We start from the raw sequence: 115,343 nt of genomic DNA, 5'->3' as shown, positions 1-115,343 counted from the left end.
TACTTGATCGACCTTCGACTGGACAAATTTCGTGATGCTGAATATTCAAGCTGAGTGTGGAAATGGCCTGGGAAGCATGGAGTGCGCCGAGCCTGGCGTCGCGTGCTGGCCAACCAATTTGCGGCTGGATAGGCATTGACGGAGATCCCAAAGCGCTCGGTGAGCATTGGGCGAGGCGATGTCATCTCCATTTCGTCGCCAACAGGCAGAAATTTCTTCGGTTTCACGACCCAGGTGTCCGTGAATTGCTGTGGACATTCTTGACTACTGCCCAGAAAGCTATTTTGGCGGCGAACACGTCCGCGATATTCTCCATCGGGCGTCAGCAGACTCTGCTCAAACAGACGGTAACAGAGATGCCGCCAAGCTTGGCCGCCCCGCCCCGATCACTGGTGCTCGATTCCCGCCAGTGGAGTTACGTGGCCGACTTGGCAAATATTCACGCTGCCTCGGTACTGCTGCACACAGAGGTGGGAACATCCTTCGATGACCTGCAAGTAGGTGCGTCGATGTTCAGAGCACTGGAGCATGCCACGCAGTACGGCATATTGGATGATTCAAATCGACAACTATTCATCCGTCATGTGCTAGAGGCAGGCAGCGAATTCCATCAAAACGACAGGCTGCAAAAAGTTTGGTCCCTAACGCAATCCGGAGAATTCTACGGCGTGGCGCTTGAGGACGCACTAGCGTGCGAGCCGGACCAATTTAAAAACTATTTATCGCAACATTTCGCTTAAAAACATGGCCTGCTCCAATCCGCAAAATCCAGATTGCCAAAACTGCAACAAGTCCGGTCTAGCCATATTACCGGTAAGGTATGCGGTGGTTCCCGCAGCCGTTGAGGCCACCGTGCCTTCTCCTATGGGAAACAAAGTCTCGGACGTATCGCTCCAGCACCATAAATATGCCCTGCGTACCCTAAGGCAAGGATACCTGTACTTATTTTACGAGAAGCATCCAAAGGGGAAGCAGATCAAGTGGGAGGTCTACAGTTCCACGGACAACGGAACACTCTGGAAGCAAATCTCGATTTCTTCCATACATGCGCTCTCTATTGAACCTGCTTGCTCACGCACGGGTCACAATATTCCTGAGTCCGTGATAACCATCGAGAACCCGGAAAAGTGCGGCAAAGTTTGGATGGCGTTTTCGGAACACATTTGGAGCGCGGAGACCTTTAAGCAATTTGAGTCTGACAGCGCGCTGCGGGATCGCAGGATGTTCGTTTGCTGGCCGGATTGACCCTCTCAGATTGACCCTCCCTCCAGGTCCTCGCGAACGCCGCGACCCTGTCGTAAGATCCCTCGAACCCCAATTCCTTTAGGTCCTCATGGATCTGTTTGAGCGTGCGCCGCTGCTTGCGCGACTTGGCCGCCTCGGTCTTGAGGAGCGCTGAAAGCTGGAATGCGTATTTGTCGATAGCGCGGGTGGAGCGCCGCTCAGCGTAGGCTGGCTCTATGGTTTCCGAGCGCAGGTAGCGCCGGACGGTGTTTCTGGAGATGCCCAACCGCCTGGCTATCTCTCTCAATGGGATCTGCTCGCGAATGTGCCAGCGTCGAATAATGCCTAGTAATGCCACGTCGATCACTCCAATTCCCCGCTCAATGTCATGAGCAGGATTGTGTCCTAAACGTGGGTCAGATTCGTTTGCAAATTATGCGGCAAAGTGGGTCATATTTCGCTGCAAATCAACACAGCAAGCGCTGAAAGTTCTCGCTCGTATATTGAGAACCTTGGTCCGAGTGATGCAGCACTGCATGGGGCCTGCCGCGACGGAAGACTGCCATCATAAGTGCGTCCATCACTAACTGGGCCGTCATCGTTGGCTGCATTGACCAGCCGACGACACGTCGAGAATACAGGTCCAGTACGATAGCCACGAACAGCCATCCTTCACTAGTCCAAACGTAAGTAAAGTCAGCCGCCCATTTTTGGTTAGGACCCGTTGCCTCAAATTGGCGGTCAAGCAGATTCGGTGCAATGGCATGGACAGGTTCAACGAGCTGGCCAGGGACACGTCGCCGCTTATGGCGTGCGTTGATGCCTGCTTTCTTCATCAGTCGCGCCACGCGGTTTTCACTGCATGCTAAACCGGCGTCAAGCACGTCAAGCACAACGCGAGGCGAACCATAGGTGTCGTCGCTGGCAGCATGGCTATCTTTGATAGCCTGGAGTAGCTTGGCATTGTGGCGTTCGCGCTGGCTTGGCGGCCGCTCGAACCAATCGTAGAAGCCGCTGGAAGATACTCCCAGTACCTTGCACATTGTCCGCGTAGGCCAGACGTTTCTATACTTGGCGATAAAGCCGTACTTCACTTGAGGTCGGCTGCGAAGTAGCCGAGCGCCTTTTTTAATATGTCGCGCTCCGTCTTAACCTTCGCCAGCTCACGCCGCATGCGTTCATACTCTTGGGGCGAAATCTTATCGCCGTTACCGCTGCTATTGGGCGCATGGCCGCCAGCATCCCTACACCAACGACCTAGTAGATTGGGCCCTACGCCAAGGTCGCGCGCGATGGCTGCCTTGGTCGCACCAGGTTGGTTGACCAGCTTCACGGCCTCTCGCTTAAACTCTTCTGTAAATAAACGTCGTTCACGTGCCATGTAATACCTCCGATAGTGTCATCATACCTATCGAAAGTGTCCGTGCTCATGGGGGAATGCCACAGTTACGGCATCATCAGCCATGATTTCTACCGCCTTTCGCAACCTCACTCAAACCTTTTGCACTGGGCCTAGGACGTCCCACGCTAGTCGAGAGCTCGACTGTTTCGTCGGGGTAAATATGAATTCCCAGATATTTAGCACCGGGCAGGATGTCAACCAACTCAAGATTATTCTTGTTGACAAGAGTATCTCCATTGCGCGGTAAGCCTTCAGGCCCACCAAGCCTCCAAGTGACCTTCTTCGGGCCCAAAGTTAAGGGAACCCCTCCCGTCACCCCCTTTCCGGTATTAGGGTACGCACCAGAAATCTCATCGCCTTGGCCATCAATGTTAACCTCGAAAATAGGCCGATCCCAATAGCTGAAAACGATAATATTCAGAACAACTTTCATAGACTTCGCCTCGCAAGCATTTATAAAAAACAGAGAACCTAGCGCTGTTATGAAGACGCGACGGCTAAGGCGCTTATTCTCAGACGATACTTGACTCATGGTAGCAACTCCATTGCTTCGGAAAATCTAATCTCTCCGTTTTTCACACGCGCCAGCACACCCGAGATTACGCTATCCTCGCTCCAGCGCTTACCGTAAATCAACGTCATGCTCACATAGTTCACAAGGTCCTTCATAGTTTCTAGCCCGATCTCCCTTGCACCAGTTAAAGCGCGCCTCACGTAGCCATAGCGCGCCTCGGGTCGTATGTCGCGCAATAAATGTGGCTGGTTTAAGTCTAGATAGTACAAAACATGGTCAAGTGTGCTGGCATCCACCAATTCATCGACTTGATGTTGCTGCAACTTCAGAGGTTTACTCATGCCTACCGTCGGCGTCTCGAGTGCAATTGCGACGGTATGCATTTCACCGTCACGGTCCCAATACCACCATCCAGACAGGCCGCCGTAAAGAAGAGCGAGCTGCTCACTGTCGAATACGGGTCCTTTCACGTACAGCGTACTATCGTCTTGTTGACCGATTAGTGTGCCGAGTATCGCGGGATCCCAAAATGCAAAGAACATTTCGGTGTCATCCGGCAAGCGAATCTCGGTAAGCTGGTTTAACTGTTCAAATAAGCTACCGAATCCCAATTTGCTGGCCACTACGGTCACGCACGGTTTTCGCACGCCCATTCTGGCGATCCACTCCCATGCGATTCCTCCGCGCGCCGGGCTGGGCAAGCTCACAAGATGCGGCGAATTCTCGGCAAGCGGACTACCCTGTGTGGCGCCCAGCAGGCAACGCACTTCGCCGCCGACTGCCGTCAGCACACCCGGCAAATCCTTTTCCTGCGCACTGTCCGCGATGGCGTACCAGTGCCATTGAGGATGATTTGAAGCCACCGTAACCAGCGCATCGATATGCTGATACTTTTCCATACTACACCCACTTATTTATAAAGGCTGTGCGTTGCTTTGCACGCTTGGCCAGACACTCGATGCACAGCTCCTGTGGCGCGGGCGCGGGCGCCGGCTTGGCAACGCTGTCACCCTCGCCCGCCGAAACGTTCTTCTTTCCGACGCCGAACACCAATAATAGACAACCGGCCGCGCCCAATAGCACGCGCCGGGTAAGCCGTTTGGATGCCTCGATCACGCCTACGACCCTTTGTTAATGAACGCGGTGCGCTGCGCTGCCCGCTTGGCCAGGCATTCGATACACACCGACTGCGGCAGAATGGGCAACTTATAGTTGACCTCCTGGCCGCCGGAGAAACTCTTCTTCGCCGCATGAATCGTGAGCTTGCCCGGGCATTGGATCGTGATGTTGCCGCCCGTGATGGTGATGTTTGCCCCGCCCGCCGTCGACAAACTGATGCTCTTGGCCGCCGCCCAGTCGATGTGCGCGTTGGCGCTGACGATGTTGACGTCGTCGCGCGCCTGCACGTTGAGCACGTCGCCCTGCGCCTGCAGATCGATCGCATCTTTGGCCGCGATCAGTTGCAGTCCCATGTTGTTCTCGCCGGCCTTGACCGCACCGCCCAGCATGCCGATGGCCTGGCCGCTGTGCACGCGCATCTGCCCGCCGGTGGCGAACTGCGTGTCCTGTCCGCTCATCAAGGTGATCGTTTCACCGTTGGCCATCTGCAAATTCTGCCCTGCCAATACCCCCAGTCCCGCCTTGGCGGCGATGGCGATGATGGCGCCGCTCGTGTGCGGCAGCTTGTCGTCGGCCGGCGCGATCGGCTTGTCCGGCACGTCGGCCTGGGCCGCTTCGATGCTGTCCTGGCTCAACATGCCCGAGGCGGCGGTCAGCATCGCCTTCAATGGCGCGGCCTTCTCGTCGAGCTTGCTGGTGTCGGCCTTGGCCGCGCCCAGATGGCTGGCGTACGCCACCGTCTCGTGCGTCTTTGCCGCGCCGCTGAAGGTCTCACCCAGCTTCACGGCCTGCTTGAGCAACGCCATGCCGGCAACGTTGTCGCCCGCCGGTTCGCGCGCGTCGGCCGCGTGCGTGATCTTGTAGCTCGACACCAGCAAGCCGGCGCCGGCCCGCACCGCGCCGTAGCCGTCGGTGCGCAATTCGGCGCCCGTCCCGCGCAGGCTGCCGCGATAGTTGTCGGCCGAATGGATCAGGTGGCCGAGGTTCAGTTCACTGGCCGCGTGGCTGCTCTTGAGCTGGATGCGCCCTTGGTTGTCGGTGTCGTCGAACAGTAGCTGGTTGTAGCCGGCGCCGCCGAATTCCTTGCTGCGAATACCCCATTGCGCGGCGCTGTTGCGGTGGCCGGCGGTGTCGGCGGCGGCGCCGTGCCACAGCGGGCTGTTGCCGCCGGCGATGTTACCCTGCCCCGAGACGCCATGGTCATGCGCCGATTGAAACACTGCGGTATCGCTGTCGCGGTCGCTCTTGCCGCCGGGCGTGGGCGCTTGTCCGCCCTCGCCTTGGCCGTTGTACAGCGCGCCGACGATGATCGGCCGGTCGATGTCGTTTTCCAGGAATTGCACCAGCACTTCCTGGCCGATGCGCGGCAGGAACTGGCTGCCCATGCCGCCGCCGGCCGAGCGTTGCGCGACGCGCACCCAGCAGGTGGCGCTGGCGTCCTGCTGCCAGTGGAAGCGGATGCGCACCCGGCCCAGCTTGTCACAATAGATCTCGTCGGCGCCGTTGCCGCTGCTCCCGCCGTCGACCCCGACCACGATGGCGCTCTGGCTGCCGTGCGCGGTCGGTTTTGGGTGGTGGCGCAAGCCGTTCTCGCCCACCACCGGACGCCATGGCGTGTCGGCGCCGATCGCCTCGAAGTGGTTGGCGTGGCCGCTGGACAAGGTTGGTAGCGCATTGGCGAGACCGGCTCCCGAGGAAATCGATTTAATGAAACCCACAAAAAGTCTCGGCGAGAAGGCAAGCCCCACCTGCCTATGAGGTCTTTTATCTGTAAATTTCGCGGACGGTCATGCAAAGTAATAGTGTCTGCAATGTAAGTGAAGGTTAGATAGTCAAACCAATCAAAATAACTAAAAAATGCCAATCCAGCACGACGCGCTTATCCTAAGCTTAGCAAAATGTCGATCAAAATAGCTCCAGCCACTAAAGAAATAAAGCGCTCGTTTTTCATTTTCACTCTTAGATGCTTATCGTCGCGTAGCAATACGAATAGACTTGGTCGCTAAATCCCATAATCCAATAATTTCCGGCTCTGTAAGCGTCGTCTCATGCACCGCCCCATCAGCACCAGGTTGTGCGGTATCAAGCTCAACATGCAGCTGTGGCTGCAACGGACTCGGCACAGCACGCCTAGTTTCCAAAGCAAAACCATACCGTTTTTTCTTATTATCGTCCTCACCAAGAATGATCCAACTTAACCACTCTTGCGCCTTCATGGATGCTACATTCAACTCTCCCTTTCGAATGACTTTGTTCTTTGCGTCGAACTTCTTGAGCAAGGAGCCCGGGCCGTCCATCCGTTCTAATAAACTTTGGCGTTCATCTGGACTATAGGTGTTAGTCTCAACTGAAATTTTCACATCCGGTAGTTTAACGCTACGGTACGAAAAATCAGCATGTTCCTGATCGAACTTCCCTCGAACTGAAAGTTCGCCTAGACAATAACTTGAACCCAAATTTGCAGAAACGGTTTTTTCGAAATTTCGCAATAGGTCAAGCACGCGACGCTCCGCAGCCACAAACTGATTGTCATATGACGGCGTTGTCAAAACTACGTAATATCCTTCCAATATAAAGTGCAGCTCTGTAGAATATGCATCGTCTATAGTCTGTATAGTAAATAGGTGGGCATTTTTGTCAATAGAGCGTTCATTCTTAAGAACACCGGTGGTGCTACTTGCGGAACTCAAAATCTTCGCACGCCGGGCCAGCACTTGGAGTTCAAATTTTTCTTTCGTTATTTTGCTTTTAACGATCTCAACATTGACTGCGCCATCGCTATCCGTCAATTGAGGCGGTGCAAACAGCGCTGTTAAACCATCGGCTTGAAAAAAATCCGCAGGCAAATCAAACTCTTGACGTCCAAAACAATGTGTGTGAATATCTTTCAAATTTTTTGAAAAAATAACACTCCCCTTATTCTGCTCGCTGCACCCGGCACTACAAAATAGGAACAAAAAGAATAAAAAATATAGAATCATGAAATTTTCGCCAACCCAGCAATTTTGGTAACTGCATAATGTGTTACCTGCGCGACGGGATCTTTGTATGATGGTTCGTGCGAAAATCCCGTAAGCCGGAACTGCTGGCGAATAACGTTAACGCCAGCGTCGCGTGCGCAGCCCCGGAACTTAACGGAACAGTCCCGTCTCCAAAACCATCCTGTCTGGCCCCTGGCGGCGAACTGCATGTCTGGCCGCTCATCAAGGTGATGGTTTGGCGGCGGTTGGCCATCTGCAGGTTCTGCCCCGCCAGCATCGCCTTCAACTGCGCGACATTGCCATCGAGCCTGGTTGCGTCGAATTCTGTCGCGCCCAAGTGGCTGGAATGCACCCCGTTGCAGGGATCTTTTTCCCCCGCCGCTGGAAGTATCGCACGGCTAGATTTGCTTTAGCAACGAAATGCCGCTACGGCCTAACCGGTTGACTCCCGTGCGACGGTAACGTGCGCGATCTTGCAGCCCGACGCCAGCGAGCGGTCCGGCGTACTGCGCCATGCGGTCGGCGCGGTTCGTAACGCCTGTCGCTAAGGCCGATTGACCCTCTGCATGATAAAACCGGCTTCCATACTTATCAAGTACTCAACCGTTTCATCTGGGCTAATATGAAGTCCCCGTGGCTGCGAATTTCAAATGAGACAATCAATTCGAGCCTACTTGTGTTGGCCACGGCTGGTCCACCGATTGCATCCTCAATGTCCTTTTACGGTGCGCTTGATCCAGTTAAGACCGCGGTCATATAGCCTCTCCGCCCCATCCTCAATATCGTCCATCTTTTTCGCACCCGAGGCGGCAGCATCCTTAGCCGCCTTGGTCGTTGCGTCATACGCGCCCTCCACTGCATCGGCTGCGGCCTGGGCTTTGCGTCGCGCGTATGCGGCGGCCTCATGGGCCTCGTGCTGGGCCGCTTCGGCCGCATCATTCGCTGCCTTGGCAGTGGCATCGTAAGCACGCTTGGTGGCAGCGGCAGCCTCGTCCGCCTTTTGAGAAGCGTACTTTGCTGCCTCGGCAGCTTTACGCTGTGCGTACGCGGCTGCCTCTTCCGCCTTGTGCTTTGCATATGCAGCAGCTTCTTCGGCCTTTTGCTTCGCGGCGTCGGCGGCGTCAGTGGCTGCCTTTGTGGTGGTATCGACGGCTTCTCCGACCTCTTTCTTGCCGGCTTCGTAGGTATCACCGACGGTTTTGACCACAGCGTCACGCTTGCCCCCCATCCATGTGCCCCATTCGGTCCAGACGTTCGTAGTCGACTCATCGACACCGCGCGGTTTAAAGTAACTGAACGGCTCAATCAGGTTACCGATGAAGTCAACTTTCGAGTCATGAATATAATGCGCAACGAAATTAACGACTTCATCAGAGGCCGGTTTGTCCCAGGCGCTGAGCTGCCAATCTTGCGGCTTCACGTATTGGGCGTAGCCTCTGACTCCCGCCCCTGCAATACGCAGCCAGCCACCGACCTTGGCGGCGAGCCGGTATTTCTTCACTTCCCACGCCATCCCCTTCGGTCCGATCTTTTTGTAGGGATCGTCATCGCGACGGCGATCACCCGGCGTTTCTATTCCGCGCCTGGCCATCGTTCCGTTCGCGCTATAGAACACCTGCAAGTGACGCTTCATCTGCGTCTCAACGGTACCCGACATTGGCCCGCAGGCCGCTATGTAGCTCTTGTAGGCATCTTCAGTGGTCTCACGGCATTCATACATTTCTTGGAACAATCCGTAACGAGTTTTTTCGATCTCGTTATAGGACAATAGTCGCACGCCACTAATGATCGCTTCACGCATCATATTACGCATAGGGATACGCGCGTAATTGTTGTCGATGCCTTGCTCGATTGGACTATAGCCGCCACCGACGTCAGAGTGAACACCGGGATAGACATCCTCGACCCACTCGCCTGCGAGTTTGCCGTTCTTCCTTATCAAATCAACAGGAAAAGCTACCCGGACCTCATGGGCAGCGACATAGTGAACACAACGTTCTACTAGCGGCGATACAATAAGGTCACGTTCTTGGAAAGGAAGCGTGGCATTCTTCGAAGGAATGCCAAATGAGGCAACAGTGTCAAAAACTCCAAGAAAACTCTGTCTTAAGGGATAACCATGAAATACCAGTCCGTCTTCGGTTTTTTTGCAATTTGAGATAACGCGGTTGGAAAACGCACGGGCAAGGGCTGCTCCACGAGAAAAACCAAAAAACGACATGTCGATCATTTTGATCAGCCGATATTTCCCCAAAACCGCATTGATTTCTTCAAAGCTTTCGCTAGTGCCCTTGGCTGCATATTTTGCGGTCTCAGCACCAAGCGTCTGTGCATTCCGAATCAGCTGTTGGGCCAGCGCATCGCTGACCAGTTGATCGCCCAGCTCCAGCCGCCGCGAACCGCCTGAACCTGCGCCCATCCCACGAAGGCCGTCTTCTGTCCAAATAAATGCTGAATCTATCCAGCTGGCCGCTTTACCATTGAATGGTGTGCCAACGCCGGAAATATAAATGGGCCAAATATGCTTGCTACTGTGAACCAGCATGGCTTGATACAGCCGGCCCACATTGCTCCATTTATTTAGTTCCACTTCACCTTTTTTACTTTGGACCTTGCCGTCAAACTCCCTGTTGTTACCGGTTCCGTCAAAGAAGACCGACAGTCGCACCACTTCGCGGCAGTCCTGAAACGGGCCGCACTTCTCATCTGCGACATCGCGGTTCGAGGCCTTGGCCTCTAACACGGCATCATCCGCCATGATGTTTACCCGTTTTGGCAACCTCACTCAGGCCGCGCGCAGTGAAGTCTGGGCGCCCCACGCTCGTCGTGAGTTCGACCGTGTCGTCTGGATAAATATGGACCCCCAGGTAGCGCGCACCCTGAACGATCTCATTCAGTTCGAGATGATTTTTGTTAGTGACGATTTCCCCAATGCGCGGCGCGCCTTTGGGTCCATCGAGCTTCCAAGTAACTATTTTCTCACCTAAGGTAAACTCGACCCCAGCAATTACACCCTTCCCCGTATTGGGGTAGGAATCGGAGGTCTCTCCAACTTTCCCATCTATCTTAACTGCGAAAATCGGCCGATCCAGATAGCTAAACAGCACGACGTTCAAAATAACTTTCATCGATTTCGCCTCACAAGCGTTAATGAAAAAAAGCGAACCTAGCGCCGCGATGAACACGCGGCGGTTAAACGGCCTGCCATTTAAGGTTGCTGAACTCATGGCAATAGCTCCATCGCTTCAGAGAACCTTATCTGCCGAGCTTTCACACGCGCAAGCACACCAGCGATCACGCTATCCTGATTCCAGCGCGTGCCATAAATCAATGACACGCTGACATAATTCACCAGATCCTTCATGGTTTCCAATCCAATCTCTCTCGCGCCGCTCAGCGCGCGCATTACATGACCATAGCGCGCCTCGGGCGGTATGTCGCGCAACAAATGTGGCTGGTTCAAATCAACATAGTACAAAACATGGTCGGGCATGCTTGCTTCAACTAGTTCATCCACTTGATGTTGCCGCAACTTCAGCGGTTTGCTCAGTCGCACCGTAGGCATCTCGACCTCAATCGAGACGGTATGCATCGCGCTAGCACGGTCCCAATACCACCATCCAGACACGCCTCCGTAGAGCAGAGCACGCTGCTCATCGTCGAGTACGGGTCCCTTAACGAAAAGGGTGCTGTCGTCCTTCTGCCCAATCAAGGTGCCAAGTATCGCAGGATCCCAAAACGCAAAGAACATTTCAGTATCGTCCGGCAAGCGGATTTCGGTGAACTGTTTTAACTGCGCAAATAAAGTATCGAACCCCAACTGGCTCGCCACTACGGTCACACAAGGTTTCCGCACGCCAATCCGAGCAATCCACTCCCACGGGCTTCCGCCACGCGCGGGACTCGGCAAGGCCACTAGGTGCGGGGAATTCTCCGCCAGCGGACTGCCCTGCGTAGCGCCTAGCAGACATTTCACCTCACCGCCGGCTGCCGTCAGCGCACCCGGCAAGTCACTATTCTGCGCGCTGTCAGCGATGGCGTACCAATTCCACTGCGGATGATTTGAAGCCACCTTAACCAGCGCATCGATATGCTGGAACTTTTCCATACTTACACCCACTTATTTATAAAGGCTGTGCGTTGCTTTGCACGCTTGGCCAGACATTCGATGCACAGCTCCTGTGGCGCGGGAGCGGGCGCGGGCTTGGCAACGCTGTCACCCTCGCCCGCCGAAACGTTCTTCTTTCCGACGCCGAACACCAATAATAGACAACCGGCCGCGCCCAATAGCACGCGCCGGGTAAGCCGTTTGGATGCCTCGATCACGCCTACGACCCCTTGTTAATGAACGCGGTGCGCTGCGCTGCCCGCTTGGCCAGGCATTCGATACACACCGACTGCGGCAGAATAGGCAACTTATAGTTGACCTCCTGGCCGCCGGAGAAACTCTTCTTCGCCGCGTGAATCGTGATCTTGCCCGGGCACTGGATCGTGATGTTGCCGCCAGTGATGGTGATATTCGCCCCGCCCGCCGTCGACAAACTAATGCTCTTGGCCGCCGCCCAGTCGATGTGCGCGTTGGCGCTGACGATGTTGACGCCGTCGCGTGCCTGCACGTTGAGCACGTCGCCCTGCGCCTGCAAATCGATCGCATCCTTGGCCGCGATCAGTTGCAGCCCCATGTTGTTCTCGCCAGCCTTGACGGCCCCGCCCAGCATGCCAATGGCCTGGCCGCTTTGCACGCGCATCTGCCCGCCTGTGGCGAACTGGGTGTCCTGCCCGCTCATCAAGGTGATCGTTTCGCCGTTGGCCATTTGCAAATTCTGCCCGGCCAGAACGCCCAGTCCCGCCTTGGCGGCGATGGCGATGATGGCGCCGCTCGTGTGCGGCAGCTTGTCGTCGGCCGGCGCGATCGGCTTGTCCGGCGCGTCGGCCTGGGCCGCTTCGATGCTGTCCTGGCTCAACATGCCCGAGGCGGCGGTCAGCATCGCCTTCAACGGCGCGGCCTTCTCGTCGAGCTTGCTGGTGTCGGCCTTGGCCGCGCCCAGATGGCTGGCGTACGCCACCGTCTCGTGCGTCTTGGCCGCGCCGCTGAAGGTCTCACCCAGCTTGACGGCCTGCTTGAGCAACGCCATGCCGGCAACGTTGTCGCCGGCCGGCTCGCGCGCGTCGGCCGCGTGCGTGATCTTGTAGCTCGAGACCAACAAGCCGGCGCCGGCGCGCACTGCGCCGTAGCCGTCGGTGCGCAACTCGGCGCCCGTGCCGCGCAGGCTGCCGCGATAGTTGTCGGCCGAATGGATCAGGTGGCCGAGGTTCAGTTCACTGGCCGCGTGGCTGCTCTTGAGCTGGATGCGCCCTTGGTTGTCGGTGTCGTCGAACAGTAGCTGGTTGTAGCCGGCGCCGCCGAATTCCTTGCTGCGAATACCCCATTGCGCGGCGCTGTTGCGGTGGCCGGCGGTGTCGGCGGCGGCGCCGTGCCACAGCGGGCTGTTGCCGCCGGCGATGTTACCCTGCCCCGAGACGCCATGGTCATGCGCCGATTGAAACACTGCGGTATCGCTGTCGCGGTCGCTCTTGCCGCCGGGCGTGGGCGCTTGTCCGCCCTCGCCTTGGCCGTTGTACAGCGCGCCGACGATGATCGGCCGGTCGATGTCGTTTTCCAGGAATTGCACCAGCACTTCCTGGCCGATGCGCGGCAGGAACTGGCTGCCCATGCCGCCACCGGCCGAGCGTTGCGCCACGCGCACCCAGCAGGTGGCGCTGGCGTCCTGCTGCCAGTGGTAGCGGATGCGTACCCGGCCCAGCTTGTCACAATAGATCTCGTCGGCGCCGTTGCCGCTGCTGCCGCCGTCGACGCCGACCACGATGGCGCTCTGGCTGCCGTGCGCGGTCGGTTTTGGATGGTGGCGCAAGCCGTTCTCGCCCACCACCGGCCGCCACGGCGTGTCGGCGGCGATCGCCTCGAAGTGGTTCGCGTAGCCGCTGTCTCCGGCCTGCGCGATGACGGCGGCGAAGTTCTCCGGCTGCTCACGCAACGCTTCCTCCAGCAATTCCGGTATCGGGCCGAACAGTTCTTCCAGACCCTGCTTTGCCGGCGTCGGCAGGTTGTTCACACCGACGCTGACAACGCGCAGCACCACATAACCCGGGTCCGCGTCACCAATCGGCGACAACGGCCCCTGCGTTAGCGTAAATCTGGTACCCGGACGTAAGGTGCGCACCGTCGAGCGGCCATCCCACAGATGGCGGCGCGCTTCGTTGGCCTCCATTTGCAGTAACGCATAGCGCTGCGCCTGTCCGCCGTCGGCGAAGAAATACTGGCCGGGCGTGTCGTAGCTTTCCAGGATCGGCGCGTTGGCGCCACCGACCGGCTGATTGGTGGGTACGCTGGCGCTGACGGCGCTCTTGGCCTTGTAGTCGTAGCTGAGAACCGTGCTGAGCGCTGCTCGCAGGCTGCGGTGGGCACGCAGCGACTGGATGGTGTCGGACGATTCGCCCACGCGCGCGCCGTGAAAGCGAATGCCGCCACCGGCTTCGCTGCTGGCGTCCGCGGGCGTTGCACTCTGTTCGACGCTATTGGCGAACAGCACCATCGTGTGGCCGTCGTCGGTTTCCTCGAAGCGCCACGCCAGGCCCTCTTCGGTCAGCAGCCGGGTGATGAAGTCGAAATCGGATTCGCGGTACTGGCAGCAATAGCTGCGCGCGCCGGCTGCCGCCATGAACGGCGCCGTCTCGTCGCTCCAGCGCCACACGGCCAGCGGCGCGTGTTCCTGGAACACCGATTCGACGATTTCTATCATCGTCTTGTCTTGCCATACGCGGCTGTTACGCACCTGGCTCAGGCGCCACAACCATGGCGTTAGACGTAGGCGGTAGCGCGCCAGGCCGCCGAAGCTGCCCAGCATTGCCGCTTCGCTGATCAAGCCGCTGAAGCGCGCTCGGGTGCCGTCCGCCAGGCTGGTTTGCAGCGTGGCCGGTTTGCCCAACAGCGGCGCCAGTTCGATAAACGCGTCGGTCGATAGCGCAATAATGTCGCGAGCACCGATCGCCTGCAGACCCTCGTCGGCGGAGAACGCCTCGACCATCAGCGCCGGGCCGTCGTCGCCGAAGCTGAGTTCGTACAGCCGGGTGACGCTGGTGAACTCCGCCAGCGCGCCGACAATCTGGTCCACCAACGAAAAACTCATCGCGCCACCTTGCAATCGCCGGTTTTGGTACGGCCTTCGCAAATGCGCTCGCGGCATTCGGCAGCCTTGGTCTTACCGAATTTTTTGCACTGGGCCAGTTGTTCTTTGACGCTGAGCTTGGGTTTCTTGCTCGCCTCGGCTTTGTCGGCGGCTTGGGCATGCGCCACCAGTGCCGACAGCAAAGCGATATCGCTTTCCTGCTCAGGCGTTGTGGCCGGTTCGCTTGGCGCCTTCTTGGCTTCCTTGACCGCTGGCTTTGGCTTTGGTTTCGGAACCGGCTTGGCCGCGCTCTTGGCGGGCGTCGCCGCAGCCGACGGCGTCTCCAGCGCTTTGCTGAGCACATCGTGGCTAGGCTTGGCTGCAGGCTGTCCGCCGGCGTTGAGCATTTCGCTCAGGCTTTCCTGCTTGTCGGGCGCCTGCTGGGCGGCGCGGTCCTCATTGATGACAGCCGCCGGCGCGGCGGACGCCAGCACCTCGTCGGCCGACACTTCGGCGGGAGCCGCAGGCACCGCAGCGGGCGCTGACGCAGGCGGCAGATCCTTGCTGGCAGCGGCGACGGACGTCATTACCTCGTTGTTGGCAGTCTCGCGCGTCACAAATACACCAACGGCAGCGATCCCAAGCAAGGCCACGACCATTCCAACCCACATCAGGCGCGACCGACCGCGCTTGGCGACTGGCTTGCCAGCGCTGCTGCCCGACTCGAGCGTGGACAATATGCGGTTGCGGTCCGCCTCCTCTTGTTGCGCCGGGGTCAATAAACTTGGCCGGGAGGGCTTGGGACTCTCATCTTTTCGTTGCAAAATACGAACTCCTGTCTGTTATTGCAATACTTTACTATATTCAACGACAATGCGACGCGTGTTAGAACGTTAACTGAACCGGTATGTAACATGCGCACAATTGAAGCGAATAGTCATGCCATTATCAGACTAGTAAGATATACTCTCAAGCAATAATTAATCTAGCAGTAAAGAAAGTACAAAAAGTGGCCGCCACAAGGCGCCGATGAATGTTGTAAGGGTCGAGGTTTTCGTGTTTTTACTGGCGGTGGTGCTCTATTTTCTGCTGGCTTGCCTGATCAGCTGGCTGGTGCTGTTTCCGGCCGGGCGCGCGTATGTGCTGCTACGGGCCGCGCAAGCCGAGTCGGCGCTGCAGCGGCGTTTCGCCGGCATGAAACGCCGGCAGACCGCAGGCGTCGAGGTGTTGCGCCAGTCCGGCGCGGCCTCGACCCAGGGCCTGGTTGCGTTCGCGAAACGTCATTACCTGCTGTGCCTGGCCGGACTCGCTCTGCTCAGCTTGCCGCCCACCTTGGCTTTCCTGGCGAGCGGCAAGAACATGTTGGGCGCCTACGACGTTTCGACGCGCGAGGTCAACACTCAGGTGGCGGGATTGCTGCAGGGCGAAGAGCTGGTGCCGCCGGTGGCGCTGCCGCCGACCGTGTTTGCCACGGCTGAAATCGAACGCGAGCGCCCGATGCTGGTCTCGGCCAGCCGTAACTGGACTCTGATGGACCAGGAATATACCCAGCGCTTGTTAATGGTATTTAAGATCATGAAAGAGCAGCACGGTTATGATATGGCCATCCTGGAGGGTTACCGCAGTCCGGAGCGCCAGAATATGTTGGCTGGCATGGGCAGCAACGTCACCAATGCCGCCGCCTTCCAGAGCTGGCACCAGTATGGCCTGGCCGCCGATTGCGCCTTCCTGCGCGACGGCAAGCTAGTGATCTCGGAAAAAGATCCGTGGGCGATGCGCGGATACGAACTGTACGGCCAGGTGGCCGAATCGGTCGGCCTGACGTGGGGCGGCCGCTGGAAAATGATGGACTTCGGGCACACCGAGTTGCGCGTGCCCGGCGTGATGAAACGAAAAGGTTAGGGAGACAAGATGGCTGGTCCGGTGATACGGTTGGGAGACAAAACGTCGCACGGCGGCGTGGTGGTGAGCGCCTCGCTATTAAGCGACAGCGGCGGCGTTCCGATCGCGCGCGTGGGTGACATGGTGGTGTGCCCGATTCCCGGCCACACGCCCGGCGTGATCGTCAGCGGCGATTCGACCATGATTGTCGACGGTATGCCGGTCGCGCGTGACGGCGACAAAACCAGTTGCGGCGCCAGCCTGATCGCCAGCCAGCAAGCCACCACGGACCAGGTCTAGACGCATGCAAAGTATTCAAATGGACGGGCGCCGCTGATGCGCCCCTGGCTCAGTCGTAGCCTGATCGTCGCCGCCACCTTCGCCGCCTGCTGGCTGGGCGCGGTGTGGTATTGGCGCGAGACGCGGCGCATGCCGGGCACGGACGATCTGGTGATCTATCTGTTGCTGTTGCCGCTGCTGCTGTTGCTGCTGGTGTGGGGCGGACGCAAGCTGCTGGCCGCCGGCGCCGCGTCGGCCAGTGCCGCCGCTGCCGCCACCAACGAGCAGAACGCGACGCAACCCGTCCCGGTGGCGGCGCCTGTCGCCGCGCTGACCGTACTGGCCGGCGCGCTGCGCATGCCACATGGCGACAGCGCCACACGTCTGGCCGACGCCCTGTTGTCGCGCAAGGCCCACCTTGGCCTCGATCCGGAACTGGTCGACGAGAGCGGCTACCCGATCCTCAGCGGCCGGGTCGACGACGTTGACGTCGCCGCCCAGCAAGACCTCATGGCCGACTGGCTGGCCGCGCATCATCCGGATACCAACTTCACCGACGAACAATGGCGCGCGTTGGCACTTGGCAGCGCCGTCGCCATCGACCTGGCGTCCCAACTCGGCCCCCACCCGAACCTGCCTTCCTACCTGGACGCGGTGGCCGACGGCAAACCATTGCCGCCGCTGCCCGCCCTGCATGTCATAACCCTGCTGCCGGCCGAGTGGTCAGACGCCGAGCGGGCCGCCGCGTCCGGTTGGCTGCGCTACATCGTGGCCCGCCACGGCTGGCCTGAAGCCCGTCTGGCGGCGCCGCTGCTGGCCGCCCACGCCCAGCCGGCGCTGCAGTTGATCCGGCAACTGAGCGCCCAGGCGCGGCAGGAGGAGCAACCGTTGCTGTGCCTGGTGCTGGCGTGCGGCTCGCGCATCGGCACGGCCAGCGTGCAGGACTGGGCCGACCAATTTATCCTGTTCGGCAGCAACCATCCACAAGGACGCATCCCGGGAGAAGGCGCGGCCGGCCTGTTGCTGGCGGACGCCGCCCAGGGCGCGATGTTCGATGCCGCCGACGCCGCGCTGCTCTATCCCGCCAGCAGCGCGCTGCGCGCCGCCTCGGCCGACCTCAAGCCGCGCGGCGACACCGGCCTGCTGGCAGAGCTGGCGACGCAGGCGATCGCCAAGGCCGGCGTGAACGCCGCCGACATCGCCGTGCTGACCGCCGACAGCGACCAGCGCGTCAGCCGCATGACAGAACTGCTCGGCATGGCCAGCGCCACCCTGCCCGAACTCGATCTGGGCAGCCAGGTGCTGTCCGTCGCCGCCGGCTGCGGCGACGCCGGCGCCGTCTCGACCATCGCCGCGCTGGTGCTGGCGCAGCAGCAGGTCAGGGACGGCCATGGCCCGGCGCTGTGCGTGACCAATCTCGATCCTTTCCACCGTGGCGCCGTACTGCTGACGGCGCAAGCCGCCCCGACAGAGACGACCACGGCATGAACCCTTTTACTCAACCCATGTACGCCTTAGCCCTTTAGCCCCACTATGATGCAACGATTCTGGCACTTTCTCACCGCTCGTTTCAGCCTGGCCGTGATCGGCTTCGCGGCCTTTGCCGCCGCGCTGCTGATCGCCGCCGCCGTGTTCGAGATTTCCTTTAAATGGGTATTGATCGTGCTATTGGCCGCGCTGCTGCTGTACGGCGCCGTCTGGCTGTTCAAGCGCTACCGCCGCCAGCGCTCCGGCGCCGCCTTTGGCGGCATGCTCGAGCAGCAAACCGGCGCCTCCAAGGCGGACGCCGCCCAGCGCGAAGAGAACGAGGCGCTGCGCAAGCGCATGATGGACGCCATCGGCACCATCAAGACCTCCAAGCTGGGCCAGCTATCGGGCGACGCCGCGCTGTATGAGCTGCCGTGGTACATGGTGATCGGCAATCCGGCCGCCGGCAAGAGCACCGCCATCGCCAGTTCGGGCTTGCAGTTCCCCTTCGCCGACAGCAAGATCGTCCAGGGCGTGGGCGGCACCCGCAATTGCGACTGGTTCTTCACCACCGACGGCATCCTGCTCGACACCGCCGGCCGCTACTCGGTCGGTGAAGAGGACCGTGGAGAATGGCTCGGCTTCCTCGGCCTGCTGAAGAAATACCGCAAGCGCGCGCCGATCAACGGCATCATCATCGCCGTCAGCGTTGCCGAGCTGACCGGCAGCCGTCCCGAGTTCGCCATCAACCTGGCCAAGAACCTGCGCCAGCGCGTCCAGGAACTCACCGAAAAGCTCGAAGTGCACGCGCCGGTCTACGTGGTGTTCACCAAGGCCGACTTGATCACCGGTTTTAACGAATTCTTCCAGGACGCCGAACGCGGCGAGCGCGATAAAGTATGGGGCGCCACCCTGCCCTATAGCCAGACCAGCTCCAAGCAGGACGTGCTGGAGCAGTTCGACCAGCGCTTCGACGAGCTGTACGACGGCCTCAAGGACCTGAGCCTGGCCAACATGGCCCTGCAGTGGCGCGAACGCATGCCGCCAGGCGTGTTCACCTTCCCGCTGGAATTCAGCTCGATCAAGGGGCCGCTGCGCACCTTCATCGCCACACTGTTCGAAGAAAATCCGTTCCAGTTCAAGCCGGTGTTCCGCGGCTTCTACTTCACCAGCGCGTTGCAGGAAGGCGAATCCGTTTCGGCTTCGTCCGAGCGCGTCGCCCACCGCTTCGACCTGCAGATGCTGCCGACGGCGCAGTCCGAGGTGCACGACCAGCACGGCTACTTCCTGCTCAACCTGTTCCGCAAGGTGATTTTCGCCGACAAGGATCTGGTGGCGCAGTACGCCAGCCCGGCCAAGACCCGCATGCGCTACGCCACCTTCTTCGGCGCCATGGCGCTGGTCGGCCTGGCGCTGGGCGGCTGGAGCTGGTCCTACCTGGCCAACCGCCAGCTGGTCAACAACGTCCAGGCCGATCTGGCGCAAGCGGTCAAGGTGCAGGAAAAACGCCTGGACCTGGCCTCGCGCTTCGAGGCGCTGGAAATCCTGCAAGACCGCATCGAGCAGCTGGAATCCTATCGGACCGACCGTCCGCTGTCGCTCAGCCTGGGCCTCTACCAGGGCGAGTTCCTGGAGCGCAAGCTGCGGGAGGAATACTTCTCCGGCCTGAAGGAAGTGATGCTGAAACCGGTCGGCCAATCGATCGAAGCCTTCCTGGGCGAAGTCAACAGCGGCGCCGACAAGCTGGAACCGATGTCGCGTCCGCCGCAATCGGGCGCCATCAACGCCGCCGCCACCGCGCCGGTGGCTGGCGCCGCCGGTGCCACTCCGGCAGCGGGCGCGGTCCTGCCTGCCGTCGCTCCTGGCGCCGCCCCGGGCGCGTTGCCCGGCACCGTCGCGCTGTCGCCAGCGGCCGCCGTCAATTTCGGTGCGCTGCAATTCAAGGACGCCAACCCGGCGAACGTCGAGGACGCCTACAACGCACTCAAGACCTATCTGATGCTGACCGACAAATCCCGCGCCGAGGCCAGCCACCTGAACGACCAGCTGACCCGCTTCTGGCGCGTATGGCTCGACAGCAACCGCGGCACCATGCCGCGCGAGCAAATGATCCGCAGCGCCGAGCGCATGATCTCGTTCTACCTGAGCCAGATGAGCGACCCGTCGTGGCCGACCATCGAACCGAAGCTGGCCCTGGTCGACCAGAGCCGCGACAACCTGCGCAAAGTGGTGCGCGGCCTGCCGGCGCGCGAACGCGTGTACGCCGACGTCAAGGCGCGCGCCGCCACCCGCTTCCCGTCGATGACGGTGGCCCGCATTGTCGGCGAGCAGGACAAGGAACTGGTGGTTGGCAGCTACGCCATTCCGGGTACGTTCACGCGCGAGGCATGGGACAAGTTCATCCAGGAAGCCTTCCGCGACGCCGCCAACCGCGAGCTGCAGAGCTCGGACTGGGTGCTGAAAACCGCCGCCAAAGACGATTTGACCCTGGAAGGCAGCCCGGAACAGATCCAGAAGGCGCTTGTCGAGCTGTACAAAAACGACTACGCCAAGGAATGGCAGAAGTTCATCCAGGGCGTCAGCATCCGCGAACTGAACGGCTTCGACCAGGCCGCCAGCGCGATGAACCGCCTGGGCGATCCGCAAGCGTCGCCGATCGACAAGCTGATCAAGACCGTCTACGAACAAACCTCGTGGGACAACCCGTCGCTGATCGACGCCGGCCTGCAGCGCGCCCAGCGCGGCGTGGTCGAGTGGTTCAAGCAAACCATCCTGCGCCAGAAGCCGTCCGGCATCGACGTCAACATCAACACCAGCGCCGCTCCAGGCGCCGCGCCTATCCCGATGGGCCCGGTTGGACGCGAGTTCTCCGGCGTTGCCAAGCTGGTCGTCAGCAAGGACAAGGGCGCGACGCTGATGGGTGGCTACATGGACGCGCTGTCCAAGTTGCGCGGCCGCTTCAACCAGATCAAGAACCAGGGCGATACCGGACCGGGCGCCAAACAGTTCATGCAGCAGACGCTGGACGGCGCCGGCTCCGAGCTGGCCGAAGCGCTCAAATACGTCGACGAGCAAATGCTGGTGGGCATGACCGACCAGCAACGCCAGGCCATCCGTCCGCTGCTGGTGCGTCCGCTGATGCAGACCTTCGCGGTTATCGTGCGTCCGACCGAGACCGAGATCAACAAGGTCTGGACCGCGCAGGTGCTTGAACCGTTCAACCGCAGCCTGGCGCTCAAGTACCCGTTCGCGCCGGAATCGAAGCAGGAAGCGACCGACGCCGAGATCGGCCAGATGTTCGGGCCGGACGGCGCCATCGCCAAGTACTTCAACACCACCATCGGACCGTTGGTGGTGCGCCGTGGCGACACCCTCAGCGCCAAGACCTGGGCCAATATGGGCATCAACCTGGCGCCCGGCGTGGTCAACAGCTTCCCAAGCTGGGTGGCGCCATTGTCGGCCGGCGGCGTGGCCGCCCAGGCCGGCGCGTCCGAGTCGCAGACGCGCTTCGACGTCCAGGCGCTGGGCGCGACCGGCGCCACCGAGTTCACCATCGAGATCGATGGCCAGGCGCTGCGCTGGCGCGGCCAGCCGCAGCCGTTCGTGCACATGGTGTGGCCGAATCCGCAAGGCACGCCCGGCTCGCGCATCACCGCCATTACGCCGGAGGGCCGCACCGTTGTGCTGCTTAACGAGCCGGGCCACTTCGGCCTGAAGAAGATGATCGACGCCGCCAAGCGCACCCGCAAGGATACCGGCGTGTTCGAGCTGAGCTGGGAGAACAGCAACGTCGTCGTGCGCGCCAACCTGAAGATCGTTGGCACCACGCAGCCGGCGCCAGCGCCCGCGCCGCAACCGGGTTCCGCCGCAGGCTTCCGCCGCATGCGCCTGCCGGAAATCATCACCGCGCCGGCGCCGGTCGCCGCAGCCGCAGCACCTGTCGCCCCGGCCCCAGCCGCAGCACCGGCGGCAGCCGCGCCGGCGGCGGCGCCGGCCGCACCAAGGAGCCAGCCATGAGCCGTGCCACCCCGATCTCCATCGGTTACTTCGGCAAGATTCCCAGCCGGGGGGACTTCGTCAAGGCCAGCGAGAATCCGGCCCTGATCAACATCCTTGACGCCTGGCTGGCCCAGGCGATGGACTTGCTGAGCGCAGACACCCGCTGGAAGCTGACCTACGATGCGCTCGCGCCGCTGCATTTTGCCTTCATCGGCCCGCGCCGTGGTCGCGCCATCGCCGGCCACATCGTTGCCAGCAGCGACCAGTCGAAACGGCGCTTCCCGTTCCTCATGATGAGCACGATGGACGTGGAAGACCCGTCCGGCTTCGTGCCCAACAGCCCGCTGGTGCTGTCGCGCCTGTGGAACCGCCTCGAATCGCTCAGCGCCGGCGTGCTTGCCGCGCCGGAGCCGGCCGGCGCGCTGCAGGCCGCCGCCGCCAGCATCATCGAGCTGGACCTGCGCAGCGCCGCCTACGAGGCGGCCTTCACCGACTTCCTCGACCTGCAAACGGTCGGCGGGCTGGACGCCATGCTGGCGCAGACCGGCTTCCCCGGTTCGGTGCGGCAAGTGCTGCTCGCGCTTGGCCTGCTGCTGCAGCCGGTCATGGCCAGCAGCTCTAGCCGCCTGGAAAAAAGCCTGGTGTTGCCGCTGCCGGCCGATCCGATGTACCGCAACCTGGTCGGCGCGTTCTGGATGCACCTGATCACACCGTTCCTGATGCGCGCCGACTTCGAGCTGTCGCTGTTCACCACCCGCCTGGGCGGCCGTCCGGCGCTGGTGCTGGGCTTTAGCGGCGCCTCGGCGCTGACCCTGCAAGCCATCATGGACCCGCAGGCCGGCCTCGAACACCACATCGCCTTTGACGAACTCGACTGGGTCGAGGAACAGGTCGACGCCGACTACGCGATCAAAAAGGTCTCGACCTATCTGGCCCAGCCCAACCTTTCACTCAAATCGGCCTGCGACTCCGTGCGCGCGGCCTTTATCGGAACCTGATCATGCGTTTTATCCGGACAGCTGTATCTATTAGTCTCACCGCCGCCCTGGCCGGGATTTCCGGCATGGCTGCCGCGCAGGCGGTGCCGGCGGCCGCCACGCCCCAGCCCGGTCAGGTGCTGGCCAGCGGCACCGTGCCCGACGAAGCCACCAAGGCCGGCGTGCTGGCGCGCCTGCGCGAAGTCTACGGCGCCGACAAGGTGGTCGACCAGATCGCCGTCGGCCAGGTGGCGCAGCCGGCCAACTGGAACGCCTACGTGCAAAAACTGATCACGCCCAACCTCAAGCAGATCAGCCGGGGCCAGCTCAAGATCGACGGCAGCACCGTCAGCGTGCGCGGCGAGGTGGCCAACGAGGCGCAGCGGCAAAAAATCGCCAGCGACTTCGCCACCAGCCTCAATCCGACCTATGTGGTCAACAACGGCCTGCGCGTGTCGGCCGCCGAGCAGAACATCCTCGACAACACGCTGGGCAACCGCATCGTCGAATTTGAAAGCGGCAAGGCGACGTTGACGCCGGTCGGCCAGGCCATCCTCGACCAGATGGGCGCGGCAATGCAAAAGCTGCAAGGGCGCAAGGTGGAAATCATCGGCCACACCGACAACCAGGGCCTGAAGGCCAGCAACCAGAACTTGAGCCAGGCGCGCGCCGAAGCGGTCAAGACCTATCTGACCGGCAAGGGCCTCAACGGCGACATGCTGACCGCATCGGGCCAGGGTTCGGACCGGCCGATCGCCAGCAACGACACGCCGGACGGTCGCGCCCGCAACCGCCGCATCGAGTTCCGCATCGCCCAGTAACAATGGGCTACAAGATGGCTCACCACATTCAAAGGTAACGTATGTTTTCAGCAGAACAATTGCTTGCCCCGATCAGTCCTGGCGCGCCCAGCGGCCAAGACCTGTCGTTCGCGCCGGACCTGGACGCCATCGCCCAAGCGCGCCGTTTCGACGATCCGTCGCTCGACCAGGGCGAATGGGTAACCGAGTTGAAGGAGGCCGACTGGGACTTCGTCGTGCGCCGCTGCGCCGCCTTGTTGCAGGAAAAGAGCAAGGACTTGCGCCTGGCCGTGTGGTTGACCGAGGCCGGCGCCAAGACGGTCGGCCTGCGGGGTTTGGGCGAAGGTTTCAAGGTATTGGCCGGCTTGTGCCGTGACTTCTGGGACCAGGGTTTGTATCCCGAGTCCGACGGCGACGATCACGACCAGCGCATCGGCAACCTGAGCTGGATACTGGGACGGGTGCCGGCGCTGCTGCGGGAAATCCCGCTGACCGAAGGCCGCGGCAACGCGTACTCGACGATCGATTTCGAAACGGCGCGCAAGCTGGCCACCGCGACCAATAACAACAGCTCGTCCGGCAATCCGGGCGCCAAGCTGGCAGAGATGGAAACGGCGCGCAGAAATAATTCGGCGCAGTTTGTCACGGCGTTCGCGGCCGATGCGCAAATGTGTCTGGATGCATTGAAGGAACTGGAAGTGGTCGCCGACGAGCGGCTGGGGCCGGACAGCCCGGGCTTCTCGACCGCGCGCGAGGCGCTGCAATCCTTGCAGCGCATGATGCCGGCGCCTGCTGCCGGCGGTGGCGTGGCGGAGACGGAATTGGCGAATAACGGCTATGTGGGATCGGCGGCTGTCGATTTCACGCAGGAAGGTGGCCAGGTGGCCGCTCCCGCGCCGTCCGGTCCACCAGGTGCGATCCAGACGCGGGCGCAGGCTCTGGCGCAGTTGCGGGCGGTGGCGGCCTTCTTCCGCCGCACGGAGCCGCATAGCCCGGTATCGTATTTCGCCGACAAGGCGGCCGATGCCGGCGAGCAGTCGCTGCACGATTGGCTGAAGTCGGTGGTCAAGGACCCGGGTTCGATGGCGCACATCGAAGAGTTACTGGGTGTCAAACCCGCAGAATAAAGTCGCGTCGGCGCGTCCAGACCGGAGCCGCGCCGAACATCAAAGCATGGAAAAACGGGGCCGATTTGGCCCCGTTTACATTACTTGATGGTGTACTTGAACTGCCCCTTCTTGTCCGCGCTGACCTTGATTTTGGAGATCGTGCTGCCCTCCGCCATCTTGGCCAACACCGATTCGGCGACTTCCGGCAACAAGCTGCCATTCAGGATGTTGTCGACATTACGCGCGCCCGAATCCACCTCGGTGCAACGCGCCAGCACCGCTTCCACCAGCGCCTCGTCGTACGTCAACTCCGCCTTGTGGTTCTCAGCTATGCGACGCGCGATCTTGCCCAGCTTGAGCTCGATGATCTTGACCAGCACGTCATCCGCGATCGGATAGTACGGAATCACCTTCAAGCGTCCCAGGAAGGCCGGCTTGAACACCTTCATCAGATGCGGACGGATGGTCTGCTCCAGCTGCTCCGGCGTTGGCATATCCTTCGGCTCCTTGTTCAGGCAGGCCTGCATCATCGTGCTCGACGCCACGTTCGACGTCAAGATGATGATGGTGTTCTTGAAGTCGATCTCGCGGCCCTCGGCGTCGTCCATCACACCTTTGTCGAACACCTGGAAGAACAGCTCCATCACGTCCGGATGCGCCTTCTCGACCTCGTCGAGCAGCACCACGCTGTACGGATTGCGGCGCACGGCTTCGGTCAGCACGCCGCCTTCCCCGTAGCCCACATAGCCCGGCGGCGAGCCCTTCAGGCCCGACACGCTGTGCGCCTCTTGGTATTCGCTCATGTTGATCGTGATCAGCTTACGCTCGCCGCCGTACAGCACATCGGCCAGCGCCAGCGCGGTTTCGGTCTTGCCGATACCGGATGGGCCAACAAACAGGAACACGCCCTTCGGTTTATTCGGATCGTCCAGATTGGCGCGCGAGGTGCGCACGCGCTGCGCCACCGCTTCGATCGCATGCGGTTGACCCAGCACGCGCTCTTCCAGCATCTCATTGAGCTTAAGCACGGTCTTGATCTCGTCCTTGACCATCTTGCCCAGCGGGATGCCGGTCCAGCCGGCCACGATCTCGGCCACCACGTGGCCGTCGACCTGCACCGGCACCATCGGCGCCTCGCCCTGCAATGCTTTCAGTTCCTTGATCAGCGCCTGCACACCGGCCGCCGCGTTCTTGGCCGGCGCCTTGCCGTCGCCAGCACCAGCTCCGGCTGTCTCCAGTTCCAAACGCGCTGCCTTGATCTTCTCGGTCAGTCCCTTCTCCAGCTCCCAGCGCGCGGCCAACGTGCCGTGCTCGTCGCTGGCCTTGGCGCGCTCCGAGCGCAGTTCGGTCAGGCGCGCCGCGTGGCTGCCGCCGCCACTTTCCTCACGCGCCAGCGAGGCGATCTCGGCGTCGATGCGGTCCAGCTTTTTGACCAGGTTCTCGATCAGGGCCGGGGTCGCGTTCTGGCCCAGCGCCACTTTCGCGCAGGCGGTATCGAGCACGCTGATGGCCTTGTCGGGCAGCTGGCGTCCCATGATGTAGCGGTGCGACAGGCGTACCGCCTCGGTGATCGCCTCGTCGTACACGCGCACGTTGAAGTGCTTTTCCATCAGCGGCGCCATGCCGCGCAACATGGCGCAAGCCAGTTCCTCGCTCGGCTCCTCGATCTTGACGACTTGGAATCGGCGCGCCAGCGCGGCGTCTTTTTCAAAGTATTTCTTGTACTCGCCCCAAGTGGTGGCCGCGATGGTGCGCAGCTCGCCGCGCGCCAGCGCCGGTTTCAACAGGTTGGCCGCGTCGTTCTGGCCGGCCGTGCCGCCGGCGCCGATCATCGTGTGCGCCTCGTCGATGAACAGGATGATGGCGTGCGGACTTTTCTTGACCTCGTCGATGACGTTCTTCAAACGGTTCTCGAACTCGCCTTTGACGCTGGCGCCCGCTTGCAGCAGGCCCATGTCCAGCGTGTGGATCTCCACGCCCTTGAGGATATCAGGCACGTCGTCCTGCGAAATGCGCAGCGCCAGGCCCTCGACCACGGCGGTCTTGCCGACGCCGGCCTCGCCGGTGAGGATCGGGTTGTTCTGGCGGCGGCGCATCAGGATGTCGATCGCCTGGCGGATTTCCATGTCGCGCCCGATTACCGGATCGACCTTGCCGTCGCGCGCGCGCTGCGTCAGGTTGGTGGTGAACTGGTCCAGCGCGGGCGTCTTCGAGGCGGCTTTGCCGGCCAACTCGCCGACCGGGTCGCCACCGGCGTCCTGTTCGCCGGTCGGCACGTCCTCGCCGGCCGCCACCGCTTCCTGCGAGCCCTCGGTCAGATAGTCGAGCTTGTGCTTGATCTCGTCGACATTGAATTTATTAAACAGCTTGGAGCCGCGATAGGCCAGCTGCGCCAGTTCGCTGTCGGTCAGCAGCGCCTGCAGCAGGTGTCCGCTGCGGATGGTGCTCTGGCGTCCGGCCTGTATGTCGAGCGAGGCGATCAGCCAGGCGTGTTCAAACAGCTTCGGCAGGCGCTCGGAAAACACCGGCGTGCGCGTGTTGCCGGCCTTGAGGCGCGACACTTCGGTCTGCAGATCCGCTTCCAGCATCGGGATGCTGATGCCGCTCTTGCGGGCGATGATGACGAAGTCGCTCTTGGGCTGCTCCAGCAAAGCCAGGAACAGGTGTTCGAGGTCAACCTCGAATTGGCCCAGGCCCACGCAAATGCTGGCCGCGCGCGTGGCGGCGGTACGGCTGGTCTCGTTCAGCTTGCCGATCAGCGTCTTCAGATTAATGCTCATAGCGCGGTTTTCCTTGTTCGATTAAATGGGTTCGGTTGGCGGAATTCATTACAGCGTGTGGATTTCATAGCGCACATCGGCGCGGTCTTGCGGCTCGCCGGCGGTGATGAGGAAACTGTCCCAGCCCAGGCGGCCGCCGGCGCGCTCGTCGCTCAGGGTCACTCCCTCGACATCGGCAGCGCGCAGCACCAGTTGCACCTCGTATTCGAGGGACATGCCGGTGAGCATGGTCAGCATCTTTTCCAGTGCCTTGGCGGCCTTGCCGCCGGGCAGGAAGGCGTCGAAACTGGCGCGCGGCAGCGGGCCGACCGTCAGCAGCATGCGCAGGTCGCGCTGCCAGACCCGCTGGCCGACCAGTGCGCTGGTGCCCAGCTGGGCGTTGGCGCCGCCCAGCGCGCTCTGCTGGCCGGGCGGCACGTCGTACCAGGCACCGATGAATTGCGTCACCGCCACGCGCTGGCCGAAGTACTCGCTCAGCACGTGGCCAATCGACACCGACGACGCCGGCCGATGCCGCATGGCGGCGGCGAAATAGCCGATCGATTCGTCGAGCACGCCTTCGCCGCCATCGGATAGGCGGTGCTTGAGCGACTCGTTGCCGACGCCGGCCAGCGACAGCAACAGCGGCAGGAAGCGGTCCTTGCCGTCGATCTCATACTTCAGTTCCAGCCGGTACTTGCGCCACGATTCATAAAACAGCGCCAGCGCCCGATTGGAAAACGTATCCAGGAAAGCGCGCGGGCCTTCGTCCTTCTCGTACAGCGCGTGGGCGGCCACCCGCTCGGTGTAGTGCGCAGGCAAGGAGCCTGCCGTGCCGAGAAAGCCCATGAAGGCCGGCGTGATACGGATATATTTGAGCTCGCCATTGCGCAGCGCCTCGCCCAGCGCGACGCTGTCGCGGCCGATCTCGCGCGGCTCGGGCTGCATCGCCTCGAGCTGGCTGGCCGGAAAGTTCAGCGACAACGAATTCTGGAAGCGCAGGAAGCTGGCCACCGCCTGGTCGTGCGGCAGGCCGTTGCGCTTGAGCCATAGCTCGAGCATCCGCACCGCCTGGAAGAACTGGAAGCGGTACGGCTGCTCGAACAGGCGCTCGATTACACTAGGTTCAAATCGCCGCTTCGTGGTGTGCATCGCAACAGCTCCTCCCCTGATTTCCTGGATACGACCACAAGTTGAGTGAAGCTGTTGGCGTGCACATACAGGCCGAGGAAGCGTTCGATGATATGGGTGAAGGCGTGGATGCCGCTACCGACGAAGGCTTCCTCGTCGATGGTGATGCTGACCTCGGTGCCGCGCACCAGACAGGCGAACGGATTGCCCGGCAGCCAGTGGTTGGCGGCCTTGCTGTCGATCGCGTGGATGCCGCGGATCTGGCGCTGCGACGTCGGCGAGCGCGGCAGGTCGTACAGCGTCAGCATTTCCTGGAAGGCGTCGACGCCGCTGCCGGCCAGCGACAGATGGTTGAGCGACAGGTGCGAGATCAGGCGCCAGTGGGCGCCACGGCCACGCTCGAACCGGTGGGAGTCGGTCGGCCGGCGCAGGAAAGTGATGCTGCGCACGCTCGATCCGCCCTCGAGGAACAGGTCGCCGCCGCGCATGCCGTAAGTGAGTGACGCCGGCAGGTCGCGGTTGGTGCAGGTCAGCTCCAGGCTCAAGGTGTCGGTCTCGATGGCGGCCGGATCGAAGTCGATGTCGACGATCGCAATTTCCGTTTCGTAGCCGGGGCTCTTGCGGGCGATGACCTCGTCGCGGCGCATCACCCAGTAGTGGCCGTTCTTTTCCGGCGTTTCGCCATGGCGCAGCGAATAAAACGGCCGGAACTCGATGACCGATTCGCCTTGCGGAGTCTGCCGCACCAGCTTGACCGAGTCGATCGATTGCACCTCGAACGCGTAGGCGCGGCGGGCGTCGGCCAGCACCGGATAGCTGGCGGTGGTATGGGTCACGCGGATCGGCTCGCCGCGCTGGCGGAACAGGTTCACGACCGGCGTGCAGCCCAGCAGCAGGTTGTTGGTCGACATCGTGCCGAGCATGCGCGCGGTGTTCGAGTCGGTGCGCAGGCCGCTCATGCCCAGGTGCAGCGTAAAGCGCTTGCAGCCGGCCGGCAGCGACACGCCGATGGCCGACAGGTCGATGTCGATGAAATTGAATTTTTCCGGGAAACAGAAATACTCGGTCAGCAGCCGGTAGGCCGGATGCGAGCGGGCCGAGAACGGGATCAGCGATTCGTCCTCGTCGAAACCGGCCGGCCACACCGGCACCGCCGCCAGCGGCGTCCAGCGGCCGTTTTGGTCGGGCTCGACCCAGGCCTTGACGGTGCGCAGGAACAGCGCGTCGCGCAGCGCGGCGCAGAACGACGGTTCGCCGTCGATGAACACGCGCAGCATTTTGATGCCCAGCTGCGACAGAACAACCTGCGCGGCCGTGGTTTCGATGGTGATGCTGACGCCGGAGGTGACGTTCGGCGGCAACATCACCGCCTCGGGCGCATCGATAATGGCGGCAAACGCCGCGTGCGACAGCGCGATCGGCGCCACCGTCACCGGATAGGTGGTGCGGAAAGTGCACGCGACGCCCTTCACGGGACGCGTGTCGAGCTCGGTGCCACGGGCGATCTCGGTGGCCGTGGTCAGCTGCGCGGCGGCGGCGCTGTAGTCCATGCGCGCGATCGAGCACGACGGGAACGGCCGCAGGTAGTGCGGATACAGCACCTCGAACAGCGCCTCGGTGAATTCGGGGTAGTCGTCGTCGAGCCGCTTGGAGATGCGCGAGTTGAGCAGCGCGAACGACTGGATCATGCGTTCGATGTGCGGGTCTTCGCAGACCTCGCCGCCCATCAACAGGCGGCCGGCGATTTTAGGATAGCGCTCGGAGAATTCACGCGAATAGCGGCGCAGAAATCCCAGCTCCCGTTCGTAGTACGGTAACAGTTCTTCCAAGTCAGACTCCCGGCGACGCCAGACGGCGCGCCTTGCTAATGGTGTAATGCAGGCTCGACGGCTGCAGGACGGCGTCGAAGTTGACCGGCTCTTGCGCCGCATGCACCACCAGCAACGCGGTGATGGCGAAAGTGAGGCGGTTGATCGTGCCTTCCTGGATCTCGAGCGAGGCGCGCACGTTGCGCAGGCGCGGCTCGTGACGGGCGATGGCTTTTTCCAGGCAGGTGCAGATATACGCGCGGTCGTCGGCGCTCGACAGGCTGAGGCCGGCAAAATCGTTGAGGCCGTAGGTCAGGACCGAGCGGCCGCATTCGGGGAATTTTTTGATCAGCTCTTCACTGATGACGGTGCGCGTGTTGAGCAGCGCTTCGAGGTCGCGGGCGACGGTGTCCTTCAAGTCCTCGATCGTCAGCCTGGACACGGTGGCGCTGGTGGCGCCGTGGACAGGCGTGTCCATCAGGCGGTCGAACAGTCCCGGCGAAAAACCCTTCATGTGTATCCTGAATAAAGATGTGAAAACCCAATGATGGCGGCCGCCGCCGCGTCGGGCGGCGGCGGTTGCCACAATAATCCAGCTTCGCGCCGGCCCCCTACCCGTTCGCGGCGGCATAAGCCGCCGCAAGGGAACCTGGCGCGATGGCGAACGGAGCGCGGCGAGCGTCATGGCGCACGCGCGTCGTCCCGGTCGCCGGCGTCAACTTCGCGGCGCCCCGACGCCGCCGCGAAGTCCACCGCGTGTGCTTAGGCCGTCTTGTTGGCCGACAGATCCCAACCACCCGAGGTGTTGCCGCCCGAACCGCCGCCGATCTTCTGCTGGGTGTACTTCCACTTGACTTTCGAGTACTTGATCGACACGTTCTCGGACAGGATGTCGCCCGGCTGCACTTGCGGTGCGACGCTGCTGATCAGGACGTTTTCCAGTTCGATTTCGAAGTACTTGATGCGCTCGCCCTGGCCGTCAGCGCGCAGGAACTCGAACTTCGCCTTCGGAATGGTTTTACCCGACGAGCACGTCTGCAGCAGCAGCGGCGTGGCCAGGTCGGCCAGCTTGGCGATCACGATGTCCTTGTGCTCGGTGCGCTCTGCGGTGTGGCCGCCGGCCGACGATGCGGTCGCCGACTTTGGTTGCAGCACTTCCCAATGGACCGACTTGCACTCGATCCAATCTTTGTGGGTGCTGTCGGCGGATTCGCCTTTGATGCCGTCGATTTGCAGATATACGTCGATTGCCATGGTATTCCTTTCGGTTTTGGATTAAAAAACTACAGTTAAGAACTTAAGACTTGGTCGATTGAGGCAGCTCCGCGACCAGACGGAGTGAAACGGACAGCTCGTCGAGCTGGAAGTGCGGACGCAGGAACGACACGGCGCGGTACACGCCCGGACGTCCCGGCACTTCGGATACTTGCACCGACGCTTCGCGCAGCGGGAACTGGGCTTTCTGTTCCTGGCTGGCGTTGTCGTCGAGTAGCACGTATTGGGTCAACCAACGGTTGAGGAAGTCCTCGACGTTGGAGGCGGCGGCGAAGCTGCCGATCTTGTCGCGCATCATCGCCTTCATGTAGTGGGCGATGCGCGAGACGGCGAAAATGTATTGCAGCTGGGCCGACAACACGGCGTTGGCGTTGGCCGCGTCGGTGTTGTACTTCTTGGCCTTCTGCGTCGACTGCGCGCCGAAGAAGGCGGCGTAGTCGGTGTTCTTGCAATGCACCAGCGAGATGAAGCCGAGGTCGCTCAACTCTTTCTCGCGGCGGTCGGTGATGGCGATCTCGGTCGGGCACTTGAGCGCCACTTCGCCTTCGTCGGTCTTGAAGGTGTGGGTCGGCAGGTCTTCGACCAGGCCGCCCCCTTCGACGCCGCGGATGGCGGCGCACCAGCCGTAGTCCTCGAACGCGTTGGTCAGCTTGGTGCCGAAAGCGTAGGCGGCGTTACACCACAGATATTTCTGATGGTCGGTGCCGTCGACGTCCTCGACGAAGTTGAAGCCCTCGACGGTGGTGCCGTCGGCCGGGTTGAACGGCTGGCGGCCCAGGAAGCGTGGCAAGGTCAGGCCGACATAGCGCGAATCCTCGGACTCGCGGAACGATTTCCACTTGGCGTATTCGACGGTGTCGAACACCTTCGACAGGTCGCGCGGCTTGCCCAGGTCGCTGTAGGTCTCCAGGCCGAACAGTTCCGGCGAGGCGGCCGAGATGAACGGCGCGTGCGAGGCGGCGGCCACGTGCGACATCTGCTCGATGAAGTACATGTCTTCCGGCTGGCGGGTGATTTCGAAGTCGCCGATCAGCGAGCCGAACGGCGCACCGCCGAACGTGCCGAACTCTTCCTCGTAGACCTTCTTGAACATGGTCGACTGGTCGAACTCGAGCGCGCTCTGGAAATCTTTGACCAATTCCTTCTTGGTCGCGTTGAGCATCTTGATCTTGAGGTTCTGGCCGGTCGAGGAATTGCGCACCAGATAGTTCAGGCCGGTCCAGCTCGATTCGAGCTTCTGGAATTCCGGCGCGTGCATGATGGCGCTGAGCTGTCGGGAGATCAGGCTGTCAAGCTCGGCCACGCGGGCGTCGATGGTGGCGGCCAGGTTGTCCGACACCACGACGGTGCCGTCCATGACTTGGCTGACCAGCTCGGAAATGATGTCCTTGGCGCGGGCGTGCTCGACGCTGGACTTGGCGACCTTGCTTTGCTCAACGATCTGGTCGAGCAGGGCCAGCTCGGTGGTGGCCGCGCCGGCCGACGATGGGGAAGTTTGGACTGACATGGCTCAATCTTTCTTGGCGGTGGTTTGCTGGCCCAGTTCGGCCAGCTTCTCGGTGCTGTGCAGGACGTCGTTGAGGATGTCTTCGAGCTTGTCGTTGCCGGCCAGCTTGTTGCGCAGGTCGGCCAGCTTGGTGCGCGCCTCGAGCAGCTTGCGCAGCGGCTCGACTTGTTCCACCACTGCCTCGGGACGGAAATCGTCCATCGACTTGAACTTCAGGTCGACGGCGAACTCGCCGCCGCCCTCGCCCAGCTCGTTGGCCACGCGGAAATTGGCGCGCGGCTCGACGCCCTTGAGCACCTCGTCGAAGTTGTCGCTGTCGATGTTGACGAACTTGCGCTCTTTCAAGCGCTTCTTTTCGACTTCGGAGTTGCCGCCGAAATCGCCCACCACGCCCATCACGAACGGCAGCTCTTTATTTTCGATGCCGTCGCCAATCTCGACGTCATAGGTCATCTGGACCCGTGGCGGACGCACCTTCTGCAGGCGCTTCTGAACACTCTCTTTTTTCGACATGACATCCCCATTTCAAAAATAAACAGCGGCGTCGCGGCGACGCCACCGGGTGGAATTACTGAATTACTGAATTACTAAATTACTAAAATGCTAATTTTAACCCACTTTACTTAAGAGCATCAAAGGGGTCGGCCTTCTGTTCGCGGGCCGGCTGCTTGCCGCCCTTTTTAGTCGTTGCCGTGTTGCGCGGCGGCGGCGTGACGACCTTGGCCGGCGGCACCAGCACCTGCTCGCCGAGGCTTTCGCGCAGCAGCTTGGCCAGGTCTTGCGACTCGGTGCGCAGCGAACCGGACAGATTGTTCTGACGGCTCAAGTCGGCCAGCGCGCGGGTCGACAACCGCAGGCCGCTGATGGCGATGATGCTGTTGGCCAGCTGGTCGTTGGGGTCGCGCACCAGGATTTCCTGGGCGTTGACGATGGCCTCGCCGTATTGGCCGGCCTCATACTTGGTCTGCGCCATGCGGGTCCACGGGTCTTTGTCGGCCGGGTAAGCGGCGGCGGCCTGCTTCCACAGCGCGACTGCGGCTTCCTTCTGGCCGGCGCTGTCGGCGGCGGCGGCCTTGCCCATGACTTCGGCAATGGTCGGCACCGCTTCGGGCACTTTGACCACCGGCGCGGTGGTACAGGCGCTCAGGGCCAGGATGCAGGCGGCACCGCCCAACAGGCGGCGAAGGTGGATGGATGTACTCATGTGTTCCTCAAAAAGTCAATGTGTTAATCGCCGGAACAGTTGCTATAAACTGTTGCCAAATTCTCATTTTTCGGCAGAATATCATAAATTTAATTATTTACCTCGTACAATACGATCTCAACAGAACGGCGTTACCGCAATGCAAGATTATAAAGCTTAGCACGTTACGCAGAAGAAACACTCACAGTGCTCCAGAAAATGTTATTGTTCTGGCAGTTGTGAATGGGCACTAATTTATCCGGTCCACAGGCATGAGGCGATAAGGCATTCGATGAGCATCACGGGAAAACTTTTATGGGGTGAAGGACTGTTCCTGCGCCCGCAGCATTTTCAGCAGCAAGACCGCTACCACGAGCAGCGGCTGCATGACAGCGTCAAGGCCCTGCACCCGTATGCCTGGGGCGTGAGCCAGCTGCAACTGGATCGCGACGCTCTGCATAACAACACTCTGCGCCTGCTCGATCTGTCGCTGGTGTTCCAGGACGGCGAGATTTACCACGCGCCCGGCGCCGACGAGCTGCCGGCCGAGATCGACCTGAGCAACATCCCGCAATCGCAGCAGGCGCTGACGTTTTACGCCGCCCTGCCCGCGTTCAAGCATTTCGGCGGCAACTTCGCCCCGGAGGGCCAGCCCAGCAACGCCGCCCGCTACGCCCAGAACAACCTCGACACGCCCGACCTGTACACTCAGGCCGCGCACGCGCAACTGACGTACCTGAAGAAAACGCTGCGCCTTGTGTCCGAATCGGAGCCGCGCGACTCGTATGTCAGCCTGCCGCTGCTGCGCCTGCGCCGGCTGTCGACCGGCGGCTTCGAGCAAGACCCGTCGTTTATCCCGCCGAGCCTGTCGATCCGCAGCGCGCCGCTGCTGTTCCTGCAACTGCGCCGCCTGCTCGATGCGCTGCAGGCGAAAGTCAACGCGTTGTACGGCCACCACCGCGAGCCGAGCAAGCATGTGATCGAATTCCGCTCCGGCGACATGTCGTCGTTCTGGCTGCTGCACACGGCCAGCTCGGCCTACGCCTCGCTGAGCCACTACTTCCACCACCCGACCCTGCACCCGGAGCGGCTCTACGAGCAACTGCTGGGTCTGTCCGGTGCGCTGATGACGTTCTCCAAGGGTATTTCGCTGAGCGACCTGCCGCAGTACGACCACCTCGACCCCGGTCCCGGCTTCGCCCGCCTGCACGGCATCATCCGCGAGCTGCTCGACACCGTCATCTCGTCGAAATACTTCGCCATCGCGCTCAACGAGGTCAAGCCGTCGTACCACCACGGCATGCTCGACTCGGGCAAGATCGACGCCCAGACCACCTTCTATCTGGGTGTGTCGGCCGATTTGTCCGGCGTCGAGATGGTTGACGTGGTGCCGCTGCGCTTCAAGATCGGCGCGCCGGACGACGTCGAGAAATTCGTCCTCTCGGCCATGCCCGGCGTGCGCCTGACGCACGCGCCGCAAGTGCCGGCGGCCGTGCCGGTGCGGCCCGACACCTATTATTTCGCCCTCGAAGCCAAAGGTCAGATGTACGAGCGCATGCTGCAAGCGCAATCGATCTCGATCTACGTTCCGTCCGGCATGCGCGACCTGAAACTGGACCTGGTCGCCGTTACTTCCTGAAGACAAATCCATGACTACTAGCGCCCCACCTTCCCTGATCCCCGGCGGCCAGCCGGCCTTTTCGCCCGCCATCGCGGCCGGCCCTGGCACAGAACACACGCTGATGGACCTGATGTACGACGGCTTCTACGCGCTGTTCATGCTCAAGAATGGCAACGGGCCGCAAGCGAACGCCGACTTCATCGCCAAGATGACGCAATTCCTCGACGACTTCAGCCGTGGCGCCAAGAAGCAAGGCGCCTCGGCCGACGACATCGACAACGCCAAGTACGCCTTCTGCGCGGCCACCGACGAGATCATCCTGCGCTCGCCATTCGGCATCCGCGACGCCTGGGAGCGCCGCCCGCTGCAACTGGTGCTGTTCGGCGACCAGCTGGCCGGCGAGAACTTCTTCAACCGCCTGGAAAGCCTGCGCGCGCGCGGCAGCGCCCACCTGCAAGCGCTCGAAGTGTTCCACATGTGCCTGCTGCTGGGCTTCCAGGGCCGCTACATCATCGAAGGCTCGGAAAAGCTGGCCTACCTGACGGCGCGCCTGGGCGACGAGATCGCCCACATGAAGGGAAAGAAATCGGGCTTCGCGCCGCACGCCGAGCGGCCCGACCAGATCATCCACAAGCTGCGCAACGACGTCCCGCTGTGGGTGCTTTGCTCGGTGTTCGCGCTGATCGGCGCGCTTGGCTACATCGGCCTGCGCAGCATGCTCGGCCATAGCACCGAAACCAGTATGGCCGCCTACAACGACGTGGTCAAGCTCGCGCCCAAGCAAGCCAACCTGACCATCACCTTGCCGTGATGAGCCTGCCCGACCTGCCGGGCTCGTCCTTGGTGGACGGGCTGTTCGGAACCGGCCTGAGCCAGCACGCGCGCCTGATCACCTTGGCCAGCGCGCAGGACTCCACCTTGCCGGAGTCGCTGATGCCCGAGCGCTTCACGGGACGCGAGGCCGTCAACGAGCTGTTCCGCTTCGACATCGACGCGCTCAGCACCTCGACCAACCTCGAACTGGCCGAATTCATCGGCGAGGAAATCACGCTCAAGCTGCTGCAGGCCGACGGCACGCGCCGCGCCTGGCACGGCATCTGCACCGACGCCGCCTGGCTTGGCGCCGACGGCGGCCTGGCGCGCTACCGGCTACGGCTCGAACCGGGCCTGGCCCTGCTCGGCCTGCGCCGCGACAGCTACATCTTCCAGGACAAGAACGCCCAAGACCTGATCACCGAACTGCTGGCCGATTACAAGCAGGTGAGGTTCGAGTTCGACGTCACGCAAACCCTGGTGGCGCGGCCGATCTGGACCCAATACCGCGAAAGCGACCTCGAATTCCTGCAACGGGTGCTGGCCTCCGAAGGCCTGAGCTGGCGCTTCGAGCACGACCAAGACGCCGAAGAAGGCAGCGCCGAACCGGAAGGCGGCCAACAGCAGGCCAAGCACAAGGTCGTGTTCTTCGACAGCAAAGCCGTCGCGCCAGAGACCGTGGGCGGCAGCGCATTGCGTTTCCACGGCGTGCGCGCCACCGACAGCGACGACGCCATCGACGAATTCAACGCGCTGCGCCGCATCCAGGCCAACGCTGTGACCATCAGCAGCTGGGACCCGACGCAACTGGTGGCCCCGGCCGCCGAGCAAACCACCAGCCTCGACATCGGCGAACTGCCGGCGCTATCGATCTACGACGGCAGCGCCGAGCGGCGCCACGCCGACAGCGCCGCCGCCGATCCGCACAGCCAGCTGATGCTGCAAGCGCTCGAGCTCGACAACAAACTGTTCGAAGGCCAGGGTTCGGTGCGCCGCCTCGCGGCCGGCCACGGCTTCCAGCTGACCCAGCACGAGCACTATGCCGACGGCGCCAACAAGTTCACGGCGCTGTGGGTGGAACACGAGGGACGCAACAACGTCGAACCGGCGTTGGGCGGCCTGGGCAAGCTGATCGGCGCGGCCAAGGCCGGCCTCGCCACCTTGGCCAAGTTCGCCGGCGCGCAACTGGAAGCGGGAACCTACCGCAACCGCTTCGCCTGCGTGCGCGACACCGTCGCCATCGTCCCCCGTGCCAGCGCCGAGCGCTTCAACGGCGCCGCGCTGGGACCGCAAACGGCGCTGGTGGTCGGCCTGCCCGACGCTATCAACACCACCACGCGCGAGCATCAGGTGCGCATCCAGTTCGCCTGGCAACGCGGCGCCGGCGCCAACGCAGGCGGCCTGCCGCACAACACCGACGACAAGGGCAACGCCCCCGGCAACGATGGCTCCGGCACCTGGGTGCGCGTGGCCGAGGCGCTGGCCGGTCCCAACTGGGGCTCGCAGTTCACGCCGCGCATCGGCACCGAAGTGCTGGTCGACTTCATCGAAGGCGACATGGACCGTCCGCTGGTGGTCGCGCAGCTTTACACCGGCGCCGACACCCCGCCCTTCTCGGCCGGCGCCGATACCGACATCAACCACGCCGGCGTCATCTCCGGCATGCACAGCAATAACTTCGACGGCGGCGGCTACAACCAGTGGGTGGTCGACGACACGCCCGGCCAGCTGCGCACGCGCCTGGCCACGTCGAGCGCCGCCACGCAGCTGAACCTGGGTTACCTGGTGCAGCAGACGCCAGGCTCGGCGCAGCGCGGCAACTATCGCGGCCAAGGGTTCGAGCTGCGCACCGACGCCTGGGGCGTGCTGCGCTCGGGCGAAGGCATGCTGATCTCGGCCACCGCGCGCGCGCAACAAGGCGCCGGCGTCACCTCGACCCAGCTCGACAGCGCGGAGGCCACCGGCCTGCTGCGCGCCGCCTCCGAACTGAGCAAGAACCTGGCCGACGCCGCCGCGCAGCAAAACGCGCTCGTCAGCAAGGACGCCAACCAGGCGCAGATCGACTTCATCACGCAGATCGATCCGAAGCAAAAAGGTAAATTTGATGGAGCCGTCGGCGGGCATGATCCGCTCAAGGCCACGGCAGGCGCGCGCGATCTCGACAGCGCCGCGCCGGTGGAGAAATTCGGCCAGCCGGTGGTGCTGATGGAGGCCCCGGCCAGTATCAACTGGGCCACGCCGGCGTCGACGGTGCTGTTCGCCGGCGGGCAGTTGCAGTGGACCACGCAGTCCGATATGCACATGGCGGCCGGGTTCACGGTGGCGTCGGTGTCGGCCAACGCGACGGGGTTGTTCACGCACGCCGGCGGCATTCAAGCGATCGCGGCCAACGGGCCGGTGTCGCTGCAGGCGCATACGGATCAATTGGAGATTCTAGCCGACAAGGCGATCACGATCGTGTCGGTCAACGACGTCATCGAAGTGAAGGCCAACCAGAAGATCGTGCTGCAAGCCGGGCAATCGTCGGTGACACTGGATGGTGGAAATATCACCTTCGCCTGTCCAGGCAACTTCACGGTCAAGGGCGGGCAGCACATGTTCGACGAGGGTGCAAAGCACCCAGCAGAACTAACAAAACTACCGGATACAAGGGTAAAGTTATTCGACGAGGCTTTCGTCGTGCGTGATCCAAATGGCGTACCGATGCACGCAGTGGCGTACACCATCGAAAGTCAAGACGGCAAGCACATTGCAAAAACCGCAGAGGAAGGCCAAAGTGATCGGATTTCCACTGTAGCTAGCGACAAACTGAAATTTGCCTTGCGATGGTTCACCGTGGAGCCGGAAACATAATGACGACAATTTCGGCAACGCAAGAATATGAATTAGGACCTGCAAATGAGTGATCCCACGACAGTTACCGCGCAAACAAATACCACACCAAAATCATGCGTTGATGTCAACTGCAATTGCGACACAATGTGGTCGCTCGCGCAGCAGTTCAGTACAGTAAGACTGTGCACCCATACCGGAGAGCATAAGGGTAAGCTCGTCAGAGACTATTCTGTGCGCGCTCGGCGGATAGCCGGGACGTACGCTCGTTTTTATCTCGAGTTAGAAGACGGTGGCAATCCCGATAGAAAAGGTCGATACTACTGGATGGCTCTAGGCGCTTTCGCCAGTAAGACTGTGGCATGTACATTCGATGCGTGGCAAGTGTCGACAATGACTTATGCTGACAAGACTGTCTGGGAAGGACTAGGAAAGGGTAACTTCTGGCTCTTTTGCGACATCAGTGGATGGCATTGGTACCGGAACATGTACGGAAGTTCGTTTGATAAATGCATCAAGGAACGAAATGCCAGTAAATATGTAGGGCCGGTCAAAGATCAACTGAAACGATTACCTTGGCAAGCTGAGGCGTTGCCGATTATCAATAATTTCGCGGTATCAAAAGAAATTATTGCCGGCTTCAAAAAAGTCGACGAATTCGAAACCGCACCGCGTAATGAGCGACCTGACATTCAACTTGCTCATTTGATTGATATCGCTAATCACGAACAGGGTGTAATCCTGCAACCTCTGATTTATGAAGATGAAGCCTTTGCAGCGCGTGTGAAGTTCCAGCGGGGTTGGTATGTCAACTGGGCTACCCCGTCAATTGAGCTGGTGTTCACACACGCTTGCACTAACGAAGCTACCGAACTGAAGTCGGTAGCGCCTCCAGGGACTGAACTGGAAAATCTCGAGAGTCGCATGAAATGGATCATGACCGCTGCAAAACAGTTTCACAACCTTATGCAGCGAAAACGTCCATTTATGGAGCAAGAGTTGCAAGTTATGGCCGGATGGAAAGACATGCCTGATACGCCGACTAATGTAGAGAAAATAAAAGAAAAAATGAAACAGCTGAGAAACTTTTCTCAATGACTATGAATATCCCACACAGCCGTAAGAGACGAAAACTTCTTAAAATGTCGTTTATTTCATCCTCGGCAATGTTAATTTTTGGTTGCAATAGAGTGAGCAGCAATAATAAAATGGAAAAAACTATAAATTTTGTCGAGGTTAGCGTAGGCCAGACAGCTAGCGATTTTAAAGAAAAGTATCCGGCATTGGTTACCGTTACTGAGCAGCCAGCTGGACTTTCTTTCTCAAAAATTGCGTGGAACCCACCTGATAAAGGCAAAATTAAACTTGATCACGGCATAAATAGTATCGAAATTGCCGATGTACTTGGTTTTACCGGCACGGAAGATGCTGAGTTACGAAATTTTGGAATGTCGGAACTAAGCATCATTTCCGGCATTACAGGCTCAAATGGCATATCTCACCAAGAGGCTCGGGATTATTTTCTTAATGTGCTTAGTCAGCTAAAAACCCGCGGGTGGAAGAGCACGATTCCTTTTAGTGCACCTCGACTGAGAGGAAAATTAATGCTTGATTACTTGCTGAAATCACAGCGGCGCACAACTTTGGATGCAGATTACGCGCCTACGCTCGATGAATGGATGAGGATCGAAAATCTAACATCATGGGAATTTTATGCGAATCACATTTTCTTGCGGGTAAATTTCTACCGAGACCCGAGCAAACTTGACTTAGACAAACCCGCCGCCTATTTAATCAATTATGAGATTAAATCTGACCTTGAATATTTTATGGCTTTTGTGGACCCTGACCATAGAGATAAATGGCGGGATTTACTACCGGCGGAAATCAAGAACATTGCAGTTCGCAGAGAAAAACTTGAGTCCGACTTAGTCAAGCAAGGCGTAAGAGTTGATACAAATTATATTGATCCTCCCATACCGAAATGATGAATCCAGAACTCTTTAAAATCGCAACCGACTGGGCCCGTGAGCAATATTATCAAGACCTTTCATGCGGTCGTCGGGTTGATAGCGATCGCGTTATTATTTTTTCTTTTGGTTCGATATGAAGACGTGCGTGAAATTAGATTTGAACTGAACAAGAATCTCCTTGAAGTCGCAAGAAAATCCGGTGTGTCGAAATACAGCACGCGAGACATCCAAGGCTTTATTACCTATAGCATTAACGATATTCCGGCAGACATTACTGCACGCTATGAACAACCGGGATATGAAATTAGTTTAGCCCCTTTATTCGCGTTCACCATGCATGCGGATAAAAATAATCAAAATAATCTGGCCGTAGAGAACGCAACTTTACAGTTTTCCAGCAAACCTTATAAGACGCACGAAGAGGGAAAGCGATTTGCGGAAAGAGTTATCGTAGAGATGAATAGCAAGAAATGGCGCCGTTATGTTGAAGAACTTTGCCCTGCGGTAACCGGGCGCTCGGCATTGCTGAACACCGAGGGAAATCTTGGACAAATAGCCGGTTGCCCATTGGATCCGGGATATACGCTAACCAAAGATGAGTGGATCCGGATGATGCGAGAAGAGCAGAGATACCAATGGATAGGCGATGGCGTTCTTGCCACGTTCAGAATAGCCTACAGCGAAGACAGCCGTGGCACTACATATAAGTTCTTTATGGAGTTCGATGATTTTGCTCTCAAAAAGCGAAAAGATGAGCAACGAACCCAGCTTAGTCTTAAAGAAGGTGACGAGAAGGGTTGGGGCAGCACGGAAAGACAGAAAAAATCTACTGAGTCAAGTCGCGAGATGATAAAAATCCTCGAAGCAAACGCTATAAAGCGCGGAGATCATGTGATCAGCAGATAAGGAAAATTTCTATGGCCATTAATTGAGCTTGGTATTGGTGGAATTTATCTATCTAACTTTGCCGACGAACGCGGCCTAAAATTGGACTTGCCGCCATCACTTCCTGAATACTACCCAATGACTACAAGGATCCCCTATTTGATTCTCGACCCTCGGCCAGCCTTTTCTGCGTTCGGCCTGCGCAGCACGCTGGGCCATGGCAGCGAAACCAGCATGGCCGCGTACAACGACGTGGTCAAGCTCGCGCCCAAGCAAGCCAACCTGACCATCACCTTGCCGTGATGAGCCTGCCCGACCTGCCGGGCTCGTCCTTGGTGGACGGGCTGTTCGGAACCGGCCTGAGCCAGCACGCTCGCCTGATCGCGCTGGCTAGCGCGCAAGACTCCACCTTGCCCGAGTCGCTGATGCCCGAGCGCCTCACGGGGCGCGAGGCCCTCAACGAGCTGTTCCGCGTCGACATCGACGCGCTCAGCACCTCGACCGATCTTGTGCTGGCCGACTCGTCTTCTTCGACAGCAAGGCCGTAGCGCCGGAAACGTTGGGCGGCGCCGAGGTGCGTTTCCATGGCGTGCGCGCTACCGACAGCGACGAATTCAACGCGCTGCGCCGCATCCAGGCCAACGCGGTAACCATCAGGAGCTGGGACCCGGCGCGACTTTGGAAATACTCAGGAGTGTGTTATGCAGACCACGTTACCAGTCAGTAACCGTCAATCTCGTATCATTCTTACGCTTATATTGTTATTTCAGATAGTTTCAGCAACTGCAGCAGAACGCCCATTGTCATTCGAGCTAGCAAGAAAAGAGACGATTTGCGTAGGCGAAACAAAAAACAAAAATACCGAAAAGTGCAGCCTAGTCGTCAATTCAAGTGCACTCGACAAAGCCACAAAAAAAATAATACAGCGAAGTGATGAAGTTTTACCTCTATTTTCACAAATGATGGGTTCGAGCCATTCTCTGGTCTTAATAGCCAGAATCCCGTCAAAGAATCCTCAGTCTTCCGGGTACTGTGGATCAGGATACGAAGACCACGTTGTACTACTTGATTTTGACGGAAAAAAAATAGCGTTGCGGGATGACTTCCTTTTACAAAGCTGCCTCAAATCCATTGCACTAGATACGGACCACGGCGATGATATTTTAAGAGCCATTTCCATTGATCAGGAAAAGCATGCTATTAACTTTCGGTGGCTGACTAATCCAGATGACAAAAATCATACTTTGACTATAGAAAACGGGAAGTTTTTGTTACAGTAATGTTTTAGCATCGGGACCTGCTATGTTCGAATAAGAACACTTAGCTAGTAGCATGGATAGCAAGCTGCAGCTGGACGGCACGCGCCGCGCCTGGCACGGCATCTGCACCGACGCCGCCTGGCTGGGCGCCGACGGCGGCCTGGCGCGCTACCGGCTGCGGCTCGAACCCGGCCTGGCCCTGCTCGGCCTGCGCCGCGACAGCTACATCTTCCAGAACAAGAACGCCCAAGACCTGATCACCGAACTGCTGGCCGATTACAAGCAGGTGTGGTTCGAGTTCGACGTCACGCAAACGCTGGTGGCGCGGCCGATCTGGACCCAATACCGCGAAAGCGACCTCGAGTTCCTGCAACGGGTGCTGGCCTCCGAAGGCCTGAGCTGGCGCTTCGAGCACGACCAGGACGCCGAAGAAGGCAGCGCCGAGCCGGAAGGCGGCCAACAGCAGGCCAAGCACAAGGTCGTGTTCTTCGACAGCAAAGCCGTCGCGCCAGAGACCGTGGGCGGCAGCGTATTGCGTTTCCACGGCGTGCGCGCCACCGACAGCGACGACGCCATCGACGAATTCAACGCGCTGCGCCGCATCCAGGCCAACGCGGTAACCATCAGCAGCTGGGACCCGACGCAACTGGTGGCCCCGGCCGCCGAGCAGACGACCAGCCTGGACATCGGCGAACTGCCGGCGCTATCGATCTACGACGGCAGCGCCGAGCGGCGCCACGCCGACAGCGCCGCCGCCGATCCGCACAGCCAGCTGATGCTGCAAGCGCTCGAGCTCGACAACAAACTGTTCGAAGGCCAGGGTTCGGTGCGCCGCCTCGCGGCCGGCCACGGCTTCCAGCTGACCCAGCACGAGCACTATGCCGACGGCGCCAACAAGTTCACCGCGCTGTGGGTGGAACACGAGGGACGCAACAACGTCGAACCGGCGCTGGGCGGCCTGGGCAAGCTGATCGGCGCCGCCAAGGCCGGCCTCGCCACCCTGGCCAAGTTCGCAGGGGCGCAACTGGAAGCGGGCACCTACCGCAACCGCTTCGCCTGCGTGCGCGACACGGTCGCCATCGTGCCCCGCGCCAGCGCCGAGCGCTTCAACGGCGCCTCGCTGGGACCGCAAACGGCGCTGGTGGTCGGCCTGCCCGACGCCATCAACACCACCACGCGCGAGCACCAGGTGCGCATCCAGTTCGCCTGGCAACGCGGCGCCGGCGCCAACGCAGGCGGCCTGCCGCACAACACCGACGACAAGGGCAACGCCCCCGGCAACGACGGCTCCGGCACCTGGGTGCGCGTGGCCGAGGCGCTGGCCGGCCCCAACTGGGGCTCGCAGTTCACGCCGCGCATCGGCACCGAAGTGCTGGTCGACTTCATCGAAGGCGACATGGACCGACCGCTGGTGGTCGCGCAACTTTACACCGGCGCCGACACTCCGCCCTACTCGGCCGGCGTCGACACCGACATCAACCACGCCGGCGTCATCTCCGGGATGCACAGCAATAACTTCGACGGTGGCGGCTACAACCAGTGGGTGGTCGACGACACGCCGGGCCAGCTGCGCACGCGCCTGGCCACGTCGAGTGCCGCCCCGCAGCTGAACCTCGGCTACCTGGTGCAGCAGACGCCGGGCTCGGCCCAGCGCGGCAACTATCGCGGCCAAGGGTTCGAGCTGCGCACCGATGCCTGGGGCGTGCTGCGCTCGGGCGAAGGCATGCTGATCTCGGCCACCGCGCGCGCGCAGCAAGGCGCCGGCGTCACCTCGACCCAACTCGACAGCGCGGAGGCCACCGGCCTGCTGCGCGCCGCCTCCGAACTGAGCAAGAATCTGGCCGACGCCGCCACGCAGCAAAACGCGCTCGTCAGCAAGGATGCCAATCAGGCGCAGATCGACTTCATCACGCAGATCGATCCGGAGCAAAAAGGTAAATTTGAGGGCGCCGTCGGCGGGCACGATCCGTTGAAGGCCACGGCAGGAGCGCGCGATCTCGACAGCGGTGCGCCCGTGGAGAAATTCGGCCAGCCCGTGGTGCTGATGGAAGCGCCAGCCAGCATCAACTGGGCCACACCGGCTTCCACCGTGCTGTTTGCCGGTGGGCAGCTGCAATGGACCACGCAGTCCGATATGCACATGGCCGCCGCGTTCACCGTGGCGTCGGTGTCGGCCAACGCGACAGGGTTGTTCGCGCACACCGGTGGTATTCAGGCGATAGCGGCCAACGGGCCGGTGTCGTTGCAGGCGCATACGGATCAACTGGAAATATTGGCGGACAAGGCGATCACGATCGTGTCGGTCAACGACATCATCGAGGTCAAGGCCAAAGAGAAGATTGTGCTGCAGGCGGGGCAATCTTCGGTGACGCTTGAGGGTGGCAACATTACCTTCGCTTGCCCTGGCAACTTCACGGTCAAGGGTGGACAGCATATCTTCCAAGGTGGCGCCAGCCAGCCAGCCGATCTCGCTGGACTGCCTGCGAATATGCTGGCACCAATGTCTATCGACATGCCCGGGTCATTCGATGAGCAGTTTCATCTCGTGGACGCTGATGGAGTCACACCATTGGCAAACCGTAACTATGTGATTACCTCGTCCGACGGGCAAAAATGGACGGGAGTCAGCGATTCCGACGGCCTAACACAGCGAGTTCACACAAAAACAGCGATGGAGCTAGAAATAGAAATATTCTCTGATGCTAGCGGGAGAGAAATAGTATGATAAAACCACAGCCGAAGCCAACAGCAACTGGCAAAGGTGCGACTACCAATAAAAAGAAGGGTTCGCTTGTAAAGACCATTGTTCTGGAAGACATCGGAAAATGGGTGCAACCCAAGTCTGGAGAAAAATTTCATATAGATGAAGACGCCAAGTTCCCGTCGATCACCTTTGAAATAGAAACTATCGAGCCCGGTCCATACGAATGGACCTGGTTACTATCATGGCCCGCGAATGTCAGCGGTCTAAAAGAGTCGGCAAAACGCGGAAAAGTTCTCAAAACTTTCACAAAGACTGCTACCTTCTCCAATGATAGCAAGACTTGGCTAGTTGATCTCGGGCAGGTAATCGGCGGGACGTTAACCGTCAAGGTCAAGGTCGGCGCAGATGTCTTTAAGCGTTCCATATATATTCTCGCGAAAAATCCTGACGAAGTGCGAGTGAAAACATTTCTTGCCACTTTGGAAGATGTCAAAGGGTTCGACAAGTTGTTGGCGCAAGAGAGTAAGTTTAAGAACTTTATTAACGCAGATGGCTATCCTGTCGTCGCTTTCGATGGCGGTTATGGAATGACACAAATGACAAATCCTGCTCCGACGTTTGAGCAGGTTTGGAATTGGAAAGAAAACATCAAAGGTGGCGCCGGCCTCTACAAGTCCAAACAAGAAATCGCCAAGAAATATTTATCAAAGCAAAAACGGACGTATACCGATGAACAATTAAAACTAGAGACTTGGTCCCTTTGGAATGGCGGCAATTATCATGTTTGGGACGAGGTAAACAAAGTGTGGATTCGCGATCCCGATATTCTTGACGATTCAAAGACCGGCAATATTGGTTGGGATATGACAAAAGAAGAAAACAAAGGGAAAACCGAGAGTGAACTTCACGAACGGGATAAAGATGAATACAAAAGCCCGCCACCAAAAGCTGAAAGACTTTGGAAATACTCAGGAGTGTGTTATGCAGACCACGTTAACAGTCAGTGAGCCTCAATCTCGTATCATTCTTACGCTTATATTGTTATTTCAGATAGTTTCAGCAACCGCGGCAGAACGCCCATTGTCATTCGAGCTAGAAAGAAAAGAGACGATTTGCGTAGGCGAAACAAAAAACAAAAATACTGAAAAGTGCAGCCTAGTCGTCAATTCAAGTGCACTCGACAAAGTCACAAAAAAAATAATACAGCAAAGTGATGAAGTTTTACCTCTATTTTCACAAATGATGGGTTCGAGCCATTCTCTGGTCTTAATAGCCAGAATCCCGTCAAAGAATCCTCAGTCTTCCGGGTACTGTGGATCAGGATACGAAGACCACGTTGTACTACTTGATTTTGACGGAAAAAAAATAGCGTTGCGGGATGACTTCCTTTTACAAAGCTGCCTCAAATCCATTGCACTAGATACGGACCACGGCGATGATATTTTAAAAGCCATTTCCATTGATCAGGAAAAGCATGCTATTAACTTTCGGTGGCTGACTAATCCAGATGACAAAAATCATACTTTGACTATAGAAAACGGGAAGTTTTTGTTACAGTAATGTTTTAGCATCGGGACCTGCTATGTTCGAATAAGAACACTTAGCAAGTAGCATGGGTAGCAAGCTGCAGCTGGACGGCACGCGCCGCGCCTGGCACGGCATCTGCACCGACGCCGCCTGGCTGGGCGCCGACGGCGGCCTGGCGCGCTACCGGCTGCGGCTGGAACCGGGCCTGGCCCTGCTCGGCCTGCGCCGCGACAGCTACATTTTCCAGGACAAGAACGCGCAAGACCTGATCACCGAACTGCTGGCCGATTACAAGCAGGTGAGGTTCGAGTTCGACGTCACGCAAGCCCTGGTAGCGCGCCCGATCTGGACCCAATACCGCGAAAGCGACCTCGAATTCCTGCAACGGGTGCTGGCCTCCGAGGGCCTGAGCTGGCGCTTCGAGCACGACCAGGACGCCGAAGAAGGCAGCGCCGAACCGGAAGGCGGCCAACAGCAGGCCAAGCACAAGGTCGTGTTCTTCGACAGCAAAGCCGCCGCACCCGAGACCGTGGGCGGCGCCGCGCTGCGCTTCCACGGCGTGCGCGCCACCGACAGCGACGACGCCATCGACGAATTCAACGCGCTGCGCCGCATCCAGGCCAACGCGGTAACCATCAGCAGCTGGGACCCGACGCAACTGGTGGCCCCGGCCGCCGAGCAGACGACCAGCCTGGACATCGGCGAGCTGCCGGCGCTATCGATCTACGACGGTAGCGCCGAGCGGCGCCACGCCGACAGCGCCGCCGCCGATCCGCACAGCCAGCTGATGCTGCAAGCGCTGGAACTGGACAATAAACTGTTCGAAGGCCAGGGCGCGGTGCGCCGCCTCGCGGCCGGCCACGGCTTCCAGCTGACCCAGCACGAGCACTATGCCGACGGCGCCAACAAGTTCACCACGCTGTGGGTCGAGCACGAGGGACGCAACAACGTCGAACCTGCGCTGGGCGGCCTGGGCAAGCTGATCGGCGCCGCCAAGGCCGGCCTCGCCACCCTGGCCAAGTTCGCAGGGGCGCAACTGGAAGCGGGCACCTACCGCAACCGCTTCGCCTGCGTGCGCGACACGGTCGCCATCGTGCCCCGCGCCAGCGCCGAGCGCTTCAACGGCGCCTCGCTGGGACCGCAAACGGCGCTGGTGGTCGGCCTGCCCGACGCCATCAACACCACCACGCGCGAGCATCAGGTGCGCATCCAGTTCGCCTGGCAACGCGGCGCCGGCGCCAACGCAGGCGGCCTGCCGCACAACACCGACGACAAGGGCAACGCCCCAGGCAACGATGGCTCCGGCACCTGGGTGCGCGTGGCCGAGGCGCTGGCCGGCCCCAACTGGGGCTCGCAGTTCACGCCGCGCATCGGCACCGAAGTGCTGGTCGACTTCATCGAAGGCGACATGGACCGTCCGCTGGTGGTCGCGCAGCTTTACACCGGCGCCGACACCCCGCCCTACTCGGCTGGCGTCGACACCGACATCAACCACGCCGGCGTCATCTCCGGCATGCACAGCAATAACTTTGATGGCGGCGGCTACAACCAGTGGGTGGTCGACGACACGCCGGGCCAGCTGCGCACGCGCCTGGCCACGTCGAGTGCCGCCACGCAGCTGAACCTGGGTTACCTGGTGCAGCAGACGCCGGGCTCGGCCCAGCGCGGCAACTATCGCGGCCAAGGATTCGAGCTGCGCACCGATGCCTGGGGCGTGCTGCGCTCGGGCGAAGGCATGCTGATCTCGGCCACCGCGCGCGCGCAGCAAGGCGCCGGCGTCACCTCGACCCAACTCGACAGCGCGGAGGCCACCGGCCTGCTACGCGCAGCCTCCGAACTGAGCAAGAATTTGGCCGACGCAGCCACGCAGCAAAGCGCGCTCGTCAGCAAGGATGCCAATCAGGCGCAGATCGACTTCATCACGCAGATCGATCCGGAGCAAAAAGGGAAATTCGAGGGCGCCGTCGGCGGGCACGATCCGCTGAAGGCCACGGCCGGCGCACGCGATCTCGACAGCGGTGCGCCCGTGGAGAAATTCGGCCAGCCCGTGGCGCTGATGGAAGCGCCAGCCAGCATCAACTGGGCCACACCGGCTTCCACCGTGCTGTTCGCCGGTGGGCAGTTGCAGTGGACCACGCAGTTCGACATGCACATGGCGGCCGCATTCACTGTGGCGTCGGTGTCGGCTAACGCGACAGGGTGGTTCACGCACGCCGGTGGTATCCAAGCGATTGCCGCCAACGGGCCGGTGTCGTTGCAGGCGCACATGGACCAATTGGAGATTCTGGCCGACAAGGCGATTACGATCATCTCGGTCAACGACGTCATCGAGATCAAGGCCAAAGAGAAGATGGTGCTGCAGGCGGGGCAATCGTCGGTGACGCTGGAAGGTGGAAACATCACGTTTGCCTGCCCGGGGAATTTCACGGTAAAGGGCGGACAGCATATCTTCGATGGAGGTGCCAGTGCCCCAGCCATGATGCCGCTGCTGCCCGAGGGTAACCTGCCTCTCAATACCCTGTATCTCGATCATCGCTATCACGACGATCAACCCCTTGCGGGTGCGGACTATTTCGTAAAACTGGCGGACGGCACCGAACGCAAGGGCAAGCTGGATGCGCAAGGCCGTGCGGTCATTCCCGATGTTCCCGGCGGCTCTGCCCAAGTGAGTTTTAGCCCGATGCCCGGCGCGTTTGAGCGTGTCGACAACACGCCGATGCCCAATTACGATCCCGCTCCGTCGGATGCAAAAATAGACAGTCTGATCGACAAATATTTTAAACCTGAAACGGCAGCGACAAGTCCCGTACCGGGGCCGGACAAGGAACAAGTGTAAATGAGCGAAATACAAAATCCTCCAGCCGGTTGGACGCTGAGCAAGTTCAAGGCGGTCTGTGCCGATGTTGGAAGCTGGACCTGGGGAACCGTCCAAGGCGCCTTCAACGAAAAGCAAGCATCACTCAAATTGTTGTCGATACAGTGATTGGCATGATCCCGCTGGTTGGTGACGCAACTGCGGTGCGTGACCTGATCGCGGTGATCATCGGCCTGTCCACAAGCGAGGAGAAACGCAACTCCAAGTGGGAGTGGGTACTGCTCGTTGTATTGCTGTTCGCGTTGATACCAGTATTCGGCGGCGTGGTCAAAGGTGTCGGCCGGATTATCCTCAAGGTCGCCAAGGAGGTGACTCGTTTGACAGGCGCGGCCAAGATAGTGCACATGCGCGCCGGTGCACAAGAAGTTGTCGAGTTTCTGAACCGTATTGGCGTAAAGAATGCCGAGAAGTGGCTGCTCGGGCTGCGCATTGGCGATCATACAGCGGAAATACTTGGCAAGTTAAAGCTATTGACGACGACGCTAGACAAAATATTAGCAAAAGCCGGTGACAAGATTTCATCGTTCCCATCTCTGAAGGACCACGTAACATCACTTCGTGCGGGCATTGCGAACGTACAGCAAAAGGGCAACGAAATGATCCCGATTGCGGTGAAGGAGCTTGACTAACAGCTGCGCGAAATTCAGGCCTTCATCCGTTCGGGCGGTGAAAACACCAGCCGCCTGGCATTGCATGAGGTTGCCACTGGCGAGCGGGTCGCGACCCGGGCTGAGGAACGGCGGATGATTGAAGACGGGGTTTTGCCAGCGAGAAGCTCTCGCGGAGGATTCAAGCAAAATCCTGCTTCGGCTTCTGATCCGGATGAAATCGCTAAGCTTTATAAACATGAGGACGGCTATCCAGACCTGCTTGGTTTCGTCGACGCGGCAGGTCAATATGCGGACGTAGCAGCGTTTTCTGGCAAAATGGTTAATCGGCAACTTAAGGACGGGGAGCAAATCTTTCGATTCTTTGGGCCGGAAGTGAAAACTCATGGTATTACTGTACGCGAATCATTTGCCGGCGGCGCATGGTGGGGCTTAGGACCTGCCCCAAAGACCGCTAAAGAATGGAGGGAACTGGCGCCCGTGCTAGACAGTTTCAATGGTGACGGCTTCTTTGTAGTAGCCCGAATAGTTGGAAATAAAGGGCCCAAAAGCGGTGGTGGGTACGGTCTCTGAACAATTCGGAAAAAAAATTCCAGGACAATACCTTCCCGGCGGAGCAACCCAAGCACTGTTCTATCTGGAAAAACCCTTCAAAGAGGCCCTGAGTGAGGTTGGCCAAAACTTCGCAGCAGGTGCAAAGACGAACTAGCTCGTTGATCCCGTCTCAGGACTCGAATTTACTTTCTATAAAATTGGCTGGGCCGACGCGAATGGTATATGGGGCAACCTAAGTGCTCCTGGGACCACCACCACTCAAACCGCACGCGTCGGCAGCCGAGAGCAGGCATCGAAGGAAAACAAAGAGGTAACCATATACCCATGAACAAACCAAACCTAGACGGCACTGTGCTGGTGCCATCAGATATCGAGCGCCGTCAGATTTTTTACTGGCTGCAGAAAGTCAGCTCTGTAACGGCATGGCGTCGTATTTTTGAATTCTATACATCTTGGGCAGACGCTACTGAGAAGAGCGTACGCGATGCCGATGATCGAGGTTGGGGCGATAAAACTTCTCTTCCGCAAAGCGATTATGCGCTCATTTTAAAAGGCTTAGCGCACTGCGAGGAAGGCGTTTTAAGCCTGGGGAAAGGCGATAAACGTGTATTCAAATTCGACGCCAGTGGTGAATTCGCAATGGCATCGCGCATTCTTCTTCACTGGTCAGAAATGCTTCACCGGATAGAGTTGGGAGACAATGGTATCGACGAAGTTCATACACCATTCTGGGTGGAGTTTTGCGAGACGCTGTCCTTCACATGCCTGGCTTGGCGAGAATGCGCTATGCCAATTTTGGAACCGCATTACCTTGGCGCGCCGGCGCCTATTCTTGATAATACTTGGCTAAAAAACGAGCTGAAGAAATTGCCTTTTCCTGATGAACTGGAATTAGTTCCTGACCCGCGTGATAACCTATTTGTTCACACAAACGAATATACACCCGCCTCAGGCATTTGGGAGCCAATTGAGAGGTCTCCGACAAAACCCTCATTCTTGAGTATTTTCACTGGCGCGCCAAAGCCACAACCTCCGTTTAAAATTATCGGCGCTATGAACTATCTGCATAGTGGCTCAAAGGCACCGCAAATAAAAGTGGCAACCGCTAATGACAGTGTCAAGCAAGATGCCACATGGCGTTTGCTTTGGCGCGACGACCGCTACAGCGACGGAACAGTCCCAGCAAAAGAACCGCATTATCGCTTCAATGAGCCTAAAAATGTACAAGTGCAAAGCCCCTCCGTCGGCGTATCCGAAGAAATTATGTGGGCCGAGAGCGGAGCAGCAGTGCCGATTCGTGGTACGTGGCTAGTCGAATTCGATATGACAGCAAGTGTCATTCTAGCTAAAGGCGAAAGGCTTCCGCTGCATCAAGGCCGCGAAGTGCGATGGGTGTTAGCTATCAAATGAGGCCGCGCATTGGCGTAGTACACTTATTCTTGAGTACGTTCGCCGCTGCGTGCGAACCTCAACCACTATTCGCTCAGCCCGTACATACCGATAGCGCCTTAGCTCAGGCAAGGGTGCTGTGCTCGGTGTTCGCGCTGATCGGCGCGCTTGGCTACATCGGTTTGCGCAGCACGCTGGGCCATGGCACCGAAACCAGCATGGCCGCGTACAACGACGTGGTCAAGCTCGCGCCCAAGCAAGCCAACCTGACCATCACCTTGCCGTGATGAGCCTGCCCGACCTGCCGGGCTCGTCCTTGGTGGACGGGCTGTTCGGAACCGGCCTGAGCCAGCATGCGCGCCTGATCACGCTGGCCAGCGCGCAGGACTCCACGCTGCCCGAGTCCCTCATGCCCGAGCGCTTCACGGGGCGCGAGGCCGTCAACGAGCTGTTCCGCTTCGACATCGACGCGCTCAGCACCTCGAACAACCTCGAGCTGGCCGGTTTATCGGCGAGGAAATCACGCTCAAGCTGCTGCAGGCCGACGGCACGCGCCGCGCCTGGCACGGCATCTGCACCGACGCCGCCTGGCTGGGCGTCGACGGCGGCCTGGCGCGCTACCGGCTGCGGCTCGAGCCTGGCCTGGCCCTGCTGGGCCTGCGCCGCGACAGCTACATCTTCCAGGACAAGAACGCGCAAGACTTGATCACCGAACTGCTGGCCGATTACAAGCAGGTGCGCTTCGAATTCGACATCACGCAAACCCTCGTCGCGCGGCCGATCTGGACCCAGTACCGCGAGAGCGACCTCGAATTCCTGCAACGGGTGCTGGCGTCCGAAGGCCTGAGCTGGCGCTTCGAACACGACCAAGACGCCGAAGAAGGCAGCGCCGAACCGGAAGGCGGCCAACAGCAGGCCAAGCACAAGGTCGTGTTCTTCGACAGCAAAGCCGTCGCGCCAGAGACCGTGGGCGGCAGCGTATTGCGTTTCCACGGCGTGCGCGCCACCGACAGCGACGACGCCATCGACGAATTCAACGCGCTGCGCCGCATCTAGGCCAACGCGGTAATCATCAGCAGCTGGGACCAGACGCAACTGGTGGCCCCGGCCGCCGGGCAAACGACCAGCCTCGACATCGGCGAACTGCCCGCCTTGTCGATCTACGACGGCAGCGAGCGGCGCCACGCCGACAGCGCCGCCGCCGATCCGCACAGCCGCCTGATGCTACAAGCGCTGGAGCTTGACAACAAACTGTTCGAAGGCCAGGGTTCGGTACGCCGCCTCGCGGCCGGCCACGGCTTCCAGCTGACCCAGCACGAGCACTATGCCGACGGCGCCAACAAGTTCACCGCGCTATGGGTCGAGCACGAGGGACGCAACAACGTCGAACCGGCGCTGGGCGGCCTGGGCAAGTTGATCGGCGCAGCCAAGGCCGGACTCGCCACCTTGGCCAAGTTCGCCGGCGCGCAACTGGAAGCGGGCACCTACCGCAACCGCTTCGCCTGAGTGCGCGACACAGTCGCCATCGTCCCGCGCGCGGCTGCCGAACGCTTCAACGGCGCCTCGCTGGGACCGCAGACGGCGCTGGTGGTCGGCCTGCCGGATGCCATCAACACCACCACGCGCGAGCATCAGGTGCGCATCCGGTTCGCCTGGCAACGCGGCGCCGGCGCCAACGCAGGCGGCCTGCCGCACAACACCGACGACAAGGGCAACGCCCCAGGCAACGACGGCTCCGGTACCTGGGTGCGCGTGGCCGAAGCGCTGGCCGGCCCCAACTGGGGCTCGCAGTTCACGCCGCGCATCGGCACCGAAGTGCTGGTCGACTTCATCGAAGGCGACATGGACCGACCGCTGGTGGTCGCGCAGCTTTACACCGGCGCCGACACCCCGCCCTTCTCGGCCGGCGCCGATACCGACATCAACCACGCCGGCGTCATCTCCGGCATGCACAGCAATAACTTCGGCGGCGGCGGCTACAACCAGTGGGTGGTCGACGACACGCCCGGCCAGCTGCGCACGCGCCTGGCCACGTCGAGCGCCGCCACGCAGCTGAACCTCGGCTACCTGGTGCAGCAGACGCCAGGCTCGGCGCAGCGCGGCAACTATCGCGGCCAAGGGTTCGAGCTGCGCACCGGTGCCTGGGGCGTGCTGCGCTCGGGCGAAGGCATGCTGATCTCGGCCACCGCGCGCGCGCAGCAAGGCGCCGGCGTCACCTCGACCCAACTCGACAGCGCGGAGGCCACCGGCCTGCTGCGCGCCGCCTCCGAACTGAGCAAGAATCTGGCCGACGCCTCCACGCAGCAAAACGCACTCGTCAGCAAGGATGCCAATCAGGCGCAGATCGACTTCATCACGCAGATCGATCCGGAGCAAAAAGGGAAATTCGAGGGCGCCGTCGGCGGGCATGATCCGCTCAAGGCCACGGCAGGCGCGCGCGATCTCGACAGCGGTGCGCCGGTGGAGAAATTCGGCCAGCCGGTGGTGCTGATGGAAGCGCCGGCCAGCATCAACTGGGCCACGCCCGCTTCCACGGTGCTGTTCGCGGGTGGACAATTGCAGTGGACCACGCAGTCCGACATGCACATGGCGGTCGCCTTCACAGTGGCGTCGGTGTCGGCCAACGCGACGGGGTTGTTCACGCACGCCGGCGGCATTCAGGCGATCGCGGCCAACGGGCCGGTGTCGCTGCAGGCGCATACGGATCAATTGGAGATTCTGGCCGACAAGGCGATCACGATCGTGTCGGTTAACGACGTTATCGAAGTCAAGGCCAACCAGAAGATCGTGCTGCAGGCCGGTCAATCGTCGGTGACGCTGGAGGGCGGGAATATCACGTTCGCCTGCCCGGGAAACTTCACGGTCAAGGGTGGACAGCATATCTTCCAGGGCGGCGGCAGCAGTGCAGCCTCCTTACCTGCCCTGCCTAGTGCGAGCACCACGATCTGCCTTGAATGTTTGAAGAAAGCGGCACTGCAAGGCAGCAGCTTCTTGCGCCGCTGACGCCCTAATCGCACGGAAATCTTACGATGAACAGCCATTCCTCCGCGCCCGACGAGGGCCAGAAAGTCGATAACACCTATGCGTTGATCGATTGCGCCGCGCACGATGACGCCTTCGCGCAGCTGACGACGCGCTTTCCTGATGCGCAGTGGCGCTCGCTGTTCGCCGACACACCGGAGGCGCATCTGCAATCTGTCGCGCCGCTGCTGATCGCGCTCGACCCAACCGCCAAGGACAAATCCATCTTCATGTGGGTGATCGAGAAGGAGCGCGCGCGTCCGAGCGTCACCTGGATCAAAAGTCACTTCGGCCTGCCCACCTTGGCCATGATGTTGACACGTCGGCTGCAATGCCGGATCAATGATGACGAAGATGTTGTGCTGCGTTTCTACGACCCACGCATTCTGCTGGGCCTGTCCTCCGCGCTGACCGGGCCGCAAAAGAAGTTCTTCTTCGCGCCAGTCAGCAGCTGGACCGCGTGGGAACCACGACGGGAGGCGTACTACGGTATCGATCCGGAGCCGGCCACCCCCGCCGAAATCGCCGCGTTCTCGGTCGTTCCCATCAGTCTCGACGAGCGCCAGCGCGAGCAACTGATGTACTACGACAAGGAAGCACTGTACGACAGCATCATCGCCCACTGGGAGGAAAACAGCGCCGAGGCGATCGAGGGAATGGAAGCCGACATGCTGCGCAACATAGCTATTGCCGCCGTGGCGCGCTGCGCAGGTTACGGCATTCACAACGCCGACGACCAGCATCTTTTTGCGGGCTTGATGATGCGCGTGTCGCCGTCGTTCGACGCTCATCCGATGGTGCGCAGCTACCTGCGCGACGAGGAGATAGCGCCCGAAGAGCGACTGAGCCAAATGATCGACGAACTGCCCGATGCGATCTGGCGTCAGATCGGCGAGCAAAAACGCTACGAAGCGCTGTTCCAACACGCACTACCGGCATGACACAACTTACGCAAAACGAGAACTTATGACTGGCGGATTTAATCTAACCGAGCGGATACAAACCGTCACCAAAAAGCTGGCCGACGTCAACGCTGAGATGGCGTGGGAAGCGGCCGGCACTGCTGCGGACGTGGCCGGCATGGTCGATCCGACGCCGATCTCGGACGCGGTCGGTGCCGGCATCGCCATACGCAACGGCGACTTCCTCGGCGCCGGCTTGAACGTGGTGGGTATGATCCCCTACCTCGGTGACGCGGTGGCGAAACCTATTAAGGCGACGCGTGTCGCCAAGCGGGTTCTGGCGCTCAAAGAAAAGGCGACCTTGTTGACCAAGGAATTGGCCTACCTCAACGCGTTGAAAAAGAAAGAGGAAGCAGCGGAGCTAGCGGCCAAAGAAGCTAAAATCGCAGCAGACGCGGAAAAGGCCGCTGCGCAGCAAGAAAAGGCGGCCGCAAAGGCTAAAGACAAAGACTGCGAGGATTGTGCTAAAGGTGGGAAGCCAACGAAGATAATGCCTAAGAAGCGTGTGACTTGCTTCAGCTCAAAAAATCTTGATCCTTCCAAGTCTAAAGAATTTGCTGAACAACTCAAACGTCAAGAAGAAGCCTTAAATAATTTGACGGTTAAACAGTACAACGACGCAAGAGCCTTTTTCAAAAAAAATGGTCGCGCTGGCTCAGGCCTGGCGCAGAAAAAAGCTCGTGAGAAATATAAGAAGGCTTTGGTTAGTAAGTTGACCGACGAAAACAGAAATTTAAAAAAGATGTCGCTGGACGATGCGAAGGCAGCCGCGCAGAGGGAAGCGAAAAACACAATGAAATCGCTTGGTGCTTTGCATGAACCAGACATGATCGCCGGTGGCGAAGATGAAGCCGTGAGGCTGGGAGACAAGAGTGTGAACTCATCTATTGGTAGCCAATGGAAGAGCCGGGTGAAGGAGTTGGATGAAGCCACGTCAAAAATCCCCGAAGCTGAACAAGCCAATACAAAAATGAACGCAAAATTACCGAAATGTAGGAAATAGGAGATTTAGGGATGGATGAAGATTTTGATTATTTCTTAAAAACCTTTGGCGCAGCAGTCCAAGACCCAGAGCAACCGCAGGCTAGCGACATTGAGAAGTACCAAGGTAAACTGCCAGCACGCTTATTGGAATATTGGAAAAATTATGGTTGGGGGGGCCATAAGGACGGGCTGTTTTGGATAGTTAATCCAGCGGAGTTCGAGCCAATTGTCGAAGAATGGCTCGCGGGATCAGGAGCAGAAGATCGTGATTCCTATCACACTGTTGCTCGCACTGCTTTCGGTGAACTATTTCTGTGGGGTGAAAAAAGTGGCCAGACCATTACAGTAACCCCACTGGACGCCACCATGTACTCGTATCCAGATGACAAAAGATTACTAACTCGACCGGATTCTGCGATTGCCTCATTTTTTAGCGATCAGGATCCCGAAGGTCTCGATTTCGAAGACGAAAACGAAAAACCTTTATTTAAAAAGGCCGTAAAAAAGCTTGGGAAATTAAAAGCGGATGAAATGTATGGCTTTGAACCAGCATTGTGCATAGGTGGTATGCCTCGCTTGGAATATCTTGTAAAGGTCAAGATGCATGAACATCTCTTGTTGCTCGAACAACTGGGGGAAATAGAAATCATTCCTATCGATGTCGGCGGGCAGGTCTCCTGATCTGGATTCATCAGCTAACCTGGTCTGTTACGTAGAGCGGTGATGTCGCAGGTCGAGCCCAAGGCCGTTCGAGATCGATCATTTGGAAGAAAAAATAGATTTGATTGCATCTGCGGGCAGTGAGTGTGGAGAAGTTCTGACTGCTGCGGAGTACGCATATGGTTAGCGCACAATTAAGGCCAGTCGGGCCGGCTTATGATCCCAGTCCAGGAGTGCAAGATGTTTGGCAAAGATGAAGCCAAAGAGAAGTTTGATGATTTTCTTTTGATCATGGATGACCAACTTGAAGCTGTTGAGTCAGAGGCTGAAAAAAGAAATATTCCGCTCGCCGTCGATATGGAGTGTTTAGAAAATTTAGAGAAACTTTTTTTCCAAGAGACGGAGAATTGCAGTGAAGATGAAAAGCAGGGTTGGATAGTGACATTTTCACGGTATGTTGGGGAAATCGTCAGAGAGACTTTCAATGGAAAATGGAACCTCTCTCTCAAAGATCCAAAAAATATTTATTTCAACACGCCGGTCATAATCAATCATACAAGGATCGAAAATCTGCAGTTTTCTCCCATATTTGCAATGCGGACCCTATCATTAAGAAAGAAAAGGGGGTTATTGCGAAAAATAATCATGGCAGATATAGAACCTCGCGAGCTGAACATTGATCACTCAGAGGAGAAATGATATCTTAAACTGCGTCGTCGCTATGCCTATTTGAATCTGTCCTGATTCTAGGGAAACGCTGATCAATTAGCTTTCTGAGCCTGATCAGCGCGCGAAATGCTCGAATGGCGAGTCGAATAAGCGCGTTTTCGACCGATTTGGCGTGATGCTTGGCGCCTTCCGCTAAGAAAGGCAGGAAAATGAAAGAACGTGAAACAGATTTAATTATCGCTCTTGGTAAACGATTCATCGAGGAGGTATAAGAACTGGAGCCTGAATTCGAGCGTGCTTTTTTCAGATTTCATGCTGAAGAACGAATGTATGAATCTTGCTCCTCTTATACAACCTCATCCGATGTGTTTATCGTCAGCGCACTTATGCAAGATGAGTTTTTCGATGAGATGAACAAAATATCTATGGAATTATTGGCGGAGTTGGAAAAGAATCCTGCTCTACTGCTTTTGACGATAGATAAGGATTTTGACTATGAAATCGAGTTCGAGTATAAAGATATGGAAAAGTGGCAGATAAGCCTTGCAGACGGCGGCTCTGGCATTCCTAATCAATAACTATGACACTGAACACAGCAAGATGCCCCGGCGGCTTTGGCCAAAGCGGACATGGACTTAAAGCTGGAGATTGTTTAAGCTGGAGATCCCCGGCGGTGCGGCCGACGTAGCTGGGCTGGCAGTGCAACACGACCTTGGCCCCTATCGACACGGGTAAATCCATTAGCATGGCACCTCTAGAATTACTAGAACGCACTCTTTTTCGCAGAAAATCAATTTGTAGTAAATCGGGCAGCTTCTCCTTGGGGAAATATTGTGACATTTGCACTATATGGATTATTAAGCAATGAAGCGCCCGAGGTCTCAATTGAATCCCTTGGAAAGGATTTAAAAAACTATCTCAAAAATGAAAATTTTTTGTTGCATCGGGAGAAGTTGCCATTTGCAAAAACTGAGATATTAGTCCTGAAATGGGATAATTGGCTTGCTCGAGTTAGCTACGAGGAAGGTGATGCGGTTGAAGCCGATTCGTTAGAAATTCGGGAACGGACAAAATCTTTCAACTCATCAGATCTCTCCATCATTAATCGAAGGATCCGAATGGTTTTTGGCAATGATGACGAGCAGCACCATACCAATCAGATAATTTATTTAATGGATTTCCTACGAGAAATTAAAGGAATAGTAATCTACGATCCTGAGCAAAATAATTTCGTTGAGTGATCGCGCTGTCTGCAGTTCTCGACCGCTCGAAAAAATGGTTTTGCAGAGTAGGCTAGGACAGACGCTTCGGAAGCAAACCACATTGCAACTAATCGACAATTCAATATGGGATCAGAAAGTTATAAAGTTTGGCAAAAGTAAAGGTGGTTCAACAACTAGTTCGGTTCGAGCAGCGCGGCGACGTAGAAGTCTTACACTTGGTGTTGGCGGAAGTTTTTAGCACTCGTCGGATCGGCTTCCAATTTCAAAATCGTAGTTACCACTAATTTTACAAATTCTATAACCAATGGTTTAATACGCACGACAGCCTCCCACGTCACCTGAGCAAATAATGAAAACCGTTATTCTTATACCGTACGTCGGGACAGAGCGCCTGTCGTTTTTCACATCACAGATTGAATGTGAAAAGACATTTGGAGAGCCAATGCGCCGGACTAAGACTCGGAAAAATGAACTTAAATTTGTCTATGCCGAAGTCGAGCTGATTTTTCCTATGGACGGATCCAAAATATTGGAAATGTCGTTTCGCCCAAATATCAAGCTGATGCTCAATGATATTGATATATTTCATGATACGATGGCATTAAGCAAGCTGCGCAAGATCGATTCCCCACTGGAGTATGCCGGGATATTATTTTTCCCACTGTTTGGAATGTCGTCAACAGGGCTACACAATAAAGATGATCTGTCAGTTACAGCAGTAGCAAAGGGTAGGTTTGATAGAATCATTCACAACTTCCTTCCCTACATAGCATCAGGTCTCACTTAAGCGCGTCATCAGTGACGACTGAACCAAGCTCGAGATCACGAGCGAGTTGCTGGGCATCACCCTAACCAGCCATCGGTGGCCAACGCGATGACCAGACATGCTCCCCAACCTACGCCGCCTGTGCCTTTAAACGGTGCCGGGAGCAGGTCTGGAAAAACGTGTACCGACACCCGCAAATAGCCGCCTCGGACATTCGCCCTATCCCGGCGATCAACTTTCTCTTTGTATAATGCTTTTGCTCGGCCGCTTACCACGACGTGAAGAAAAGCCGGCTATCGAACACTCTAACGAGGCGAAACCTTATGCAAAATAAAGAAAACGACAAAGCATCGCTCGCCAAGGCCGCATCCGGCCAAAGCGCACCCGAACGGCCGCTCACCCGCCAGGACTACAAAACCCTCTCACTAGCCGCGCTGGGCGGCGCGCTAGAATTCTACGACTTCATCATCTTCGTCTTTTTCGCCACCTCGATCGGCGCGCTGTTCTTCCCACCGACGATGCCGGACTGGCTGCGGCTGTTCCAGACCTTCGGCATCTTCGCCGCCGGCTACGTGGTGCGCCCGCTGGGCGGCATGGTCATGGCCCACTTCGGCGACCTGCTGGGGCGCAAGAAGATGTTCAACCTGTCGATCCTGCTGATGGCGGTGCCGACCCTGCTGATCGGCCTGCTGCCGACCTACGCCACCATCGGCCTGGCCGCCCCGCTGCTGCTGCTGTTGCTGCGCGTATGCCAGGGCGCGGCGGTCGGCGGCGAAGTGCCCGGCGCGTGGGTCTTCGTGTCCGAACACGTGCCGGCGCGCCGCATCGGCTACGCCTGCGGCACACTGACCGCCGGCCTGACTTTCGGCATCCTGCTCGGCTCGCTGGTGGCGACCGGCATCAACAGCGTCTTCACGCCTCAGGAAGTGCTCGATTACGGCTGGCGCCTGCCGTTCGTGCTGGGCGGCGTGTTCGGCCTGGGCGCGATGTACCTGCGGCGCTGGCTACACGAAACGCCGGTCTTCCTCGAACTGCAGCAGCGCAAGGCGCTGGCCGCCGAGATGCCGCTCAAGGCGGTGCTGCGCCAGCACCGGCGCGCGGTCGCGCTGTCGATGCTGCTGACGTGGATGCTGTCGGCCGCGATCGTGGTGGTGATCCTGATGACGCCGGCGCTGCTGCAAAAAGTCTACGGCTTCGACGCCCGCACTTCGCTGGCCGCCAATACGGCCGCGACCTTGTGTCTGGCGTTCGGTTGCGTGATTTACGGCGTGCTGGCCGACCGTCTGGGTGCGCGCCGCATGCTCATCGTCGGCGCGGCGCTGCTGGCCATTTGCACCTGGGTGTTCTACACCACCCTCAAAACGCGCCCCGACCTGTTGTTGCCGCTGTACGCGCTGCTCGGGCTGAGCGTGGGCGTGGTCGGCGTCGTCCCAAGCGCGATGGTGAGGGCCTTCCCGGCGCCGGTGCGCTTTTCCGGCTTGTCGTTTTCTTATAATCTGGCATACGCCATCTTCGGCGGCTTGACGCCCATCATGGTGACCTTGATGCTCAAAACCCAGCCGCTGGCGCCGGCCTATTACGTCATGGCGCTATGCGGCGTGGGCGCGGTGACGGCGCTGTTCATCCGAGAGCGCCCGCTTAGCGCCTGAGACGCGCGGCGGTGGCCGCGAGGAAATGCTATCGTTCGGCTTTCGGGGATGTTTGTCCAAAACAACCCGCCACTGCCACCGGAAAAGTTCGCCCATGCCGCAACACCAGTCATCGTCCCATCCAGCCCACGACATCGCCTTTGCCGCCGGCGGCGGCGACATGGGGGCGCTGTTGCGGACGTTCGACTGGGCGGCAACCCCGCTCGGTTCGCTCGAGACCTGGCCGCCGGCGCTGCGCACGACGGTCAGCATCATGCTCGGCTCGAGCCATCCCATGTACATCGCCTGGGGACCGGGCCTGCATTTCCTGTTCAACGACGCCTACCGGCCTATCCTCGGCGGCATTGGCGGTCAACCCGAGCACATCCTCGGCAAACCGTTCAACGAAGTGTGGAGCGACATCTGGCACGTGGTCGGTCCCATGTTGAACGGCGCCATGGCCGGCGCCTGCACCTACGCCGAGGACCAGCCGTTCCTGCTGCACCGCCACGGCTACCCGGAGCGCATGTACGCGACGTTTTCAGTCAGCCCGGTGCGCGACGAGACCGGCGCGGTCGCCGGCGTTTTTTGCGTCTGCTCGGAAACGACCGGCAAAAAGCGCGTCGAGGAGCGCCTGCGCCTGCTCGACACCATCGGCAAGGCCACCAGTATCGCCGCCGACGCCAAAACCATCATGGCCGAGGCTACCCGCCTGCTGGGTCAGCACCTCGGTGTCACGCGCGTCGCTTATGCAGACCTGGAGCCGGACAACGACCGCTTCACGATCCGCCACGACTGGACCGCCGATGGCGCATTCAGCACCGTCGGCGTCTATTCGCTCGACCTGTTCGGCAGCCGCGCCACCGGCAACCTGCGCGTGGGAAAAACCCTGCAGATCAACGACGTCGACACCGAGGTGGCCGCCGGCGACGGCTACGAGATGTTCAACCAGATCGGCATCAAGGCCATCATCTGCTGCCCGCTGGTCAAGGGCGGCAAGCTGGTGGCGATGATGGCGGTGCATCAGGCACACCGTCGCGTGTGGTCGCCCGACGAGGTGGCGCTGGTGGAGGACGTGGTGGAACGCTGCTGGGCGCATATCGAGCGGGTCCGTTCGACCGAGGCGCTGCGCGAGTCCGACCGCCACAAGTCCGAGTTCCTGGCCACGCTCGCGCACGAGCTGCGCAACCCGCTGGCGCCAATACGCAACGGTCTGGAACTGATGAAGCTGGCTGGAGGCGACCCGGCCGCCATGGCGAACGTGCGCGCGATGATGGAACGCCAGGTGTCGCACATGGTGCATCTGATTAACGACCTGCTCGATATCGCACGCGTCTCCAGCGGCAAACTGTTTCTAAAAAAGGAACGTGCCGAGCTCAAGACGCTGGTGGCATTGGCGGTCGAGACCAGCCAGCCGCTGCTGGACGCGGCCGGCCATAAGCTGACGCTCGCCCTGCCGGACGCGCCCGCCATCGTCGAGGTCGACGTGGTCCGGCTCAGCCAGGTGTTGAGCAACCTGTTGTCGAACGCGGCCAAGTATACGCCGCCTGGCGGACACATCGCCATCTCGGCGCGGGTGGCCGCCGGCGAGTTGTTGATCGAGGTGTCCGACAACGGCATCGGCATCCCGGCCGAATCGATCGCTGGCGTGTTCGAGATGTTCACCCAGGTAGGGCGCAACATCGCCCATGCCAAAGGCGGGCTGGGGATCGGGTTGTCGCTGGTGCGCAAGTTGCTGGAACTGCATGACGGAACCGTCACGGCGGCCAGTCCCGGTGTCGGCCTGGGCAGCACGTTTTCGATAAGGCTTCCGCTGGCGGCCGTCGATGGAGCGCAGCAGTCAACCACCCTGGCGCCGCATACCGGCGACCAGACCACCCCGGCAGGTGCCCTGCGCGTGCTGGTCGCCGACGACAACCGCGACGCCGCCGATACCCTGTGCGATCTGCTGGAAGCGGGCGGTCACGTCACCCGCGTTGCCTACGATGGCGCCGGCGCGTTGGCGATCGCCGAAGCGTTCCGGCCGGACGTCGCGTTGCTCGATATCGGCATGCCCGGCATGGACGGCTACGACACGGCGCGCGCCATGCGCACGCTTCCGGGCCTGGAAAACGTCACGCTGGCCGCGCTGACCGGCTGGGGCGCCGCCGAGGACCGCGCCCGGTCGCGCGCCGCCGGCTTCGACCACCATTTGCTCAAGCCGGTGGTGCTTGCCGAGCTGCACGCCATGCTGCGCCAGGCCGCAGCCTGACGCGGCGCGCGCGCGTCACAACGGTATCGTCAAGGTCAACGAACCGTAAGGCTCGCGTTTGGAGCTCGACGTGATCAGTGGACTGGCGCTTTGCAGCGAGAACGACACCGACGCGCTTTTGAATCCGTACGCGATGCCGACCAGCCCCACGGTCTGGTTGTGGCGCAATTCGGCGACGTTGTTTTCCGGGTAGTGATTTTTGCCGATGCCCGCGTGCGTAAACATCCTGTCTCCGATCAGACCGGCATACACAAACCAGCCATTGCCCAGGAAGACCGGATCGCCGCCCCGAATTTCCTGATGGATGGCGCTGGGGAAGTTGCGCTGTAGTCCGGTGCCGTAGCGCAGCAGAACGCTCGCGCCGACCGACGATTGCAGGTTACCCGCCGTGGCGCCACCGGAGACGATCATGTCGGCGCGCGGCCGGCCGTCGTCCTCCGCCGCCGAAGCCAGGCGCCATGCCCGGTAGCGCTCGACGCCGAGCAGCAAGCGCGTTGGACCTTGCGAATCCCAGCCTTCCGGGCGATCCGAGCCGATCAGGCGGTGGATCAGCGTTTGCGAACGGCGACCGCCGGCAGCGGGACCCAGCACACCGAGGCGCAGGCCGAGCATGTCCGCCACGTTGCCGTCGACCGACACCTGCCCAGCGCCCAACCATAGGGCGCCGACATAGGGAGCGTCTAGCGGATCGGGATCCTTGCGGGTGATGTCCTGCGGCGTCACCAGAATCTGGCTGAGCGAAAACCGTGTCAATGTTGCCGGGCCCACGCCAAGCCACGGCGCCACCGTGCCGAGTACCGGCAGCGGCGCGATGGACGCCTCGCCGGGCGCTACGCTGCGCAGGTGCGACAGCGTGATACCGCTGGTGTAGCCGCCGCCATCGCTGCCGACAAATACATCGTTTTGCACCATCATGGACAAGCGGGTTTCCTCGGCTTTCGCAGGGATCGACGCAAAAAACAGACAGAGGAAAAGTGTGGAAAACTGAAATGGAGTAATGGGTATTTTCATTTGGTCAAATGACACAGTAACAAGCAAACCCATAGTAATCTAAAACGCGGGATGCCGGATTCCGTGCCATTCGTGCGCGCCCTCTGCCGCAAAAATCCGGGGGCCGCCGGGCGCAAAGCCCGGCGGATTTGCGTTTACTTCGCCGGGGCCGGCGGGGTCAACGCCTGCAACGCCGCCGTCACGTACACCAGCGGCGCGTTCCAGTTGATGGCGATTTCATTGCTGGCGTAGGAGCAACCGTCGTCCAGCCAGGGTTTGGCCGGCACCGCCGAAGGATAAGACGCGCGGCAATCGGCCTTGTCCTGCTGGCCAGGCTGCGGCCCGCCGACCAGGAAGCCGGGCACCGGCGCGACGACGCCATCGGCCACCGACGGCCGGTGGTGCGGGTGTTGCGCCGACCTGGCACCGAAACCGGTGACGAACGAGGTGCCGACCGCGTTGCGACCGAGCACGTAATCCAGGCCGGACTGGGCCGCCTGCAAATACGCCGCTTTACCGTTCAGCCGGTAGCCTTGCAACAACATCATCGACTGGTTCAACACCACGCTGTTGCTGCCCCAGATAAAGTCGCCGCTTTGCATGGTGATGCCGTAGGCCGAGCCTTGCCACACCTTCGCCAGGCTGTCTGCCAGGCGGTCGATGCTGGCGGCGATCAACGCCTGGTCGGCCGCCGGAGTAAGCTGCTTGCGGTGGCGCGCCAGCGACATCCAGGCCAGCCCGCCCACATCGCTCCACGACGGAATGGTCGCCTTGAGCGCCGGCGCCCGCATCGCCTTGTAGTAGGCATCGTCGCCCGTGCTGATATACAGTTCCGCCGCCGCCCATGCAAACTCGTCGGTCAAGTTGGTGTCCCCGTACTCGCCGGTGCGAATGTCTTTGGGCTGGCGATAATAGACGGCCGGATGGCTTTGCGCCCACTGCCACGCTGCCTTGGAAGCCGCCAGCGCGCGCGCCGAGATCCCGTTCAGCTTGCCGTCATACGGCTGCAGCACACGGCTCGCGGTGGCCATGACGGCGGCGAAGTCGAGCGCGGCGGCGGTGCTCTTTTGCACCACATAGCGCTGTTGCCTGGCCTGGTCGGGCATCACCATGCCGTCGAACACCTTGTCGGTCAGCTTGTGGTAGACGCCGCCATCTGCCGGGTCCTGCATGGTGAACATCCAGTCCAGGTTCCACAACACCTCGTTGAGGATGTCGGGGATGCCGTTGCCGCTCTCCGGGATGTCGAGGTTCTGCGCCTTGTAGAAGCCGGGGAAATCCTCGTACGATGCCAGCAAGGTATAAGTGGTGATGCCCGAGTTGACGATATATTTGTTGTAGTCGCCGGCGTCGTACCAGCCCTTGGGACTGGAGATCACGGTGCCGGCCGGCCGCGCGGCGCTGGCCGCCGACTCGTGAACCATAACGTTGGTGTCCGGATGCCCGGCCTTTCTGGCGAAGATGCCGGCATGCTTTTCCGGCAATGCGATGCCGGCCCGGTTGAGGTAGTAGGCCTTGATCGCCGCCGCGTTGAGCGCCTGGTAGGCGTCGGCGCCGACCGTGAACGGCGCCGAGTCCGGCAGACCGGCCACCCGCAGCTGGTAACGCCCCGGCGCCGCCAGCTCGCTGAAGTTGGCCAGTCGGACGGTCTCGGCCGCCGGCGCGTAGGCTGCAGCCGCGCCCAGCGTGCCGCGCATCACGACCGTGTCGCTGCCCGCCTTGACGATGGTGAAGGCGGCGGCGTCCACGTTGGGGACCACCGCCACCTTGGCCGATCCCGGAAGATAGCCGACCTGGTCGACCTTGATGTCGCGGTCGGTGGCAAGCGCTGCAGGGGCGGCATCGGCCGGTCCCATCGCGCTCAATAACGCCAGCGATGCGGCGAGTGCCAGGATTTTTAGTGCGCCACGGGGGCGGTTTGCTGCTGATCTCAACGAGTGCTCCTCTATATTATGAAAACGTTTTCACAATATAGTCTCGCGCTTTGGATGAAAAGTCAACGCGAGTGCTCACCCGTTTCCATGTCCACCGGCGCCGGCTGCCAACCGCCGCCGAGCGCCTTGAACGCCGCCACCGCCGCGCGGGCGGATTCGGTTTGCGCCTGCGCCCGCATGTCGGTGGCGCGCAGCAGGTTCTCGTCGGCTTGCAGCACCTCGATCAGGCTGACGACGCCTTTCTGGTATGCCGCGAACGACGCGCTCCGGGCCCGCTCAAGCGACTCAACGCCCTGTGCCAGCACGCCGGCCTGATCTTCCCGCTTGACCAGCGCCGACAAGGCGTTTTCCACCTCCTCGGCGGCGCGCAGCACGGCAAGGCGATAGGCAGCCAGCGACTCCGCCTCCTGCCCTTTGGCCAGATCGATCTGCGCATTGATCCGACCGAAGTCGAACAAGCGCCAGCGCAAGCCCAGCACACCCGACGCCTGGCTGGCGCCGCCGGAGAACAGATTGCCGCCGGATACTGAGGTCGCACTGCCGATCAAACCGCTAAACGAAAGCTTGGGGTAGAACTCGGCGATGGCCACGCCGATGCGCGCGTTCGACGCGGCCAGGCGCCTCTCGGCCACGATCAGATCAGGACGCCGACGCAACAGGTCACCCGGCGATCCCGTGGCTTCGATGCGCGGCGGCGCCGGTATCGTTTGCCGCTTCGTCCCCTGCTCCGCCGTCCCGGCGCCGGAATCGGCCAGCTCCTCCCGGTGGGTCCCGGGCGCCGTGCCGAGCATCACGTCCAGCGCGTTCATGGAGGTATCGAGTGCCGCCTCCAGCACCGGCAACGAGGCGCGTACTTCCGCCAAGGCGCCTTCGACTTGCCGGACCTGCAATTCGGCCGCCAGCCCCTTGCCGTAAAGCAGATTGAGCGTCGACAAAAGCTCTTGTTGCGTTTTCACCTGCCCGCGCGCGATGTCGAGGCGGGTTTGCAGGCCTCGGATGCCGATATAGATGTCGGCGGTCTGCGCAGCCACGGCCAGCCGGGTCGCGATCGCGCCGGCCTCCGAGGCGTGATAGTCGGCCAGCGCCGCTTGGCGCCCGCGCCGCAGGCCGCCGAACACATCCAGCTCCCAGCCCACGCCCAGATTGGCCTCGTAAGAATTGCCGTAACGATCGAAATCCGGCTGTGAATTCAGGATTCGCCCGAGCGGAGTTTCCACCGACTGATAGGCGCGTGCGCCTTGGGCGCTGACGGAACCGGACGGCAGCAGCGCGGCGTCGGCGGCGCCGACACCCGCCCGGGCCTGGGCCACCCGGGCCGATGCCTGGGCCAAGTCGAGGTTCTGCGCCAGCGCCAGCGTGACGTAGCGCGTCAGCTGCGCATCGCCGAAGCCGTCCCACCAGGCGATCAGGTCGGCGCTGGCGGTGGCCTGGCGCTGCTCGACGGCGGCTTGCCCGAGGTAACGCTCCGGCAGAGGTGTGGCGGGCCGGCTGTAATCCGGTCCGACGGCGCAACCCGCCACACCAGCGGCGGCAAGTATCAGGATAGAGCGTTTGAGCAGCATGGGAATTTCCACGGAAAGTGACGATTTAGTGACTATATCACCTAATCGTCACTCGTTGTACAATCTTCAAACACCGAATAAGACCAACCTCATGACCAAACCAAGCACTCCCTCCTCCTCAGCGCGCGGCCCCGCCGATCACGACGTGCGCGACCAGATCCTCGTCGCCGCGACTGAACATTTCCGTCTGTACGGCTACGAAAAAACCGCCGTCTCCGACCTGGCCAAAGCCATCGGTTTTTCCAAGGCGTATATCTATAAGTTCTTCGAGTCCAAGCAGGCCATCGGCGAGCAGATCTGCGGCAACTGCCTGCGCGAGATTGAAAGCGACATCCGGACCGCCGTCGACGGCACCGACCGCCCGCCCGAGAAGTTGCGCCGTCTGTTCAAGACCGCCGTCGAATCGAGCCTGCGCCTGTGTTTCGAGGATCGCAAGCTGTACGACATCGCGGCCTCCGCCGCGACCGAGCAGTGGCCGACCGTGCGCGCGTACGAGGAACGCATCGGTCTCTTGCTGCAAGACGTGCTGCGCCAGGGTCGCGAGAGCGAGGATTTCGAGCGCAAAACGCCGCTCGACGAGGCTGCGGCGGCCATTTATCTGGTGATGCGTCCGTATCTGAACCCGGTGCTCCTGCAGCACAGCCTGGAACACACGGCCGAGGCGCCCACCCTCCTCTCCAGCCTGGTGCTGCGCAGTCTTTCCCCGTAACACTCCAATGATTGAATGTGACCATTGACAAATATGGTCACTCGTTACAAAATGAGATCCTGTTCAGTTCTCTACGGGATTCCCATGCTTGGCCATCGCTTTGCTCTCTCCACCATCTTCGCCGCCTTGCCGTTGGCACTTGCCGCCTGCGGCGACAAGACGCCGCCCGATCCGCGCAGCGCCGCGCCGCTGGTGCGCACCGCCACCGTCGAAGCGACGGCTGGCGCCGCCCCGCGCAGCTTCACCGGCATCGTCGCCGCACGCGTACAAAGCGATCTGGGCTTCCGGGTTTCCGGCAAGGTGCTGGAGCGGCTGGTCGACGCCGGCCAGAGCGTCAAGCGCGGACAAACATTGATGCGGATCGACCCCGTCGACCTGAAGCTGGCCGCCAGCGCCCAGCTGGAGGCGGTCGCCGCCGCCCGCGCCCGCGCCCGCCAGGCTACCGACGAGGAAGCGCGCTACCGCGATTTGCGCGGCACCGGCGCGATCTCGGCGTCGGCCTACGATCAGGTCAAGGCGGCGGCGGACGCCGCAAAGGCCCAGCTCAACGCGGCCGAATCGCAGGCCGAAGTGGCCCGTAACGCCAGCCGCTACGGCGAGCTGGTGGCGGACGCCGACGGCGTCGTCATGGAAACGCTGGTCGAGCCGGGCCAGGTCGTCGCCGCCGGACAGGTTGTCGTACGTCTGGCGCGCGCCGGCCAGCGCGAGGCCGTCATCCAGCTGCCGGAAACCCTGCGCCCGGCGCTGGGCTCGACCGGCCTGGCCACGCTGTACGGGAAGGAAGGCGCCGCCGTTCCCGCCAGGCTGCGGCAGCTCTCCAACGCCGCCGACCGCCAGACCCGCACTTTCGAAGCGCGCTATGTGCTCGACGGCGAGCTGTCCGACGCGCCGCTGGGCACGACCGTCGCGATCCAGATCCCGGACGGCCACGCGGCCACGCAAGCGGGTTGGTCGGTGCCGATCGGCGCCCTGTTCGATCAGGGCAAGGGACCGGGCGTCTGGGTGATCCAGGGCACGCCGGCCAAGGTGGGCTGGCGGCCGGTAACGGTGCAGCGCGTCGGCGACGACAGCGTGCGCGTCGCCGGCCAGCTCAAGCAAGGTGACAGGGTGGTCGCGCTGGGCGCGCACATGCTGCGTGAAGGCCAGGCGGTGCGCCTGGACGGCCAGCCCGCAACAGCCGCAACGGCTACCACCGTTGCCGCCGCCTCGCCAACAACGGCAGCGGGAGCCCGGCCATGAGCGAAGGTCGTTTCAACCTGTCGGCGCTTGCCGTGCGCGAGCGCTCCGTCACCCTGTTCCTGATCTGCCTGATCACTTTGGCGGGCGTCGTGTCCTTCTTCAAACTCGGGCGGGCGGAAGACCCCGCCTTCACGGTCAAGGTGATGACCGTCATCACCGCGTGGCCCGGCGCCACCGCGCGCGAAATGCAGGACCAGGTCGCCGAAAAGCTGGAAAAGCGGCTGCAAGAGCTGCGCTGGTACGAGCGCGCCGAAACCTATACCCGCCCCGGCCTGGCCTTCACCACCTTGACACTGCTCGACAGCACGCCGCCGTCCGAGGTGCAGGAGCAGTTCTATCAGGCCCGCAAAAAGGTCGGCGACGAGGTGGGCAATCTGCCGTCCGGCGTGATCGGACCGATGGTCAACGACGAGTACGCGGACGTCACCTTCGCCCTGTTCGCGCTCAAGGCCAAGGGCGAGCCGCAGCGCTTGCTGGTGCGCGACGCCGAGACGCTGCGCCAGCGGCTGCTGCACGTGCCCGGCGTGAAAAAGGTCAATATCGTCGGCGAGCAGCCCGAACGTATCTTTGTCGAGTTCTCGCACGACCGTCTGGCGACCCTGGGCATCAGCCCCCAGGAGGTGTTTGCAGCGCTCAACGCCCAGAACGTACTGACGCCGGCCGGCTCGGTGGAAACCAAGGGGCCGTCGGTGTTCCTGCGCCTCGACGGCGCCTTCGACGAATTGCAAAAAATCCGCGACACGCCGGTCGTGGCCCAGGGCCGCACGCTGAAATTGTCGGACATCGCCACCGTCAAGCGCGGCTACGAGGACCCGGCCACGTTCATGATACGCAACGGCGGCGAGCCGGCACTGCTGCTGGGCATCATCATGCGCGACGGTTGGAACGGCCTCGACCTCGGTCAGGCGCTCGACAAGGAAGTCGGCGCCATCAACACCGACATGCCGCTGGGTATGGCGCTGACCAAGGTCACCGACCAGGCCGTCAATATCAGCTCGGCGGTCGATGAATTCATGGTCAAGTTCTTCGTCGCGCTGCTGGTGGTGATGGTGGTGTGCTTCGTCAGCATGGGCTGGCGCGTGGGCATCGTCGTCGCGGCGGCCGTGCCGCTGACCCTGGCGGTGGTGTTCATCGTCATGGCCGCGACCGGCAAGAACTTCGACCGCATCACGCTCGGCTCGCTGATCCTCGGGCTGGGCCTGCTGGTGGACGACGCCATCATCGCCATCGAAATGATGGTGGTCAAGATGGAGGAAGGCTACAGCCGCGTCGCCGCCTCGGCCTACGCGTGGAGCCACACCGCCGCGCCGATGCTGTCGGGCACCCTGGTGACGGCGGTCGGCTTCATGCCCAACGGCTTCGCCCGCTCCACGGCCGGCGAATACACCAGCAATATGTTCTGGATCGTCGGCATCGCGCTGATCGCCTCGTGGGTCGTGGCCGTGGTGTTCACGCCCTATCTCGGCGTCAAGCTGCTGCCGGAACTCAAACAGGTCGAAGGCGGCCATGAGGCGCTGTACGACACGCCCCGCTACAACCGCTTCCGCCGTGTGCTGGCGCGCGTGATCGCCCGCAAGTGGCTGGTCGCCGGCGCCGTCGTCGGCCTGTTCGCGCTGTCCGTGGCGGGCATGGCCGTGGTGAAAAAGCAGTTCTTCCCGGTCTCCGACCGGCCCGAAGTACTGGTCGAGGTGCAAATGCCGTATGGCACGTCCATCGCGCAGACCAGCGCCAGCGCCGCCAAGGTCGAGGCCTGGCTGGCCAAACAGCCGGAGGCGAAAATCGTCACCGCCTACATCGGCCAGGGCGCGCCGCGCTTCTTCCTGGCGATGGGCCCGGAACTGCCGGACCCGTCGTTTGCCAAGATCGTCATCCGCACCGACAGCCAGGAACAGCGCGAGGCGCTTAAACGCCGCCTGCGCGAGGTGGTCGCCGGCGGCATCGCCCCCGAGGCGCGGGTGCGCATCACCCAGCTGGTCTTCGGTCCCTACTCGCCGTTCCCTGTCGCCTACCGCGTCAGCGGACCGGACCCGGAAAAACTGCGCGGCATCGCCGCCGAGGTGCAGCAGGTGATGAACGCCAGCCCGATGATGCGCACCGTGAACAACGACTGGGGCACCCGCGCGCCGACTCTGCACTTCACGTTGCAGCAGGACCGCTTGCAAGCGGTGGGCCTGAGTTCGAGCGCGGTGGCGCAGCAACTGCAATTCCTGCTGAGCGGTGTGCCGCTGACGGCCGTGCGCGAAGACATCCGCACCGTGCAAGTGATGGCGCGTTCGGCCGGCGAGCTGCGGCTCGACCCGGCCCGCATCGCCGACTTCACGCTGACCGGCGCCAACGGCCAGCGCATTCCGCTGTCGCAAGTGGGCACGGTGGACGTGCGCGCCGAGGAGCCGGTCATGCGCCGGCGCGACCGCGTGCCGACCATCACGGTGCGCGGCGACATCGCCGAGGGCCTGCAGCCGCCCGACGTGTCGGCCGCCATGACCGCACAGCTGCAACCGCTCAAGGACCGGCTGCCGGCCGGCTACCGCATCGACGAGGCCGGCTCCATCGAGGAGTCGGGCAAGGCGATGCAAGCGATGCTGCCGCTGTTCCCCATCATGCTGGCGGCCACCTTGCTGATCCTGATCTTCCAGGTGCGCTCGATCTCGGCGATGGTCATGGTTTTCCTGACCAGCCCGCTCGGCCTGATCGGCGTGGTGCCGACCTTGCTCGTGTTCGCGCAGCCGTTCGGCATCAACGCGCTGGTCGGGCTGATCGCGCTGTCGGGCATCCTGATGCGCAACACCTTGATCCTGATCGGACAGATCCACCACAACGAGGCAGCGGGACTGGCGCCGTTCGAGGCGGTGGTCGAGGCCACCGTGCAGCGCGCCCGGCCGGTGGTGCTGACCGCGCTGGCGGCGATCCTGGCCTTCATTCCGCTAACGCATTCGGTGTTCTGGGGCACGCTGGCCTACACGCTGATTGGCGGCACCTTCGCCGGCACCGTGCTGACGCTGGTGTTCCTGCCGGCGATGTATTCGATCTGGTTCAAGATCCGGCCCGGGCCGGCTCCCACCGCCGCTCACGGGCACGGCGCCACGCCAGGCGGCGCTCCCAACGTCTCGACCGTCACGACGGCCGGCGCGCTTGGTAAGCTGAGCGGTACGGCAAGGAAGGAAAACCAGGCCTGATACGCAACCCTGGCGCATTGTCCGGTGGTTGCGGGATCGCAGATGCGCGCCCGCACCAGGCGGATGCAGCTCGGGCCGTAGGGATTCTGCATGCAGTTGATTCGGTTGTTGGCCGGGCACGCCGGCAGCAATGCGGTCGGTATTTCGGTGATGGCTGCCGCGCCGGTGCCGGCCAGCGCCAAATAGTCGATGCGAACGTGGTTGTCCGTGACCGGCGCACCGAGCGACAGCGCCCCGGCGGAATCGCGGAAGATGGCCCGCCGCCGCACAAGGGCCATGGCGGCCGGGTCGCTGAAGTCGGCGTTCGCCGCCGCCGCCGCCGCCCGCTGCGTGACCACTTGCAGCGTATTGAACATGTAGAGCATACGCGCCACTTCGACCACGCCGCAGACGATGGCCAGAAACAAGGTGATCACAATGGCGAACTCGGCTGTCACGGCGCCGGCACGGCGACGGGGATGCAAAAGTTTTGGTGGCATGGCGTCATCTCCCCAGGTAGGGGTGGGTAACATCGGCAACCAATCGCAGGTTTAGTTGCGTATAGCTGGCGAAGAAGATATCTTCCATGAACAAGGTGATATTGACCCGCACCACCGCCGGCGTGGCGAAGCCCACGCACGCCGTGCCATCGCAGGTGATCACAAGCGCGTAGGGGAAGGAACCCGGCGCCAGCTCGGCCAGTTCCTGCGCCACGATCGCCTCCGCAACAGCTGTCACCGCCGCCCCCCGTGTCGGGTTGCCCATCTCGCTGACGGGCGCCTTCGACAAATAGCGCGCGGCGTCCTGCGCCGCGTACTGGAGCGCGGTGTAGTGCCAGAAGACCCGGCCCAGATACAGGGGAAACGCCAACAGCAGCACCAGCACCGGCAGGACGATGGCCAGTTCGACGGCGGCGATGCCGCGCTGGCGCCGGACGCCGCCCTGGTCGGCGCGCCTCATGGATAGAGCTCCACCGCACCGCCCAACGATTGCTCGGCCACCAATCCGCCGAACTCGGCGTAGACGCTGGTGGCGGTGGCCGGCACCGTCATCAGAAACTTGCCGATGCCAAGCACCGTGGCCGTCGACAGCGCGCCGGCGGGCACCGGACAGGACAGCAGCGCGACGTTCAACACGCGGCGGCCCGCCACGCCCCTGCGCGCCAGCGGCGGCGCCTGGAGGTTGACGCCGCTCGCGTTCTTGTAGGGGGTCGAGCTGCCGCCCGGGTACGACGCGGCGGCCGTCGGCGCCGACGGCCCGTACAGCGAACTCCAGGCGGAGGTGACGAACGGCGTATAGCCTGCGGCGGGCTCGGACGCCCCCGCGACATACGAGCTGTATTGCACCGCCCTGGCGTAGGCCCACAGCGGGCCGTACATCGGGCCGGTGGTGCCGGCTGGCTGCGGCAGCGGATCGGCAACGGTCCACAACTTGCCGCTGGCGGTGCTCGCTTGCGCAACCTGGCCCGCAGGCGCCACGCTCATCCAGGGCGTGCCGCTGGCGGCGGCCCCGAACGTGTACTGCCGGATATTGGTGTCGGGGGGCGCGGTGGCATAGGTGCATAGCCCGCCCAGGTAGAGGTCGAAGCGCGAATTGAGCTGGTTGAACAGCGACGCCAGCGGGAACGGACGGCCGACCCTGAGGGTGCCGCCGGTCACGCGCGGCATCGCCAGTTGCCCGGCACAGACATAGGGACCGACCGTGGCCGGCGCGACGTTGGCCGCCGCGCCGGCCACGCCGGGCGGCGAAAACGGGTCGATGACGAAGTTCTCGGCGGCCGTGCCGTTGGGATTAAGTTGCATCAGGTTGTAGGCGACGCCGCGCCGGAAGCCGTACTGCACCAGTTCGACGTTGGCGGGCGGTCCCGCATTGGCGCGCGGGGCCGCCTCGCTGTTGGACAGCGCGCACACCGCCAGCGGCACGACGTCGATCGTCGAGCGCCCCGCCACCGCCGTCAAGGAAACGTCCATCGCCGAGAACGACCCGGACAGCACGCGCATGAAAAACAGCTCGACATGCCCCATTGCAGCGTCCAGATTGCCGGTGACCGCGCGCGCGTAGGTCAGGCCATTGGGAGCACTGCGGGCCGTGCTGGCGTCGACCCAGCCGCCGTTGGGCGACGCGCTGAACGACAGCGCCTGATCGCCCCAAGCAATGGCGTGCTGATTGTATTGATACTTGAGCGCATTCATTGCCACCAGCGCCTGGGCCGTGGCATTGTTGACGCCGGCCAGCGTGCCGTTAAGCTGGCGCGCCGCCGTCAGCGCCGCCACATTGGCCACCGCCTGCAACTCCGCGCGGCGGTTGTACACCCGTCCGAGATCGAGCCCGATGCCGACAAATCCCACCAGGCAGGCGAGCATCAGCCCGAAGACGATGGCGATGGCGCCTTGCTGCCGTTTCCTGAGGTTGCTGCCCTGCTCCATACATTTGCCTCCGGCCGTGATCCATGGTGGAGAGACTATTGTAGCGAGGCAATTAAACCGGGAAGTTGACGAGCAACAAGAAAACGCGACACTGATTTACCGGGTTGGTTAGCGGCTTACTCCCACGCCCGCGCCGCCGAGCGATGGATGGTCCATGTGAAGCCGGCGCCGACTGACAGCCCGCTGTTGCGCAGGAACAGCGGGCTGTCGCGGTTGCTCGCGTGGCTGTAATTGTCGTAGCGGGTGAAACCGAACACGCGCCAATCCGGCGACAGCCGGCGCGACAGGCTCAGCCCGAGCCTGGTCATCATGAGCCCGCCCGAGGCGTGGTAGACCGGTCGGGTCGCCGTCGCGTACTGCGGCTCGACCTCATAAAAATACCGATGCAGGCGCGCGCTGCCGAATACCGCGCCGACATTGGCGTCGGCCTGCCACTTGCCAGTGGCGTCGCCGGCCTCGGCCACCAGGCGCGGCTCGAACACCAGCCCCTGGCGACGGAACCCGCTTTTGAGCTCGACGGGCACCCGCAGCGGCAGCTCCAGGCGCACGCGGCTGGTTGCCGTGGGCTCGGCCAGCAACACCTTCAGGCGCGGGCCGAATTCGAGCAGCGAACGCAAATCCGGCATGCCGGCGCGCACGGCGACATCGTCCGAGCGCGCCGGCAGCGACAGCGCGAAACCGACGTCCAACTCGACGCGTTCGGTATTAATCAGGCGCGCGCCCACGCCGGAACGGTCGGCGCGCAGCACCTTGCCACGGTAGATCAGCATGGGCAGCACCAGCGCGCGGGTGGAGCGGTCTTCGGAGCCGGGATAGGCTGGCGTTGACGCGGCGCCGCCGAACAGGCCGACCTCCCACAATGGCAAATCGGGATCCGGCATCGGCGCCAGCTGCTGGGCGCCGGCCGGCGCGGCCAGCGCCAGCAGCATCAACGGCGCCAGCGCGCTACTTGCCCGAACGCGGAGCGTCATGGTTGTACTCCGAGAGGGTTGCGATACATGGGACTTCCTTCGACGTTATGCGGTGATGTAAAAACGAACACGATACCATGCCCATCCCCGTACCGGCACGGCCAGCCCTCCGGCAATATCCGGTAAGATCACGCACCGCCCCCAGCAGGTTCATCCGAATGAGCGTTTTATTGCAAGAGCATCTGTATTTAGTGGATTGGCCCATCGACAGCGCGACGGCGGTCCCCGTCACGTGTATCCGCTTCCAGCCGGCGCCTATCGACGCCGGGAGCTTCCGTTCGGCCGGTATCGACTATCCCGCCCACATCGCCGCCGCCTTGCCCAAGCGGCAGAAGGAGTTCTTTTACGGCCGATTGTGCGCGCGATCGGCGATGGCGCCGCTGCGTCGGGATCCCCCCCAAATCGGCACCGGCCCGATGCGTGAACCGCTCTGGCCGGCAGGTCTGATCGGCAGCATCACGCACGCGGCCGACATGGCGGCGGCCGTGGTGCTGCCCGTCTCCCTGGGCTATCACGGCGTGGGCATCGATATCGAGACCATCCTTGGCGGCCAGGGCGCGCAGGAAGTGCGCGCCATCGTCGCCAACGAGGGCGAACTGCGCTATCTGGCCGGGTTTGACGACACGCTAGGCGCCAACGTCCCCTTGACACTGCTTTTTTCCGCCAAGGAGAGCTTCTTCAAAGCCGTGCATGGCGAGGTACGGCGCTACTTCAACTTCGACGCGATCGAACTCGAGCACATCGATCTGTCCACGCAGCGCATGCGCTTTCGCGTGTGCGAAGACCTCACGCCGCGCTTGCGGCCCGGCATGCGCTGCGATATCCGCTTCAAAATCCTCGACGTTACCCACATCGCCACCCTGTGCCTTTGGCGCCGCGAAACCGGACATGCTTAGCCACCAGGGCCGGGCGCCTGCCAACGTGCCGGCGGATTCAGTCCGGATACTTTACAATCGCACACCATATTGCGGCCTCGTCGATACTGCGCCGCAGATAAAGCATTCAACATTTTCGCAAGGAACCCCATGAGCGCCACTGACCAACCCCACTACACCGCCGAAGAAAAACGCAAGCGGGTATTCGCCATCATCAGCGCCTCGTCCGGCAATCTGGTCGAATGGTTCGACTTTTATGTCTACTCGTTCGCCTCGATCTACTTCGCCAGCCAGTTCTTCCCCAGCGGCAACTCAACCGCCGAGTTCCTGAAGGCGGCTGCGGTCTTCGCGGTGGGCTTCCTGATGCGCCCGATCGGCGGCTGGATGTTCGGCCGCATCGCCGACCGCGTCGGCCGCAAGAAGTCGATGGTCATTTCCGTGCTGATGATGTGTGGCGGCTCGCTGGCGATCGCGGTGCTGCCGACCTACGCCACCATCGGCGTGGCCGCGCCGATCCTGCTGCTGATCATCCGCATGTTCCAGGGCCTGTCGGTGGGCGGCGAGTACGGCACCACCGCCACCTACATGAGCGAAGTGGCGCTGCGCGGGCAGCGCGGCTTCTTCTCGTCGTTCCAATATGTGACCCTGATCGGCGGCCAGTTGCTGGCGGTGCTCACGGTGGTGGTGCTGGAGCAGTTCCTCAACGACGCCGAACTGAAGGCCTGGGGCTGGCGCATCCCGTTCGTGATCGGCGCCATCGCCGCCGTGGTCTCGCTGATGCTGCGCCGCACCCTGCACGAGACCATCAAGCCGGAGGACAGCAAGAACAAGGACGCCGGCACGCTGGCGGGCATCTTCAAGAACCACCGCGCCGCCTTCATCACCGTGCTCGGCTACACCGCCGGCGGTTCGCTGATCTTCTACACCTTCACCACCTACATGCAAAAGTACCTGGTCAACACCTCCGGCATGCCGGCCAAGACGGCCAGCGTGGTGATGACCGGCGCGCTATTCCTGTACATGTGCATGCAACCGCTGTTCGGCACGCTGGCCGACCGCATCGGCCGGCGCCATTCGATGATGCTATTCGGCGCGCTGGGCGCGCTGGCGACCTACCCGATCCTGGCCATCCTGCGCGGCAACACCAGCCCGTACATCGCCTTTGCCCTGATCACGGTGGCGCTGGCGATCATCAGCCTGTACACCTCCATCGGCGGCCTGGTCAAGGCCGAAATGTTCCCGCCGGAAGTGCGCGCGCTGGGTGTCGGATTCTCCTACGCCATCGCCAACGCCATCTTCGGCGGTTCGGCCGAGTTCGTCGGTCTCAGTTTCAAGAACCTCGGCCACGAGAACTGGTTCTTCATCTACGTCACCGTCATGATGGTGGTCGCCTTCCTGTTCAGCATGCGCCTGCCGAAAACGCCGTCGTATCTGCATACGGATCACTGAAGCCCGGACATGTCGGCCGGCATGGCCGGCATGGCCGGCAATTACGGTAGGATGTCACAAACCGCGCAGCCCGCGCGTCTAGCAGGCAAGACCACCTCTTTTGCCGACACCATGACCGACGCCGCCGCCTTCACCACCCTCAGACCCCGCCTGTTCGCCATCGCCTACCGCATGCTTGGCGTGCGGGCCGACGCCGAGGACGTGGTGCAGGACGCCTGGCTGCGCTGGCACGGCAGCGACCAGCAAGCGGTGCGATCGGCCGAGGCCTGGATCGTCACCCTCACCACCCGCCTGGCCATCGACCGGCTGCGCGCGCGCCAGGCCGAGCGCGACACCTATGTCGGCTGGTGGCTGCCCGAGCCGGTCGTCGAGCTCGACGAGCGCACGCCCGAAAGCAGCGCCGAGATGGCCAGCGAGGTCTCCATGGCTTTTTTATGGGTGCTCGAGCGCCTCTCGCCCGAGGAGCGCGCCGCCTTCCTGATGCGGCAAGTATTCGATCACGACTACGCCGACATCGCCGACATGCTGGGCAAGAGCGAAGCAGCCTGCCGCCAGATGGTGCACCGCGCCCAGGAGCGCCTGCGCCAGCAACTCCCGCGCTTCGACGTGCCCAGGGACACCCACCGCGCGCTGCTGGGACGCTTCATGGCCGCCGCCCAGGCCGGCGACCGCGCGGCCATGAAGACCATGCTGGCCGACGACGTGCAACTGGTGTCCGACGGCGGCGGCAAGATTAAATCGTTCCTGCGCATCCTGCGCGGCGCCGGCCGCGTGGCGGGCGTGTTCTGGTCGCTGGAACATCAGTATCCGCGTCATGTCGCCTACCGTCAGGCCAGGGTCAACGGCGAGCCCGGATTGCTGCGCTATGTCGAGGGCAAGCTGGAATCGGCACAGTCGTTTGTGATCGAGGACGGCCGCATCGTGACAGTTATGGTGGTGCGCAACCCGGACAAGCTGGCGGCAATACCGCACACTATTTTCTAAAAGCTGTCACAGCCGCCAGGCGCGGCCCGTCTAACAGGGTATGAGCGGCGCAGTGGTGCGCCCTCCTTCTTCTGAAAGGCATCATCATGACGCAAACCGCCCGCATTTCCTCGTTTTACTCGGTCGCCCCGGCCAATCTGCACGCCATGATCGCGCTGTCGGCGTCGGTCAAGAAAAGCTCGCTCGGCGTGCGCCTGGTCGAACTGGTCAACCTGCGCGTGTCGCAAATTAACGGCTGCGGCGTGTGCGTCGATATGCACTGGCGCGACCTGATCAAACAAGGTGCCGACCCGCGCCACCTGAACGCGATCGCCGGCTGGCGCGAGGCGCCCGCGACGTTCTTCAGCGACAGCGAACGCGCCGCCCTCAACTGGGCCGAGGCCGTCAACGCGCTGCCGCATAAACAGCCCGGCGATGCCGATTTCGGGCTGCTCAAGGAGCATTTCAACGACACCGCGATTGCCGAGCTGAGCTATGCGATCGCGGTCATTCGTGGTTGGAACGTGATCAACGCCAGTTTGCATAATCAAATCCCCGAGGTTCCGGCGCCCGGATTCTAGGCTCCGTCGCGTCCGTCTGTCGGGGTGCGGGCTACCCTCGGCGGCGCACTGTTGCAACAGCGCACAGGAACGTTTTCAAATTGTTAAAGAAGCGCGATTTTTTGCGTAACAAGGAGTAACATACTTTCTACATATCAATATTCGAGCTTTTATCGTGAACCAATCTGATCGCCGTGCACCGTTTTCAATCGGCGTTGCGCTGTTTCTTGCCTTTGCCCCGCAGCAGAGCCAGGCGCAGGCCACCGACATCTCCCCATCCGACGAACTGAGCACCCTTCCGCTGGAGAGCCTGATGGAGGTCACCATGGTGACCTCCGCCTCCCGCTTCGCCCAGCGCGTCAGCGAGGCGCCGTCGGCGGTCTCGGTGCTGACGTCGCAGGACGTCCGCGAGCACGGCTGGCGCACCCTGGGGGCCGCCCTGGCCACCCTGCCCGGCCTGTACGTCTCCAGCGACCGCAACTACGACTACCTCGGCGCACGCGGCTTTCTGCGGCCGGGCGACTACGACAGCCGCTTCCTGCTGCTGATCGACGGCGTGCGCGTCAACGACAGCGTGTACGACCAGGCCTCCATCGGCGGCGACAGCCTGGTCGACATGGACCTGGTCGAGCGCATCGAATACGTGCCAGGTCCCGGCGCCGCCGTCTATGGCTCGAACGCGCTGTTCGGCGTCATCAATGTCATCACCAAGACCGGCAGCGCCATGGCCGGCCCCCAGGGCACGCTGTCGACCGGCAGCAAGGGCGAGCGGCGCGGACGCGCCAGCTACGGCTATCACGCCCAGGACGGCACCGACGTGCTGGTGTCGGTCAACGCATCCACGCGGCGCGGCGGCGCGCTGTACGCCGCCGAATTCGATACCCCGGAGCAGAACAACGGCGTGGCCGAAGGACTGGACTACCAGCGCACGCGGGGCGCCTTCTTCAAGGCCAGCCGCGACGGCTGGGGCTTCAGCGCCGGCCATATCACCCGCGTCAAGGGCGTGCCGACGGCCTCCTTCGGCGCCGTGTTCAATACGCCCAACTACACGCGCGACGCGCAAAGCTTCGCCAGCGCCTCCTTCAACGCCGCGCCCACCGACACGCTCGCCGTATCGACGCGGCTCGACTGGGGCCGCGCCGATTACCTCGGCGTGGGCAGCTACCCCAACGACCAGGGCGTCGCGCGCGTCAATGTCGACGGCGACCACGCCGCCTGGTACGGCCTGAACGCCAACGCCACGTACACCGGGCTGCGCGGACACAAACTGGTCACAGGCCTGGACTTCCAGCGCAATGCCCGGCGCGACCAGTTCAACTTCGACCCCGATCCGTACCAACAGCTGCTGGACGACCGCCGCGCCGACAATCGCCTGGGCGCCTACGTCGAAGACGAGATGCGCCTGACGCAAACGGTGATCGTCAACGCCGGCCTGCGCTTCGACCGCGACAGCATCACCGGCACCCGTTTCAACCCGCGCACGGCGCTGATCTGGCAAGGCACCGCGGCGGACACGCTGAAACTGATTTACGGCACCGCCTACCGCTCGCCCAACGCCTACGAGTCGTACTACGCAGTCGGCGTGGGCGAAGGTGGCCAGGCGGCCAACCCGAACCTGCGCGCGGAGGAGATTTCCACCTACGAAATGGTGTGGGAGCGCCGTCCGGACGCCTACAGCAAATTGTCGCTGTCGACGTTCCACTACCGCATCTCCGGCCTGATCACCCAAACCTTGCGCGAGGACGGCCTGCTGGTGTTCGACAACACCGAGCGCGCCTCGGCAAACGGCATCGAGCTGGCCGGCGAGCGCCTGTACGCGGGCGGCACCCGGCTGCGCGCCAACTACGCCTGGCAACATGTGCGCGACGGCGGCGGCGCCCGGCTGGTCAATTCACCGCGCCACCTGGCCAAGCTCAACGCCACCTGGCCGCTGCCGGGGACCGACGACACGGCCAGGCTCGGCGTCGAGGGCCAGTGCATGTCGGGCCGCCTGACCGCGAAGGCCGCCACCGCCGGCTATTGCACCTGGAATCTGACCCTGGTGCCGACGCGCCGGGGTCCGGGCGAACTCGATTGGTCGATCAGCTTCTACAACGCCGCCAATCGCGCCTATGCGGACCCGGCCGGCCCGGCCTTCGTGCAGGAATCGGTCAGCCGCGAGGGGCGCACCGTCACCGCCAAGATCGGTTATGCATTCTGAACCGCACGCCATGAAACTGCTGCTGTTGTGGTGCACGGCGCTGTCGCTGCTGGTGCTGGCGCGGGCCGGATGGGCGCAGTCCGACGACGCCGCGCTCAAGGCGGCATACGTCTACAACATCGCCCAGTTCACCACCTGGCCCGGCGCCGAAACGACACGCCCGTTGACAGTGTGCCTGAGTAGCGCGCATGCGCTGTGGGACAGCCTGCGCAAGCTGCAGGGCAAGCCGGTCGGCGAGCGCAAGCTGAACGTGCTCGAACCGGGACCGGGAACACAGTGCGACGTCGCCGTGCTGCGCGCCGGCGCCAGCCGCCCGGCCGCCGTCGGCGGTACCCTCGCCATTGTCGACGAGCCTAAAAATGGCTACGCCGGCGCCGTCGCGCTGGTCGAGGAGGACCAGCACCTGCGCTTCGACATCGATAACGCGGAAGCGGCGCGCGCCGGCCTGCGGTTCAGTTCCCGCCTGCTGCGGCTGGCAAGGAACGTCCGATGAAGCGCGAAATGAAGCACCAGCGCGCCCTCGCCCCGGCGCCGATCTCCAGCGCGCTCGGCACCGGCCAGATCATCGCGGCCGCCGCCGCGCTGGTGGTCGCCGGCGCCGTGCTGATCGCCTATCAACTGCTCGACATGCGCCAGTCGCTGATCGAAGGCGCCCGGGTGCAGGCGGCGATCGTGGCCGACAGCGTGACCGCGCCGCTGATGTTCGGCGACCGCGACGCCGCCCGCGATGCGTTGCGCGCGTTCCGTTACGCGCCCGGCCTGCGCGCCGTCGGCGTCTACGACAGCGACGGCAGGTTGTTTGCCGAGTTTTCCTATCCCGACAGCCGCCTGCCGGCGCGACAACCGCCTGACGACGCCGAACCGGACGGCATGATCACCGTGACCGACACCGTGCGCCACCGCGATGCGACGCTGGGCCGCACGGTGCTGCACACCAGCACCGCCAAGCTGCGCGCGGTGCTGCTGCGCTACCTGGGCCTGCTGGCGGTGGCTTCGCTGCTGGCCATGCTGGTGGTGGCGGTGCTGAGCCGCAAGACCCGGGCCCGCGTGGCCGCCGCCGAGCGCAAACTCGACTACATGGCGCACACCGACCACGTCACGCGCCTGCCCAACCGCCACGCCACCTACGCCCGCCTTGGCGCCGACCTCGAGCGCGCGCACGCGGCCGGGCAGCAACTGGCGCTGCTGCTGGTCGACCTCGACAACTTCAAGCTGGTCAACGACACCGCCGGCCACGCCATCGGCGACGAACTGCTGCAGCATGTGGCCGAGGCGCTGACCGGCGCCGTGCGCGCGGGCGACCTGGTGGGACGCATCGGCGGCGACGAGTTCGCCATCATCGCCGGCCCTGTACCCGACCGCGCCGCCGCGCTGGCGCTGGCCGCCGGCGTGACGCGGGCGCTGCAATCGCCGTTCCAGCTCAAGGTCGGCGAGTTCTTCGCCACCGCCAGCGTGGGTTTCTGCCTGTATCCGGACGACGCGGGCACGATGGACGAGTTGATGAGCAGCGCCGACACCGCGCTGTACCACGCCAAGCACGGCGGGCGCAACCGGCTCGCCGAGTTCGTGCCGGCCATGACCGCCGCCACCCAGCGCCGCGCCGCGCTCGAACGCGAACTGCGCCGCGCTATCGAGCAGGACCGGCTCAGCGTGCACTACCAGCCGCAATTCGGCTGCGCCGACGGCGCGCTGGTCGGGGTCGAGGCGCTGCTGCGCTGGAACCATCCGGACCACGGCGCCGTGTCGCCGGCCGAATTCATTCCCATCGCCGAGGACAGCGGCTTGATCGTTCCGCTGGGACGGTGGGTGCTGCGACGCGCGTGCGAGCAGGTCGCCGCTTGGCAGCGCGCCGGCGCGCCGGCGTTGTCGTTGGCGGTCAACATGTCGGCCCGCCAGCTGCGCGAGCCGTGCTTCATCGACGATGTGACGCGCGCCCTGTCCGGCAGCGGCCTGGCGCCGGAACGGCTCGAACTGGAGCTGACCGAGAGCGTGCTGATGGAGGACGTCGACGGCGCCATCGGCTTCATGCAGGCGGTGCGCGCGCTGGGCGTGCGGCTGGCGATTGACGATTTCGGCACCGGCTACTCGTCGCTGGCGTACTTGCAGTGCTTCCCGATCAACCAGCTCAAGGTCGACCGCAGTTTCGTGCAAGTGCTGCCCAAACGTGGTGAAACCATCGTCCACGCCATCCTGGCGCTGGCGCGCGGCTTCGGCTTGTCGGTCGTGGCCGAAGGCGTCGAGGAGCAGGCGCAGCTGGACTGGCTGCGCGAGGCGGGCTGCGACATCGTCCAAGGTTTCCTGCTTGGCAAACCGATGCCGCCGGAGGAATTAGCCGAGCGCTATTTCCGCAGCCCAGATCCGGCGCCAAGCGGCCGCTAGCCGCCGCGCGATGCGCGTCATTCGGTCAACTCAATGGTGGTGCGCAGGCGGATGTCGTCCGATCCGGCGCCCACCATCAGCTCGAACTTGCCCGGCTCGGCCACCCATTGCAGCTTGCGGTTGAAGAACGCCAGGCTGTCGCGGTTCAGCGTGAAGCTGACTTGTTGCTGCTGCCCCGGCGCCAGCACGACCTTCTGGAAGCCCTTGAGCTCCTGCACCGGGCGCACGGTGGACGCGACCGGATCGCGCAGGTACAGCTGCACGATCTCGGTGCCCGCCACAGCGCCGGTGTTCGCCAAGGTGAACGACAAGGTAAGCTTGCCGTCGGCCTTGATGGCGTTCTGGCTCAGCTTGACGTCGCGGTACGCGAACGTGGTGTAGCTCAGGCCATGGCCGAAGGCGTAGCGCGGGGTGTTGGGCATATCGATGTAGCTGGACTTGTAGAGCACATCGCGCGGATCGGTCACCGGGCGGCCGGTCTGGTATTGCTGGTAGGTGATCGGAATCTGGCCCTGATGGCGCGGGAAGGTCATCGGCAGCCTGGCCGACGGGTTGACGGCGCCAAACAGCACGTCGGCGATGGCGTTGCCGCCCTCGCTGCCCGGCAGCCACGCGTACAGGATGGCCTTGGCCTGCTCGGCCACGTTCTCGAAGATCAGCGGGCGGCCGGCCAGGATCACCACCACCGGCGTCTTGCCGGCCGCCTTCAGCGCGGCGAACAATTGCCCCTGGCGTCCCGGCAGGCCGATATCGGCGCGCGACTTGGCTTCGCCGCTCATCTCCCACGACTCGCCGACGGCCAGCACCACGACATCGGCGTCGCGCGCGGCCGCCACGGCTGCCGCGAAGCCGTCATCGGTGGCGCAGGCGATGTCGCAACCGGCGGCAAAGCTCACGCGCGTGCCCGATCCGGCCTGCGCGCGGATGGCGTCGACCAGGTTGACCACGCGCTCCGCGTTCGACTTGACGATCCAGCCGCCTTCCAGATCGCGACGGGCCTCGGCCAATGGCCCGATGACGGCGATCGACTTCACGCCCCGTTTGAGCGGCAGCGCCCCGCCGTCGTTCTTGAGTAGCACAATCGACTTGGCGGCCGTCGAGCGCGCGGCGGCGCGGTGCGTCGGATCGTTGACGGCCTGCTTTTCACGCTGCGGATCGGAGAAGCGGTAAGGATCGTCGAACAGGCCGAGCTCGAATTTCTTGGTCAGCACGCGACGCACGGCGTCATCCACCAGCTTGACGTCGACCTTGCCCGCGCCGACCAGTTGCGCCAGCGACCCGCTGTAGGCGTTGCTCTCCATGTCCATGTCGCTGCCGGCGGTGATCGCCTTGGCGGCGGCGTCGGTCAGGTCGGCGGCGTAGCCGTGCGGGACCATCTCGCCGATCGAGTTCCAGTCGCTGACGACAAAGCCCTTGAAGCCCCAGGCGCCTTTGAGGATGTCCCGCTGCAGCAAGGCGTTGCCGGTGGCCGGCACGCCGTTGAGCGTATTGAACGAATTCATGAACGTCGCCGCGCCGGCGTCGAGCGCGGCCTTGAACGGCGGCAGGTAGGTTTCGTACAGCAATTGGTCGCTCATGTCGACGGCGTTGTAGTCGCGTCCGGCGATGGCTGCGCCGTACGCGGCGAAATGCTTGGCGGTGGCCATCACCGAACTGGTGCCGCCCAGCTTGGCGCCCTGGAAGCCGCGCACGCGCGCTTCGGCGATGCGGCTGCCGAGGAAGGCGTCCTCGCCGGCGCCCTCCATGACCCGGCCCCAGCGCGGATCGCGGCCGATGTCGACCATCGGCGCGAAGGTCCAGTGGATGCCGGCGGCCGAGGCCTCGCGCGCGGCGATGCGGGCCGACTGCTCGATGGCCTCCAGGTCCCATGACGCCGCTTCGCCCAGCGGCACCGGGAAGATGGTGTCGTAGCCGTGGATGACGTCGAGCCCGAACAGCAGCGGTATCTTCAGGCGCGACTGCATGGCAATGGCCTGCACCGCGCGCGTATCGGCCGCGCCCTTGACGTTGAGCATCGAGCCGACCTTGCCGGCGCGCAGATCGCTCTCTAGGTTGCGGCGCAGCTCCGATTCCGGCCCGGTGATGAATTGCTTGTCCGACAGCTGGTTCAGTTGGCCGACCTTTTCGCCCAGCGTCATCTGGCGCAGCAGCGCCTCGACCCGCGCCGGGATGGCCGCGCCCTCGGCCGCCCACGCGCCGTTGACGATCAATGCGAGCAAGGTGCTTGCCGCCGAGCCTACGATCCAGTTCCGTTTCATTCAGTCTCCCTGCCGGCGTGTGCCGTGTCTGTTGGTAAATACAAAAAAGTTGAGCCGCAAATATACACCCATGTCCGCCATCGTTGGGTTGCCTGCAGGCTCATCGATCCGGTTGATCCGCGATAAACGTCCGGCCGGCTTCCGTGCCTATAGTCCGAGTGCTGCGCCGGCCGTCCGATGCCGGCCTTCTTTCCTTGGAGCTCATCATGATCCAGCTATCCCGTACCATGGCCGCCGCTGCATCCTTCGCCGCCGCATTGTGCCTTGCCCCTCCCGCATCCGCGCAGTCGCAGGTGTCGGTGTATTACGATAATTTTGACTACACGCTGGTCGACCTCACGCCGGACGACGGCATCGACCCGGGCATCAGTTTTTACGGTTCCTCGATCAATGCCTCGGCATCCACGTACGACTCGCCGTATGGCCTCGGCACGCCACGCAGTACCATCACCGACAGCGCCACCTACGGCAGGGTGGAGTTCGCCATCAGCGACGGCGGCAGTTCCCTGACCGGCGGCTACAGCCCAACGAGCGGCAGCGCCACGCTCTTTGTCGGGCACGGCTCCGCGAATATCGCCGCGTCGTCTGTCGAGGCGTTCGTCCTCGCCCCGAACACGCAGATCACCTTCGAGGTCCGGGGAATCCTGAACGAACTGAACGGTCTCGGAGGCAATGCTTCGGCGAACCTGACAGCGATCGGAATGCTGTATCTGAACGGCGGCTCGACCGGGTACACCAGCTCCCTTTCCACCGCCGCCGGCGACGTTTATGACACGCTGTCCGTGGTGTTGCGTTCCGGCTCGGAAGAAACCTACGGCACGCTTGAATTCAGAAGCGAACTGTCGGCGCAGGTGACGCCGGTGCCGGAACCGGCGACCACGGCGATGATGATCGGCGGACTCGGCCTGGTTGGCGCGCTGGCCCGCCGGCGCCGCCGGTGAACGCCCCGCCTGGAAAATGTGGTGGTTTTACATCACCCAGGCGGATCTTTCCCCCGCCGCATAGCGGCCATACAAAAGCGACATGGTTTGCGGACGATTTCATCTAGGTAGGAACGGCGGATAGCGGTAAAATATCGGAATGATAAGTCCGCCATTTACCCGCCCCGCCCTGCTGCTGGCCTGCGCCATCGCCGCAGCCGGTCCGGCCGTCGCAGCCGATGGCGCGCCCACCCAGTCCTTCCCGCCCGACTATTTCTCGCAGTTCCAGCCGACCACGGCGATGGACATGGCAACCCGGCTGCCCGGCTTCGTCTTCGATGGCGGCAATCCGTCGCGCGGCGTCGCCGGCAACGTCCTGATCAACGGCAAGCGCCCGGCATCGAAGACCGAGCCGCTCGGCGACGTGCTGGGCCGCATTCCGGCGGCCGCGGTCGAACGCATCGAGGTGATCAACGGCGGTGGCGGCGGCATCGACATGCAGGGCTACCCCACGGTCGCCAACCTGCTGCTCAAGCAAATGGATCTGGTATCGGCCAGCACCACGGCGTCGAGCTATCTGACGGCCGACGGCGACCTGACGCCCTCGCTCGAAGGCAACTACAGCCTGAAGCGCGGCGACAAGAGCATCAACTTCACGCTCGGCTGGACGCGCTCGCCGGACACCGCGCAGGGCCAGGGACGCAAGACCACGGTGTACGCAGGCCAGACGCCGGCCGCCGAGGTGACGATGGCCGGCGCCGGCACGGCCGGCAACAAGATGGCGAAGTGGAACTACGGGCAAGAGCTGCTCGACGGGCAACTGACCTGGAACGGGGCCGTCAATCCCTGGACCTATCACTCCCAGGCCCGCTTCGACACCGACACGGGCGCCCTCAATAGCAACGACAACGCCGGACGCACCATCGAACAAGGGTTGGCCTATACGCGCGACCTGGCGCCCGGCACCAGCCTCGATCTCAAGGCGCTGTACCGCACCTCCGAGACGGACGCCGAGTCGTCGTTCTCGTCGAGCGGCCACACCTCGTACGCGGTCACGGGCACCAATGCCACCGAGCGCGTACTGGCCGCGCAACTGAGCTGGCAGACCTTGAACGGCATCGTGATGCGCGGCGGCATCGAACGCGCCGTCAACACCAACGACAGCGCCAACACCTACCAGGCCAACGCCGGCGCCGCCGCCGTGCCGACCGGCAGCGCCTGGGCGCAGGAGGAGCGGGTCGAAGGTCAGTTGTCGTCCGCCTGGCAACTCGACAATTCCCTCAGTGCCGAAGCCGGCCTGAAAGTGTCGCACGCCAGCCTGAGCGTGGGCGCCGGGCATCCCGATGCCAAGTCCCGTCTTTACCCAAAACCACGGCTGCGGCTGACGATGTCGCCGACGCCGTCGTTGCAGTTGCGGCTGCGGCTCGAGCGCGAAGTCAGCCAGCTCAACTTTGGCGATGGCGCCGGCTATTTCGGCATTCCCGACGAGACCTTGCGGGAAGATTACCCGGAGCTGGTGCCGGCCAAGACCTGGCTGTGCGAAGGCGCGCTGGAATACCGTTTTTGGGACCGGGGCACCGCCGTGCTGAGCTACACGCAATCGCACATCAGCGACGTCATCGACCGCATGCCGATGCGCTCGGCCACCGCCTCCTATGACGCTGCCGGCAATATCGGCGACGCCAGCGCCGATAGCGTCACCGGCATGCTGAACCTGCCGACCGACGACTGGGCCCTGCCGCAGGGGCTGCTGAAACTGTCGACCACCTGGCGTTCGTCGTCGGTGACCGATCCGACCACGCAGGAGTCGCGCCGGCTGTCCGGCGAGCAGCCGCTGGCCTGGCGCATCGAATTCTCGCAGGACTTGCCGCGCCAGCGCACCGCCTGGGGCTTTTCGGTCGACAACGGCTGGAGCAACGACAGCTGGCAGATCGCCGACCGCGCCACCAGCAGCGGCAGCGGCTGGGCGCGCGCCTTCATCAACTACCGGCCGGCGTCGAACGTGATGGTGACCTTGGAATTGAACAACCTCACCAGCCGCACCATCAGCTACGACCGCACCCACTATACGGGCGACCGGCTGGCGGGCGGCGTCGATTTCGTCGAGCACAACCTCACCCGCACGCAGCCGTTCGCCATGCTGCGCGTGCGGCGCGACTGGTAGCCGCCGCCCCGTCCTGTCCCGCATCCCTCTCCGCATCCGACCGATATCAATTTTGCTATCGAAAGCGTCGAATTTGGAATTGGTATTGATCGGCTTACTCTGCTAGCGTCACCCCTTATCCTGGCCATCACAAGAGCCTGCCATCCACGGAGTTGGGGAGACAAATGAAAAAACCTATCGCCTTCACGGCGTGTACGCTGCTGGCCGTTGTCGCTGCACACGCCAGCGCGGACACCAAACCACCGGCCGGCCTCGACGCCAACGGACATATGTTGCCGGTCGCGGCCGCCGCGACGCCGTCCTCAGCGTTTTCCTACGCATTGATCGAGCACGGCGTGCAAGTCCGCGTCGGCGGCGCCGTCAAGAACGTCATCTTCTACGGCCCCGCCACCGTGCGCGTCAACACCACGCTGGCCGACAATTTCTGGCGCCATCCGAGCATCGTCGTGACCGGCAAGCCGGCCGCCATCGCCTTCACAACCCGCGACGGCGCCGATAGCCTGACCCTGGAAAGCAAACAGCTGCACATCGTCATCGACAAGTCGAGCGGCGCCCTCACCTTCAAGGACGCGACCGGCAAGATCTACACGCAGGAACGCCGGACCGCGCCGCAGACGCTGAAGAAGATAGAGATCTCCGGCGCGCCGACCTACGAGGCGGAAAACACGTTCACACTCAAGCCCGATGAAGGCATCTACGGTTTCGGCTTCCTTGGCGAAGGCGAGCTGAATCGCCGCAACAAGGAGCTGTTGCTGGTGCAGACGAATATCGGCATCGTCATTCCGGTCATGATGTCGTCGGAACGCTACGGCATCCTGTGGGACACCTATTCCAAGATGCGCTTCAAGGACACGCCCGACGGCGCCTCGCTGTGGGCGGAAAGCGCGCCCGGCGGCGTCGACTACTATTTCATGGGCGGCAGCACATTGGACGATGTTGTCGCAGGCTACCGCGACCTGACCGGCGCGGCGCCGATGTACGCGAAGCAAGCCTTCGGACTGTTCATGAGCAAGGAGCGCTACGAGACGCAGGCGCGCCTGCTGGAGGTGGCGAATACCTTCCGCAAGGAACAGTTCCCGCTCGACTACATCGTGCAGGACTGGCAGTACTGGGGCAGCGACAAGGACGGCACCTGGAGCGGCATGATCTGGGATCCAGAGCGCTTCCCCGATCCAAAGGGCATGACCAAGGCCATCCACGATATGCATCTGAAATTGATGGTGTCGATCTGGCCGTCGGTCGGCAACGACACGGCGCTGGCAAGGGAACTCGATCAGAAGGGCTTGCGCTTCGAACCGCTGCACTGGATTTCGAAGAAGGCGCGCATCTACGACGCCTTCAGTCCCGAGGGACGCCAGATCTACTTCAAGCACGTCAAGAAAGGCTTGCTCGATGTCGGCGTCGATGCGCTGTGGATGGACGGCACCGAGGTGGAGGTCGGCACGGCAGCCCACAGCGCCGCCGATAACGAGCGCGACATCAAGGGACTCGGCAACAATGCGATGGGCGATTTCAGCCGCTACCTGAATCCTTACTCGCTGATGACCACGCTGGGCACCTACGAGGGACAACGCGCCACCAGCAACCGCCGCGCGTTGACCTTGACGCGCTCGGCCTGGGCTGGCGCGCAACGAACCGCCGCCACCTCGTGGTCCGGCGACACGCGGGCCAGCTGGAAAACCTTGCTCGAACAAATCAACGGCGGCGTTAACGTCACCATCACCGGCAACCCGTACTGGACCCAGGACACGGGCGGCTTTTTCGTCGGTGGCGATTTCCCGGGCGGTGAAAAGAATGCGTCGTATCGCGAGCTGTACGCCCGTTGGCTGCAATACGCGGCATTCAATCCGCTGATGCGCATCCACGGCACCGACATCGAGCGCGAACCTTACCGGTTCAAGCAATCCGACCCGGAGATGTACAAGTCGCTGCGCGACGCCGTGCACCTGCGCTACCGGCTGCTGCCATATATTTACAGCCTGAGCTGGAAAGTCACGCACGACGGCTACACGATGATGCGCGCGCTGCCGATGGATTTCCCGGATGACAAGGGCGTACGCAACATCAACGACGCCTTCCAGTTCGGGCCGTCGTTCCTGGTCCATCCGGTCACGCGCCAGATGTACCGTTTCCAGCCGCCACCACCGGACACCATCCCGGCCAGCGCGCTGCGCGCACCGGACGGCAAGCCGGGTCTGGCCGGACAGTACTTCGAAGGCACCGGCTTCGAAACGCCCAAAGGCAAGACGCTGGACGCCACCATCGACTTCCAATGGCCGGGGCCGCCACTGGCGGACATTCCGGGCGGGCTCACCAGCCTGGACAACTTCTCCGCGCGCTGGAACGGCGCCATCGTCGCGCCGGAAGATGGCGAGTACGAACTTGGCGTCGAAGGCGACGACGGTTTCCGACTGCTCATCGACGGCAAACCCGCGATCGACGACTGGAAGAATGGCGGCAAGCGATATGCCGGCACCAAGGTGACCTTGAAGCGCGGACAAAGCGTGCCGGTGTCGCTTGAGTATTTCCAAGGCAGCAACGAGCGCAATCTGCGGCTGGTGTGGCGCACGCCGTCGCAACTGGCCGGCGTCGCCAAGGACACCGGCAAACCTGACAGCACCATGCAAACCTACCTGCCGGCCGGCACCGACTGGTACGACTTCTGGACGCATGAGCGTTTTGCCGGCGGCAAGACGGTAGCCAAGGACGTGCCGCTCGACGTCTTCCCTCTGTATGTCCGGGCCGGGGCGATCGTGCCGATGGGGCCGGTGGTGCAATATGCGACCGAGCAGCCAGATGCGCCGTACGAGATCCGCGTCTATCCCGGCGCCGACGGCAAATTTACCGTCTACGAGGATGACAACGAGACCTACGAGTACGAAAAGGGGCGCTACGCAACCTATGACCTGGTCTGGAACGACGCCGCCAGGTCACTGACGGTGAGCGCCCGGAAAGGCAACTACCCGGGCCTGATCAAGACCCGCAAGCTCAATATCGTGCTGGCAGGCCCGAAGAACGCCACGGCGATCGAACCGGCAGGCGCCACAAAATCCATCACCTATACTGGCAAATCCGTCTCGGTGAAATTCTAGTCGATGACGCGGTGTGGACCAATGCTGGCACCCACAGGCTCTCGCCGTCTGCACGCAGCTCCGGTTCCAGCTTCATCGTGAATACTGCCTCTTTTGCCATGGCGCGATCTCGTTCGCATGTATGAACTTAGTTATACGTTTTCATTACATTGGGCGATGTCGAACCGCGTTGAGCAAGCCTGTGACGCTATGATTACTTCGAAATTGCGACCCAGCGCGAGCCTTGCCGGCTGCTTTCCATCGCCGCGTCCATGAACTTCAGTCCGGCGACGCCGTCGGTGACATCAGGCATCCCAAGCGTCAACTCGGGGATGGCTTGGCCGGCATTGATGGCGTGGATCTGCGCGGCGGCGTCGCGGTACAACTGCGCGAACGCTTCCAGATAACCTTCCGGATGGCCGGACGGTACACGGGTGGCGGCATCGGCCGCCGCGCTGCGCACCCGACCACGCGTCAGGCGCTGGGCGCAACCGCCCTGCGGCGTCAGCCACAATTCGTTCGGATTTTCCTGTTCGAAGCTGAGGCTGGCCTTGGTGCCGTACACCCGCAGCCGCAGGCCGTTCTCGCAACCGGTCGCCATCTGGCTGCTCCACAGCATGCCGCGTGCGCCGTTGGCGTAGCGCAGCATCACCTGCACGTGGTCGTCTAGCTGGCGCCCTGGCGTGAAGGCGTGCAGCTCGGCCAGGATTTCGTTCGGCAGCATGCCGCTGACATAGCCCGCCAGGTGATAAGCATGGCTGCCGATATCGCCCAGACAGCCGTTCGGACCGGCGCGCAGTGGATCGTTGTGCCAGTTGTTACGCTGGTATTCGTCGCTTTGATTGGCCGGCTCCGCCAGCCAGTCCTGCGGATATTCCACGTGCACCAGGCGGATCTCGCCGATCTCACCGGCCGCCACGATCGCGCGGGCGTGCCGCACCATCGGGTAGCCGGCGTAGACGTGGGTCAGCGCGAAGATCTTGTTGCGTTCGCGCGCCAGGGCCGCCAGCGCTTCGCCCTCGGCCAGCGAGATCGCCAGCGGCTTGTCGCAGATGACGTGTATGCCCGCCTCCAGGAAAGCCGTCGCCATCGGCGCGTGCAGATAGTTCGGCGTGACGATGGCGACCGCGTCGATACCGTCCGGCCGCGCCGCCTCGGCGCGCGCCATCTCCCGGTAGTCCGCATAGCTGCGCGCCGAGCCCAACCGCAGGCCGGCCGCGCTGGCAGCCGCCTTCTCCGGATTGCTGGACAGGCTGGCCGCCACCAGTTCGTAGCAGTCGTCCAGGCGACCGGCGATGCGGTGCACCGCGCCGATGAAGGCGCCGTCGCCGCCGCCCACCATGCCAAGTCGAAGTCGTCGTTCCACGGTCATATCAGTTCTCCAGTCCCATCAATGCGCGGACCTGCTGCAGGTCCGCGCCGCTGCCGGCGAAATCGTCAAACGCACGGCTCGCCACACGGATGATGTGGCTACGGATGAAGTCCGCGCCTTCGCGCGCGCCGTCCTCGGGATGCTTGAGCGCGCATTCCCATTCCAGCACCGCCCAGCCAGGGTAATTGTATTGCGCCATTTTCGAGAAGATGGCCTTGAAGTCGATCTGGCCGTCACCGAGCGAACGGAAACGCCCTGCCCGCTCCTGCCAACCCAGGTAACTGCCGTAGACCCCTTGCCGTCCGTTGGGCCGGAACTCCGCGTCCTTGACGTGGAAGGCCTTGATGCGCTCGTGATAGATGTCGATGAACGCCAGGTAGTCCAGTTGTTGCAGCACGAAATGGCTCGGGTCGTACAGGATGTTGGCGCGCTGGTGGCCGCCGACCGCTTCCAGGAAGCGCTCGAAAGTCACGCCGTCGTGCAAGTCTTCGCCCGGATGCAGTTCGTAGCAGATGTCTACACCAGCGTCTTCGAAAGCGTTCAGGATCGGCAGCCAGCGGCGGCCGAGTTCGGCAAACGCCTCCTCGACCAATCCGGCCGGGCGCTGCGGCCACGGATACAGGTACGGCCACGCCAGCGCGCCGGAGAAGCTGACATGCGCCGCCAGTCCCAACCGCTTCGACGCGCGCGCGGCGCGCAGCAACTGGTCGACCGCCCATGCCTGGCGCGCCACCGGGTCGCCGCGCACATGCGCCGGCGCGAAGCCGTCGAACAGCGTGTCGTATGCAGGATGCACGGCCACCAGCTGCCCCTGCAAGTGCGTCGACAACTCGGAGATCTGCAAGCCATGCGAGGCCAGCAGCGCGACGATATCGTCGCAATAGGCCTGACTGTCGGCGGCCTGCTCCAGATCGAACAGGCGCGGATCGCACGGCAGCTGGATGGCTTTGTAGCCAAGGCCCGAGGCCCAGCCGGCCAGGTTCTCAAGGCTGTCGAACGGGACGTCATCGCCCATGAACTGCGCCAGGAAAATGGCCGGTCCCTTGATGGTTTTCATACTGAACTCCTGCGTGATGGTGCTTGGGCGGCGAATTAATAAGGTGAGTCGGCGAAATAGAACTGCTTGGCGTTCTCACGCGTGATCAGTACCGATGGGATGACGGTCTTGGCCGGCAAGGCTTCGCCCTTGAGGCGGGCGTTGGCGGTCATCTTGATGGCGTCGTAGATGAATTTGGGCGAATACGAGACATTCGCCTGGATCAGCTTGTCGCCGTCGATGATTTTCTTGACGGCGGTCTTGGCGCCGGCGCCGCCGAACACTTCCTTGATGTCGGTGCGCTTGGCTTGCTCGATGGCCTTGACCACGCCGATGGCCATGTCGTCGTCGGCCGCCCAGACGGCGTCGATCTGTTTGAAGCGGGTCAGGTAATCCTGCATGACCTTGAAGGCGTCGTCGCGGTTCCAGTTGCCGTACTTGGTGTCCAGCACCTTGATCCCGGGGCTGGCCTTGAGCGCGGCGTTGAACGCTTCCACCCGCTCGTTGTCCAGGGTGCTCGGCATACCGCGCAGCACGACGATGTTGCCCTTGCCGCCCAGCTTTTTAGCCAGGTATTCGGCCGGCAGCTTGCCGAAGGCGGTGTTGTCGCCAGCCACATAGGCGTTCTGCGCCGCCGGATTGGTCAGGCCGCGATCGACCACGGTGACGTAGACGCCCTTGTTCTTCAGTTGCATGACCGGCTGCGTCAGCGACGCCGATTCCAGCGGAAAGATCACCAGCGCGTTGATTTTGTTCACCACCAGCATGTCCTGCAGCTGGTTGGCCTGGTCCGGCGTGCTGGCGGCCGTCTTGATGATGATCTTGAGGGTCGGATTGGCCGCTTCCAGTTCCTTCTTGGCCTGGTTGGCCCACCAGACGATACCGCCGGTGAAGCCGTGCGTCGCGGTCGGGATCGCCACGCCCAGCGTGACTTTCTCGGCCGCGAAGGCAGTAGCGGCCGAGCCTGCGGTAACCGCCAACAGGCAGGCGCCGACGATGCGTTTCATTGTGATCATTGTGTTCCCTATCTTAAAAATTAACGACGGCCGCGCTGCATGTAGGCGACGGTGATGATGACGACGCCCTGCACGGCGGCGTTCAGGTGGACGCTGATGATGCTGGTCAGATTGACGATATTGCCGATGACCGACAGCAGGATGGCGCCGATGACGGTGCCCATGATGCGTCCCGATCCGCCCTTGAGCGAAGTGCCGCCCACGACGACGGCGGCGATCGCCTCCAGCTCCCACAGGATGCCGGTGGTCGGCGTGGCCGAGCCCAGGCGCGGCACGTACAGAATGGTGGCGATGGCCACGCACACACCCAGCAGCAGATAGGTCAACACCTTGATCCTGTCGACGCGGATCGCGGCATAGCTGGCGACCTGTTCATTGGAGCCGATGGCCTGGACGTGCTGGCCGAAAGCGGTACGGTTCAAAATGACGGCGCCGCCGACGGCCACCAGCAGGAACACCAGCACCGGAATCGGCACGCCCAGCACGCTTTGATAGTAGACCGGGCTGTAGACGTCGGAAACAGTGCTGTCCAGGGTCAGCGCGCCGCCATCCGACAGGTAAGTCAAGGTGGCGCGGAAGATGCCCAAGGTGCCCAGGGTGGCGATGAAGGGCTCGATGCGGCCGCGGGTGACCAGCAAACCGTGCGCGCCGCCCAGCACGCCGCCCATCAGCAATGCCAGTGCGCAGCCCAGCATGACGGTGGCCACCGGGCCCATCGGCTGGGCCGCGCCCGCCGCCGAGTTCATCAGCATGATCATGGCGCCGGCGATCAGCGCGGCCATCGACCCGACCGACAAATCGATGCCGCCGGAGACGATGACAAACGTCATGCCGACCGCGATGATGCCGATAAAGGCGGTGCGGGTGAGCACGTTCATCATGTTTTCGACGGTGGCGAAGTCCGGGTTCAGCAGGCCGCCGGCGATGCACAGCAGGATCAGCGCCACGACCGGGCCGTAGCCCCGGAAGCGCGACAGTCCCGGCAGGGCGAAAGGAACTTTAGTGGTGGGTGTCGGTTGCATGGGAAATCAATTCTTCTTCGGTGAGATGGTCGTGGTCCAGCATTGCTTGCAGTTTGCCGCCGTGCAGGATCGCCACGCGGTGGCACAGCCCGATCAGCTCGATCAGCTCGGACGAGATGACGATGACGGCCCTGCCCTCGGCCGCCAGACGGTGAATCAACTGATAGATATCGCGCTTGGCGCCGACGTCGACGCCACGGGTGGGCTCGTCGAGCACCACCACGCGCGGATCGCTGTGCAGATATTTCGCCAGCGCCAGCTTTTGCTGATTGCCGCCGGACAGCGAACCGGCCTTGCAGTCGATGTCGCGCAGGCGGATGCCGAAATCGGTGATCGCCTTGTCCAGCGCGGCGCGGCCGCCTTTCAGGTCCAGCCACGGCTTGGAGTCGCGCTCCAGGGTCATCATCGTCAGGTTTTCGCGCAGGCCCAGGTTCACGTGCAGACCCTTGCCCTTGCGGTCTTCGCTCAGGTACGTCAGCCCATGCAACATCGCCTGGCGCGGGCTGCGGATGTCGACGGCAGCGCCGCCGATCTCGATGCGCGCCGACGAACGCGGACGCAGGCCCAGCAAGGCTTCGAAGGCCTCGGTGCGCCCGGCGCCGACCAGCCCGCCGAAGCCGAGGATTTCGCCGGCGCGCACCTCGAAGCTCAGGTCGCGCACCCAGCCCGGCACGTTCAGGTTCTCGACCTTGAGCAGCGGCTTGGCATCCGCCGCCGGCAATTGCTTGGCAACGAACATGTCAGAGACGTCGCGGCCCACCATCAGGTTGGCCATCTGGTGGCGGTCGATGTCGGCCGTGACGGCGCGGGTGACGAAACGGCCGTCGCGCATCACCACCACCTCATCGGTGTTGGCTTCCATCTCGTCGAGCTTGTGGGAAATGTAGACGATGGTCACGCCCTCGGCCTTCAGGCGTGCCATCAGTTCGAACAGCTTGCGCGTTTCGCCGGACGACAGGCTGGCGGTCGGTTCATCCATGATCAGCAGACGCGCCTTGCGGCTGAGCGCCTTGGCGATTTCCACCAGCTGCTTTTCAGCGACGATCAGGTCGGCCACTTTGGTGTCGGGGCTGACATCCAGCCCGACCTGTTCCAGGCAGGCGGCGGCACCGGCCCGCATGGCCTTGGTGTCCAGCAGCCAGCCGCTGGTTTTCTCATGGCCGAGGAAAATGTTCTGCGCGATCGTCAAATGCTCGGCCAGGTTGAATTCCTGGTGGATCAGCGCGATGCCCAGCGCCTCGGCCTGGCGCGCGTCGGCGAAGTCGCGCGCCTGACCGTCGATCAGCAACTGGCCGCCGGTGGGCCGCTCATAGCCGGCCAGGATTTTCATCAAGGTCGACTTGCCGGCGCCGTTCTCGCCCAGCAGGCCGTAGACGCGGCCCGGCTCGAGCGCGAAGTCGACCCCGTGCAGCACGCGCACCGGGCCGAACTCCTTGACGATGTGTTGAAAATGTACGGACAAGCTCATGGAGTTTCCCGGATCATTACCGCGCCGGCAGCTTGGCCAACACCGCCTGCAAACCGCGCATCGATGCCGCCACCGATTCCAGCTGGCCCATACCGTTTGGATACTCTTCCTGCTCGATGATGATCCACTCGGTGCCGCCGACGCTGCGCACCGCCTTGGTCAAGCCTTCCCAGTCGGTCTTGTCCTGGCCGATGATGCTGGTGCCGTCGGTGCCCTTCACGAACTTGGCCTTGAAGTGCGTGGTCACCGTGCGGCCCGGATACTCGTTGACGAAGGCGATCGGGTCCTTGCCGGCATAAGTGGTCCAGCCCACGTCCTGCTGCATGATGAAGTCCTTGGGCGTGTTCTTGGCCAGCAAGTCCCAGTTGGTCTGGCCCTTGTCGCCCAACATTTCCGCCTCATGGTTGTGATAGCCCAGCTTCATGCCCTGCCCGCCCAGCTTGACCGTCAGCGCGCTCAGTTCCTTCGCCAGTTCCGCCGAGCCCTCTTTGCTGGCGCCGCGCGCATCCATCGAGATGATCAGGCGATTGCAGCCGAGCGATTTGTAGAAGTCGGTGGTGGTTTTATAGTTGGTGGCGTTGAGCTGATCGACATGCATGTGGGCGCCGGCGCACTGCAGGCCTTTTTTGCGCAGGAAGTTTTTCAAGCCGGCCGGGTCGGTCTTGTACTTGCCGAACTCACCGGCAAACTCGACGCCCTGGAAGCCCAGCTTGGCCAGCTTGTCCAGCGTGCCCTCGAAGTCCTGCTTGACCTCATCCTTGACCGACCACAATTGCACGCCCAGCAGAGGGCTGGTGGCGGCCTGCGCGGAACCGGCGCCGAGGGCGAAGCACAGCGTCAGGGACAAAGCCAAAACCTTGCGTTGGTATGTTTTCATTGTTATTTCCTTAGAGTTTGCCAAGTTTGAGTTGATCAGCCGCGTAGGCGCACGCACGCGCGGTCAGCGCCATGAACGTCAGCGACGGGTTTTGCCAGGCGCTGGAGCACATGCTCGCGCCATCGGTCACGAACAGATTCGGCACGTCGTGCGCCTGGTTGTGACCGTTGAGCATCGACGTCTTCGGATCGCGCCCCATGCGCGCCGTGCCCATCTCGTGGATCGACAGGCCGGGCGCCCACTGCTCGGTCGTCTTGATCGATTTCTTGATGTCCTTGACACCCAGCGATTCGAGGATGTTAGCGGCGGTATCGGCCATGTCTTCGCGCATCTTGTCGTCGTTGGCCGAATAGGTGCAGTCGATGTGCAGCTGCGGCATGCCCCATTTGTCCTTCTTGGTCGGATGCAGGCTGACCATGTTTTCGTAGCGCGGCAGCATCTCGCCCTGGCCGTACAGGCCGAAGTGCCAGCCGCCCGGCTTGCGTATCATGGCCTTGTAATCCTTGCCGAAGCCGGGCTTGCCGCCCTGCTGCTGCCAGCCTTCGCGCCCCGCGCCGCCCGCCAGCGCATAGCCGCGCAGGAAGCCCGGATGCTGCTCGGCGACATTGCGGAAGCGCGGGATGTAAGGTCCGGTCGGACGGCGCCCCGAGTAATAGTCGTTCTCGAAACCCTCGACCCGGCCGGAGGCGCCAGCGCCGAACAGATGGTCCATCAGGTAATGGCCCAGCACGCCGGAAGAATTGCCCAGGCCGGTCGGGAACGCCTCGGAGGTCGAGTTCAGCAGCACCTGCGTGCTGCCCAGGGTCGACGCGCACAGGAACACCACCTTGGCGTGGAACTCGCGGGTTTCCATGGTTTCGGCGTCGATCACGCGCACGCCGGTGGCGCGGTTGGTCTTGGCGTCGTACAGCACGCTGTGGACGATGGCGTTGGTGGCCACGCTCAGGCGGCCGGTGGCGGCGGCCGCCGGCAAGGTCGAGCTCTGGGTCGAGAAATAGGCGCCGAACGAACAGCCGCGATGGCACATGCTGCGCGCCATGCAGCTGCCGCGCCCCATTTCCAGATGCTTTTCGTTGGGCTTGGTCAGGTGGGCGCAGCGGCCCATGATCATGCGCGCCGGGGCGAAGCTGGCATCGAACTTTTTCTTCATTGCCGCTTCGACCGTGTTGAATTCGAACGGCGGCAGGAATTCGCTGTCCGGCAGCACCGCCAGGTTTTCGCGCGCGCCGCTGATGCCGACGTGACGCTCGACGTGGGTGTACCACGATTCCAGGTCGGCGTAACGGATCGGCCAGTCGACGCCGTGGCCGTCCTTGGCGTTGGCGCCGAAGTCGAGGTCGCTCCAGCGGTAGGACTGGCGCGCCCACATCAACGATTTGCCGCCCAGCTGGTTGCCGCGTATCCAGCTGAAAGGTTTGCCCTCCGGCGTGCTGTAAGGCATGTCGCGGTCGTTGTTAAAGAAGTGCTTGGTGTGGTCGTCGAAGGCGTAGCATTTGCGCTGTTCGGCGAACTGGTCCGCCGCCAATTTTTCCTCGACCAGGCCGCGGTTGGGCAGCTTCCACTCGTCGACGCCTTCGCCGATGTAGTCGCTGCGGTGCTCGACCGGACGGCCGCGCTCGACCATGAGAGTCTTCAGGCCGCGCTCGCACAGTTCCTTTGCCGCCCAGCCGCCGGTGATGCCCGAGCCGACCACGATGGCGTCGAATTGTTCGGCGCTTTGTTTGATGTAAAACGAATTTTGGCTCATGTCAGATCGCCCAGGTCCGGGTGTTTTTACGAATGGGGAAGTTGCCCTTGTAGCCGCCGGGCACCGGCAGATAGGCCAGTTCGAGCGTCGAGCCGGCCTCCGAGGTGTAGTAGGCGAACAGGGTATAGGACTTCAACTTTCGGAAAAACTGCTGATCCTCGCCATTGAACGGCGCCGTGCCGTTATCGAGCGCCTGCAACAGGGCGACCCGCCGCTTGGGCGGCAGCGCGCGGAAGCGCTTGCCATCGGCGGCCAGCGCCAGCGCATCCACCCGCTCCAGGCCGGCGATAAAGCTTTGCTGCTCGGACGCGGTGGCGCACGCCTGCAACATATGGTCGATGGTGCGATGCGCACCGACTGCCAGCGCGCCTGGCGTATCGGTCGCCGGAATGACGTGCTCGGCCAGGACGGCCGTCAACGCGAGCGCCTCGGCCGACAATAGACCCGGCGCGGCCGGCGCCTTGTCGGCGGCGTCCAGCGCGGCCAGGGCGTCGCCGGATAACGCCAGGCCGCACAGCCCGGCTAATTTGATGAGAGCGGATCTGCGTCCGTCGATCTCTCGGTCAGTATGCAACATGTCTCCTCCAATGCTTCTTTGGTTCAACTACTCCCTCGGACCGTTCCCGCCCGCCCGGAGGCCAGCAAGGACAGTTGATATTGTTTGGGCGTGATGCCCACGACACTACGGAAAATCTTGGTGAAATAGCTTTGCCCGCCGAAACCGGTCTCGACCGCCACGCGCGCGATGCTGTGCGCGCCCGGCAGCAGGCGGCAGGCCTCGTGGATCTTCATGCGCAGGATGTATTGCTTGGGCGTCAGCGAAAAATGCTGCTTGAACTTGCGCTCGAAAGTGGACAGCGACATGCACGACAGGCTGGCCAGATGCTCGATGCCGATGTCCTCGGTCAGGTGCGCTTGCAGGTATTCGATGCAGCTTTTAAACACGTGGAACGGCGCGATGGCTTCCTGAGAGCGCTGGGCGTCGCGGCTGAAGCCCTCGACGCCGACGATTTCGCCGTGGCGGTCGCGCACCGGGGCCTTGGTGGTGAACAGCCAGGTCAGCGCGCCGTTGTTGCCATCGATGACTTCCAGCTTGTTTTTGACGGCAACGCCGCTTTCCATCACCTGCAGGTCGTCGGCGCGGATGCGGTCGGCGATATCGCGGCGGAAGAAATCATGGTCGGACTTGCCGACGATGTCCTTCACGCTGGACAGCGAATGCTGCTCCTGCAACAGGCGGTTGCCCCAGACGAACTGGCCGGCGCGGTTCTTGGCAAAATAATACGTATCCTGCAAATCGTCGAAGAGGACGCTGGGAGTGGAGATGCCGTGGCGATAGAAAAAATCGGCGCAATCGGAGGTCGGCGCGGCGTCCACACCGGTCAGGAAATTTTGGTGCTTTTCCTTTTCGGTATCGCTGGTGGCCACCACCATGCCCATCCTGATCATCCTCGTGCTCATCGCCGTTCGCCATTCGCTAGTCTGGCGAGAATGGTAGCATCGACAACACCGGTTAAGTAGTAAAAATTCGGAAAAATTTATAACAAAATCGGCAAGTCAGGAATTCTGGAGGGGTCAACCACGCTCTGTACAGGCCGCTGGAATTTGCCACACCAGCGTTCTTTCCCACGTCATTAACAGGGTCTTAAGCTTCGGCACCCAAAATCGCGACAAATCCATCCGATCTTACCTTTGAATAATGAAGACCAGCACATGAGCGGCACAAGCGACGGTCCCGCACTTTCCCAACTATTGCGTCAACTGGCCGACGATACCACCCGCGACCGTGTCGCCGTGGGCGACCTGCTGCACGCGCTTGGCGACCGCGCCACCGGCGCGCTGCTGTTCATTTTCGCCTTTCCCAATATTTTGCCGGTGCCGCCGGGAACCTCCGTCATCCTTGGCGCGCCGCTGGTGTTTCTTGCGGCCCAGCTGACTTTCGGCATGCGACCTTGGTTGCCGGGGATCATCAGCAGACGCTCCATGGCCCGCACGGACTTCCACGGCATGATGCGACGCGTGATCCCGTGGCTGGAACGGGCTGAGAAGCTGCTGCGTCCGCGTATCAGCGTCCTGGCGCTGCCGCCCTGCGAATATGTGATCGGCCTGGTGTGCCTGCTGCTGGCCTTGGTCCTGGTCCTCCCGATTCCGCTGGGGAACATGCTGCCCGCCCTATCCATCAGCCTGCTGGCGCTCGGCCTGCTCGAGCGCGACGGCTACGCGATCGCGACCGGCGTGGTGGCGGCCACGGTGTCCGCAGTGGTCGTCTCCGGCGTCATCTGGGGCATCGTCAAAGGCATTGTTTTCATGGTCGCGCAAGTGCTGGTGTAGCCGACGGCGTCCTGCTTTGCGGCACGGCGGCTCCGGCGAGCATCCCTTTTTGATATGCTCGAATCGGGAGAAGTCATGGAAATCCTCATACTGATCAGTCTCATTGTGCTCAACGGCGTGTTCGCGATGTCGGAGATCGCCTTGGTCACAGCCCGCAAAGCCCGCTTGAAAAAGCTCGCGTCCGAAGGCGACAACGCCGCCACGACCGCCCTCGAACTGGGCGGCGACCCCACCAATTTCATGTCGACCGTTCAGATCGGCATCACCTCGATCGGCCTGCTCAACGGCATCGTCGGCGAAGCTGTGCTGGCCGGCCCTCTCGCGAACTGGCTGCGCTCCCTCGGTATCGCCGGCCCCACGGCCAACGTCGGCGCCACCGCCGCGGTCGTCGTGGTGGTGACGTATGTCTCCATCGTCATCGGCGAACTGGTCCCCAAGCGGCTGGGGCAGATCGCACCCGAGCCCATCGCGCGGTTGGTCGCCAGGCCGATGCGCATTTTGGCCATAGTGGCGCGCCCGTTTGTCGCCCTGCTCTCGATATCGACCCGCTTCGTGCTGCGGCTGATGGGCGTGAATCAAAACGCCGAACCAGGCGTGACGGAAGAGGAAATCCACGACATGCTGGACGAAGGCTCGCAGACCGGCGTCATCGAGCAACACGAACACGAGATGGTGCGCAACGTCTTCCGGCTCGACGATCGCCGCCTCGGCTCGCTGATGGTGCCGCGTGCCGACGTGGTGTTTATCGACATCAATCTGCCTGCGGACGAGAATCTGCGCCGGCTGATCGAATCGGAACATACCCGCTTCCCCGTCTGCGATGGCGGTTTGGACAACATACTGGGCGTGATCCACGCCAAGCAGGCGCTCGCCTCCGTCGCGATGGGGCTGGCGCCCGATTACTCGGCCAATCTGCACCCGGGCATCCATGTGCCGGAAACGCTGACCGGCATGGAGTTGCTGAACCAGTTCCGTGGCAACCAGACGCAGATGGTCTTTGTCGTCGATGAGTACGGGGAGATCCAGGGCATCGTGACCTTGTACGACCTGATCGAAGCGGTCACGGGCGAATTCACGCCGCGCGACACCGACGCCGCATGGGCGGTACTGCGCGACGATGGATCGTGGTTGCTGGACGGATCGATCCCGATTCCCGAGATGAAAGACCGCCTGGGCCTGAAGACCGTGCCGGAAGAGGAAAAGGCACGCTACCACACGCTGGGCGGCCTGATGATGCTACTGCTGGGAAAAATCCCCGCGCCCGGCGAGCATGCCGAGTGGGAAGGCTGGCGACTGGAAGTGATGGACATGGACGACAAGCGCATCGACAAAGTGATGGCGATGCCGCCGTCCATACCCGCTTGAGCGCCGTCTACAGCACCGATTTGGCAAAACTGTTGCGCGAGGCGGTAACGCCGATCCCCACCGGCGTGGGCAGTTCCGCTGCCGCCGCGCGCTGCGGCGCGTAGAAAATGTTTTGGGTGGGGAACGCGAGGCTGATGCCGGCCGCTTCGAGCCGCTCGTATATCGTCAGCAGCAGCTCTTCCCGGATCACCACCTGCACGTCGAAGTCCGCCACGTCGATATAGGCGAACACTTCGATATTGAAGGCGCGGTCGGTGATGTTGCCCAGCCGGGCGCGGGCGCCCTGCGCCATCTTGTCGCGGGTGGCCAGCACTTGCTGGACGATGGTGATGGCCTCGCGCAGTTTGGCCGACGTCGTGTTGTAGGCGATGGCGATCACCGGATTGAACAGGAAACGCTCGCGCTCGGCGAAATTCTCGATCTGGCGCGCCGACAAGTCGCCGTTGGGCACGGTGACGACGGTGCGGTCGAGCGTACGGATACGGGTCGAGCGGATGCCGACATCCTCCACCGTGCCGACCACGTCGTTGATCTTGACAAAGTCGCCCACCTGCAGCGGCCGGTCGGCAATGATGGTGACGCTGCCGACCAGGTTTTCCACGGTCTTCTGCGCGCCCAGCGCCAGCGCGATACCGCCGATACCCAGCGCCGCGATCCCGGTGGTGACATCGATGCCGAACGTGCCGAGAATGCCGATTACGGCGAACGCGAGCAGCAGGAACTTGACTGTACGGCGCACCAGAATAATGACGGAGACGATCTGGCGGCGCTGCTGGCGCTGCATGCGCGCCACCGCGAGGTCGGCGATGCCGTCGACCAGCCGCAGGCCGAACCATACCACCGCGATCGCCGTGATGACACCGGTGTACCGCAGCAAGGTCTGGCGCGCGACGATCGACACCGGCAGCGCGTCGGCCCAGTTGTAGAAGATGGCGACGGCGATCAGCAGGCTCAAAGGCGGCAGCGCCGCCTCGGCGAAGCGGTAACCGCTGCTAGCGGCCGGATCGGCCACCATCCGGCGGATGACGGTCACGCAAATGAAGGACACGAGCCACACCCCGCCGAACACCATCACGCCCAGCCCCAGCAGCACGCCCCAATCCTTGATCGGCGCGCCGGCCACAAACCATTCGTCCTTTTGCGGCGCCGGCGCCACCGGCGCCAGCTTGATCGCGGTCGACATCAGCGCCAGCGATTCTTTCGAAATGCGCCACACCTGGCGGTCGCCGTCGAGCCCGCGCTTGAGCAGTATCGGCACCTCCTTGCCCTGCAGGGTGACTTCGCCGATGTTTTCCTCGTCGGCCGGTAAATCGTCGTCCAGCCTGCCCGTGGGGAGGTGCGACAGCGCGGCGAACGGCTTGAGCGATCCGCTGTCGTCCAGCAGCGCGTGAAAACTGCGCGCCTGGTTGGCCGCGCTGCGCTGTTGCCGGCTGCTGGTCGGCGTCGGCATTTCGAAGAACTGGGCGGCGCGGTCGTAGTCAAGTTCGGCCAACGCGCCGATCAGACCGGCGACCATGGAGCGCGGCGTCTCGCGGCCGAGCATGTCGGCGGGAACGGCCGGCGCCTCGGCGGCGGGCTTGGCTGACGGATTGACGGCGGGAATGGCGTTGGCCAGCGGCGCAACCATCGCCAGCAAAAGCCAAATCAAAAATTTGTTAACAAAACGCATGCTTGGAATAACTCCTATCCAGGGACTTGTGTTTGCCGCGCAGAATCGCCCAGCTCGACGTGTCGGTCCTCCATGATAAAAGCGTCGCGACCAGCGCGCCGTTCGATAGCGCACAAAGGGTACCGGCACAGTGGCGGACGGGATTCAGGCGTGCGCGCCGATAGTCGCGATTGATTACAATGATTTGCGACCATAACGCAAAAGGAGGCCGCCATGGATCCCCACAACCCTCAGTCATCGGCGCCGGCCGCATACAACGAAGCGGCCATCATGGGCGGCCTGTACGGCGACGGCTTTATCGCGTGCAAAGGCGCCTTCAGCCGCGACTGGGTACTGCAATTGGGCGCGGACATTGGCGTGCTGTTCCAGGAAGCGATGGCCCGGCCGGGCGGCGCGCTGGCGCGGGGGCCGAACCGTTACTACGTTGAGATTCACCCGGAGCGTCTCAGCGGTTTCGTCGATATCATCACCCACCCGTGGGTGGTGGCGGTGTGCCGCGCCATACTCGGTCCCGACTACCGTGTGGTCGAAGCCGGTTTCGACGTCCCCGGCCCGGGGGCCCTGCACCAGCCGTGGCACCGCGACTTTCCCACGCCCGAAGCCACGCTCACAGGCCGGCGCCTGAACTCGCTCGCCTTTAACATCACGACGGTGGACGTCACCGAGGACATGGGCCCGTTCGAGATCGCGCCCGGCACGCAATGGGACTCGCTGGCCGGCGGCGACCCGATGTTCCCCGCGCGCGAACTATGGCCGCGCTACGAGGCGCTGGCGCAGCGCAAGCTGGCAAAGATGGGCGACATCTCGGCGCGCTCGGCGCTGACCTTGCATCGCGGCACGGCCAACCAGTCCGACAAATCACGCCCCGTGTTCGTGCTCGGCGTCGACGCGCCGGACGCCCGCAACGCCGAGAAGCACGATCTGCAACTGACACGCGGCTACTACGACAGCCTGCCCGAAGAGGTGCGCCGCCACATCACCTGTCGCGTAGTCGACACGCTCGACGCCATCGTGCAGGAACATACGATCGAGGGCTTGTTGACGGGCGTAACCCCGGGCGAGCGCATGGGCATGGGTGGATGAGCGCACCGGTGGCGATCACGCCGGCTGCCGCAATCCCTCAACCAAACCCGGCAGTTCCGCCATCGCGCCGAACACCATGCGCGCCCCGGCCAGACGCAGCCGCTCGGCCTGGTCGGGCGGGCTGTGCGGACCGCCGGTGAAGCCCAGCACGACGGCGCCGGCCGCAACAGCCGCGTGCACGCCGGTGATGCTGTCCTCGACGACGACGCAGTGGGCGGGATCGGCGCCCATGGCGGCCGCCGCCATCAGGTAGACGGCCGGATCGGGCTTCGGCCGGCCGGCGAGATCGGCCGTATACAGGCCGCCGTCGAACAACGAGATCAGGCCGGTGCGTTCGAGCAGGCCTTGCACGCGCACCGCGCGGCTGTTGCTGGCCACGGCCTTGGGCAGCCTGATCGCGTTCAGCGCTTCCTGCACGCCCGGCACCGGCTGCGCCTTGCTGTCGCACTCGGCCTCGACCACGCCGCGCATGGCGACCAGTTCGGCGGCGCTCGGCTCCGGCAGGCCCAGCTCGGCGCACACGCCCAGCACCAGCGCTTCGAGTTTCAGTCCCAGCCGGGGACGGATCAACGGCAAGACGCGCTCGCGGTCCCCGGCGATTGGCGCCAGAAAGTCGGCCAGCGCCTGCAGGGCGATCGCTTCACTGTCGATCAGTACGCCGTCGCAGTCGGAGATGAGGTGGGTGATGGTCATGCGTAATCCTTACCGGTGATGGAGTCAGGATCATGCCACATCAGAATGACTTTCTCAGTCGTATCGAGTGCCGGGGCAGCAGCGTGGGTAGCCTACAGACGTCGCCGCGAGACGATGAAGCGTTCAAGCTCGGCGGCCGCGTGCTCGATGTGGCGCTTCAGCAGGCTGGCCGCCGCCCTCACCTCGCCGACTTTGCACAAGCGCACCAGTTCCGCGTGCTCTTCCTCGGCTCGGCGACAACTCTCGGCGCTCATTGACAATTGCAGGCGCGTGTAGCGGTCGGTCTGTTGCAGCAGGCCGGCGACGATGGCCAGCGTGCGCGGCTGCTCCGCGCGCGACATCAGCAAGTCGTGCAAGCGCGTGTTGAGCTCGCCCCAGCGGGTCGGATGTTGCGTATGTAATTCTTGCTTGTATTCGGCCAGGATGGCGTCGATTGCCGCGAAGTCAGCTGGCGTCAGCTTGGGCGCCGACTTTTTCAGCAGCAGCGGCTCCAGCAAGCCGCGCAACATGAACAGCTCGCTGATCTCGGCGATCGACAATTCCGACACCACCGCGCCCTTGTGCGGCACGATCCGCACCAGGCCCTCGCCTTCGAGCTGCACCAGCGCCTCGCGCACGGGAATCCGGCTGATGCCGAATTCGGCCGCCAGCGCATCCTGACGCAGCTGGAATCCCTCCGGCAGCTCGCCGGCCATGATCTTGCGGCGCAAGGCGTCCGCCGCCTGCTCGGCGACGGTGGTCACCGCGAAGCGCGGGGCGGCCTTGGCGGCGGCGGTGGCGGTGGAATCCATGCGAGCTTTCTGTTAGATGTCCGGGCAGGCGCCCGGACTTTTCAGGCGGCAGTATAAATTATATTGTCGCCACCGCAGGAAATCGGCTGCGCCTTAGGCTGCGACCTCTTTCGACCAACCGGCGTACCAGGTCTGGAAGAGCTTGTACTGGATCTCGGCGTAACGGCGCTGGCTGTCGCTGAGGACGTCGGTCTCGTTGAAGTGCAAGGTGTATTCCTTGTCGCCGTTAAGCACCATCAAATACTTATAGAACAGTACCAGATCGGTGCCCTCGTCGAACGACGACAGCACCGCCAATGCCGATTCCAGCTCGCGTGCCTGGCGGCGTGCGGTCACGTCGCCCTCGGCGGCCTTGCGGCACAGCGCGACCAGTTGCAGCACTTCACGCGGCAGCGCGTTGCCGATGCCGGTGATGGCGCCGGTGGCGCCGCAGTTGACGAAACCGTGGAACACCTGGGTGTCGACGCCCGCCATCAAGGTGACGTTCTCGTCCTGGCTGGTGATGTGCTCGGCCGCATAGCGCAAATCGACCGCGCCGCCGAACTCCTTGAAGCCGATCAGGTTCGAATGCTTGGCGCGCAGCTCGAAGAACAGGTCGGCGCGGGTGGCGAAGCCGTAGTACGGGCTGTTGTAGATCACGCTCGGCAGCTTCGGCGCGGCCGACAGCACCGCCTCGAAGTGCGCCTTCTGCGCGGCCGGCGAGGCGCCGCGCGACAACACGCGCGGAATGACCATCAGGCCGCTGGCGCCCACCTTGGCCGCGTGCGCTGCGTGCGACACCGCCTCTTTCGAATTGACCGCGCCGGTACCGACGATGGTCGGCACGCCGGCGGCGACCAGGCGCGCGACGCCCTCCTGGCGCTGCGCTTCGGTCAGCAGGGGCCAGTCGCCCATGGAGCCGCAATACACCACCGCGCTCATGCCGAGGTCGACCAGCTCGCGGCCCTTCTTGACCAGCGCGTCGAAATCGGGCGCGCGCTCGGGGGTGCAAGGGGTCATGAGGGCCGGAATGGTGCCGGTGAAGATATTGTCGCTCATGGTGCTTTCCTTCAAATAGACGTGGTGGGTGGAGAGCCAAATCATAATGCTTTTGGATATTTTATACAATCTGAAAAATCGAAAAGCGACCCATTTGCATTAACCCATTGATTTATATGAAGATAAAAAATTCGACCATGGTGACCAAATCAGGATTTTTCGAAAAAGACTAGCGCCGGGACGTGCGCACCGAGGAATGCGATACTAGCGTCACCACAACAGCCTACTATTCACCATGGTCGCTTTGACATCCGTAGTTTTGACCCCGGCCGGACCTTCCGCGTTCCTCGACGGCTACGCGCTGTATGACTTCGTCGCGCCGTCGGGCGTGACGATCCGCTTCGCCACCGCAGGCACGGGACCGGCACTGTTGCTGCTGCACGGCCATCCGCAAACCCATGTCACGTGGCGCAAGGTCGCACCCGCGCTCGCGCAACGCCACACGGTGGTCGCCCCCGACCTGCGCGGCTACGGCGACAGCGGCAAGCCCGACGGCGGTGAGCGCCACATCAACTATTCCAAGCGCGCCATGGCGGCCGACATGGTCGCGTTGATGACGGCGCTGGGGCTGGAAAGCTTTGCGCTCGTGGGACACGACCGTGGCGGCCGCGTCGCGCATCGGTTGGCGCTCGACCATCCAACCGCCGTTACCCGGCTGGCCGTGTTCGACATCGCCCCGACCGCGACCATGTACGCGCGCACCGACAAGGCCTTCGCGACCCGCTATTTCTGGTGGTTTTTCCTGATCCAACCCTACCCGCTGCCGGAACGGCTGATCGACGCCGACCCCGAGTTCTTCCTGCGCACCCACATCGATGGTCAAAACAAGGTGCCCGGCGCGACCGAGCCGGCGGCCTTCGCCGAGTACCTGCGCTGCTATCTCGATCCGCGCACGCGTCACGCGATCTGCGAGGATTACCGGGCGGCGGCCGACATCGACCTGGAACACGACGCCGCCGACGCCGACGTCCGGCTACAGATGCCGGTGCTGGCGTTGTGGGGTGGACGCGGCACCGTTGGCGCGCTGTACGACGTGCTGCAAACCTGGCGCGACAAAGCCGCCGACGTGCGCGGGCGCGCACTCGATTGCGGCCACACGCTGCAGGAAGAATGCCCGGACGACGTGCTGGCCGAACTGAATCAATTTCTCGTTCCTTGATCCGGCTGGCCGTTACGGCGTCCGCCGTACCTACCGGGTTCCCTGGTACATCAAGCCGCTGTCATTAAGTCCGAACTTGAACTTCTTGTTCATCTCGATGATCTCGGCGCCTGCCAGCAGGGTCGGACCGTAGCCATGCGCCGCCTTGACGCTGGTCGGCCGATAAGCGTAAAACGCCGGATCGAACGCCATGCCCGTGCCGACGCAGATGCCCTCGATCTGGCCGTTGGCGGTCACCTTGCTGGCCACCGCGTTCCACGCCAGGTTGGCCATCGGACCGTACATCTGCGCATCGACATAGCCACGGTTGACGGCGCGCGCGATCGCATAGGTATAGATCGCAGTGGCCGAGGTTTCCTGGTACGTGTCCGGCCGGTCGATCAACTGGCGCCAGAAGCCGTCGCGCGTCTGGTATGACGCCAGGCCCTTGATATGCGCGCGCAGTTGCGCCAGCACCGCCGGGTACTGTTTATGAGCCTTCGGCAGCACCTCGAGGATCTCGACCATCGACATTACCGCCCAGCCGTTGGCGCGCGCCCAGTGCATCTCGGGGTGGTCGCGCAGCCCTTCCACGTAGCCGTGCATGTAAATGCCCAGCTGCGGATTGAACATGCGCTTGGAGAACTGAAGCACCTGCCGGGCGGCGTCGTCGAAATGGCGACGGTCGCCGGTGACCGCGCCCAGGTAGGCCATCGTCGGCACGCCCATGAACATATCGTCGAGCCACAGCGTGTCGGCCAGCGGCCGCATCTTGCGCCCGCCATTGCCGTCCGGGCCGCCGCGCGCCAGCGTGCCGTCCTTGAGCCGGTATTCTTTTTTGGTCACGAAGTCGCCGCAGATGCCGACCATCTGCGTGTAGTCGACCTTGGCGCCGCCCAGCTTGGCCTTGAGGAAGCTGTGGCACAAGGCGCCGGCGTCGTCGAGCGCGTGCGGGTTGAGGAAGCTCTTGATCGGTGCGAGCGCGTTCTTCGGGTCGGCCTGCACGACCGGCGCATAGGTTTTGGTCAGTTGCGACAGCAATTGGTGGCGCTTGAGCGTGTAATCGGTGTAGCGCTGGTCGCCGGT

The 115,343-nt window shown here is 62.1% G+C and carries 95 protein-coding genes and 4 pseudogenes (2 of these 99 cut by a window edge); 56 read left to right on the top strand and 43 right to left on the bottom strand.

Features of this window, described 5'->3' with window-relative positions; genetic code table 11:
• The 3 genes in view from ACZ0BA_RS07115 to ACZ0BA_RS07105 are tightly spaced (at most 8 nt apart) and all read left to right on the top strand, a layout consistent with a single transcriptional unit that may run on beyond the window.
• A protein-coding gene (locus ACZ0BA_RS07115; protein ID WP_463450622.1) for a hypothetical protein crosses the window boundary here: on the top strand, window positions 1-54 show its end. Its footprint begins 234 nt before the window's first position; the window shows 54 of its 288 coding nt (coding positions 235-288); its start codon lies beyond the left edge, outside the window; it ends in the stop codon at window positions 52-54.
• An 8-nt stretch (window positions 55-62) separates the two neighbouring features.
• Window positions 63-740: a DUF4123 domain-containing protein gene (locus tag ACZ0BA_RS07110; RefSeq protein ID WP_463450621.1), complete on the top strand. Its 678-nt coding sequence runs from the start codon at window positions 63-65 to the stop codon at window positions 738-740.
• A 4-nt stretch (window positions 741-744) separates the two neighbouring features.
• Entirely contained in the window at window positions 745-1,245 is a 501-nt protein-coding gene (locus tag ACZ0BA_RS07105; protein ID WP_463450620.1) for a T6SS effector BTH_I2691 family protein, read from the top strand.
• A 1-nt stretch (window position 1,246) separates the two neighbouring features.
• Here ACZ0BA_RS07105 and ACZ0BA_RS07100 read toward each other — a convergent pair.
• The 13 genes and pseudogenes from ACZ0BA_RS07100 to ACZ0BA_RS07040 all read right to left on the bottom strand — a co-directional run.
• Window positions 1,247-1,582: pseudogene (locus ACZ0BA_RS07100) on the bottom strand (helix-turn-helix domain-containing protein); the annotation flags it as partial.
• A 115-nt stretch (window positions 1,583-1,697) separates the two neighbouring features.
• Window positions 1,698-2,318, bottom strand: a pseudogene (locus tag ACZ0BA_RS07095) (IS3 family transposase); the annotation flags it as partial.
• Window positions 2,315-2,605 (bottom strand): transposase, encoded by a 291-nt coding sequence (locus ACZ0BA_RS07090; protein ID WP_463450619.1) that lies wholly within the window; start codon window positions 2,603-2,605, stop codon window positions 2,315-2,317. The gene ACZ0BA_RS07090 and the pseudogene ACZ0BA_RS07095, both read right to left, overlap by 4 nt.
• Before the next feature lie 76 nt (window positions 2,606-2,681).
• On the bottom strand, window positions 2,682-3,059 hold the full coding sequence (locus ACZ0BA_RS07085) for a hypothetical protein (RefSeq protein ID WP_463450618.1): 378 nt from the start codon (window positions 3,057-3,059) through the stop codon (window positions 2,682-2,684).
• 95 nt (window positions 3,060-3,154) lie between these two features.
• Complete coding sequence (locus ACZ0BA_RS07080) at window positions 3,155-4,039, bottom strand: DUF4123 domain-containing protein (RefSeq protein ID WP_463450617.1); 885 nt, start codon at window positions 4,037-4,039, stop codon at window positions 3,155-3,157.
• Window positions 4,040-4,258: 219 nt separating this feature from the next.
• Window positions 4,259-5,914: pseudogene (locus ACZ0BA_RS07075) on the bottom strand (type VI secretion system Vgr family protein); the annotation flags it as partial.
• Between the two features lie 312 nt (window positions 5,915-6,226).
• Window positions 6,227-7,240: a T6SS immunity protein Tli4 family protein gene (locus tag ACZ0BA_RS07070; protein WP_463450616.1), complete on the bottom strand. Its 1,014-nt coding sequence runs from the start codon at window positions 7,238-7,240 to the stop codon at window positions 6,227-6,229.
• 43 nt (window positions 7,241-7,283) lie between these two features.
• Entirely contained in the window at window positions 7,284-7,577 is a 294-nt protein-coding gene (locus ACZ0BA_RS07065) for a hypothetical protein (protein WP_463450615.1), read from the bottom strand.
• 372 nt (window positions 7,578-7,949) lie between these two features.
• Window positions 7,950-9,998: a T6SS phospholipase effector Tle1-like catalytic domain-containing protein gene (locus ACZ0BA_RS07060; protein WP_463450614.1), complete on the bottom strand. Its 2,049-nt coding sequence runs from the start codon at window positions 9,996-9,998 to the stop codon at window positions 7,950-7,952.
• Complete coding sequence (locus tag ACZ0BA_RS07055) at window positions 9,988-10,467, bottom strand: hypothetical protein (RefSeq protein WP_463450613.1); 480 nt, start codon at window positions 10,465-10,467, stop codon at window positions 9,988-9,990. The genes ACZ0BA_RS07060 and ACZ0BA_RS07055 overlap by 11 nt, the downstream gene beginning before the upstream one ends.
• Window positions 10,464-11,348 (bottom strand): DUF4123 domain-containing protein, encoded by an 885-nt coding sequence (locus ACZ0BA_RS07050; RefSeq protein WP_463450612.1) that lies wholly within the window; start codon window positions 11,346-11,348, stop codon window positions 10,464-10,466. Before ACZ0BA_RS07050 ends, ACZ0BA_RS07055 begins: the two co-directional genes overlap by 4 nt.
• A gap of 220 nt (window positions 11,349-11,568) precedes the next feature.
• On the bottom strand, window positions 11,569-14,427 hold the full coding sequence (locus ACZ0BA_RS07045) for a type VI secretion system Vgr family protein (protein WP_463450611.1): 2,859 nt from the start codon (window positions 14,425-14,427) through the stop codon (window positions 11,569-11,571).
• The gene (locus ACZ0BA_RS07040) at window positions 14,424-15,023 is read right to left on the bottom strand and encodes a hypothetical protein (protein ID WP_463450610.1); all 600 of its coding nucleotides are present in this window, start codon (window positions 15,021-15,023) and stop codon (window positions 14,424-14,426) included. Before ACZ0BA_RS07040 ends, ACZ0BA_RS07045 begins: the two co-directional genes overlap by 4 nt.
• A gap of 412 nt (window positions 15,024-15,435) precedes the next feature.
• Between ACZ0BA_RS07040 and ACZ0BA_RS07035 the strand changes: the two genes are divergently transcribed.
• Genes ACZ0BA_RS07035 through tssA form a run of 7 tightly spaced genes read left to right on the top strand, consistent with a single transcriptional unit; the run spans window position 15,436 to window position 24,936 of the window.
• Window positions 15,436-16,308, top strand: a complete 873-nt coding sequence (locus tag ACZ0BA_RS07035; protein WP_463450609.1) for a M15 family metallopeptidase — start codon at window positions 15,436-15,438, stop codon at window positions 16,306-16,308.
• Between the two features lie 9 nt (window positions 16,309-16,317).
• A complete protein-coding gene (locus tag ACZ0BA_RS07030) occupies window positions 16,318-16,587 on the top strand; it encodes a PAAR domain-containing protein (RefSeq protein ID WP_463450608.1) in 270 nt (89 codons plus the stop codon).
• Window positions 16,588-16,623: 36 nt separating this feature from the next.
• Window positions 16,624-18,054: a hypothetical protein gene (locus ACZ0BA_RS07025; protein WP_463450607.1), complete on the top strand. Its 1,431-nt coding sequence runs from the start codon at window positions 16,624-16,626 to the stop codon at window positions 18,052-18,054.
• Window positions 18,055-18,102: 48 nt separating this feature from the next.
• Window positions 18,103-22,050, top strand: coding sequence for a type VI secretion system membrane subunit TssM (gene tssM / locus ACZ0BA_RS07020; protein WP_463454718.1), 3,948 nt, complete (start codon window positions 18,103-18,105; stop codon window positions 22,048-22,050).
• The gene (gene tagF / locus ACZ0BA_RS07015) at window positions 22,047-23,030 is read left to right on the top strand and encodes a type VI secretion system-associated protein TagF (RefSeq protein ID WP_463450606.1); all 984 of its coding nucleotides are present in this window, start codon (window positions 22,047-22,049) and stop codon (window positions 23,028-23,030) included. The genes tssM and tagF overlap by 4 nt, the downstream gene beginning before the upstream one ends.
• A gap of 2 nt (window positions 23,031-23,032) precedes the next feature.
• Window positions 23,033-23,830, top strand: coding sequence for an OmpA family protein (locus tag ACZ0BA_RS07010; RefSeq protein WP_463450605.1), 798 nt, complete (start codon window positions 23,033-23,035; stop codon window positions 23,828-23,830).
• 41 nt (window positions 23,831-23,871) lie between these two features.
• Complete coding sequence (tssA, locus tag ACZ0BA_RS07005) at window positions 23,872-24,936, top strand: type VI secretion system protein TssA (protein WP_463450604.1); 1,065 nt, start codon at window positions 23,872-23,874, stop codon at window positions 24,934-24,936.
• Between the two features lie 80 nt (window positions 24,937-25,016).
• On the opposite strand, the gene tssH is transcribed toward tssA, so the two are convergent.
• The 8 genes from tssH to ACZ0BA_RS06965 all read right to left on the bottom strand — a co-directional run bounded on the left by tssH (window position 25,017) and on the right by ACZ0BA_RS06965 (window position 34,602).
• Complete coding sequence (gene tssH / locus ACZ0BA_RS07000; protein ID WP_463450603.1) at window positions 25,017-27,698, bottom strand: type VI secretion system ATPase TssH; 2,682 nt, start codon at window positions 27,696-27,698, stop codon at window positions 25,017-25,019.
• 48 nt (window positions 27,699-27,746) lie between these two features.
• Window positions 27,747-28,829, bottom strand: coding sequence for a type VI secretion system baseplate subunit TssG (gene tssG / locus ACZ0BA_RS06995; RefSeq protein WP_463450602.1), 1,083 nt, complete (start codon window positions 28,827-28,829; stop codon window positions 27,747-27,749).
• A complete protein-coding gene (tssF, locus tag ACZ0BA_RS06990) occupies window positions 28,793-30,637 on the bottom strand; it encodes a type VI secretion system baseplate subunit TssF (protein WP_463450601.1) in 1,845 nt (614 codons plus the stop codon). Before tssF ends, tssG begins: the two co-directional genes overlap by 37 nt.
• A 1-nt stretch (window position 30,638) precedes the next feature.
• Window positions 30,639-31,130, bottom strand: a complete 492-nt coding sequence (gene tssE / locus ACZ0BA_RS06985) for a type VI secretion system baseplate subunit TssE (protein WP_463450600.1) — start codon at window positions 31,128-31,130, stop codon at window positions 30,639-30,641.
• Window positions 31,131-31,378: 248 nt separating this feature from the next.
• Window positions 31,379-31,870: an Hcp family type VI secretion system effector gene (locus ACZ0BA_RS06980; RefSeq protein WP_463450599.1), complete on the bottom strand. Its 492-nt coding sequence runs from the start codon at window positions 31,868-31,870 to the stop codon at window positions 31,379-31,381.
• A gap of 43 nt (window positions 31,871-31,913) precedes the next feature.
• Window positions 31,914-33,398 carry a type VI secretion system contractile sheath large subunit gene (tssC, locus tag ACZ0BA_RS06975; RefSeq protein ID WP_463450598.1) on the bottom strand — a complete coding sequence of 495 codons (1,485 nt, stop codon included), beginning with the start codon at window positions 33,396-33,398 and terminating at the stop codon, window positions 31,914-31,916.
• A gap of 3 nt (window positions 33,399-33,401) precedes the next feature.
• Window positions 33,402-33,911 (bottom strand): type VI secretion system contractile sheath small subunit, encoded by a 510-nt coding sequence (tssB, locus tag ACZ0BA_RS06970; protein ID WP_463450597.1) that lies wholly within the window; start codon window positions 33,909-33,911, stop codon window positions 33,402-33,404.
• Between the two features lie 106 nt (window positions 33,912-34,017).
• Entirely contained in the window at window positions 34,018-34,602 is a 585-nt protein-coding gene (locus ACZ0BA_RS06965; protein WP_463450596.1) for a hypothetical protein, read from the bottom strand.
• 271 nt (window positions 34,603-34,873) lie between these two features.
• Between ACZ0BA_RS06965 and tssK the strand changes: the two genes are divergently transcribed.
• From tssK to ACZ0BA_RS06820, 29 genes and pseudogenes are all read left to right on the top strand, one after another.
• Entirely contained in the window at window positions 34,874-36,220 is a 1,347-nt protein-coding gene (gene tssK / locus ACZ0BA_RS06960; protein ID WP_463450595.1) for a type VI secretion system baseplate subunit TssK, read from the top strand.
• A 10-nt stretch (window positions 36,221-36,230) separates the two neighbouring features.
• Complete coding sequence (icmH, locus tag ACZ0BA_RS06955) at window positions 36,231-37,013, top strand: type IVB secretion system protein IcmH/DotU (protein WP_463450594.1); 783 nt, start codon at window positions 36,231-36,233, stop codon at window positions 37,011-37,013.
• Window positions 37,013-39,868 (top strand): type VI secretion system Vgr family protein, encoded by a 2,856-nt coding sequence (locus tag ACZ0BA_RS06950; RefSeq protein WP_463450593.1) that lies wholly within the window; start codon window positions 37,013-37,015, stop codon window positions 39,866-39,868. Before icmH ends, ACZ0BA_RS06950 begins: the two co-directional genes overlap by 1 nt.
• Window positions 39,869-39,913: 45 nt before the next feature.
• Window positions 39,914-40,945 carry a DUF2515 family protein gene (locus ACZ0BA_RS06945; protein ID WP_463450592.1) on the top strand — a complete coding sequence of 344 codons (1,032 nt, stop codon included), beginning with the start codon at window positions 39,914-39,916 and terminating at the stop codon, window positions 40,943-40,945.
• A 110-nt stretch (window positions 40,946-41,055) separates the two neighbouring features.
• On the top strand, window positions 41,056-41,835 hold the full coding sequence (locus ACZ0BA_RS06940) for a hypothetical protein (protein WP_463450591.1): 780 nt from the start codon (window positions 41,056-41,058) through the stop codon (window positions 41,833-41,835).
• Window positions 41,836-41,874: 39 nt separating this feature from the next.
• Window positions 41,875-42,726, top strand: coding sequence for a hypothetical protein (locus ACZ0BA_RS06935; RefSeq protein ID WP_463450590.1), 852 nt, complete (start codon window positions 41,875-41,877; stop codon window positions 42,724-42,726).
• 138 nt (window positions 42,727-42,864) lie between these two features.
• The gene (locus tag ACZ0BA_RS06930; RefSeq protein ID WP_463450589.1) at window positions 42,865-43,008 is read left to right on the top strand and encodes a hypothetical protein; all 144 of its coding nucleotides are present in this window, start codon (window positions 42,865-42,867) and stop codon (window positions 43,006-43,008) included.
• On the top strand, window positions 43,008-43,253 hold the full coding sequence (locus ACZ0BA_RS06925) for a hypothetical protein (protein ID WP_463450588.1): 246 nt from the start codon (window positions 43,008-43,010) through the stop codon (window positions 43,251-43,253). The genes ACZ0BA_RS06930 and ACZ0BA_RS06925 overlap by 1 nt, the downstream gene beginning before the upstream one ends.
• 153 nt (window positions 43,254-43,406) lie before the next feature.
• Entirely contained in the window at window positions 43,407-43,985 is a 579-nt protein-coding gene (locus ACZ0BA_RS06920; RefSeq protein WP_463450587.1) for a hypothetical protein, read from the top strand.
• Window positions 43,986-44,037: 52 nt separating this feature from the next.
• Window positions 44,038-46,689, top strand: a complete 2,652-nt coding sequence (locus tag ACZ0BA_RS06915) for a type VI secretion system Vgr family protein (RefSeq protein WP_463450586.1) — start codon at window positions 44,038-44,040, stop codon at window positions 46,687-46,689.
• On the top strand, window positions 46,686-47,675 hold the full coding sequence (locus tag ACZ0BA_RS06910; protein WP_463450585.1) for a hypothetical protein: 990 nt from the start codon (window positions 46,686-46,688) through the stop codon (window positions 47,673-47,675). Before ACZ0BA_RS06915 ends, ACZ0BA_RS06910 begins: the two co-directional genes overlap by 4 nt.
• On the top strand, window positions 47,650-48,228 hold the full coding sequence (locus ACZ0BA_RS06905) for a hypothetical protein (protein WP_463450584.1): 579 nt from the start codon (window positions 47,650-47,652) through the stop codon (window positions 48,226-48,228). The genes ACZ0BA_RS06910 and ACZ0BA_RS06905 overlap by 26 nt, the downstream gene beginning before the upstream one ends.
• Before the next feature lie 52 nt (window positions 48,229-48,280).
• A complete protein-coding gene (locus ACZ0BA_RS06900; protein WP_463450583.1) occupies window positions 48,281-51,031 on the top strand; it encodes a type VI secretion system Vgr family protein in 2,751 nt (916 codons plus the stop codon).
• On the top strand, window positions 51,032-51,178 hold the full coding sequence (locus ACZ0BA_RS06895) for a hypothetical protein (protein ID WP_463450582.1): 147 nt from the start codon (window positions 51,032-51,034) through the stop codon (window positions 51,176-51,178).
• 5 nt (window positions 51,179-51,183) lie between these two features.
• Window positions 51,184-51,699: a hypothetical protein gene (locus ACZ0BA_RS06890; RefSeq protein ID WP_463450581.1), complete on the top strand. Its 516-nt coding sequence runs from the start codon at window positions 51,184-51,186 to the stop codon at window positions 51,697-51,699.
• Between the two features lie 114 nt (window positions 51,700-51,813).
• Entirely contained in the window at window positions 51,814-52,251 is a 438-nt protein-coding gene (locus ACZ0BA_RS06885; RefSeq protein ID WP_463450580.1) for a hypothetical protein, read from the top strand.
• 306 nt (window positions 52,252-52,557) lie between these two features.
• Window positions 52,558-53,643, top strand: coding sequence for an Imm71 family immunity protein (locus ACZ0BA_RS06880; protein WP_463450579.1), 1,086 nt, complete (start codon window positions 52,558-52,560; stop codon window positions 53,641-53,643).
• A gap of 125 nt (window positions 53,644-53,768) precedes the next feature.
• Complete coding sequence (locus tag ACZ0BA_RS06875; RefSeq protein WP_463450578.1) at window positions 53,769-53,909, top strand: hypothetical protein; 141 nt, start codon at window positions 53,769-53,771, stop codon at window positions 53,907-53,909.
• 220 nt (window positions 53,910-54,129) lie between these two features.
• Window positions 54,130-55,128, top strand: a pseudogene (locus ACZ0BA_RS06870) (type VI secretion system Vgr family protein).
• Complete coding sequence (locus tag ACZ0BA_RS06865; RefSeq protein WP_463450577.1) at window positions 55,129-56,625, top strand: DUF2345 domain-containing protein; 1,497 nt, start codon at window positions 55,129-55,131, stop codon at window positions 56,623-56,625. It abuts the pseudogene before it with no gap.
• A gap of 26 nt (window positions 56,626-56,651) precedes the next feature.
• Window positions 56,652-57,584, top strand: a complete 933-nt coding sequence (locus ACZ0BA_RS06860; RefSeq protein ID WP_463450576.1) for a DUF4123 domain-containing protein — start codon at window positions 56,652-56,654, stop codon at window positions 57,582-57,584.
• A 25-nt stretch (window positions 57,585-57,609) separates the two neighbouring features.
• Entirely contained in the window at window positions 57,610-58,608 is a 999-nt protein-coding gene (locus tag ACZ0BA_RS06855; protein ID WP_463450575.1) for a polymorphic toxin type 15 domain-containing protein, read from the top strand.
• An 11-nt stretch (window positions 58,609-58,619) separates the two neighbouring features.
• Window positions 58,620-59,270 (top strand): GAD-like domain-containing protein, encoded by a 651-nt coding sequence (locus ACZ0BA_RS06850; protein ID WP_463450574.1) that lies wholly within the window; start codon window positions 58,620-58,622, stop codon window positions 59,268-59,270.
• Window positions 59,271-59,489: 219 nt separating this feature from the next.
• Window positions 59,490-59,948, top strand: a complete 459-nt coding sequence (locus ACZ0BA_RS06845; RefSeq protein ID WP_463450573.1) for a hypothetical protein — start codon at window positions 59,490-59,492, stop codon at window positions 59,946-59,948.
• A gap of 296 nt (window positions 59,949-60,244) precedes the next feature.
• The gene (locus tag ACZ0BA_RS06840) at window positions 60,245-60,496 is read left to right on the top strand and encodes a hypothetical protein (protein ID WP_463450572.1); all 252 of its coding nucleotides are present in this window, start codon (window positions 60,245-60,247) and stop codon (window positions 60,494-60,496) included.
• Window positions 60,497-60,751: 255 nt separating this feature from the next.
• Window positions 60,752-61,159 (top strand): hypothetical protein, encoded by a 408-nt coding sequence (locus ACZ0BA_RS06835; protein WP_463450571.1) that lies wholly within the window; start codon window positions 60,752-60,754, stop codon window positions 61,157-61,159.
• Window positions 61,160-61,490: 331 nt separating this feature from the next.
• A complete protein-coding gene (locus ACZ0BA_RS06830) occupies window positions 61,491-61,928 on the top strand; it encodes a hypothetical protein (protein WP_463450570.1) in 438 nt (145 codons plus the stop codon).
• Window positions 61,929-62,230: 302 nt separating this feature from the next.
• The gene (locus tag ACZ0BA_RS06825; RefSeq protein ID WP_463450569.1) at window positions 62,231-63,556 is read left to right on the top strand and encodes an MFS transporter; all 1,326 of its coding nucleotides are present in this window, start codon (window positions 62,231-62,233) and stop codon (window positions 63,554-63,556) included.
• Window positions 63,557-63,650: 94 nt separating this feature from the next.
• Window positions 63,651-65,786, top strand: coding sequence for an ATP-binding protein (locus ACZ0BA_RS06820; protein WP_463450568.1), 2,136 nt, complete (start codon window positions 63,651-63,653; stop codon window positions 65,784-65,786).
• 15 nt (window positions 65,787-65,801) lie between these two features.
• Here ACZ0BA_RS06820 and ACZ0BA_RS06815 read toward each other — a convergent pair whose 3' ends face one another.
• The 3 genes from ACZ0BA_RS06815 to ACZ0BA_RS06805 all read right to left on the bottom strand — a co-directional run bounded on the left by ACZ0BA_RS06815 (window position 65,802) and on the right by ACZ0BA_RS06805 (window position 70,272).
• Window positions 65,802-66,797 (bottom strand): lipid A deacylase LpxR family protein, encoded by a 996-nt coding sequence (locus ACZ0BA_RS06815; RefSeq protein ID WP_463450567.1) that lies wholly within the window; start codon window positions 66,795-66,797, stop codon window positions 65,802-65,804.
• Between the two features lie 134 nt (window positions 66,798-66,931).
• Window positions 66,932-68,710, bottom strand: a complete 1,779-nt coding sequence (locus ACZ0BA_RS06810; protein ID WP_463450566.1) for a glycoside hydrolase family 9 protein — start codon at window positions 68,708-68,710, stop codon at window positions 66,932-66,934.
• 62 nt (window positions 68,711-68,772) lie between these two features.
• Complete coding sequence (locus ACZ0BA_RS06805) at window positions 68,773-70,272, bottom strand: efflux transporter outer membrane subunit (RefSeq protein ID WP_463454717.1); 1,500 nt, start codon at window positions 70,270-70,272, stop codon at window positions 68,773-68,775.
• A gap of 91 nt (window positions 70,273-70,363) precedes the next feature.
• Between ACZ0BA_RS06805 and ACZ0BA_RS06800 the strand changes: the two genes are divergently transcribed.
• The 3 genes from ACZ0BA_RS06800 to ACZ0BA_RS06790 all read left to right on the top strand — a co-directional run bounded on the left by ACZ0BA_RS06800 (window position 70,364) and on the right by ACZ0BA_RS06790 (window position 75,396).
• Entirely contained in the window at window positions 70,364-70,981 is a 618-nt protein-coding gene (locus tag ACZ0BA_RS06800) for a TetR/AcrR family transcriptional regulator (protein ID WP_463450565.1), read from the top strand.
• Window positions 70,982-71,065: 84 nt separating this feature from the next.
• On the top strand, window positions 71,066-72,220 hold the full coding sequence (locus ACZ0BA_RS06795; protein WP_463450564.1) for an efflux RND transporter periplasmic adaptor subunit: 1,155 nt from the start codon (window positions 71,066-71,068) through the stop codon (window positions 72,218-72,220).
• On the top strand, window positions 72,217-75,396 hold the full coding sequence (locus ACZ0BA_RS06790) for an efflux RND transporter permease subunit (protein ID WP_463450563.1): 3,180 nt from the start codon (window positions 72,217-72,219) through the stop codon (window positions 75,394-75,396). The genes ACZ0BA_RS06795 and ACZ0BA_RS06790 overlap by 4 nt, the downstream gene beginning before the upstream one ends.
• On the opposite strand, the gene ACZ0BA_RS06785 is transcribed toward ACZ0BA_RS06790, so the two are convergent.
• From ACZ0BA_RS06785 to ACZ0BA_RS06770, 4 genes are all read right to left on the bottom strand, one after another.
• Complete coding sequence (locus ACZ0BA_RS06785; protein WP_463450562.1) at window positions 75,288-75,875, bottom strand: TadE/TadG family type IV pilus assembly protein; 588 nt, start codon at window positions 75,873-75,875, stop codon at window positions 75,288-75,290. The genes ACZ0BA_RS06790 and ACZ0BA_RS06785 overlap by 109 nt on opposite strands.
• A 4-nt stretch (window positions 75,876-75,879) precedes the next feature.
• Window positions 75,880-76,335, bottom strand: coding sequence for a TadE/TadG family type IV pilus assembly protein (locus ACZ0BA_RS06780; RefSeq protein ID WP_463450561.1), 456 nt, complete (start codon window positions 76,333-76,335; stop codon window positions 75,880-75,882).
• Complete coding sequence (locus ACZ0BA_RS06775; RefSeq protein ID WP_463450560.1) at window positions 76,332-77,801, bottom strand: pilus assembly protein TadG-related protein; 1,470 nt, start codon at window positions 77,799-77,801, stop codon at window positions 76,332-76,334. Before ACZ0BA_RS06775 ends, ACZ0BA_RS06780 begins: the two co-directional genes overlap by 4 nt.
• A gap of 116 nt (window positions 77,802-77,917) precedes the next feature.
• Window positions 77,918-78,772, bottom strand: a complete 855-nt coding sequence (locus ACZ0BA_RS06770; RefSeq protein ID WP_463450559.1) for a MipA/OmpV family protein — start codon at window positions 78,770-78,772, stop codon at window positions 77,918-77,920.
• A 158-nt stretch (window positions 78,773-78,930) separates the two neighbouring features.
• Here ACZ0BA_RS06770 and ACZ0BA_RS06765 point away from each other — a divergent pair, with 158 nt between their 5' ends.
• The 7 genes from ACZ0BA_RS06765 (at window position 78,931) to ACZ0BA_RS06735 (ending at window position 87,198) form a co-directional block, all read left to right on the top strand.
• Window positions 78,931-79,668 (top strand): 4'-phosphopantetheinyl transferase family protein, encoded by a 738-nt coding sequence (locus ACZ0BA_RS06765; RefSeq protein ID WP_463450558.1) that lies wholly within the window; start codon window positions 78,931-78,933, stop codon window positions 79,666-79,668.
• A 129-nt stretch (window positions 79,669-79,797) separates the two neighbouring features.
• Window positions 79,798-81,096, top strand: coding sequence for an MFS family transporter (locus tag ACZ0BA_RS06760; protein WP_463450557.1), 1,299 nt, complete (start codon window positions 79,798-79,800; stop codon window positions 81,094-81,096).
• Window positions 81,097-81,207: 111 nt separating this feature from the next.
• Entirely contained in the window at window positions 81,208-82,080 is an 873-nt protein-coding gene (locus ACZ0BA_RS06755; RefSeq protein WP_463454716.1) for an RNA polymerase sigma-70 factor, read from the top strand.
• A gap of 86 nt (window positions 82,081-82,166) precedes the next feature.
• Entirely contained in the window at window positions 82,167-82,640 is a 474-nt protein-coding gene (locus tag ACZ0BA_RS06750) for a carboxymuconolactone decarboxylase family protein (RefSeq protein ID WP_463450556.1), read from the top strand.
• Window positions 82,641-82,794: 154 nt separating this feature from the next.
• On the top strand, window positions 82,795-84,819 hold the full coding sequence (locus tag ACZ0BA_RS06745; RefSeq protein ID WP_463450555.1) for a TonB-dependent receptor plug domain-containing protein: 2,025 nt from the start codon (window positions 82,795-82,797) through the stop codon (window positions 84,817-84,819).
• A complete protein-coding gene (locus tag ACZ0BA_RS06740) occupies window positions 84,809-85,312 on the top strand; it encodes a YfiR family protein (protein WP_463450554.1) in 504 nt (167 codons plus the stop codon). The genes ACZ0BA_RS06745 and ACZ0BA_RS06740 overlap by 11 nt, the downstream gene beginning before the upstream one ends.
• Entirely contained in the window at window positions 85,309-87,198 is a 1,890-nt protein-coding gene (locus ACZ0BA_RS06735; protein ID WP_463450553.1) for a putative bifunctional diguanylate cyclase/phosphodiesterase, read from the top strand. Before ACZ0BA_RS06740 ends, ACZ0BA_RS06735 begins: the two co-directional genes overlap by 4 nt.
• A gap of 17 nt (window positions 87,199-87,215) precedes the next feature.
• Here ACZ0BA_RS06735 and ACZ0BA_RS06730 read toward each other — a convergent pair whose 3' ends face one another.
• Window positions 87,216-89,456, bottom strand: coding sequence for a glycoside hydrolase family 3 N-terminal domain-containing protein (locus tag ACZ0BA_RS06730; protein WP_463450552.1), 2,241 nt, complete (start codon window positions 89,454-89,456; stop codon window positions 87,216-87,218).
• A 206-nt stretch (window positions 89,457-89,662) separates the two neighbouring features.
• Between ACZ0BA_RS06730 and ACZ0BA_RS06725 the strand changes: the two genes are divergently transcribed.
• From ACZ0BA_RS06725 to ACZ0BA_RS06715, 3 genes are all read left to right on the top strand, one after another.
• Window positions 89,663-90,397: a PEPxxWA-CTERM sorting domain-containing protein gene (locus ACZ0BA_RS06725; protein ID WP_463450551.1), complete on the top strand. Its 735-nt coding sequence runs from the start codon at window positions 89,663-89,665 to the stop codon at window positions 90,395-90,397.
• Between the two features lie 139 nt (window positions 90,398-90,536).
• Window positions 90,537-92,540, top strand: coding sequence for a TonB-dependent receptor (locus tag ACZ0BA_RS06720; protein WP_463450550.1), 2,004 nt, complete (start codon window positions 90,537-90,539; stop codon window positions 92,538-92,540).
• 164 nt (window positions 92,541-92,704) lie between these two features.
• Window positions 92,705-95,632 carry a glycoside hydrolase family 31 protein gene (locus ACZ0BA_RS06715; RefSeq protein WP_463450549.1) on the top strand — a complete coding sequence of 976 codons (2,928 nt, stop codon included), beginning with the start codon at window positions 92,705-92,707 and terminating at the stop codon, window positions 95,630-95,632.
• Between the two features lie 193 nt (window positions 95,633-95,825).
• Here ACZ0BA_RS06715 and ACZ0BA_RS06710 read toward each other — a convergent pair whose 3' ends face one another.
• From ACZ0BA_RS06710 to ACZ0BA_RS06670, 9 genes are read right to left on the bottom strand one after another with little or no spacing between them, the layout of a single operon-like run.
• Window positions 95,826-96,983, bottom strand: a complete 1,158-nt coding sequence (locus tag ACZ0BA_RS06710) for a Gfo/Idh/MocA family protein (RefSeq protein WP_463450548.1) — start codon at window positions 96,981-96,983, stop codon at window positions 95,826-95,828.
• A 1-nt stretch (window position 96,984) separates the two neighbouring features.
• Entirely contained in the window at window positions 96,985-98,040 is a 1,056-nt protein-coding gene (locus ACZ0BA_RS06705) for a sugar phosphate isomerase/epimerase family protein (protein ID WP_463450547.1), read from the bottom strand.
• Between the two features lie 35 nt (window positions 98,041-98,075).
• Complete coding sequence (locus ACZ0BA_RS06700) at window positions 98,076-99,035, bottom strand: substrate-binding domain-containing protein (RefSeq protein ID WP_463450546.1); 960 nt, start codon at window positions 99,033-99,035, stop codon at window positions 98,076-98,078.
• A 20-nt stretch (window positions 99,036-99,055) separates the two neighbouring features.
• Window positions 99,056-100,057 (bottom strand): ABC transporter permease, encoded by a 1,002-nt coding sequence (locus ACZ0BA_RS06695; protein WP_463450545.1) that lies wholly within the window; start codon window positions 100,055-100,057, stop codon window positions 99,056-99,058.
• Window positions 100,035-101,525: a sugar ABC transporter ATP-binding protein gene (locus tag ACZ0BA_RS06690; protein ID WP_463450544.1), complete on the bottom strand. Its 1,491-nt coding sequence runs from the start codon at window positions 101,523-101,525 to the stop codon at window positions 100,035-100,037. The genes ACZ0BA_RS06695 and ACZ0BA_RS06690 overlap by 23 nt, the downstream gene beginning before the upstream one ends.
• Window positions 101,526-101,541: 16 nt before the next feature.
• Entirely contained in the window at window positions 101,542-102,402 is an 861-nt protein-coding gene (locus tag ACZ0BA_RS06685; RefSeq protein WP_463450543.1) for a sugar phosphate isomerase/epimerase family protein, read from the bottom strand.
• A gap of 10 nt (window positions 102,403-102,412) precedes the next feature.
• Window positions 102,413-104,149, bottom strand: a complete 1,737-nt coding sequence (locus ACZ0BA_RS06680) for a GMC oxidoreductase (protein WP_463450542.1) — start codon at window positions 104,147-104,149, stop codon at window positions 102,413-102,415.
• A gap of 1 nt (window position 104,150) precedes the next feature.
• Complete coding sequence (locus ACZ0BA_RS06675) at window positions 104,151-104,726, bottom strand: gluconate 2-dehydrogenase subunit 3 family protein (protein ID WP_463450541.1); 576 nt, start codon at window positions 104,724-104,726, stop codon at window positions 104,151-104,153.
• 23 nt (window positions 104,727-104,749) lie between these two features.
• Complete coding sequence (locus ACZ0BA_RS06670) at window positions 104,750-105,610, bottom strand: AraC family transcriptional regulator (protein WP_463450540.1); 861 nt, start codon at window positions 105,608-105,610, stop codon at window positions 104,750-104,752.
• 252 nt (window positions 105,611-105,862) lie between these two features.
• Between ACZ0BA_RS06670 and ACZ0BA_RS06665 the strand changes: the two genes are divergently transcribed.
• Window positions 105,863-106,480, top strand: coding sequence for an exopolysaccharide biosynthesis protein (locus ACZ0BA_RS06665; protein WP_463450539.1), 618 nt, complete (start codon window positions 105,863-105,865; stop codon window positions 106,478-106,480).
• Window positions 106,481-106,555: 75 nt separating this feature from the next.
• Entirely contained in the window at window positions 106,556-107,845 is a 1,290-nt protein-coding gene (locus ACZ0BA_RS06660) for a hemolysin family protein (protein ID WP_463450538.1), read from the top strand.
• Between the two features lie 7 nt (window positions 107,846-107,852).
• Here ACZ0BA_RS06660 and ACZ0BA_RS06655 read toward each other — a convergent pair whose 3' ends face one another.
• Window positions 107,853-109,514 (bottom strand): mechanosensitive ion channel family protein, encoded by a 1,662-nt coding sequence (locus ACZ0BA_RS06655; protein ID WP_463450537.1) that lies wholly within the window; start codon window positions 109,512-109,514, stop codon window positions 107,853-107,855.
• Window positions 109,515-109,727: 213 nt separating this feature from the next.
• On the opposite strand from ACZ0BA_RS06655, the gene ACZ0BA_RS06650 reads away from it, so the two are divergent.
• Entirely contained in the window at window positions 109,728-110,597 is an 870-nt protein-coding gene (locus ACZ0BA_RS06650) for a phytanoyl-CoA dioxygenase family protein (RefSeq protein WP_463450536.1), read from the top strand.
• Between the two features lie 15 nt (window positions 110,598-110,612).
• Here the strand turns inward: ACZ0BA_RS06650 and ACZ0BA_RS06645 are convergent, their stop codons facing one another.
• The 3 genes from ACZ0BA_RS06645 to ACZ0BA_RS06635 form a co-directional block, all read right to left on the bottom strand.
• The gene (locus tag ACZ0BA_RS06645) at window positions 110,613-111,290 is read right to left on the bottom strand and encodes an HAD-IA family hydrolase (RefSeq protein ID WP_463450535.1); all 678 of its coding nucleotides are present in this window, start codon (window positions 111,288-111,290) and stop codon (window positions 110,613-110,615) included.
• A gap of 92 nt (window positions 111,291-111,382) precedes the next feature.
• Window positions 111,383-112,081: a GntR family transcriptional regulator gene (locus tag ACZ0BA_RS06640; RefSeq protein WP_463450534.1), complete on the bottom strand. Its 699-nt coding sequence runs from the start codon at window positions 112,079-112,081 to the stop codon at window positions 111,383-111,385.
• 93 nt (window positions 112,082-112,174) lie between these two features.
• Window positions 112,175-113,119, bottom strand: a complete 945-nt coding sequence (locus ACZ0BA_RS06635; protein ID WP_463450533.1) for a dihydrodipicolinate synthase family protein — start codon at window positions 113,117-113,119, stop codon at window positions 112,175-112,177.
• A 244-nt stretch (window positions 113,120-113,363) separates the two neighbouring features.
• On the opposite strand from ACZ0BA_RS06635, the gene ACZ0BA_RS06630 reads away from it, so the two are divergent.
• Entirely contained in the window at window positions 113,364-114,278 is a 915-nt protein-coding gene (locus ACZ0BA_RS06630) for an alpha/beta fold hydrolase (RefSeq protein WP_463450532.1), read from the top strand.
• 30 nt (window positions 114,279-114,308) lie between these two features.
• Here the strand turns inward: ACZ0BA_RS06630 and ACZ0BA_RS06625 are convergent, their stop codons facing one another.
• A protein-coding gene (locus tag ACZ0BA_RS06625; protein ID WP_463450531.1) for a glycoside hydrolase family 88/105 protein crosses the window boundary here: on the bottom strand, window positions 114,309-115,343 show its 3' portion. Its footprint extends 387 nt past the window's final position; only the last 1,035 of its 1,422 coding nucleotides appear in the window; its start codon lies beyond the right edge, outside the window — the gene reads right to left on this strand; it ends in the stop codon at window positions 114,309-114,311.

The sequence above is a fragment of the Duganella sp. AC917 genome, from assembly GCF_979258245.1.
This window is presented reverse-complemented; position numbering and strand designations above follow the sequence as displayed.

What these genes read in the sequence shown, in the direction of transcription:
- ACZ0BA_RS06655 (WP_463450537.1), bottom strand. Translation starts at nt 109,514, where the DNA reads ATGCGTTTTGTTAACAAATTTTTGATTTGGCTTTTGCTGGCGATGGTT.
- ACZ0BA_RS06940 (WP_463450591.1), top strand. Translation starts at nt 41,056, where the DNA reads ATGGAAAAAACTATAAATTTTGTCGAGGTTAGCGTAGGCCAGACAGCT.
- ACZ0BA_RS06825 (WP_463450569.1), top strand. Translation starts at nt 62,231, where the DNA reads ATGCAAAATAAAGAAAACGACAAAGCATCGCTCGCCAAGGCCGCATCC.
- tssA (WP_463450604.1), top strand. Translation starts at nt 23,872, where the DNA reads ATGTTTTCAGCAGAACAATTGCTTGCCCCGATCAGTCCTGGCGCGCCC.
- ACZ0BA_RS06800 (WP_463450565.1), top strand. Translation starts at nt 70,364, where the DNA reads ATGACCAAACCAAGCACTCCCTCCTCCTCAGCGCGCGGCCCCGCCGAT.
- ACZ0BA_RS06965 (WP_463450596.1), bottom strand. Translation starts at nt 34,602, where the DNA reads ATGAGTACATCCATCCACCTTCGCCGCCTGTTGGGCGGTGCCGCCTGC.
- ACZ0BA_RS07045 (WP_463450611.1), bottom strand. Translation starts at nt 14,427, where the DNA reads ATGAGTTTTTCGTTGGTGGACCAGATTGTCGGCGCGCTGGCGGAGTTC.
- ACZ0BA_RS06670 (WP_463450540.1), bottom strand. Translation starts at nt 105,610, where the DNA reads ATGAGCACGAGGATGATCAGGATGGGCATGGTGGTGGCCACCAGCGAT.
- ACZ0BA_RS07105 (WP_463450620.1), top strand. Translation starts at nt 745, where the DNA reads ATGGCCTGCTCCAATCCGCAAAATCCAGATTGCCAAAACTGCAACAAG.
- ACZ0BA_RS06660 (WP_463450538.1), top strand. Translation starts at nt 106,556, where the DNA reads ATGGAAATCCTCATACTGATCAGTCTCATTGTGCTCAACGGCGTGTTC.
- ACZ0BA_RS06795 (WP_463450564.1), top strand. Translation starts at nt 71,066, where the DNA reads ATGCTTGGCCATCGCTTTGCTCTCTCCACCATCTTCGCCGCCTTGCCG.
- icmH (WP_463450594.1), top strand. Translation starts at nt 36,231, where the DNA reads ATGACTACTAGCGCCCCACCTTCCCTGATCCCCGGCGGCCAGCCGGCC.
- ACZ0BA_RS06880 (WP_463450579.1), top strand. Translation starts at nt 52,558, where the DNA reads ATGAACAAACCAAACCTAGACGGCACTGTGCTGGTGCCATCAGATATC.
- ACZ0BA_RS06815 (WP_463450567.1), bottom strand. Translation starts at nt 66,797, where the DNA reads ATGAAAATACCCATTACTCCATTTCAGTTTTCCACACTTTTCCTCTGT.
- ACZ0BA_RS07110 (WP_463450621.1), top strand. Translation starts at nt 63, where the DNA reads ATGGCCTGGGAAGCATGGAGTGCGCCGAGCCTGGCGTCGCGTGCTGGC.
- ACZ0BA_RS06910 (WP_463450585.1), top strand. Translation starts at nt 46,686, where the DNA reads ATGATAAAACCACAGCCGAAGCCAACAGCAACTGGCAAAGGTGCGACT.
- tssG (WP_463450602.1), bottom strand. Translation starts at nt 28,829, where the DNA reads ATGCACACCACGAAGCGGCGATTTGAACCTAGTGTAATCGAGCGCCTG.
- ACZ0BA_RS07085 (WP_463450618.1), bottom strand. Translation starts at nt 3,059, where the DNA reads ATGAAAGTTGTTCTGAATATTATCGTTTTCAGCTATTGGGATCGGCCT.
- tssC (WP_463450598.1), bottom strand. Translation starts at nt 33,398, where the DNA reads ATGTCAGTCCAAACTTCCCCATCGTCGGCCGGCGCGGCCACCACCGAG.
- ACZ0BA_RS06740 (WP_463450554.1), top strand. Translation starts at nt 84,809, where the DNA reads ATGCATTCTGAACCGCACGCCATGAAACTGCTGCTGTTGTGGTGCACG.
- ACZ0BA_RS06770 (WP_463450559.1), bottom strand. Translation starts at nt 78,772, where the DNA reads ATGACGCTCCGCGTTCGGGCAAGTAGCGCGCTGGCGCCGTTGATGCTG.
- ACZ0BA_RS06790 (WP_463450563.1), top strand. Translation starts at nt 72,217, where the DNA reads ATGAGCGAAGGTCGTTTCAACCTGTCGGCGCTTGCCGTGCGCGAGCGC.
- ACZ0BA_RS06715 (WP_463450549.1), top strand. Translation starts at nt 92,705, where the DNA reads ATGAAAAAACCTATCGCCTTCACGGCGTGTACGCTGCTGGCCGTTGTC.
- ACZ0BA_RS06885 (WP_463450580.1), top strand. Translation starts at nt 51,814, where the DNA reads ATGATTGAAGACGGGGTTTTGCCAGCGAGAAGCTCTCGCGGAGGATTC.
- ACZ0BA_RS06915 (WP_463450586.1), top strand. Translation starts at nt 44,038, where the DNA reads ATGGATAGCAAGCTGCAGCTGGACGGCACGCGCCGCGCCTGGCACGGC.
- ACZ0BA_RS06665 (WP_463450539.1), top strand. Translation starts at nt 105,863, where the DNA reads ATGAGCGGCACAAGCGACGGTCCCGCACTTTCCCAACTATTGCGTCAA.
- ACZ0BA_RS06765 (WP_463450558.1), top strand. Translation starts at nt 78,931, where the DNA reads ATGAGCGTTTTATTGCAAGAGCATCTGTATTTAGTGGATTGGCCCATC.
- ACZ0BA_RS06685 (WP_463450543.1), bottom strand. Translation starts at nt 102,402, where the DNA reads ATGAAAACATACCAACGCAAGGTTTTGGCTTTGTCCCTGACGCTGTGC.
- ACZ0BA_RS06700 (WP_463450546.1), bottom strand. Translation starts at nt 99,035, where the DNA reads ATGATCACAATGAAACGCATCGTCGGCGCCTGCCTGTTGGCGGTTACC.
- ACZ0BA_RS06845 (WP_463450573.1), top strand. Translation starts at nt 59,490, where the DNA reads ATGTTTGGCAAAGATGAAGCCAAAGAGAAGTTTGATGATTTTCTTTTG.
- ACZ0BA_RS06820 (WP_463450568.1), top strand. Translation starts at nt 63,651, where the DNA reads ATGCCGCAACACCAGTCATCGTCCCATCCAGCCCACGACATCGCCTTT.
- ACZ0BA_RS06895 (WP_463450582.1), top strand. Translation starts at nt 51,032, where the DNA reads ATGAGCGAAATACAAAATCCTCCAGCCGGTTGGACGCTGAGCAAGTTC.
- ACZ0BA_RS07090 (WP_463450619.1), bottom strand. Translation starts at nt 2,605, where the DNA reads ATGGCACGTGAACGACGTTTATTTACAGAAGAGTTTAAGCGAGAGGCC.
- ACZ0BA_RS06925 (WP_463450588.1), top strand. Translation starts at nt 43,008, where the DNA reads ATGAGCCTGCCCGACCTGCCGGGCTCGTCCTTGGTGGACGGGCTGTTC.
- ACZ0BA_RS06775 (WP_463450560.1), bottom strand. Translation starts at nt 77,801, where the DNA reads ATGGAGCAGGGCAGCAACCTCAGGAAACGGCAGCAAGGCGCCATCGCC.
- ACZ0BA_RS06860 (WP_463450576.1), top strand. Translation starts at nt 56,652, where the DNA reads ATGAACAGCCATTCCTCCGCGCCCGACGAGGGCCAGAAAGTCGATAAC.
- ACZ0BA_RS07055 (WP_463450613.1), bottom strand. Translation starts at nt 10,467, where the DNA reads ATGAGTTCAGCAACCTTAAATGGCAGGCCGTTTAACCGCCGCGTGTTC.
- tssM (WP_463454718.1), top strand. Translation starts at nt 18,103, where the DNA reads ATGCAACGATTCTGGCACTTTCTCACCGCTCGTTTCAGCCTGGCCGTG.
- ACZ0BA_RS06950 (WP_463450593.1), top strand. Translation starts at nt 37,013, where the DNA reads ATGAGCCTGCCCGACCTGCCGGGCTCGTCCTTGGTGGACGGGCTGTTC.
- ACZ0BA_RS06855 (WP_463450575.1), top strand. Translation starts at nt 57,610, where the DNA reads ATGACTGGCGGATTTAATCTAACCGAGCGGATACAAACCGTCACCAAA.
- ACZ0BA_RS06750 (WP_463450556.1), top strand. Translation starts at nt 82,167, where the DNA reads ATGACGCAAACCGCCCGCATTTCCTCGTTTTACTCGGTCGCCCCGGCC.
- ACZ0BA_RS06725 (WP_463450551.1), top strand. Translation starts at nt 89,663, where the DNA reads ATGATCCAGCTATCCCGTACCATGGCCGCCGCTGCATCCTTCGCCGCC.
- ACZ0BA_RS06705 (WP_463450547.1), bottom strand. Translation starts at nt 98,040, where the DNA reads ATGAAAACCATCAAGGGACCGGCCATTTTCCTGGCGCAGTTCATGGGC.
- tssH (WP_463450603.1), bottom strand. Translation starts at nt 27,698, where the DNA reads ATGAGCATTAATCTGAAGACGCTGATCGGCAAGCTGAACGAGACCAGC.
- ACZ0BA_RS06945 (WP_463450592.1), top strand. Translation starts at nt 39,914, where the DNA reads ATGAGTGATCCCACGACAGTTACCGCGCAAACAAATACCACACCAAAA.
- ACZ0BA_RS06755 (WP_463454716.1), top strand. Translation starts at nt 81,208, where the DNA reads ATGACCGACGCCGCCGCCTTCACCACCCTCAGACCCCGCCTGTTCGCC.
- ACZ0BA_RS06920 (WP_463450587.1), top strand. Translation starts at nt 43,407, where the DNA reads ATGCAGACCACGTTACCAGTCAGTAACCGTCAATCTCGTATCATTCTT.
- ACZ0BA_RS06890 (WP_463450581.1), top strand. Translation starts at nt 51,184, where the DNA reads ATGATCCCGCTGGTTGGTGACGCAACTGCGGTGCGTGACCTGATCGCG.
- ACZ0BA_RS07010 (WP_463450605.1), top strand. Translation starts at nt 23,033, where the DNA reads ATGCGTTTTATCCGGACAGCTGTATCTATTAGTCTCACCGCCGCCCTG.
- ACZ0BA_RS06695 (WP_463450545.1), bottom strand. Translation starts at nt 100,057, where the DNA reads ATGCAACCGACACCCACCACTAAAGTTCCTTTCGCCCTGCCGGGACTG.
- tssE (WP_463450600.1), bottom strand. Translation starts at nt 31,130, where the DNA reads ATGAAGGGTTTTTCGCCGGGACTGTTCGACCGCCTGATGGACACGCCT.
- ACZ0BA_RS06840 (WP_463450572.1), top strand. Translation starts at nt 60,245, where the DNA reads ATGTATGAATCTTGCTCCTCTTATACAACCTCATCCGATGTGTTTATC.
- ACZ0BA_RS06730 (WP_463450552.1), bottom strand. Translation starts at nt 89,456, where the DNA reads ATGAAACGGAACTGGATCGTAGGCTCGGCGGCAAGCACCTTGCTCGCA.
- ACZ0BA_RS06680 (WP_463450542.1), bottom strand. Translation starts at nt 104,149, where the DNA reads ATGAGCCAAAATTCGTTTTACATCAAACAAAGCGCCGAACAATTCGAC.
- ACZ0BA_RS06650 (WP_463450536.1), top strand. Translation starts at nt 109,728, where the DNA reads ATGGATCCCCACAACCCTCAGTCATCGGCGCCGGCCGCATACAACGAA.
- ACZ0BA_RS06710 (WP_463450548.1), bottom strand. Translation starts at nt 96,983, where the DNA reads ATGACCGTGGAACGACGACTTCGACTTGGCATGGTGGGCGGCGGCGAC.
- ACZ0BA_RS07025 (WP_463450607.1), top strand. Translation starts at nt 16,624, where the DNA reads ATGCGCCCCTGGCTCAGTCGTAGCCTGATCGTCGCCGCCACCTTCGCC.
- ACZ0BA_RS06805 (WP_463454717.1), bottom strand. Translation starts at nt 70,272, where the DNA reads ATGCTGCTCAAACGCTCTATCCTGATACTTGCCGCCGCTGGTGTGGCG.
- ACZ0BA_RS06850 (WP_463450574.1), top strand. Translation starts at nt 58,620, where the DNA reads ATGGATGAAGATTTTGATTATTTCTTAAAAACCTTTGGCGCAGCAGTC.
- ACZ0BA_RS06635 (WP_463450533.1), bottom strand. Translation starts at nt 113,119, where the DNA reads ATGAGCGACAATATCTTCACCGGCACCATTCCGGCCCTCATGACCCCT.
- ACZ0BA_RS07060 (WP_463450614.1), bottom strand. Translation starts at nt 9,998, where the DNA reads ATGGCGGATGATGCCGTGTTAGAGGCCAAGGCCTCGAACCGCGATGTC.
- ACZ0BA_RS06980 (WP_463450599.1), bottom strand. Translation starts at nt 31,870, where the DNA reads ATGGCAATCGACGTATATCTGCAAATCGACGGCATCAAAGGCGAATCC.
- tagF (WP_463450606.1), top strand. Translation starts at nt 22,047, where the DNA reads ATGAGCCGTGCCACCCCGATCTCCATCGGTTACTTCGGCAAGATTCCC.
- ACZ0BA_RS06720 (WP_463450550.1), top strand. Translation starts at nt 90,537, where the DNA reads ATGATAAGTCCGCCATTTACCCGCCCCGCCCTGCTGCTGGCCTGCGCC.
- ACZ0BA_RS06760 (WP_463450557.1), top strand. Translation starts at nt 79,798, where the DNA reads ATGAGCGCCACTGACCAACCCCACTACACCGCCGAAGAAAAACGCAAG.
- ACZ0BA_RS07030 (WP_463450608.1), top strand. Translation starts at nt 16,318, where the DNA reads ATGGCTGGTCCGGTGATACGGTTGGGAGACAAAACGTCGCACGGCGGC.
- ACZ0BA_RS06830 (WP_463450570.1), top strand. Translation starts at nt 61,491, where the DNA reads ATGAAAACCGTTATTCTTATACCGTACGTCGGGACAGAGCGCCTGTCG.
- ACZ0BA_RS06640 (WP_463450534.1), bottom strand. Translation starts at nt 112,081, where the DNA reads ATGGATTCCACCGCCACCGCCGCCGCCAAGGCCGCCCCGCGCTTCGCG.
- ACZ0BA_RS06780 (WP_463450561.1), bottom strand. Translation starts at nt 76,335, where the DNA reads ATGAGGCGCGCCGACCAGGGCGGCGTCCGGCGCCAGCGCGGCATCGCC.
- tssB (WP_463450597.1), bottom strand. Translation starts at nt 33,911, where the DNA reads ATGTCGAAAAAAGAGAGTGTTCAGAAGCGCCTGCAGAAGGTGCGTCCG.
- ACZ0BA_RS06645 (WP_463450535.1), bottom strand. Translation starts at nt 111,290, where the DNA reads ATGACCATCACCCACCTCATCTCCGACTGCGACGGCGTACTGATCGAC.
- ACZ0BA_RS06735 (WP_463450553.1), top strand. Translation starts at nt 85,309, where the DNA reads ATGAAGCGCGAAATGAAGCACCAGCGCGCCCTCGCCCCGGCGCCGATC.
- ACZ0BA_RS07080 (WP_463450617.1), bottom strand. Translation starts at nt 4,039, where the DNA reads ATGGAAAAGTATCAGCATATCGATGCGCTGGTTACGGTGGCTTCAAAT.
- ACZ0BA_RS06905 (WP_463450584.1), top strand. Translation starts at nt 47,650, where the DNA reads ATGCAGACCACGTTAACAGTCAGTGAGCCTCAATCTCGTATCATTCTT.
- ACZ0BA_RS07035 (WP_463450609.1), top strand. Translation starts at nt 15,436, where the DNA reads ATGAATGTTGTAAGGGTCGAGGTTTTCGTGTTTTTACTGGCGGTGGTG.
- ACZ0BA_RS06785 (WP_463450562.1), bottom strand. Translation starts at nt 75,875, where the DNA reads ATGCCACCAAAACTTTTGCATCCCCGTCGCCGTGCCGGCGCCGTGACA.
- ACZ0BA_RS07070 (WP_463450616.1), bottom strand. Translation starts at nt 7,240, where the DNA reads ATGATTCTATATTTTTTATTCTTTTTGTTCCTATTTTGTAGTGCCGGG.
- ACZ0BA_RS06690 (WP_463450544.1), bottom strand. Translation starts at nt 101,525, where the DNA reads ATGAGCTTGTCCGTACATTTTCAACACATCGTCAAGGAGTTCGGCCCG.
- ACZ0BA_RS07050 (WP_463450612.1), bottom strand. Translation starts at nt 11,348, where the DNA reads ATGGAAAAGTTCCAGCATATCGATGCGCTGGTTAAGGTGGCTTCAAAT.
- ACZ0BA_RS06675 (WP_463450541.1), bottom strand. Translation starts at nt 104,726, where the DNA reads ATGTTGCATACTGACCGAGAGATCGACGGACGCAGATCCGCTCTCATC.
- tssK (WP_463450595.1), top strand. Translation starts at nt 34,874, where the DNA reads ATGAGCATCACGGGAAAACTTTTATGGGGTGAAGGACTGTTCCTGCGC.
- ACZ0BA_RS06900 (WP_463450583.1), top strand. Translation starts at nt 48,281, where the DNA reads ATGGGTAGCAAGCTGCAGCTGGACGGCACGCGCCGCGCCTGGCACGGC.